Origin of the sequence: Variovorax sp. Root473, from assembly GCF_001426505.1 — a bacterium.
Lineage (GTDB): Bacteria > Pseudomonadota > Gammaproteobacteria > Burkholderiales > Burkholderiaceae_C > Variovorax.
In genome coordinates, this window is sequence record NZ_LMEV01000017.1 from 819,322 (window position 1) to 928,915 (window position 109,594).

General features: G+C 68.2%; 108 protein-coding genes and 3 pseudogenes (2 of these 111 running past the window's edge). 64 read left to right on the forward strand and 47 right to left on the reverse strand.

Features of this window, described 5'->3' with window-relative positions; all coding sequences use genetic code 11:
* On the reverse strand, positions 1–1,377 hold the 5' portion of the coding sequence (locus ASD34_RS17140) for an NAD(P)/FAD-dependent oxidoreductase (protein ID WP_235510100.1). It extends 21 nt beyond the left edge of the window; the window shows 1,377 of its 1,398 coding nt (coding positions 1–1,377); its start codon is at positions 1,375–1,377; its stop codon lies off the left edge, out of view.
* Positions 1,378–1,556: 179 nt separating this feature from the next.
* Between ASD34_RS17140 and ASD34_RS17145 the strand changes: the two genes are divergently transcribed.
* Together ASD34_RS17145 and ASD34_RS17150 are read left to right on the forward strand one after the other, a co-directional pair.
* A complete protein-coding gene (locus ASD34_RS17145) occupies positions 1,557–2,141 on the forward strand; it encodes a sigma-70 family RNA polymerase sigma factor (RefSeq protein WP_056579796.1) in 585 nt (194 codons plus the stop codon).
* A 2-nt stretch (positions 2,142–2,143) separates the two neighbouring features.
* Complete coding sequence (locus tag ASD34_RS17150) at positions 2,144–2,800, forward strand: ChrR family anti-sigma-E factor (protein WP_056579797.1); 657 nt, start codon at positions 2,144–2,146, stop codon at positions 2,798–2,800.
* Here ASD34_RS17150 and ASD34_RS17155 read toward each other — a convergent pair.
* The 5 genes and pseudogenes from ASD34_RS17155 to ASD34_RS17175 form a co-directional block, all read right to left on the reverse strand.
* The gene (locus tag ASD34_RS17155) at positions 2,763–3,194 is read right to left on the reverse strand and encodes a DUF2177 family protein (protein WP_056579799.1); all 432 of its coding nucleotides are present in this window, start codon (positions 3,192–3,194) and stop codon (positions 2,763–2,765) included. The genes ASD34_RS17150 and ASD34_RS17155 overlap by 38 nt on opposite strands.
* Positions 3,191–3,820, reverse strand: coding sequence for a DUF6134 family protein (locus ASD34_RS17160; RefSeq protein WP_056579800.1), 630 nt, complete (start codon positions 3,818–3,820; stop codon positions 3,191–3,193). Before ASD34_RS17160 ends, ASD34_RS17155 begins: the two co-directional genes overlap by 4 nt.
* On the reverse strand, positions 3,817–4,608 hold the full coding sequence (locus tag ASD34_RS17165) for a DUF1295 domain-containing protein (RefSeq protein WP_056579801.1): 792 nt from the start codon (positions 4,606–4,608) through the stop codon (positions 3,817–3,819). The genes ASD34_RS17160 and ASD34_RS17165 overlap by 4 nt, the downstream gene beginning before the upstream one ends.
* Positions 4,608–5,657 carry an SAM-dependent methyltransferase gene (locus ASD34_RS17170; RefSeq protein ID WP_056579803.1) on the reverse strand — a complete coding sequence of 350 codons (1,050 nt, stop codon included), beginning with the start codon at positions 5,655–5,657 and terminating at the stop codon, positions 4,608–4,610. The genes ASD34_RS17165 and ASD34_RS17170 overlap by 1 nt, the downstream gene beginning before the upstream one ends.
* A 267-nt stretch (positions 5,658–5,924) precedes the next feature.
* Positions 5,925–6,852 (reverse strand): annotated as a pseudogene (locus ASD34_RS17175) (nucleotidyl transferase AbiEii/AbiGii toxin family protein).
* A 301-nt stretch (positions 6,853–7,153) separates the two neighbouring features.
* Here ASD34_RS17175 and ASD34_RS27170 point away from each other — a divergent pair.
* Complete coding sequence (locus ASD34_RS27170) at positions 7,154–7,459, forward strand: high-potential iron-sulfur protein (RefSeq protein WP_235510101.1); 306 nt, start codon at positions 7,154–7,156, stop codon at positions 7,457–7,459.
* A gap of 42 nt (positions 7,460–7,501) precedes the next feature.
* A pseudogene (locus ASD34_RS28495) lies at positions 7,502–8,268 on the forward strand (radical SAM protein); the annotation flags it as partial.
* On the opposite strand, the pseudogene ASD34_RS27175 reads toward ASD34_RS28495, so the two are convergent.
* From ASD34_RS27175 to ASD34_RS17220, 9 genes and pseudogenes are all read right to left on the reverse strand, one after another.
* A pseudogene (locus tag ASD34_RS27175) lies at positions 8,214–8,612 on the reverse strand (DDE-type integrase/transposase/recombinase); the annotation flags it as partial. The pseudogenes ASD34_RS28495 and ASD34_RS27175 sit on opposite strands and share 55 nt — an antisense overlap.
* 459 nt (positions 8,613–9,071) lie before the next feature.
* Positions 9,072–10,436 (reverse strand): FAD-binding oxidoreductase, encoded by a 1,365-nt coding sequence (locus tag ASD34_RS17185; RefSeq protein ID WP_056579807.1) that lies wholly within the window; start codon positions 10,434–10,436, stop codon positions 9,072–9,074.
* A gap of 8 nt (positions 10,437–10,444) precedes the next feature.
* Positions 10,445–11,263, reverse strand: coding sequence for an ABC transporter permease (locus ASD34_RS17190; RefSeq protein WP_056579809.1), 819 nt, complete (start codon positions 11,261–11,263; stop codon positions 10,445–10,447).
* Positions 11,260–12,096 (reverse strand): ABC transporter ATP-binding protein, encoded by an 837-nt coding sequence (locus ASD34_RS17195; protein ID WP_056579812.1) that lies wholly within the window; start codon positions 12,094–12,096, stop codon positions 11,260–11,262. The genes ASD34_RS17190 and ASD34_RS17195 overlap by 4 nt, the downstream gene beginning before the upstream one ends.
* 13 nt (positions 12,097–12,109) lie before the next feature.
* Positions 12,110–13,093 (reverse strand): ABC transporter substrate-binding protein, encoded by a 984-nt coding sequence (locus ASD34_RS17200; protein ID WP_056579814.1) that lies wholly within the window; start codon positions 13,091–13,093, stop codon positions 12,110–12,112.
* A 66-nt stretch (positions 13,094–13,159) separates the two neighbouring features.
* Positions 13,160–14,023, reverse strand: coding sequence for a creatininase family protein (locus ASD34_RS17205; RefSeq protein ID WP_056579816.1), 864 nt, complete (start codon positions 14,021–14,023; stop codon positions 13,160–13,162).
* A 38-nt stretch (positions 14,024–14,061) separates the two neighbouring features.
* Positions 14,062–15,351 carry an amidohydrolase family protein gene (locus tag ASD34_RS17210; RefSeq protein WP_056579819.1) on the reverse strand — a complete coding sequence of 430 codons (1,290 nt, stop codon included), beginning with the start codon at positions 15,349–15,351 and terminating at the stop codon, positions 14,062–14,064.
* Positions 15,348–15,653 carry a hypothetical protein gene (locus tag ASD34_RS17215; protein ID WP_056579821.1) on the reverse strand — a complete coding sequence of 102 codons (306 nt, stop codon included), beginning with the start codon at positions 15,651–15,653 and terminating at the stop codon, positions 15,348–15,350. The genes ASD34_RS17210 and ASD34_RS17215 overlap by 4 nt, the downstream gene beginning before the upstream one ends.
* Positions 15,654–15,777: 124 nt before the next feature.
* On the reverse strand, positions 15,778–17,790 hold the full coding sequence (locus ASD34_RS17220) for a helix-turn-helix domain-containing protein (protein ID WP_056579823.1): 2,013 nt from the start codon (positions 17,788–17,790) through the stop codon (positions 15,778–15,780).
* A gap of 195 nt (positions 17,791–17,985) precedes the next feature.
* Between ASD34_RS17220 and ASD34_RS17225 the strand changes: the two genes are divergently transcribed.
* From ASD34_RS17225 to ASD34_RS17265, 9 genes are all read left to right on the forward strand, one after another.
* Positions 17,986–18,777, forward strand: coding sequence for an SDR family oxidoreductase (locus tag ASD34_RS17225; protein WP_056579825.1), 792 nt, complete (start codon positions 17,986–17,988; stop codon positions 18,775–18,777).
* A gap of 63 nt (positions 18,778–18,840) precedes the next feature.
* Complete coding sequence (locus tag ASD34_RS17230) at positions 18,841–20,094, forward strand: branched-chain amino acid ABC transporter substrate-binding protein (protein WP_056579827.1); 1,254 nt, start codon at positions 18,841–18,843, stop codon at positions 20,092–20,094.
* An 85-nt stretch (positions 20,095–20,179) separates the two neighbouring features.
* The gene (locus ASD34_RS17235; RefSeq protein WP_056579829.1) at positions 20,180–21,121 is read left to right on the forward strand and encodes a branched-chain amino acid ABC transporter permease; all 942 of its coding nucleotides are present in this window, start codon (positions 20,180–20,182) and stop codon (positions 21,119–21,121) included.
* A gap of 4 nt (positions 21,122–21,125) precedes the next feature.
* Positions 21,126–22,370, forward strand: coding sequence for a branched-chain amino acid ABC transporter permease (locus tag ASD34_RS17240; protein WP_056579831.1), 1,245 nt, complete (start codon positions 21,126–21,128; stop codon positions 22,368–22,370).
* Entirely contained in the window at positions 22,367–23,122 is a 756-nt protein-coding gene (locus tag ASD34_RS17245; protein ID WP_056579833.1) for an ABC transporter ATP-binding protein, read from the forward strand. Before ASD34_RS17240 ends, ASD34_RS17245 begins: the two co-directional genes overlap by 4 nt.
* A complete protein-coding gene (locus tag ASD34_RS17250) occupies positions 23,119–23,841 on the forward strand; it encodes an ABC transporter ATP-binding protein (RefSeq protein ID WP_056579835.1) in 723 nt (240 codons plus the stop codon). The genes ASD34_RS17245 and ASD34_RS17250 overlap by 4 nt, the downstream gene beginning before the upstream one ends.
* A 36-nt stretch (positions 23,842–23,877) precedes the next feature.
* On the forward strand, positions 23,878–24,825 hold the full coding sequence (locus ASD34_RS17255; protein ID WP_056579837.1) for a 3-keto-5-aminohexanoate cleavage protein: 948 nt from the start codon (positions 23,878–23,880) through the stop codon (positions 24,823–24,825).
* Positions 24,826–24,868: 43 nt separating this feature from the next.
* Positions 24,869–25,774 carry an SDR family NAD(P)-dependent oxidoreductase gene (locus tag ASD34_RS17260; RefSeq protein ID WP_056579839.1) on the forward strand — a complete coding sequence of 302 codons (906 nt, stop codon included), beginning with the start codon at positions 24,869–24,871 and terminating at the stop codon, positions 25,772–25,774.
* 170 nt (positions 25,775–25,944) lie between these two features.
* Positions 25,945–27,726, forward strand: coding sequence for a tannase/feruloyl esterase family alpha/beta hydrolase (locus ASD34_RS17265; protein ID WP_056579841.1), 1,782 nt, complete (start codon positions 25,945–25,947; stop codon positions 27,724–27,726).
* An 18-nt stretch (positions 27,727–27,744) separates the two neighbouring features.
* Here the strand turns inward: ASD34_RS17265 and ASD34_RS17270 are convergent, their stop codons facing one another.
* Positions 27,745–28,965, reverse strand: a complete 1,221-nt coding sequence (locus ASD34_RS17270; RefSeq protein WP_056579843.1) for an MFS transporter — start codon at positions 28,963–28,965, stop codon at positions 27,745–27,747.
* A 112-nt stretch (positions 28,966–29,077) separates the two neighbouring features.
* On the opposite strand from ASD34_RS17270, the gene ASD34_RS17275 reads away from it, so the two are divergent.
* Positions 29,078–30,022: a LysR family transcriptional regulator gene (locus ASD34_RS17275; RefSeq protein WP_056579845.1), complete on the forward strand. Its 945-nt coding sequence runs from the start codon at positions 29,078–29,080 to the stop codon at positions 30,020–30,022.
* Here ASD34_RS17275 and ASD34_RS17280 read toward each other — a convergent pair.
* A complete protein-coding gene (locus ASD34_RS17280) occupies positions 30,003–30,689 on the reverse strand; it encodes a TetR family transcriptional regulator C-terminal domain-containing protein (RefSeq protein ID WP_200937598.1) in 687 nt (228 codons plus the stop codon). The genes ASD34_RS17275 and ASD34_RS17280 overlap by 20 nt on opposite strands.
* A gap of 270 nt (positions 30,690–30,959) precedes the next feature.
* Here ASD34_RS17280 and ASD34_RS17285 point away from each other — a divergent pair, with 270 nt between their 5' ends.
* On the forward strand, positions 30,960–31,781 hold the full coding sequence (locus tag ASD34_RS17285; protein ID WP_056579847.1) for an IclR family transcriptional regulator: 822 nt from the start codon (positions 30,960–30,962) through the stop codon (positions 31,779–31,781).
* Here the strand turns inward: ASD34_RS17285 and ASD34_RS27580 are convergent.
* Positions 31,766–31,966: a hypothetical protein gene (locus ASD34_RS27580; protein WP_157609701.1), complete on the reverse strand. Its 201-nt coding sequence runs from the start codon at positions 31,964–31,966 to the stop codon at positions 31,766–31,768. The genes ASD34_RS17285 and ASD34_RS27580 overlap by 16 nt on opposite strands.
* Here ASD34_RS27580 and ASD34_RS17290 point away from each other — a divergent pair.
* The 12 genes from ASD34_RS17290 to ASD34_RS17345 all read left to right on the forward strand — a co-directional run bounded on the left by ASD34_RS17290 (position 31,965) and on the right by ASD34_RS17345 (position 44,565).
* On the forward strand, positions 31,965–33,020 hold the full coding sequence (locus tag ASD34_RS17290) for a TRAP transporter substrate-binding protein (RefSeq protein ID WP_056579849.1): 1,056 nt from the start codon (positions 31,965–31,967) through the stop codon (positions 33,018–33,020). The two genes, ASD34_RS27580 and ASD34_RS17290, sit on opposite strands and share 2 nt — an antisense overlap.
* Positions 33,017–33,670 (forward strand): TRAP transporter small permease subunit, encoded by a 654-nt coding sequence (locus ASD34_RS17295; RefSeq protein WP_082548773.1) that lies wholly within the window; start codon positions 33,017–33,019, stop codon positions 33,668–33,670. The genes ASD34_RS17290 and ASD34_RS17295 overlap by 4 nt, the downstream gene beginning before the upstream one ends.
* Positions 33,667–34,959: a TRAP transporter large permease gene (locus ASD34_RS17300; protein ID WP_056579851.1), complete on the forward strand. Its 1,293-nt coding sequence runs from the start codon at positions 33,667–33,669 to the stop codon at positions 34,957–34,959. The genes ASD34_RS17295 and ASD34_RS17300 overlap by 4 nt, the downstream gene beginning before the upstream one ends.
* Before the next feature lie 11 nt (positions 34,960–34,970).
* Positions 34,971–36,356, forward strand: a complete 1,386-nt coding sequence (locus ASD34_RS17305; protein ID WP_056579853.1) for an amidase — start codon at positions 34,971–34,973, stop codon at positions 36,354–36,356.
* Entirely contained in the window at positions 36,332–37,123 is a 792-nt protein-coding gene (locus ASD34_RS17310) for a 2-keto-4-pentenoate hydratase (RefSeq protein ID WP_235510102.1), read from the forward strand. The genes ASD34_RS17305 and ASD34_RS17310 overlap by 25 nt, the downstream gene beginning before the upstream one ends.
* Positions 37,124–37,165: 42 nt before the next feature.
* Positions 37,166–37,936 (forward strand): fumarylacetoacetate hydrolase family protein, encoded by a 771-nt coding sequence (locus ASD34_RS17315; RefSeq protein WP_056579855.1) that lies wholly within the window; start codon positions 37,166–37,168, stop codon positions 37,934–37,936.
* Positions 37,937–37,979: 43 nt separating this feature from the next.
* The gene (locus ASD34_RS17320) at positions 37,980–39,206 is read left to right on the forward strand and encodes a pyridoxal-phosphate-dependent aminotransferase family protein (RefSeq protein ID WP_056579857.1); all 1,227 of its coding nucleotides are present in this window, start codon (positions 37,980–37,982) and stop codon (positions 39,204–39,206) included.
* Positions 39,207–39,426: 220 nt separating this feature from the next.
* Positions 39,427–40,752, forward strand: coding sequence for an MFS transporter (locus tag ASD34_RS17325; protein ID WP_056579859.1), 1,326 nt, complete (start codon positions 39,427–39,429; stop codon positions 40,750–40,752).
* A gap of 25 nt (positions 40,753–40,777) precedes the next feature.
* Positions 40,778–41,506, forward strand: coding sequence for an aspartate/glutamate racemase family protein (locus ASD34_RS17330; protein ID WP_056579860.1), 729 nt, complete (start codon positions 40,778–40,780; stop codon positions 41,504–41,506).
* A gap of 45 nt (positions 41,507–41,551) precedes the next feature.
* Positions 41,552–42,979 (forward strand): dihydropyrimidinase, encoded by a 1,428-nt coding sequence (hydA, locus tag ASD34_RS17335; protein WP_056579862.1) that lies wholly within the window; start codon positions 41,552–41,554, stop codon positions 42,977–42,979.
* Positions 42,980–43,002: 23 nt separating this feature from the next.
* On the forward strand, positions 43,003–43,764 hold the full coding sequence (locus ASD34_RS17340; protein WP_056579863.1) for an aspartate/glutamate racemase family protein: 762 nt from the start codon (positions 43,003–43,005) through the stop codon (positions 43,762–43,764).
* Between the two features lie 57 nt (positions 43,765–43,821).
* Positions 43,822–44,565 (forward strand): GntR family transcriptional regulator, encoded by a 744-nt coding sequence (locus ASD34_RS17345; protein WP_056579866.1) that lies wholly within the window; start codon positions 43,822–43,824, stop codon positions 44,563–44,565.
* A gap of 254 nt (positions 44,566–44,819) precedes the next feature.
* Here ASD34_RS17345 and fusA read toward each other — a convergent pair whose 3' ends face one another.
* The 3 genes from fusA to ASD34_RS17360 form a co-directional block, all read right to left on the reverse strand.
* Complete coding sequence (gene fusA / locus ASD34_RS17350) at positions 44,820–46,880, reverse strand: elongation factor G (RefSeq protein ID WP_056579868.1); 2,061 nt, start codon at positions 46,878–46,880, stop codon at positions 44,820–44,822.
* A 171-nt stretch (positions 46,881–47,051) separates the two neighbouring features.
* A complete protein-coding gene (locus ASD34_RS17355; RefSeq protein WP_056579870.1) occupies positions 47,052–48,065 on the reverse strand; it encodes a Bug family tripartite tricarboxylate transporter substrate binding protein in 1,014 nt (337 codons plus the stop codon).
* A gap of 46 nt (positions 48,066–48,111) precedes the next feature.
* Positions 48,112–48,600 (reverse strand): DUF3237 domain-containing protein, encoded by a 489-nt coding sequence (locus tag ASD34_RS17360; RefSeq protein ID WP_056579872.1) that lies wholly within the window; start codon positions 48,598–48,600, stop codon positions 48,112–48,114.
* A gap of 74 nt (positions 48,601–48,674) precedes the next feature.
* Between ASD34_RS17360 and ASD34_RS17365 the strand changes: the two genes are divergently transcribed.
* The 4 genes from ASD34_RS17365 to ASD34_RS17380 all read left to right on the forward strand — a co-directional run bounded on the left by ASD34_RS17365 (position 48,675) and on the right by ASD34_RS17380 (position 50,956).
* Complete coding sequence (locus ASD34_RS17365; protein WP_082548776.1) at positions 48,675–49,493, forward strand: helix-turn-helix transcriptional regulator; 819 nt, start codon at positions 48,675–48,677, stop codon at positions 49,491–49,493.
* A 221-nt stretch (positions 49,494–49,714) separates the two neighbouring features.
* On the forward strand, positions 49,715–50,050 hold the full coding sequence (locus ASD34_RS17370) for a hypothetical protein (RefSeq protein WP_056579874.1): 336 nt from the start codon (positions 49,715–49,717) through the stop codon (positions 50,048–50,050).
* 42 nt (positions 50,051–50,092) lie between these two features.
* Complete coding sequence (locus ASD34_RS17375) at positions 50,093–50,530, forward strand: Hsp20/alpha crystallin family protein (protein ID WP_056579877.1); 438 nt, start codon at positions 50,093–50,095, stop codon at positions 50,528–50,530.
* A 63-nt stretch (positions 50,531–50,593) separates the two neighbouring features.
* Positions 50,594–50,956 carry an Hsp20/alpha crystallin family protein gene (locus ASD34_RS17380; RefSeq protein ID WP_056579880.1) on the forward strand — a complete coding sequence of 121 codons (363 nt, stop codon included), beginning with the start codon at positions 50,594–50,596 and terminating at the stop codon, positions 50,954–50,956.
* Between the two features lie 55 nt (positions 50,957–51,011).
* On the opposite strand, the gene ASD34_RS17385 is transcribed toward ASD34_RS17380, so the two are convergent.
* The 3 genes from ASD34_RS17385 to ASD34_RS17390 all read right to left on the reverse strand — a co-directional run bounded on the left by ASD34_RS17385 (position 51,012) and on the right by ASD34_RS17390 (position 51,987).
* Positions 51,012–51,221: a hypothetical protein gene (locus tag ASD34_RS17385; RefSeq protein ID WP_056579881.1), complete on the reverse strand. Its 210-nt coding sequence runs from the start codon at positions 51,219–51,221 to the stop codon at positions 51,012–51,014.
* The gene (locus tag ASD34_RS27585; protein WP_157609702.1) at positions 51,218–51,385 is read right to left on the reverse strand and encodes a hypothetical protein; all 168 of its coding nucleotides are present in this window, start codon (positions 51,383–51,385) and stop codon (positions 51,218–51,220) included. Before ASD34_RS27585 ends, ASD34_RS17385 begins: the two co-directional genes overlap by 4 nt.
* A gap of 185 nt (positions 51,386–51,570) precedes the next feature.
* Positions 51,571–51,987 carry a DUF6766 family protein gene (locus tag ASD34_RS17390; RefSeq protein WP_056579882.1) on the reverse strand — a complete coding sequence of 139 codons (417 nt, stop codon included), beginning with the start codon at positions 51,985–51,987 and terminating at the stop codon, positions 51,571–51,573.
* A gap of 337 nt (positions 51,988–52,324) precedes the next feature.
* On the opposite strand from ASD34_RS17390, the gene ASD34_RS17395 reads away from it, so the two are divergent.
* The 8 genes from ASD34_RS17395 to ASD34_RS17430 all read left to right on the forward strand — a co-directional run bounded on the left by ASD34_RS17395 (position 52,325) and on the right by ASD34_RS17430 (position 61,230).
* Complete coding sequence (locus ASD34_RS17395) at positions 52,325–52,933, forward strand: hemerythrin domain-containing protein (protein ID WP_056579884.1); 609 nt, start codon at positions 52,325–52,327, stop codon at positions 52,931–52,933.
* Between the two features lie 62 nt (positions 52,934–52,995).
* A complete protein-coding gene (locus ASD34_RS17400) occupies positions 52,996–55,416 on the forward strand; it encodes a catalase (protein ID WP_056579886.1) in 2,421 nt (806 codons plus the stop codon).
* Between the two features lie 181 nt (positions 55,417–55,597).
* Positions 55,598–55,777, forward strand: coding sequence for a DUF3606 domain-containing protein (locus ASD34_RS17405; protein WP_056579888.1), 180 nt, complete (start codon positions 55,598–55,600; stop codon positions 55,775–55,777).
* A 12-nt stretch (positions 55,778–55,789) separates the two neighbouring features.
* Entirely contained in the window at positions 55,790–56,713 is a 924-nt protein-coding gene (locus ASD34_RS17410; protein ID WP_200937599.1) for a cation diffusion facilitator family transporter, read from the forward strand.
* Between the two features lie 113 nt (positions 56,714–56,826).
* A complete protein-coding gene (locus ASD34_RS17415; protein WP_056579893.1) occupies positions 56,827–57,012 on the forward strand; it encodes a hypothetical protein in 186 nt (61 codons plus the stop codon).
* Positions 57,013–57,149: 137 nt separating this feature from the next.
* Positions 57,150–58,673 carry an ATPase domain-containing protein gene (locus ASD34_RS17420; protein ID WP_082548782.1) on the forward strand — a complete coding sequence of 508 codons (1,524 nt, stop codon included), beginning with the start codon at positions 57,150–57,152 and terminating at the stop codon, positions 58,671–58,673.
* 47 nt (positions 58,674–58,720) lie between these two features.
* On the forward strand, positions 58,721–60,241 hold the full coding sequence (locus tag ASD34_RS17425; RefSeq protein WP_056582475.1) for a hybrid sensor histidine kinase/response regulator: 1,521 nt from the start codon (positions 58,721–58,723) through the stop codon (positions 60,239–60,241).
* Complete coding sequence (locus ASD34_RS17430; protein WP_056579895.1) at positions 60,238–61,230, forward strand: lysylphosphatidylglycerol synthase domain-containing protein; 993 nt, start codon at positions 60,238–60,240, stop codon at positions 61,228–61,230. The genes ASD34_RS17425 and ASD34_RS17430 overlap by 4 nt, the downstream gene beginning before the upstream one ends.
* Positions 61,231–61,261: 31 nt before the next feature.
* Here the strand turns inward: ASD34_RS17430 and ASD34_RS17435 are convergent, their stop codons facing one another.
* Together ASD34_RS17435 and ASD34_RS27180 are read right to left on the reverse strand one after the other, a co-directional pair.
* Complete coding sequence (locus ASD34_RS17435; protein WP_157609703.1) at positions 61,262–61,855, reverse strand: hypothetical protein; 594 nt, start codon at positions 61,853–61,855, stop codon at positions 61,262–61,264.
* 24 nt (positions 61,856–61,879) lie between these two features.
* Entirely contained in the window at positions 61,880–62,083 is a 204-nt protein-coding gene (locus ASD34_RS27180) for a hypothetical protein (protein WP_082548785.1), read from the reverse strand.
* A gap of 194 nt (positions 62,084–62,277) precedes the next feature.
* Here ASD34_RS27180 and ASD34_RS17440 point away from each other — a divergent pair, with 194 nt between their 5' ends.
* On the forward strand, positions 62,278–62,688 hold the full coding sequence (locus tag ASD34_RS17440; protein WP_056579900.1) for an OsmC family protein: 411 nt from the start codon (positions 62,278–62,280) through the stop codon (positions 62,686–62,688).
* Between the two features lie 218 nt (positions 62,689–62,906).
* Here the strand turns inward: ASD34_RS17440 and ASD34_RS17445 are convergent, their stop codons facing one another.
* The gene (locus ASD34_RS17445) at positions 62,907–63,293 is read right to left on the reverse strand and encodes a hypothetical protein (protein ID WP_056579902.1); all 387 of its coding nucleotides are present in this window, start codon (positions 63,291–63,293) and stop codon (positions 62,907–62,909) included.
* Positions 63,294–63,945: 652 nt separating this feature from the next.
* The gene (locus tag ASD34_RS17450) at positions 63,946–64,266 is read right to left on the reverse strand and encodes a hypothetical protein (protein ID WP_056579904.1); all 321 of its coding nucleotides are present in this window, start codon (positions 64,264–64,266) and stop codon (positions 63,946–63,948) included.
* 254 nt (positions 64,267–64,520) lie between these two features.
* Here ASD34_RS17450 and ASD34_RS27775 point away from each other — a divergent pair, with 254 nt between their 5' ends.
* Entirely contained in the window at positions 64,521–64,763 is a 243-nt protein-coding gene (locus ASD34_RS27775) for a hypothetical protein (protein ID WP_162248702.1), read from the forward strand.
* Between the two features lie 394 nt (positions 64,764–65,157).
* Here ASD34_RS27775 and ASD34_RS27590 read toward each other — a convergent pair whose 3' ends face one another.
* Positions 65,158–65,307 carry a hypothetical protein gene (locus ASD34_RS27590; RefSeq protein ID WP_157609704.1) on the reverse strand — a complete coding sequence of 50 codons (150 nt, stop codon included), beginning with the start codon at positions 65,305–65,307 and terminating at the stop codon, positions 65,158–65,160.
* A gap of 149 nt (positions 65,308–65,456) precedes the next feature.
* Here ASD34_RS27590 and ASD34_RS17455 point away from each other — a divergent pair, with 149 nt between their 5' ends.
* From ASD34_RS17455 to ASD34_RS17480, 5 genes are all read left to right on the forward strand, one after another.
* A complete protein-coding gene (locus ASD34_RS17455) occupies positions 65,457–66,866 on the forward strand; it encodes a DUF2130 domain-containing protein (protein WP_056579907.1) in 1,410 nt (469 codons plus the stop codon).
* 240 nt (positions 66,867–67,106) lie between these two features.
* Entirely contained in the window at positions 67,107–67,463 is a 357-nt protein-coding gene (locus ASD34_RS17460; protein ID WP_056579909.1) for a hypothetical protein, read from the forward strand.
* A 179-nt stretch (positions 67,464–67,642) separates the two neighbouring features.
* The gene (locus ASD34_RS17465) at positions 67,643–68,320 is read left to right on the forward strand and encodes a response regulator transcription factor (protein ID WP_235510103.1); all 678 of its coding nucleotides are present in this window, start codon (positions 67,643–67,645) and stop codon (positions 68,318–68,320) included.
* Between the two features lie 52 nt (positions 68,321–68,372).
* Positions 68,373–70,244, forward strand: a complete 1,872-nt coding sequence (locus ASD34_RS17470; protein WP_056579914.1) for a hybrid sensor histidine kinase/response regulator — start codon at positions 68,373–68,375, stop codon at positions 70,242–70,244.
* Positions 70,245–70,947: 703 nt separating this feature from the next.
* The gene (locus tag ASD34_RS17480) at positions 70,948–71,835 is read left to right on the forward strand and encodes a hypothetical protein (RefSeq protein ID WP_056579917.1); all 888 of its coding nucleotides are present in this window, start codon (positions 70,948–70,950) and stop codon (positions 71,833–71,835) included.
* Positions 71,836–71,880: 45 nt separating this feature from the next.
* On the opposite strand, the gene ASD34_RS17485 is transcribed toward ASD34_RS17480, so the two are convergent.
* The 3 genes from ASD34_RS17485 to ASD34_RS17495 form a co-directional block, all read right to left on the reverse strand.
* A complete protein-coding gene (locus ASD34_RS17485) occupies positions 71,881–74,400 on the reverse strand; it encodes a TonB-dependent siderophore receptor (RefSeq protein ID WP_235510104.1) in 2,520 nt (839 codons plus the stop codon).
* A gap of 100 nt (positions 74,401–74,500) precedes the next feature.
* Positions 74,501–75,481 carry a FecR domain-containing protein gene (locus ASD34_RS17490; protein WP_056579921.1) on the reverse strand — a complete coding sequence of 327 codons (981 nt, stop codon included), beginning with the start codon at positions 75,479–75,481 and terminating at the stop codon, positions 74,501–74,503.
* On the reverse strand, positions 75,478–75,978 hold the full coding sequence (locus ASD34_RS17495; RefSeq protein WP_056579923.1) for a sigma-70 family RNA polymerase sigma factor: 501 nt from the start codon (positions 75,976–75,978) through the stop codon (positions 75,478–75,480). The genes ASD34_RS17490 and ASD34_RS17495 overlap by 4 nt, the downstream gene beginning before the upstream one ends.
* Before the next feature lie 670 nt (positions 75,979–76,648).
* Between ASD34_RS17495 and ASD34_RS17500 the strand changes: the two genes are divergently transcribed.
* The 4 genes from ASD34_RS17500 to ASD34_RS17515 are packed head-to-tail and all read left to right on the forward strand — an operon-like array spanning position 76,649 to position 81,526.
* Positions 76,649–77,353, forward strand: a complete 705-nt coding sequence (locus ASD34_RS17500; protein ID WP_056579924.1) for a DUF3348 domain-containing protein — start codon at positions 76,649–76,651, stop codon at positions 77,351–77,353.
* Positions 77,354–77,384: 31 nt separating this feature from the next.
* Positions 77,385–80,207 (forward strand): DUF802 domain-containing protein, encoded by a 2,823-nt coding sequence (locus ASD34_RS17505; RefSeq protein WP_056579926.1) that lies wholly within the window; start codon positions 77,385–77,387, stop codon positions 80,205–80,207.
* A 1-nt stretch (position 80,208) separates the two neighbouring features.
* Positions 80,209–80,871 (forward strand): OmpA family protein, encoded by a 663-nt coding sequence (locus ASD34_RS17510; RefSeq protein WP_056579928.1) that lies wholly within the window; start codon positions 80,209–80,211, stop codon positions 80,869–80,871.
* Positions 80,864–81,526, forward strand: a complete 663-nt coding sequence (locus ASD34_RS17515) for a DUF2894 domain-containing protein (protein ID WP_056579930.1) — start codon at positions 80,864–80,866, stop codon at positions 81,524–81,526. Before ASD34_RS17510 ends, ASD34_RS17515 begins: the two co-directional genes overlap by 8 nt.
* A gap of 7 nt (positions 81,527–81,533) precedes the next feature.
* Here the strand turns inward: ASD34_RS17515 and ASD34_RS17520 are convergent, their stop codons facing one another.
* From ASD34_RS17520 to alkB, 6 genes are all read right to left on the reverse strand, one after another.
* Complete coding sequence (locus ASD34_RS17520) at positions 81,534–81,929, reverse strand: VOC family protein (RefSeq protein WP_056579932.1); 396 nt, start codon at positions 81,927–81,929, stop codon at positions 81,534–81,536.
* Positions 81,930–81,960: 31 nt separating this feature from the next.
* Entirely contained in the window at positions 81,961–82,338 is a 378-nt protein-coding gene (locus ASD34_RS17525; RefSeq protein ID WP_056582477.1) for a YkvA family protein, read from the reverse strand.
* Positions 82,339–82,354: 16 nt separating this feature from the next.
* Positions 82,355–82,690, reverse strand: coding sequence for a YnfA family protein (locus tag ASD34_RS17530; RefSeq protein WP_056579935.1), 336 nt, complete (start codon positions 82,688–82,690; stop codon positions 82,355–82,357).
* 30 nt (positions 82,691–82,720) lie between these two features.
* Positions 82,721–84,412 (reverse strand): hypothetical protein, encoded by a 1,692-nt coding sequence (locus tag ASD34_RS17535; protein WP_056579937.1) that lies wholly within the window; start codon positions 84,410–84,412, stop codon positions 82,721–82,723.
* Positions 84,413–84,575: 163 nt separating this feature from the next.
* The gene (locus tag ASD34_RS17540) at positions 84,576–86,393 is read right to left on the reverse strand and encodes an ABC transporter ATP-binding protein (RefSeq protein ID WP_056579939.1); all 1,818 of its coding nucleotides are present in this window, start codon (positions 86,391–86,393) and stop codon (positions 84,576–84,578) included.
* Between the two features lie 9 nt (positions 86,394–86,402).
* Positions 86,403–87,059: a DNA oxidative demethylase AlkB gene (alkB, locus tag ASD34_RS17545; RefSeq protein WP_056579942.1), complete on the reverse strand. Its 657-nt coding sequence runs from the start codon at positions 87,057–87,059 to the stop codon at positions 86,403–86,405.
* A 290-nt stretch (positions 87,060–87,349) separates the two neighbouring features.
* On the opposite strand from alkB, the gene ASD34_RS17550 reads away from it, so the two are divergent.
* The gene (locus ASD34_RS17550) at positions 87,350–87,580 is read left to right on the forward strand and encodes a hypothetical protein (protein WP_056579944.1); all 231 of its coding nucleotides are present in this window, start codon (positions 87,350–87,352) and stop codon (positions 87,578–87,580) included.
* A gap of 167 nt (positions 87,581–87,747) precedes the next feature.
* Positions 87,748–89,373, forward strand: coding sequence for a phospholipase D family protein (locus ASD34_RS17555; protein WP_056579946.1), 1,626 nt, complete (start codon positions 87,748–87,750; stop codon positions 89,371–89,373).
* Positions 89,374–89,385: 12 nt separating this feature from the next.
* Here ASD34_RS17555 and ASD34_RS17560 read toward each other — a convergent pair whose 3' ends face one another.
* From ASD34_RS17560 to ASD34_RS17575, 4 genes are all read right to left on the reverse strand, one after another.
* Positions 89,386–89,895, reverse strand: coding sequence for a murein hydrolase activator EnvC family protein (locus ASD34_RS17560; protein ID WP_056579948.1), 510 nt, complete (start codon positions 89,893–89,895; stop codon positions 89,386–89,388).
* Positions 89,896–90,006: 111 nt separating this feature from the next.
* Entirely contained in the window at positions 90,007–90,495 is a 489-nt protein-coding gene (locus tag ASD34_RS17565; protein WP_056579949.1) for a CreA family protein, read from the reverse strand.
* Positions 90,496–90,506: 11 nt separating this feature from the next.
* Entirely contained in the window at positions 90,507–91,058 is a 552-nt protein-coding gene (locus ASD34_RS17570; RefSeq protein WP_056579951.1) for an NUDIX hydrolase, read from the reverse strand.
* A 19-nt stretch (positions 91,059–91,077) separates the two neighbouring features.
* Positions 91,078–91,779 carry a fumarylacetoacetate hydrolase family protein gene (locus ASD34_RS17575; RefSeq protein WP_056579953.1) on the reverse strand — a complete coding sequence of 234 codons (702 nt, stop codon included), beginning with the start codon at positions 91,777–91,779 and terminating at the stop codon, positions 91,078–91,080.
* A 153-nt stretch (positions 91,780–91,932) separates the two neighbouring features.
* Between ASD34_RS17575 and ASD34_RS17580 the strand changes: the two genes are divergently transcribed.
* From ASD34_RS17580 to pgeF, 3 genes are read left to right on the forward strand one after another with little or no spacing between them, the layout of a single operon-like run.
* On the forward strand, positions 91,933–92,847 hold the full coding sequence (locus ASD34_RS17580; protein WP_056579956.1) for a hypothetical protein: 915 nt from the start codon (positions 91,933–91,935) through the stop codon (positions 92,845–92,847).
* 34 nt (positions 92,848–92,881) lie between these two features.
* The gene (gene maiA / locus ASD34_RS17585) at positions 92,882–93,520 is read left to right on the forward strand and encodes a maleylacetoacetate isomerase (protein WP_056579958.1); all 639 of its coding nucleotides are present in this window, start codon (positions 92,882–92,884) and stop codon (positions 93,518–93,520) included.
* Between the two features lie 14 nt (positions 93,521–93,534).
* Positions 93,535–94,287: a peptidoglycan editing factor PgeF gene (gene pgeF / locus ASD34_RS17590; RefSeq protein WP_056579961.1), complete on the forward strand. Its 753-nt coding sequence runs from the start codon at positions 93,535–93,537 to the stop codon at positions 94,285–94,287.
* On the opposite strand, the gene ASD34_RS17595 is transcribed toward pgeF, so the two are convergent.
* Complete coding sequence (locus tag ASD34_RS17595) at positions 94,219–94,536, reverse strand: hypothetical protein (RefSeq protein ID WP_056579963.1); 318 nt, start codon at positions 94,534–94,536, stop codon at positions 94,219–94,221. The two genes, pgeF and ASD34_RS17595, sit on opposite strands and share 69 nt — an antisense overlap.
* 126 nt (positions 94,537–94,662) lie before the next feature.
* Between ASD34_RS17595 and phaC the strand changes: the two genes are divergently transcribed.
* Both phaC and ASD34_RS17605 read left to right on the forward strand, forming a co-directional pair.
* The gene (phaC, locus tag ASD34_RS17600) at positions 94,663–96,447 is read left to right on the forward strand and encodes a class I poly(R)-hydroxyalkanoic acid synthase (RefSeq protein WP_056582480.1); all 1,785 of its coding nucleotides are present in this window, start codon (positions 94,663–94,665) and stop codon (positions 96,445–96,447) included.
* 61 nt (positions 96,448–96,508) lie between these two features.
* Positions 96,509–97,687 carry an acetyl-CoA C-acetyltransferase gene (locus ASD34_RS17605; protein WP_056579965.1) on the forward strand — a complete coding sequence of 393 codons (1,179 nt, stop codon included), beginning with the start codon at positions 96,509–96,511 and terminating at the stop codon, positions 97,685–97,687.
* Positions 97,688–98,360: 673 nt separating this feature from the next.
* Here the strand turns inward: ASD34_RS17605 and ASD34_RS17610 are convergent.
* Positions 98,361–99,272, reverse strand: coding sequence for a LysR substrate-binding domain-containing protein (locus tag ASD34_RS17610; protein WP_056579967.1), 912 nt, complete (start codon positions 99,270–99,272; stop codon positions 98,361–98,363).
* A 92-nt stretch (positions 99,273–99,364) separates the two neighbouring features.
* Here ASD34_RS17610 and ASD34_RS17615 point away from each other — a divergent pair, with 92 nt between their 5' ends.
* The 5 genes from ASD34_RS17615 to ASD34_RS17635 are packed head-to-tail and all read left to right on the forward strand — an operon-like array spanning position 99,365 to position 104,428.
* Positions 99,365–100,378, forward strand: a complete 1,014-nt coding sequence (locus ASD34_RS17615) for a Bug family tripartite tricarboxylate transporter substrate binding protein (RefSeq protein ID WP_056579969.1) — start codon at positions 99,365–99,367, stop codon at positions 100,376–100,378.
* Positions 100,379–100,413: 35 nt separating this feature from the next.
* Complete coding sequence (locus ASD34_RS17620; protein ID WP_056579971.1) at positions 100,414–101,304, forward strand: FAS1-like dehydratase domain-containing protein; 891 nt, start codon at positions 100,414–100,416, stop codon at positions 101,302–101,304.
* Positions 101,305–101,324: 20 nt separating this feature from the next.
* The gene (locus ASD34_RS17625) at positions 101,325–102,506 is read left to right on the forward strand and encodes a CaiB/BaiF CoA transferase family protein (RefSeq protein ID WP_056579973.1); all 1,182 of its coding nucleotides are present in this window, start codon (positions 101,325–101,327) and stop codon (positions 102,504–102,506) included.
* Positions 102,503–103,393, forward strand: coding sequence for an HpcH/HpaI aldolase/citrate lyase family protein (locus ASD34_RS17630; RefSeq protein ID WP_056579975.1), 891 nt, complete (start codon positions 102,503–102,505; stop codon positions 103,391–103,393). The genes ASD34_RS17625 and ASD34_RS17630 overlap by 4 nt, the downstream gene beginning before the upstream one ends.
* Positions 103,394–103,423: 30 nt before the next feature.
* Positions 103,424–104,428, forward strand: coding sequence for a tripartite tricarboxylate transporter substrate-binding protein (locus tag ASD34_RS17635; RefSeq protein WP_056579977.1), 1,005 nt, complete (start codon positions 103,424–103,426; stop codon positions 104,426–104,428).
* 15 nt (positions 104,429–104,443) lie between these two features.
* Here the strand turns inward: ASD34_RS17635 and ASD34_RS17640 are convergent, their stop codons facing one another.
* Positions 104,444–104,974: a CinA family protein gene (locus ASD34_RS17640; RefSeq protein WP_056579979.1), complete on the reverse strand. Its 531-nt coding sequence runs from the start codon at positions 104,972–104,974 to the stop codon at positions 104,444–104,446.
* A gap of 92 nt (positions 104,975–105,066) precedes the next feature.
* Positions 105,067–105,714: a DJ-1/PfpI family protein gene (locus ASD34_RS17645; protein ID WP_056579980.1), complete on the reverse strand. Its 648-nt coding sequence runs from the start codon at positions 105,712–105,714 to the stop codon at positions 105,067–105,069.
* 217 nt (positions 105,715–105,931) lie between these two features.
* Here ASD34_RS17645 and phbB point away from each other — a divergent pair, with 217 nt between their 5' ends.
* Both phbB and ASD34_RS17655 read left to right on the forward strand, forming a co-directional pair.
* The gene (gene phbB / locus ASD34_RS17650; RefSeq protein ID WP_042579370.1) at positions 105,932–106,669 is read left to right on the forward strand and encodes an acetoacetyl-CoA reductase; all 738 of its coding nucleotides are present in this window, start codon (positions 105,932–105,934) and stop codon (positions 106,667–106,669) included.
* Positions 106,670–106,815: 146 nt separating this feature from the next.
* Complete coding sequence (locus ASD34_RS17655) at positions 106,816–108,159, forward strand: dicarboxylate/amino acid:cation symporter (RefSeq protein ID WP_056579981.1); 1,344 nt, start codon at positions 106,816–106,818, stop codon at positions 108,157–108,159.
* A 73-nt stretch (positions 108,160–108,232) separates the two neighbouring features.
* Here the strand turns inward: ASD34_RS17655 and katG are convergent, their stop codons facing one another.
* Positions 108,233–109,594, reverse strand: the 3' portion of a protein-coding gene (gene katG / locus ASD34_RS17660) for a catalase/peroxidase HPI (protein ID WP_056579983.1). 900 nt of this gene lie beyond the right edge of the window; 1,362 of the gene's 2,262 nt are visible here — the last part of the coding sequence; its start codon lies off the right edge, out of view — the gene reads right to left on this strand; the stop codon is at positions 108,233–108,235.

Below are 109,594 nucleotides of genomic sequence, written 5' to 3' on the forward strand. Positions count from 1 at the left end.
GCCTTGCGGCAGGTGGATGCGCCCGGACTCCTGCGCCACGCGCCAGGGCCGGCGCACGCCGCCGAGCGCCTCGGCGACGGCCAGTCCGGCCTGCAGCCCGTCCTCGTGGAAGCCGGCGCCGAAGTAGGCACCGCAGAACCAGGTGCGGCGCAGGCCCTGCAGCTGCCACAGCTGCCGCTGCGCGGCCATGCCCGCGGCATCGAACACCGGGTGGTCGTAGACCTCGGTGCGGATCAGGTGCTCCGGCCTCGGGGCGGTCGCCGGGTTCAGGGTGAGGAACAGCGGCTCGGCCGCCGGGCCCTGCGGCAGGTCCTGCGGCAGATGGGGCTGCAGCCGGTTCATCCAGTAGGTCACCGTCGGGGCCGCTGCGCTGCCACGCGTGCCGAGGTAGTTCCAGCTCGACCACACGGTGCGTCGCGTGGGCATCAGTGCCGGGTCGCGGTGCAGCACGGCCAGGTTGCGCGTGTAGGGAAAGGCGCCGAGCAGGGCTTGCTCGGCGGCCGAGGGCGCATCGAGCAGCGCCCGCGAGCAATCCGCATGCGTGGCCAGCACCACCTGGTCGAAGCGCTCCGGCCACCAGCCGGCGCTGGTGCGAATCCGCACGCCCGTCGGTTCGCGGTGCAGTTCGAGCACGGCGTGGTCCAGCTGGATACGGTCGACGAAAGGCTGGCTGAGGCGCCGCACGTATTCGCGGCTGCCGCCCACCACGGTGCGCCAGACGGGCCGCCCGCTGATCTGCAAAAGTCCGTGGTTCTCGCAGAAGCGCACAAAGGCGGCGACCGGATGGCGGCCGACCTGCGCCGCCGGCGTGGACCAGATGGCCGCAGCCATCGGGTAGAGGTGGTCGTCGCGAAACGCGCGGCCGTAGCCGTGGGCATCCAGGTAGTCGTCGAGCGCCTGGTCGCCTGCCACCTGCGCATCGCGCGGTGCCTCGCGGTAGAACCGCAGCAGGTCGCGCAGCATGGCCCAGAAACGGGGCCGCGCCAGGTTGCGCTTTTGCGCGAACAGGCCGCGCAGGTCGGTGCCGGCGTATTCGAGCCTCCCGGCGTCCAGGCTCACGGCGAACGACATGTCCGAGGCCGCGGTGGGCACGCCCAGGTGCCGGAACAACGCGGTGAGGTTCGGGTACGCGGGCTCGTTGTAGACGATGAAGCCGGTGTCCACCGGCACGGTGCCGTCCCGGCCCGGCGCGTCCACGGTATGGCTGTGGCCGCCCGGGCGGGGCTCGCTCTCGAACACCGTGACCTCGTGGCGCCCGCACAGCAGCCAGGCGCAGGACAGGCCCGCGATGCCGGTACCGACAACGGCGATGCGTTGACCCGCAGGCACCGGGGCAGGCATTGGCAAGGCGTCGGACGGGGCGAGAAGGGGCAGCATGGGAAGCCTTTGGCAAGTCGTGCTGCCTGTACGCACAGAACGGCGATTTGGATTACCCGCGCGTGCCTGCGATGATCCGAACGCCGCTGCTTTGCGTACAACAGGACATGGCCGCTGCTCCCGATCCGTCCAACCCCTGTGCAGGCACTGCGGTGCCCCGCAGTCGCCGAGCGCCCCTCTTGACCGTTGTCTCCCCCGATTCCCCGCCGCCTGCCCGCCCCGACGATCTGTGGGCCCAGGCGATGGTGGCCGTGGCGCAGCGGCAGGACCGCGAGGCGTTCGCGCAGCTGTTCTCGCATTTCGCGCCGCGCATCAAGCACTACCTGATGCACAGCGGCAGCCCGGCCATCCAGGCCGAGGAACTGGCCCAGGAAGCCATGGTCACGGTGTGGCGCAAGGCTGCGCTGTTCGATCCGGCCCGGGCGGCCGCCACGACCTGGATCTTCGCCGTCGCGCGCAACCTGCGCGTGGACGCGCTGCGGCGGCGCCAGGGCGTGGAGTCGGCCGACGACGCGTTCGACTTCGAGCTGCTCCAGTCGGAAGCACCGGCCGTCGAAGACCAGCTGCACGACGCGCGCCTGAGCGAACGCCTGCGCGGCGCGCTGCGCCTGCTTCCGCCCGAGCAGCAGCAGGTGCTGCATCTTTCCTATTTTGAAGACGCGCCGCATGCCCGCATCGCGGCCCAGTTGAGCATTCCGCTGGGCACGGTGAAGTCGCGCGTGCGCCTGGCGGTCGCCCAACTGCGCCGCCTGCTGGAACATTGACGATGGACATCCGACACCACCCCGACGACGACCTGTTGCTGGCCCGGTCCTCCGGCCACATGCCGGCTGGCATGCGACTGGTTCTGGCCAGCCACCTGGAACTGTGCCCGCTGTGCCGCGAGCGGGCGCGCGCCCTCGATGCCGTGGGCGGCCTTCTGCTCGACGACCTGGCCGAGGCCCCCCTGGCCGACGATGCGCTGGCGCGCACCTGGGCCCGGATCGAAGCACATGAAGGCGCCGCACCCACCCCCGTGCGGGTCAGCGCGCCGCCGCCGCTGCCACCCGGTGCGCGCTGGCCGCGCGCGCTCGCCCACTGCAGTGCCACCCCCTGGCGCTGGATCGGCCCCGGCATGCGCTGGAGCCGTGTGACGGTGCCCGAGGACCCGCAGGCCAACGTCTTTTTGCTGCGCATCGCGGCCGGCAAGTACCTCCCGCAGCACACGCACCGGGGGCAGGAGTTCACCCAGGTGCTGCATGGCCGCTTCCACGATGGCCGGGCCTTGTTCGGCGCCGGCGATTTCGATGCGGCCGATGCCGAGATCAACCACCAGCCGGTGGTCCAGGACGGCAGCGAGTGCATCTGCCTGGCCTCGCTGGACGGCCGGCTGCGCTTCGACGGGGCTATTGCACGTTTCTTCGGCGCGCTGGTCGGGATGTGATGCGCGCCGCGACCCACGCCGACACGCCGCTCACGGCCGTGCCCCAGGCGAGGTCGGCGGCCGTGACGGCCCAGGACCAGTCGCGCAGCGTGGCCTGGTTCGTCAGGTCGTAGGTCGCGTAGGCCACGAGCCCGAACAGCGCGCCGCGACGCCACGCCACGGCAGGCCCGGCGGCCCCCAGTGCCGGCGCGATCGCAAAGACGACCAGGCCGACCCCGTAAAGGACATAGAACAGCACGGCCGCCGCCCAATTCACCTGCGGCGCCATCAGCGCACCGAGCGCGGGCTGGTACAGGCGAGGGCCCATGACCGACAGCCACACGGCGTCCAGCACAAGAAAACACGCGAGCGCCGCCAGGTAGGCAGAGAGCAAGGTGCGCGGGGATGGCTTCATGGGGTGCTCCGTACAGAGGTCAATCGGTAGCTCAGCTGGTGCTCGCCCTTGGTGTCGGCGTCGAGACCGATCCAGCGTTTGCTGTCGGCGGCATACCAGATGCGGATGCGCTGTTGCGCCGTGTGCAGTCGCCACCCGCGCGCACGCACGGGCTGGCCGCGGACCTCGATGGTCGCATCGGGCAGCGGCTCCAGGCGCACCGGCTCGGCCTTGCCCGTCTGGGGGTCGATCAGGCGCTGCTGCTTCAGCAGCCGGGGATTCCAGTAGGCGAAGCTCATCGGGCAGTCGCCGTCGAAGCGCTGCGCGACCTGCTGGCGGGTGCCGTCGTCATCGGTCTCGGTGCGCAGCTCGCGCAGGCAGTCACCGGCCCAGCGCTCCTCGGCCTGGTGCCGATAGCGGTAGACGGGAATGCCGAGCACGCGCACGGTGAACAGGGCACGGCTGTCGACGCTGCGCGCGGCCGCCGTGCCGCCGATCACAAAGCGATGGGTCCCGATCGGCTTGCCGTCGAGCGTGGCGGTGAAGTGCCATTCGCCCGCTTCCTCGTCAGCTTCCTGCGCCGCGGCCAGGCAGGTCGCCAGCGCCAGTGTCAGTCCCAGCATCAGCCCCACGGCGCGGCGCTTCATAGCCGGGCGCCGCGCCGTGGCGGCCAGGGAATGAAGGCGCTGGTGCGGGCCGCGTAGCTGCGGTAAGCAGGCCGGCGCTCGGCGATGTCGTGCTCCAGCAGCGCCACGCCCGACACCTTGAGCAGCAGGCCGGTCATGAGCAGCGGAGACACCAGGCACCACGCCACTGCCCATCCGCCTGCGGACAGCGCGGCCAGCCCGAGGCCCCACCAGACGCAGGCCTCGCCGAAATAGTTGGGGTGGCGCGACCAGGCCCAGAGGCCGCGGTCCATCACCGCATCCTCGCGGCGCGGGCCGCGCAGGAAGCGCGCGAGCTGGGCGTCGGCCACGGCCTCGATGACCACGCCGCCGCCGGCCAGCAGCAGGGCCGGCACATCCAGCCAGGACAGCGGCGACGGATGCGCGAACGCGGCCAGCAGCGGCCAGCCGACGATCCACGCCAGCACGGCCTGGAGCCCGAACACGAGGTAAAGGCTCTTCAGGCCGAAGTGCGGTTCGTTGCGCGCACGCATGGCCTGGTAGCGGCGGTCTTCGCCGTGGCCCCAGTTGCGACGCGTGATGTGCAGCGCCAGCCGGCACGCCCACAGCAGCAGCAGCCCGAGCATCCAGGCGCTGCGCGCGTCGAGCATGCGCGCAGGGGCGCCGGCGTAGGCCAGCGCCGGCGCCGCGATCATCACGGGCCAGATCCGGTCCGCCAGGCTGGCGTCGCGCCCCCCGATGCTGAACACCCAGACCGGCAACGCCAGCCCGAGGGCGATCGCCAGGCCCAGGCACGCGAGCGACAGCATCACCGTTTCTCGAACAGGTAGTGACCGACCCACCACTGGCTGCCTTCGGCGTAGCCGAACAGCTCTTCCACCGACATGAAGAAGAGTCGCCAGCGGGTCCACCACACCGGCGCGTCGCGCTCTCCGTAGACGGCGGCCAGCACGGGCATCAGGGTGGCCCGCCGGGCGTCCATGCGCGCCAGCCAGGCGGCCGAGGTCCGCGCGTAGTGGCGACCATCCCAGCGCCAGCGGTGCAGCAGGCGCAAGTCGTCCTGGCAGCGCAGCGCGAGATCGTCGCTGGGCATCATGCCGCCGGAGAAGAAGTGGCGGCTCATCCAGTCGCTGGCATCGCGCGCCTCGAACGGATAGGGCGCTTCGCGGTGAACGAAGACGTGCATGAAGAACCGCCCCTGCGGTTGCAACCAGCGGGCCACGTGCGCGAAGGCGCGCGGCCAGTTGCGCAGGTGTTCGAACATCTCCACCGACACCACCCGGTCGAAGCGCTCGCCGGTCTCGAAATCATTGAAGTCGCAGGTGATCACCTCGAGGTTGCCCAGGCCGCGCGCGGCGGCCTCGGCCATGATGAACAGCCGCTGCGAGTGCGAATTGGAGACCGCGGTGATGCGGGCGCCCGGAAAGTGTTCGGCCATCCACAGGCTCAGCGAGCCCCACCCGCAGCCCAGCTCCAGGATGCGCTGGCCATCCGCGAGGCCGGCGCGTGCGCAGGTCTGGGCCAGGGCTGCCGCCTCCGCCTGCTCGAGCGTCTGCACCCCGTCGGGCCACCAGCAGCAGCTGTACTTGCGGTGCGGCCCCAATACGCCTGTGAAGAACTCGGCGGGCAGTTCGTAGTGCTGCTCGTTGGCTTTCTCGGGCAGCAGGGCCAGGGGTGCCTCCTGCAATCCCTCGAAAAATGCCTCCGCACGCAAGGCAACGGCTTGCGGGTCGCCGCTGTCCAGCTCCAGCAGCCGCTGGCGCAGCAGCCGCCGCACGCCCATGCGAACGGCACCGTCGGGCACCAGGCCTTGTTCAACCCAGTGGATGGCAGTCGAGGTGCTGGAGGCTTGTGGCATGGCGATGGTCGTAGAAGGGCAGTCCCCTGTTCCTACGTCCGCTCGGGCGCAATGGATCACTGCGCCGCGGCGTCAGCACGTGGGAGCCGAGGCGTCTGGGGGCGAGGTATGGCGGCGGCGCACCTTCGGCGTTATCGCCCGGTCCATCCGTCTGTGGCCGTGAAGACAAGGCGTGGGCGCAGTTTTTTTCAACCTTCGAGGCGGCGAGCCTCTTCGCCGAGCCAGGCCATCACCACGACTGAACGAGGCCGACGCAGAATGGGACGCTCAGCACCATTCCTGTGAGGCTGGCTGCCAGGTGGCCGTGGCCTGACTGCCCGCGGCGGCGAGCTGGGTCGGTGGCCACAGCAGGTCGTCCAGCAGCGCCACGATGTCACCCAGGCTCTCGGGCTCCAGCCGGTTTTTGTTCTGGAAGGCTTGCCACTGCCGCAGCTTGACAGTGTCTTCGCTGAACTGCTTGGTCAAGGCCAAGGGGCGCTCGATAGGCAGCGCTGTCTGGCGCCGTGCGAAGGTGGCAGCGATGGCAGCGGCCAGCGTGGCGCCGTACAGCTCCGTGCGGCGGGCAATCACTGCGAGGTCGAAGAAATCCTTCATGCGGCTGTTTGCCCGCCCCAACATCACCATGGCCTGGTACTTCTCGGCGATCACGGTGTAGACCGGATAGACCACGAAGCGTGGCATCCCCGAAGCCCACGTCGATCTGCAGCGCACAGCGTGCGGAGCCGATGCGCGGCGCCAGCGTGATGCGAGTGCCGCCGCAGGTGTTGTCCTCGCGAATGGCATCCGCCTTCACGGAGTCGGGGTCAAACACGATGCCGTCGCCCAGGTGCATGGCGGCGATTTCGCGGAAGGTGTCGATCAGGTTCGCCTCATCGTCGGGGCCGAAACCCAGCAGGTCGGCATCCTTGGTTGGGCGGTGCGGCGTGTCGTACCACAGTGCAAAGAGCAGGGCGCCCTTCAGCAGGAAGCGGGCGGCATGCGGTGATGTGCTGACGCGGGCCAGCAGCCGTTCCATGCCGAAGCGCATCTGGCGGCCGAGCGGGCGCTGCATGATCCGCCGCGGAAGGTCGGCGAACCGCTCGACAGGCTTTCCGTCGAGCGCGAGCAGGGCATCGCCCTGCGCGAGGCCGATGGCTTTCGCCGGGTTACGGGCTCGACGCGGGCCATCAGGGCGCCGGTCTTGGCCGGCATCCATGGACAAAGCTCTACGAGGTGGGGCAGATCGATAGGGCACCTTGGCTACAAGGCGGGTGGTGCGGGATTTGATCCTGCGCAAGTTCGCGTGCAGGCGCTCGTACCAGAATGAACGCAGAAAGATCCATCCGCTCGTTACGAGGGCGTCCTATGAATATCACTCTGAACGGCGCTCTGCAACTCCTGGGGTTCTGCATCGCAACGCTCTTGGCCACGGGTGTCCTCGTGTTGGCGGGCCTGAATGAACGCGACTTTGCACCGGAAAGCCAAGTCTCTATCTCGCACACCACGAAAGAATCACGTTGAAATCCGACCGCAGAACTTTCATGTTCGCCCTTGCCGCATCGGGTGTGGCCTTTACAGCCACCGGTGCGTTCGCACAGACTCGGCTCGATGAAAAAGACCCACGGGCTCTGGCGTTGGGCTACGTGGATGAGACAGCGAAAGCCGACGCCAAGAAATTTCCGAAGCACGACAACGCCCAAGTCTGCAGCGGGTGCGCACTTTGGCAGGCCAAGCCGACGGATGCCTCCGGCAATTGCGCGTTGTTTGCAGGGAAGCCCGTGAGTGCAAGGGGCTGGTGCAGTGCTTGGTCGAAAAAGGGTTAGTGCTGTTCAAGGATGTGGCTTTGCGTCCTCATGAAGCATGCGCTGACCGATTGCGTATCAGCGATAACGAAGCGCTGCAATTTTCGGTGCAGCTATTGCATGCCGAAAGAAAGGCTCGGCAAAAATCATGTCTATCTGTCGCGAGACGCGCTGCTGAGATTTTCGGAGATTGCCCGGTTCGCACGGTTGTTTGCTTCGCATGGCGTTCGCAAGATTCGCCTGACAGGTGGCGAGCCTCTATTGCGCAAAAACATCGAGTCGTTGGTTGAGCGATCACGGTGCTTCGCAGCTTTGGCGGCGTGTCGCTCGAACCCACGCTCCCCACCAACGGCTCGTTGCAGGCACGCAAGGCTGCCGCTCTCAAGGCGGCCGGCCTCCGCTGCGTGATGGGCAGTCTGGACAGCCCGGACGATGCGGTGTTTCGGCGCATGAACGGGATGGATTTTCCGGTGACCGACGTTCTCGCCGGCATCGAGGCCGCGCTGGCCTCGGGGTTAGGGTCGGTCAAGGTCAACATGGTTGTCAAGCGCGGCACCAACAACCAGAAGATCTTGCAGTTAGCGCGTCATTTTCGCGAGCAGTACGGCGGCAGCGTCACGCTGCGATTCATCGAGTACATGGACGTCAGCGCCACCAAGGGTTGGCGAATGCACGAAGTCCCGTCGTCGGCCGAGGTCATCGGCCAGATCGCCGCCGGAGTGGCCGTTCGTGCCATTAGACGCAAGCGCGCCGGGAAGACCGTCCAGCGCCGGGCCTATGCCAGCGGCGGTGGCGAGATCGGTGTCATCAGCAGCGTGACGCAGGCCTTCCGGCGCATCGGGTTGTAGAAACGCTTGATGTAGTCAAACACGTTTGCGCGGGCTTGCTCTCTGGTTCCGTAAATCCTCCTGGCCGTGCGCTCGGTCTTCAATGCACTGAAGAAACTCTCCATCGCGGAGTTGTCCCAGACCTCGCCTGCACGGTCCGTGCTGCAGGTGACGCCGTACTCCTCGAGCAATTGCTGGAAGTGCTCGCTGGTGTATTGGCTGCCCTGGTCCGAGTGAAGCAGCAGTGCGACCGGTCTGCTTCCGCGCCACACGACCAGCATCAGTGCGTCAGCCATCAGTCGCGAAGTCATGCAGCCCTGCGTCGACCAGCCGACGAGGCGATGCGACTCCACAAGTGATGCGTAGGAGCAACGCCAAAGGGCAAGCCTCAGGTGGGGGTACAGATGGGGGTACAAGAATTAAGAAAGAGGAGCTTTCGCCCGCATTCATGCGGCTTACAGGGGATCTTTAGATCGGTTTCACACGACCAATAACAATAATGAAATCAACGGCTTAGGGCTTACCACCCTAAGCCGTTTTTCTTTGCCTGGCCGTTTAGTCAACACTCTAGTCAACGTTTTGCGCTGGATCAGCTGAGTTTGGATGAGCCTGGTACCAGGGCAGGCATCCTTGGCACCAGTGGCGCCAAAAGAAAAGCCACCCGAAGGTGGCTTTATGGGGTTCAAGGCGAGGCCTTCACTCTGGCTTTTTAGGGCCTGGCTTGTAGCCGCGCTTGATCGCCTCCATCGCGGCGCCATGCAGCGCTTTTTGCGCTTAAGAACGTTTGCGCAAGGGGCGCCGCGTGCTCAGCCCGCGGCCTTCACCGGCCAGTCCCGCAGCTTGCCCGGGTTGAGCAGGCCCATCGGATCGAAGCGCTTCTTCACCGCGATCACTTCGGGTGGCAGCGGCCCGCCGGCCTTGCCGTCTTCCACGATGTTCACGTGCGGGTTGTTGATGTGCACATGGCGTGCGCGGTGGATGTCGATGATCTCGTTTAACCGCTCCTCGGTGCTGAAGCGCACGAGCTGCAGCCCGCTGCAGGTCAGCAGGCCCGCCACGTTGCGCAGGAACTCGACGTGCATCATGACCTCGCCGCCCAGCAGCTTTTCCATTTCGATGATCTGCTCGACGTGCTCGCCGGGGATGAAGCCACTTTGCAGGTAGGTCAGCGTCGGATCGATCTTCAGCGCGTGCAGCGTGGTGTGGTTCCAGGTGAATTCCATCAGCGTGCGGTTGCTCTTGTGCACCTCGGCCGCGGTCTTGCGGTAGCCGACCGTGCCGCCGTGCGCTTCTGCCAGCACCAGCATCGCGGGCTCGTTCGACTCGGCCACCAGCGACAGCACGGTGTGGCAGCCCTTGGGCAGGTGCGCGCTCAGTTGTGCGAGATGGTCGGCGATGGGCGCGGCAAAGAAAGTGACGCCGCGCTTGACGATGCCCGGCGCGTTCGCCAGCTTGTCGGCGAAGTTCAGCGCGTGCTCGAAGCTGTCGAAGGTCACCAGCGTTTCGAGCCACGGATGGGCGGGTGCCAGCGCGATCTCCAGTTCCAGCACGAGGCCGTTGGTGCCCCACAGGTGGTGCATGCGCATGGCGTCGGGGCCGCGCAGCTCGACCACCTGCGGCTCGGGCTCGATGGTCATCGCGCGGATGCCGATCACGTTGCCCGGCGCGCTCAGCGGCCCGTAGTTGATCGAGCCCACGCCGCCGAAGCCACCGCCGAAGAGGCCGCCCAAGGTCGCGCTGCGGTAGGTGGACGGCACGCAGCGCAGCTCCTGGCCGGTGGGCCTGGTCTGCTTCTCAAGCTCGCCCAGGCGGATGCCGGCCTGCGCGCGCGCCACGCCGGGCTGCACCCAGAGGCAGGCGTTGTAGCCGGTCATGTCGAGCACGACGCCGCCTGCGAGCGGCGTGGTCTGGCCGTAGTTGCCGGTGCCGCTGCCGCGGATGGTGATGGGCACGCCGCGGCGTGCGCAGGCGCCCACCACGGCGCGGATCTCGTCCTCGGTGCGGGGGCGCACCACCACGTCGGCACGCTTGTCCTTCAGCTGGCGCGTGAGCACCGGGCTGAACCACGAGAAGTCTTGCGACAGGCGCGTGACGCGGCCCTCGTCGGTGATCCAGTCGAGATTGGGCAGTTCGAGCAGCAGTTGCTCGATGGCGGAAGTGGGAGCGTTCATGGTCAAGTTCAATCCTGGGAAAGTTCGCTCGCATGCCACGAGCCCAGCGCCACCTTGGTGAGCCAGGCCATCAGCACGAAGAGCGCGACGCCGGTGAGGGAGATGAGGAGCAGGGCCGCGAACATGCGCGGAATGTTCAGCTGGAAGCCCGCCTGCAGGATCTGGTAGGCCAGCCCCGCACCCGAGCCGCCCGTGCCCGCGACGAACTCCGCCACCACCGCGCCGATCAGCGCCAGGCCGCTGGAGATGCGCAGCCCGCCGAAGAAGTACGGCAGCGCGCTCGGGATGCGCAGGCGCACCAGCTGCTGCCAGCGCGTGGCGCGGTTCAGCTTGAAGTAGCTCTGCAGGTCGGGGTCGATGCTGCGCAGGCCGAGCGTGGTGTTGCTGATGATGGGAAACAGCGCCACCAGCGCCGCGCACACTGTCATGGCTGCCACCGGGTTCTTCACCCAGATGATGATCAGCGGTGCCACGGCCACGATGGGCGTGACCTGCAGCAACACCGCGTATGGAAAGAGTGCGGTCTCGATGCGCTTGCTCTGCACGAAAAGAAACGAGATCAGCACGCCCGCCACCGTCGCCAGCGCGAACGACAGCACCGTGATCTTCAGTGTGACGAGCAGCGCGCTGCCCAGCGGTGCCCAGTCGGTCACCAGCGTCTGCATCATGAGCCAGGGCGAGGGCACGAGGTAGGGCGGCAGCTCCATCGCGACCACCATCCACTGCCACAGCGCCACCAGCACCACGCCGATGAGCACTGGGTAGAGCACGCGCTGCACGCGCGGCTGGCTCAACAGGGGTATCGCAGGTTTCGTCGCTGTCTTCATGGTGCGGCTTCCTCTTCGGTGGCGCTGGCGCGCAGCAGGCTGTCCTGCAACTGCTTCGCGTAGCGCGCGAACCCGGGCGTGACCATGAAGTCGGCCTGGCGCGGATAGGGTTCGTCGATCTGGAACTGCTCGACCACGCGGCCCGGCCGCGCGGCCATCATCACCACGCGGCTCGACAGGAACACCGCCTCGTGGATCGAGTGGGTCACGAAGATCACCGTGAGCTTCTTCTTGCGCCACAGCTCGAGCAGGTCGGCGTCGAGCTTGTGGCGCGTGATCTCGTCGAGCGCGCCGAAGGGCTCGTCCATCAGCAGCAGGTCGGGCTGCGTGACCAGGCCACGCGCAATCGACACGCGCATCTGCATGCCGCCCGACAGCGCACGCGGCAGGGCGTCGGCAAACTTTTCCAGGCCCACCAGCGCGAGCGACTCCGCCACGCGCGCATCGGCTTCCTTGCGCGGCACGCCGGCCAGGTCGAGTGGCAGGCGCACATTGGTCTGCACGCTGGCCCAGGGCATCAACGTGGGCGACTGGAACACGAACGACATCTTTCGCGTGCTGTCATGCAGCTGGCTCACGGGCTTGCGCCACACCAGCAAGCGGCCGTCGCTGGGATCGAGCATCCCCGCCACCATCTTGAGCAGCGTGCTCTTGCCGCAGCCCGAGGGGCCGAGCAGCGTGACGAACTCTCCTTCGCCGATCGACAGGTCCACGGGCAGCAGTGCCTGCGTGCCGTTGGGGTAGGTCTTCTCGGCCGAGAGGATCTCGACGGCGGGCACCGGCGGTGCGAGATCAGCCGGTGGCGCCAGGGTGTGGGGTTCGATGCGGTTCATGGCGCGACGAAGTTCAGGGCAACACCTTGGCGTCCTTCACGAACTCGGTCGTGTAGGTTTTGGTGAGGTCCACCTTGGCCGGGTCGAGCAGCTTGGAGGCGACAAGGAAGTCGTAGCTCGCCTTGGCGCGCGCATCGGTGATCACGCCGATGCCCAGCCTGGCCGCGTCGCCGCCCGTGACCATGCCCATCTCTTTCAGCTTGGCCACGCTGTAGGCGAGCTGGTCGTCGGTCATGTTGGGGTTGTCTTTCTTGATCAGTGCATTGGCCGGTGCCGGGTCGGCCAGGTAGCTCTTCCAGCCTTCGGCCGAAGCCTTCACGAAGGCCGCGACCTGCTTGCTGCGCTCCTTCACCGTCTTGTCCATGCACGACACGGTGACGGCGTACGAGGGATAGCCGTGGTCGCTGAACATCAGCACGGTGCTCTTCACGCCGGCCTTCTGGATCGCGTAGGGCTCGGAGGTCAGGTAGCCCTGCTGCGCGGTGTTCGCGTCGGCCACGAAGGGCTGGATGTTGAAGGTGTAGGGGCGCGTCTGTTCGTCCTTCAGGCCGAACCGGGCCTTGAGCCAGGGCCAGTAGCCGCGGTTGGCCTGGGCGCCGATGAGCAGCGTCTTGCCCTTCAGGTCCTCGAATTTCTTGACGTCATCGTGCGCGATGAGCACCTGCGGATCTTTCTGGAAGAAGGCCGCCACGTTGACCACCGGCACGCCGCCTTCGCGCACCTGCATCATCTGGATATCGCTCGATCCCATGATGCAGTCGGCCTGTCCCGCGGCCATCATCTGCGTGATGTTGACCTGCGGGCCGCCCATCTTGATGGTCACGTCCAGGCCGTGCTTCTTGTAGATGCCCTGTGCCACCGCCTGGTAAAAGCCGCCGTGCTCGGCCTGTGCATACCAGTTGGTCATGTACGTGAACTTGTCCTGGGCCTGCGCCGGTGCGGTAGCGGACAGGGCGAGCGCGGCGGCGCCGGCCAGGGAAAGAGCGAAGGAGCGCATGGTGGGAACCTCTCGAAGGCAGGGTGGAAGAACGGGTTGAAGAAAATGGACTGCTGCGGGCGCGGTTCAGGCGGGCTCGAACGACTGTTGGATGAAGCCCTGCTGGTGGCCGCGCTCCCAGGTGGCTTCCTCGCGCACGAGCCAGCGCAGCGCGTACAGCTCGGTCAGCGCCTGCGCCCAACTGTCAGAGAGCGTGTCCAGGATCGCCAGGCCCTGTTCGCGCGTGGCGCTGGTCGGGTCGCCGATCACGCCGCTGGGGCCGAAGTCGCGCGCGGTCCAGGCGCAGGCCGGGCGGCCGTCGGCCGACAGCAGCTTGATCGGGAAGGGCGGCGGAAAGTTGGCCACCGCGCGCTCCATGTGCACGGTGTCGGGCGCGAGCGCGAGCATCAGCGCGGTCTCTGAATGGCCCGCGTGCATCGCGAGCTTCTTCTCCTGTTCACTGACCTGCCGGCTGGCCGCGCTGGGCAGGCGAGAGACGCCGTGCGGCACGATCACGAAGTCGCCATGGCGCAGGCGCAGTTCGCGCGCCGCCATCTCCAGCACCTGCGGCTGGCCGCCGTGCCCGTTGGCGAACAGCAGCTTGCGAAAGCCCGAGCGGTACACCGACTCGCCGATTTCGATCACGGTCGACAGCAGCGTGGTGCCCGTGAGCGTCATCGTGCCGGGAAAGTGCAGGTGCTCTTCCGACTTGCCGTAGGTGATCGGTGGCAGCGCAAAGGCGCGCACCTCGGCCGGCAGCTTCTCGAGGGCCTTGCCCATCACGCCCGAGGCGATGACGCTGTCGACCGAGCACGGCAGGTGCGGGCCGTGCTGCTCGATCGCGCCGCACGGCAGCACGATGACGGTGTCCTCGCGCTCGGGCAGCGCGGCGATTTCGGTCCAGCTCAGGTAGGGCAGGAAACGGTGGGGCGGGATGTAGCCGTGCAGCATGAAAAGTCCTTGGGGTCGTTCGGTGCGATGAAGGGAGGTCAGGCGATGGCGTGGGCGGCGGTGCGCCACGCGGCAGGCAACTCGCCGCGCGCGACGCGGCCTTCGCGCAGCACCACGCGCGATGCAGTGCGCGAAGGCCAGCCGAAGCGGTCGGCCTCGGTGAAGAGCACGAGGTCGGCCGCCATGCCGACCAGCGTGGGCTGCGCGGGCGCAGGCTCGCGCCGCAGCCAGTCGGCGCGGCACAGCGCCTGCGACCAGGTGTCAAAGGGCTCGTCGAGTTGCGCCACCAGCGCGGCCGTGCCCAGCGCCTCGACAGGGTCGAAGCTGCCCAGGCGGCAGAAGGGGTCTTGCACGTTGTCGCTCGCGAACAGCAGCGGAATGCCGCGCGCCTGCGCTTCCTTGACCAGCGTGAGGCCGCGCTGGCGCGGCGTGCGCCCGGTGACGGCGTCCTGCAGCAGCAGGTTGGTGGCGGGCAGCGACACCACGGTGATCGGGGCACGCGCCACGGCATCCAGCGTGGCAAAGGCCTGTGCCTCGGGCTGGGCCGCCAGCGCGCAGATGTGGCCGCAGACCACGCGGCCTTCGTAGCCGATCTCGCGCAGCAGGCGCGCGGTGGTCTGCAGGCCGACGGCCGCGGCGTTGAGTTCCTCGTCCACGTGCAGGTCGATGTCGAGGTCGCACGACTGCGCCGAAACCAGCAGGTTGCGCAGGGCGTTCTCGCTCCAGTTGGTGGAGTGCACGAAGCCGCCGAGCAGCGCGTGCGGTCCGGTGGCCTTCACCTGTTGCGCCAGGCGCAAGGCCTGCGCCGCGTCTTCGAACAGCGGCAGTTTGATGAGCGCAACCTGCTCCAGCCGCACCCGGCCGGCCCATTCCTGCGCCAGCTCGGCCATGACGGGCCAGGCCATGGGCACCGCGTCGGGCTCCCACCAGTCGACGTGCGTGCGCACATGCGTGGTGCCGCATTCCCAGGCCCACTGCAGGCCACGCGATGCGCGCTCGCGCACGTCGGCAGGCGTCCAGCGCACGCGGTCGGCCAGCATCGCGTCGATGGCGCCGAGCAGGCCGGGCTGCACCTTTTGCATGCGCGGCAGCGTGAATGCCTTGTCCAGGTGCGTGTGCGCGTCGACGAAGGCGGGCAGGGCGAGCGTGCCGGCGAGGTCCCAGCTGTGGGGCGATGGCGCGGCATCGCCGGCGGGGCGCACCGACTGCACGCGCCCGGCGTCGAGCGCGATGTGCGCCAGCACAGGCGCGCCGCTGTGCTGCGGCCAGTCGGCGGGCAGCAGCCATCGCGGCAGCCGCGCGTTGTCGAGCAGCACGGGCGCGTTCATGCGAAGCGCGCCATGAAGCGGGTGAGCTGGCGCTCGGTCGCCACGTTCATGTGGCAGTGGGCGCGGTAGCCCTCGGCCCCCTGAAGCCGCTCGACATACGGCTGGAGCGGCGGCTGGTGGGTCGACACGTCGTGGCAGCCGAGGCGCTTCTTGCGCGAGAGCACGGGGTTGAAGCCCCCGGCGTGCAGGTCGCGGTCTCCCGCCTCGTGCCTGGCGGCGCGCAGGTTCTTCGGCACTGCCTGGCGCAGGGCCGCATGGAAGCCGGTTTCGACCGGGGGGCAGTGGACGACGAGCACGCGCATGTTGTGTTTGACCGCTTAATCAGAGCAAGTGGTCAGGTTATGCAAGCGGCGTGCCAATCCGGATGCACCGGACTGGTGATTTCTCTTGGATGGCGCGATCAGGGCCCGGCAGGGCCGGCCGGGGTCAGCTTTCGAGCGCCGGCGCCTCGCCCGCCATGCCAAGGCTCCAGAGTCTCAGCGCCACATGGATCTCCAGCGCCCGGCTCGCGTTGCCCCAATGCCCCAGCAGTTCCTCCACGCTCGCGAGGCGCTGCCGCACCGTATTGACGTGGATGCCCATGCGCGCCGCGGTCGTCTTCGCGTTCTGGTTGTTGTCGAAATAGGCCAGCAGCGTGGCCGTCAGGTCCGAGCCGCGCTTCCTGTCGTGGCTCATCACGGCGCCGATGGCTGCGTTCAAGAAGGTGTTCAGGCTCGCCTGGTCGTGCGTCTCGAAGAGCACCGAGTACAGCGCCATCTCGTTCTGCCCGACGATGTGGCCGCGCATGCCCAGGCGGCCCAGCACCGCGAGCGCGCGCCGCAGCGTCGCGTAAAGGGCCGGCATCTCGGCGGGCGTTCTCACCGGCCTCGACAGCACGCCCCGGTAGGCATCGCCGAGTTCGCGGCTGGCGAATGCGGTGAACTGCGCCAGGACATCCTGTGCCTTCGTCGCCCCACACACGATGGCTAGCGCGCCGTCGACTTCATCCATCACCAGATCAGAAAGAGGTGCGCCGGTCCTGAGGCGCCGTGCCCAGAAACCCGGCCGCGGCTGCTCCATCGCGACCACCATCAGCGAGATCGGCTGCGAGAGATCGAGGCCGAAGCGCTCGGCGCGGTCCTGCGTCAGGGCGGGCTCGTCCTGCCGGGGCGAGATGAGCGTGTGCAGCAGCGCAGAGACATCGCGGCTCTTGCTCGCTTCCACGCGCTCCTGCGACAGCAGCACGACGCCGATGACGCTCGCGCTTCGCTCGAAGGTGCGCACCGAGATGTCGCGCAGGTCCTCGTGCCGAAAGAGCAGCACCGCGCCGAGCACGTCGTTGCCGCCGATCACCGCGATCGCGCGGCACAGCTCGCCATCGCGTGTGTAGGCGACGGCCGAGCGGCCGGCCTGGCGGCTCTCGCGCAGCGCCTGCGCCAGCGCTGCGCTGTGTTCGTCGTGCGGCGCATAGGCATCGCTCGCCGTGCCGACGTAGCCCTGTGCAGTGGCCCGGGCAGTCACTTCGCTGGCTTCGTCGAGCACCAGCACGCTGCCGTTCAGAAGCTGCGCGACCGACTCGCACAGCGCACCGAGCGACGCGCCCTTCGCAAGCAGCAAGGTGAGTTGCTCGTGCGCCTCGGACGCCTCCTGCACATCGCGCGCATGCCGCTCCAGTTCCGCACGCGCGAGGTCTGCGTTCTCCAGCGCCGTCTTCGCTTCTGCAAAAGCCTTGGCGTTGTTGATGGCGACCGCGGCGTGCGTGGCGAGCGTGCAGAGGATCGACACGTTCAGCGCCGTGTGCGTGCGGTGGTAGCGGTCGGCCACGAAGAGCAGGCCGATCACGTTGTCGTCGCACATCAGCGGTGCGCCGACCAGCGCGGCGACGCCTTCGTCGCGGAAGGTGTCGTCCAGCGCCGGGTCATGCGCGAAGCGGTTGTCGTGCAGGTAGTCGGGCGTGAAGAAGGGCAGGCGCGTGGACATCACGATGCCTGCGACGCCCAGGTTCCTGCCGGCGGTCATCTTGCCGGTGCGGTCGGAGATGGCGCCGTCGGCCACGACCACCTGGAACTCGCCGCTCGCCGTGTCGTAGATCGTGAGCCAGCACAGGTGCGCGCCCATCAGCTTGCGCGCGCGGCTCACGATGGCCTTGAGCAGGCCTTTGAGATCGAGGCGGCTCGACAGGTCCTGCGCCGATTCGATGACCGCGAGCATGCCGCGTTCGCGCTGCTCGTGAAGCTCGAGCCGGTTGCGCAGGGCCATGGCCATGCGCACCAATTCCACCAACCCGGGCTTGCGCTGCAGTGCATCGGGCAGCGACTCGACATGCGCGAGGCAGGCCGCGAACTCCTCTGCGGATGCGTTCCGGTGCAGGAGGCCGATGAGGTCGGGTGCGATCTCGTCGCCTGTCTGGCCCAGCGACGGGCCGTTCGTTCGCTTTCGTTCTTGGGGCGGTGCCGGCATAGGGCGCGAAGGCTAGCAGAACGATGCGCGCATGGGCATGGGCCCAAGCCCTAGTCCACGCGGGTGCGCACCGCGTGCGCCATGGATCACATCGCACGGGCTTCGGATGTGTGTTTGCCGCACATAGGTTTTGGCAGGGGGCTTGCGGACACTTGCCGTGCCGAACCGTTCACACGAGACATCACCACACATCCCATGAGCATCATCGATTCACTGCGGCCCGCGCCCGGCTTGCGCGTGCTGGTCACCGCGGGCGGCTCGGGCATCGGCGCGGCCGTTGCCCGCGCCTTTCGCGAAGCCGGCGCGCGCGTGCATGTGTGCGACATCGATCGCGGCGCCCTCGACCGTTTGGCCATCGAGGCACCGGAGATCACCTCGAGCATGGCGGACGCGTCGGTGCCCGACGACGTCGACCTCGTCTTCGACGACGTGCAGGGCGCGCTCGGCGGGCTGGACGTGCTGGTCAGCAACGTCGGCATCGCGGGGCCGACCGGCGCGATCCAGGACCTGAACCGCGGCGACTGGGAGCGGACGGTGTCGGTGAACCTCAACAGCCAGTTCTATTTCGCCCAGCGCGCGGTGCCCCTGCTCAAGCAGTCCACGCAAAGCCCGTGCCTCATCGCCATGAGCTCGGTCGCGGGGCGCCTGGGCTATGCCTTCCGCACGCCGTATGCCGCGACCAAGTGGGCCATCGTCGGGCTCATGAAATCGCTGGCGATCGAACTCGGTCCGCACGGCGTGCGCGTCAATGCGATCCTTCCGGGCACGGTGGAAGGCGAGCGCATGAACAGCGTGATCGGTGCGCGCGCGGCGACCGCGGGCGTGTCGGTGGAGGCGATGCGCGCGCAGTACCTGCAGAAGATCTCGCTGCGCCGCATGGTCACGCTGGACGACGTGGCGGCCATGGCGCTCTTTCTTTCTTCGCCCGCGGCACGCAACCTGACCGGCCAGGCGATCAGCGTCGACGGGAACATGGAATACCTCTGAGCCCTCGGCAGCGGCCGCTGCATCCCCTTTCGATTTCCTTTCATAAAAAGCATGGAGACATCAATGCACAAGTTCAACGCACTCGCCTTCGCTCTCGTTCCCGCGGTGGGCCTTCTTTGCGGCGCCGCATCGACCGCATCCGCCGCGCCGGTCAAGATCGGCGTGCTCGAAACGCTCTCGGGTCCGCAGGCCTCGTCGGGGCAGGCCTACCGCGCCGCCGTGCGTTACGCCATCGACCAGATCAACGCCGCGGGCGGCTGGAACGGCGAGCCCGTTCAACTGCTGGAATACGACAACCAGGGCGGCCCCGCGGGTGCGGCCGACAAGCTCAAGGCAGCCGCCGCCGACGGCGTGCAGCTGATCGTGCAGGGCGCCTCGTCGGCCATCGGCGGGCAGATCACCGAGGACGTGCGCAAGTACAACCTGCGCAACCCCGGCAAGGAGATGGTCTACCTCAACGTCGGCGCCGAAGCGCTGGAGCTCACCGGCGAGAAGTGCAACTTCCATCACTTCCGCTTCGGCGGCGATCCGCAGGTGCGCACCAAGGCGCTCGTGAGCGCGATGAAGCAGGCCAACGCGCTGGGCACCAAGGTCTACTCGATCAACCAGAACTACTCCTGGGGCCAGGACATGGAGAAGGCCATCGCCGACAACGCGGCGGCGGGCGGCTACCAGGTCGTCGAGAAGACGCTGCACGACGTCAACAAGGTGCAGGACTTCGCGCCCTACGTCGCGAAGATCGCCGCGTCGAAGGCCGACTCGGTGCTCACCGGCAACTGGTCCAACGACCTGCTGCTGCTGATGAAGGCCTCGAAGTCGGCGGGCCTGAAGGCGCGCTTCGGCACGGTCTACCTCGACCAGCCGGGCAACCTCGCCAATGCCGGAGACCTGGCCGTCGGGCACTTCGTCGTGCAGACCTTCAACCCCGAGGCCGGCGGCGCCGAGGGCGAGCGCTTCGTCAACGACTACAAGGCCAAGACCGGCCACGTGCCGGTGTTCATCGAGCCGCAAACTGTCTTCGGCATGGCCATGGTGGCCGATGCATTGAAGCGCACCGGGCCCGAAGGCGGTGCGCTCAACGTCAACGCATTCGCGAAGGCGCTGGAGGCCACCACCATCAAGACACCGATGGGCGACATGAGCATGCGCGCCGCCGACCACCAGGCGCAGCTGCCGATGGTGGTGTCCACCGTCACCAAGGATGCGAAGTTCAAGGTCGACGACACCGACATGGGCTTCAAGCCCGTCAAGCGCTTCACCGCACAGGAAGCGTCGACGCCCGCGCAGGCCAGCTGCGCCATGAAGCGGCCCCGCTGAGCCCGCGCATTCCCTGAACTTTCACCAGGCCGGCGGGGCGAAGGCGCCTCGGCCGGCGCAGCTTCGGCTGCCCCCGAGAAAACCTATGGACCAGATCATCGTTTCCCTCATGAACGGCGTCATCTACGGCTTGCTGCTGTTCATGGTGTCCGCCGGGCTCACGCTCATCTTCGGAATGATGGGCGTGCTCAATTTCGCTCACGCCTCGTTCTACATGCTCGGGGCGTACTTCGCGTACACGCTGCAGGGCGCGATCGGCTTCTGGCTCGCACTGGTCGTCTCGCCGGTGCTCGTGGGGCTGGTGGGCGTGGTGGTCGAGCGCTTCTTCCTTCGGCGGGTGCACCACCACGGGCATGCACATGAGCTGCTGCTGACCTTCGGCCTCTCGTTCATCGTGGCCGAGTCGATCAAGCTCTTCTTCGGCAACTTCCCGGTCGACTACCGGATTCCCGCCGCGCTCGATGTGTCGGCCTTCAGCGTCGGCGGCGCGCAGTACCCGGTGTACCGCCTCCTGATGGGCGGCGTCGCCATCGCGATGTTCGTGGTCATCTACCTGCTGCTGACGCGCACGCGCGTGGGCATCGTGGTGCGCTCGGCCATCTACAAGCCGCGCATGGCCGAGGCGCTGGGCCACAACGTACCGCTGGTCTTCATGGGCGTCTTCGGCGTGGGCGCGGCCCTCGCGGGCCTGGCGGGCGCCGTGGCCGGCGCGTTCTACACCACCAACCCGAACATGGCGCTCGAGCTGGGCGTGATGGTGTTCGTGGTGGTCGTGGTCGGCGGGCTGGGCTCGCTCGGCGGGGCGATGCTGGCCTCGTTGCTGATCGGCGTGGTCACCTCGCTGGCCGTCGGCGTGGACCGGAGCCTGGTTGACCTGTTCGCGCTCTTCGGCGCGGGCGAGTGGGCTGCGAGCGTCGGCGGGCTGATGACGCTGAAGATCTCCAGCCTGTCCGCGACCATTCCGTTCGCGCTGATGCTGCTGATCCTGCTCGTGCGGCCCAGTGGCCTCATGGGCGAGAAGGTGTGACGCGATGAAAACGGCGCTTCTCCTCGTCCTCGCGGGCATCGCGGCGCTCGCCGCGCTGCCGTTCCTGCTGTCGCAGGGGCTGCTGAACGCGGCCATCCAGATGCTCATCGCCGCGCTGTTCGCGAGCGCCTACAACCTGCTGTGCGGCCAGGCCGGCATGCTGTCGTTCGGGCATGCGGCCTACTTCGGCGTGGGCGCGTTCGGCACCGTGCATGCGATGAACGCCATCGGCGGCGCGGGGCTCCTGCCCACGCCCCTGATGCCGCTCGCGGGCGCCGCCTGCGGCCTTGTCTTCGGCGGCATCGCCGGCTGGTTCGCGACCCAGCGCACCGGCACCTACTTCGCAATGATCACGCTCGCCATCGCCGAGCTGGTGCACTCGCTCGCGCCGCACCTCAAGGGACTCTTCGGCGGCGAGGCCGGCGTGTCCACCATGCGCATGCCGGCATGGGGCCTGGATTTCGGATCGACCACGCAGGTGTACTACCTCACGCTCGCCTGGGTGCTGCTGTCGGTGTTGCTGCTGTACCTGTTCACGCGCACGCCCATGGGCCGGCTCGCCTACGGCCTGCGCGAGAACAGCCACCGGCTGCGCTTCCTCGGCTACAACGTGCACGGCCTGGGCATGGGGGTGTTCGCGATCTCGGCGATGTTCTCGGGCATCGCGGGCGGACTGCAGGTGGTGTCCAACGAATCGGCGAACTACGTGGTGTTCGATCCGGCGCTCTCGGCCGCGGTCGTGCTCAACACCTACATCGGCGGCGTGAAGGTGTTCCTCGGTCCCGCGTTCGGCGCGGCGCTCATGACCTTCTTCGGCTACGCCGTGTCGGACCTCACGCAGTCGTGGCTGCTCTACCAGGGCATCCTGTTCGTGCTCGTGATGATGTTCATGCCCTCGGGACTTGCGGGCCTCATCGGCACGGCGAGCCAGCTGCGCCAACGCATCGGCATCGCGCGCCTGATGCCGCTGGTGCTGTTGCCGGTCGCCGCCGCAGTGCTGCTGAGCATGGGCGGCGCGTTCGCGGTCGAGATGCTGCAGCGCATCTTCTCGCAGGACTACCGGGCGATGGCCAAGCTCGCCGCGGGCGGCGCGTGGCCGCCGGTCACGCTGCTCGCGCGCGCCTGGTCGCCCACGGCGGTGGCGACGTGGGCCGTGCCGGTGGTGCTCATCGGCGCGGGCGCCTTGCTCGCATGGGTCGGGCAGCGGCAACTCAAGCAAGCCACCGAGTGCGCGGGAGGTGTCGCATGAGCGATCCGATCCTCAGCATCCGGGGGCTGCGCAAGTCTTTCGGCCCGACGGAAATCATGCGCGGCGTGGACCTCGACCTGCTCGGTACCGAAAGGCATGCGCTCATCGGCCCGAACGGCGCGGGCAAGTCCACGCTCTTCCATCTCATCTCGGGGCACCTCGCGCCAGGCGCGGGCACGGTCCATTTCGACGGCCACGCCATCGGCGGTCGCACGCCGCAGGCGATCAATCGGCTGGGCCTGGCGCGCTCGTTCCAGATCACCAACATCTTTCCAAGACTCACCGTGTTCGAGAACATCCGCCTCGCCGTGATGCGCCCGCACGGGCTCGCCTACACGTTCTGGAAATTCATCGACAGCGACCGGCGCGTCCGCGAAGAAACGTACCGGTTGCTGGAACTGGTGCGGCTGAAAAGCCGCGCAGGCGCCATCGCCGGCGAGATGGCGTACTCCGAGCAGCGCTCGCTCGAGATCGCGATGACGCTCGCCTCCGACCCGAAGGTGATCCTGCTGGACGAACCGATGGCGGGCATGTCCAACGAGGAGACGCACTACACCGCCGAACTGATTCTCGAAGTGACCAAGGGGCGTGCGCTGATGCTCGTGGAGCACGACATGGACGTGGTGTTCTCGCTCAGCGACCGCATCAGCGTGCTGGTCTACGGCCAGGTGATCGCGACCGGCACGCCCGACGAGATCCGCGCCAACGCGAGCGTGAAGGAAGCCTACCTGGGCGAGGAGGTGGCCGCATGAGCGCCGCGACCGAAACCCTGCTGCACGTCGAAGACCTGCACGCCCACTACGGCAAGAGCCACATCCTGCACGGCGTGAACCTGCAGGTCGCGCGCAACGAGGTTGTGAGCCTGCTCGGCCGCAATGGCTCAGGCCGCTCGACCACGATGAAGGCGGTCATGGGGCTGGTCACGCCAACCTCGGGCCATATCCGGCTGCAAGGCCGCGAACTCGCGGGCGCCAGGCCCTACGCCATCTGCCGCGCCGGCATCGGCTACGTGCCCGAGGAGCGCGAGGTGTTCGCCAACCTCACGGTCGACGAGAACCTGCGCATGGGCGAGCAGACGCCCGTGCCCGGCGCGCACCGCTGGCGCATCGAGGAAATGTTCGATTACTTCCCGCGCCTCAAGGAGCGCCGCAACACCAAGGCGGGCAGCATGTCCGGTGGCGAGCAGCAGATGCTCACGATGTGCCGCTCGCTGCTGGGCAATCCGCTGGTGCTGCTGATCGACGAGCCCACTGAGGGCCTCGCGCCCAAGATCGTTGCGCAGGTGGCCGAATGCATCCGCGACATGCACCGCAAGGGCGTCTCGGTCGTGCTCGTCGAGCAGAAGCTGGCCATTGCGCTGAAGGTCTCCACGCGCGTGTGCGTGATGGGGCACGGGCGCATCGTCTTCGAGGGCACGCCGCAGGAACTGGCCGCCAACGAGAAGCTCGTGGCCGAGTGGCTTGCGGTCTGACTTTTTTCTCCTTTCATTCACCGCTGCGAATCCGACATGGCAACGACAACTCACCAAGACAAGGTCATCATTTCCTGCGCGGTCACGGGCTCGGTCCACACGCCGACGATGTCCGAGCACCTGGCGCTCACGCCCGACCAGATCGCCGAGCAATCGATCGAGGCCGCGCAGGCCGGCGCCGCCATCCTGCACCTGCACGCGCGCGACCCGAAAGACGGCCGGCCCTCGGCCGACCCGAAGATCTTCGACGCCTTCGTGCCGCGCATCCGCGATGCCACCGACGCGGTCATCAACATCACCACCGGCGGCAGCACGCGCATGACGCTCGAGGAGCGCCTGGCCTACCCGCTGCAGGCCAGGCCCGAGATGTGCTCGCTGAACATGGGCTCGATGAACTTCTCGATCCACCCGGCCGCGCGGCGCGTCGCCGAGTGGAAGCACGAGTGGGAGAAGCCGTATGTCGAAGGCATGGAGGACCTGATCTTTCGCAACACCTTCCGCGACATCAAGCACATCCTGAAGGTGCTGGGCGAAGACTGCGGCACGCGCTTCGAGTTCGAGTGCTATGACGTGGGCCACCTCTACAACCTCGCGCATTTCGTGGACGAAGGGTTGATCAAGGGGCCGCTCTTCATCCAGAGCATCTACGGCATTCTGGGCGGCCTCGGGCCGGACCCGGAAAACCTCGTGGTGATGCGCACCACCGCCGACCGCCTCTTCGGCCGCAACGGCTACCGCTTCTCGATCCTCGGCGCGGGCCGCCACCAGATGCCGCTCCTGACCATGGGCGCGGTGATGGGCGGCAACGTGCGCGTGGGCCTGGAAGACAGCCTCTACTTGGCCAGGGGCCAGCTCGCGAAGTCGTGCGCCGAACAGGTGCGCAAGATCCGTCGGATCCTGGAAGAACTCTCGCTCGAGATCGCCACGCCCGACGAGGCGCGCGCCATGCTGGGCCTGAAGGGCCGCGATGCGGTCGCGTTCTGAACGCCCGGGCCAAACAAGCCATTCATATCCATCAGGAGTAGCAATGAAGAAGTTCTTGGACGGCCGCGTGGCCATCGTCACGGGGGCCGGCAGCGGCCTGGGCAGAGCGCATGCGATGGCGCTCGCCCGGCATGGCGCGCGCGTCGTGGTCAACGACGTGGCGGGCCGGCACGAAGGCTCGCCGGGGCGGGCGGTGGCCGACGAGATCGTGCGAGCTGGCGGCCTGGCCATCGCGGACGGCGGCGACGTCACCGATTTCGCGCAGATGGAGCAGATGGCCGCGCGCGCCATCGGCGAATGGGGCCGCATCGACATCCTCGTGAACAACGCGGGCGTGCTGCGCGACAAGACCTTCTCGAAGATGTCGCTCGACGATTTCCGGCGCGTGATGGACGTGCACCTGATGGGCACCGTCCACTGCGTGAAGGCGGTGTGGGAGCACATGCGCGAGCGCAGGTACGGGCGCATCGTGATGACGACGTCTTCGTCGGGCCTGTACGGCAACTTCGGGCAGTCGAACTACAGCGCCGCGAAGATGGCGCTCGTGGGCCTCATGCAGACGCTCGCGCTCGAAGGCGCGAAGCAGGACATCCGCGTGAACTGCCTCGCGCCCACGGCCGCGACGGCCATGACCGAGGGCGTGCTGCCGCCCGAGGCGCTGGCTCGGCTCGCGCCGGCCAACGTGAGCCCGGGGCTCGTCGCGCTGGTGGGCGAGGACGCGCCGACGCGCACCATCCTGCTGGCGGGTGCCGGCAGCTTCGAGAGCGCGAACATCACGATGACACAGGGCATCTTCATCGGCGACGCGCAAGACCCGGTGGCGCAGGTCCGCTCGCGCATGGAGGAGATCCTGGACCGCCAGGACGAGCGCGTGCCCGGCACCGGCTTCGAGCAGTACCAGCTGGAGCTTTCCAAGGCCGGCATCGAGATGGCGCTGCCTGGCGCGTAACCGCGAACTGAGGGCGCGGCGAGGGTTTTCACGGCATGGGGGCACCACATCGGATGCGCCCCGCCGATGTCGGGTTCGCACATTGGATTCGGGAGCGGCCCGCGCGAGACTTTGCCGGGCCTCGAAAGAAGGCCGCACAAGCAACTCACAAAGACATCGGAGACAGACCCATGAAATCCAGCAACAGAGACCTGGCCCTGGTGGCCGCAGCCTGCCTCGCAGCGACGGCCATGCTCGCCGGCTGCGGTGGCGGCGGCAGTGGCGGCGGCGGCTTCCCGTTCGTGACCCTGCCCCCGGCCGCGCCACCGCCCGCATCGCCGCCCCCGGCCTCTTCGCCGCCGCCTTCGCAACCCGTGGCGCTTACCTGCGACCAGTTGCAGGGCATGACCGTCCCCGCATCGGCCATCGGCCTGCCTACCTCCGGCGCCACCGTCACCTCCGTCAAGACCGTGGCCGCGAGCGGCAGCGGTGCAGCCGCCGTGCCCGAGTACTGCGAGGTCGCGGGCAAGATCGCGCCGGTCGATGCGGCCGCGCCGAACATCCTGTTCCAGCTGGCATTGCCCACGCGCTGGAACCAGAAGGTCGTCATGTTCGGCGGCGGCGGGTTCAACGGCACGATCCCGAACGTCAAGGGGAATGTGCCCAACGGGCCCGTCGACCAGCCCACGCCGCTGGGCCGCGGCTACGCCACCTTCGCGAGCGACTCGGGCCACCAGGCCAACGCACTCGGTTCGCAGGACGGCTCCTTCGGCCTGAACGACGAGGCCGTGCGCAACTTCGGCGGCGACGTGCTCAAGAAGGTGCACGACGTGGCGCTCTCATTGGTGAAGGCGCGCTACGCCGCCAGCCCGTTGAAGGCGTATTTCGCCGGCGGCTCGACCGGCGGGCGCGAAGCACTGACGGCCATCCAGCGCTGGCCGGCCGACTGGGATGGTGCGATCGCCTGGTACCCCGCGTGGAACGATGCGTCGGCGCTGCTGGCCGGGCACCGCATGAGCCGCGCGCTCGCACAACCGGGTGCCTACCCCAACGTGCCCAAGCGCGAGGTGCTCTACAAGGCCGCGATGGAGGCATGCGATGCGCTCGACGGCGCCACCGACGGCCTCATCAGCAACCAGAACCTCTGCAACGCGCGCTTCGATCCATCGACGGCTACGCTGGCCGGCGTTCCCGTGCGCTGCCCGGGCGGTGGCGACACCGGCAACACCTGCCTGTCGGATGCGCAGATCGCGGCACTGAAGACCATCGACACGCCGACCAACTTCAACTACCTGCTCGCGAGCGGGGAGACGCAGTACCCGGGCTACAACGTGTGGGGCGCCGACCTGGGCATCACCACCTGGCCCTCACCGCTGGAGCCGGTGGTGACCTTCCTCGCGCTCGGCACCTCGCAGCCGGGGCGGCCGATGCCGGCGAGCGCGCCCTACATCAGCGTGCTCACCGATCAGTGGATCAAGTATTCGGTGACGCGCGATCCGCTCTATGACTCGCTCTCGCTCGATCCGGAAAACGCCGGTCCGTGGGCCAACCGCATCAGCGCGCTGAGCACGCAACTGGACGTCAGCACCGACATCTCCGCGTTCAAGGCGCGCGGCGGCAAGCTGCTGCTCGCCCACGGGCTGGCCGACGTGCTGGTGAGCACGCGGGCCACCGAGCAGTATTACCAGCGCCTGCAATCGCGGCTGGGGCTTGCGCAGGTCGATTCCTTCGTCCGCTACTACGAGGTCGCGGGCCTCGGTCATGCAGTGAGCAGCGTCTTCAATGCGACGTGGGATTCGCTCACCGCCCTGGAACAGTGGGCCGAGAAGGGCGTCGCCCCCTCCGGGCAGGTGACGACCGACACGGCGGGCGTGCCCGGGCGCACCCGGCCGCTGTGCGACTACCCGAAGTGGCCGCAGTACAAGGGGTCCGGCGACGTGAGCCTCGCGGCCTCCTTCCGCTGCGCCGACTGAGCATCGGCGCGGGCCGGCTCAGGCGTTGCGAGGCGCGGGCAGCAGCCGCACGGCCAGGGCCGCGGCCGCCGTGCCCGTCGCCAGCGCCGTCACGCCGGCCCAGCCCCATTGCGCCAGGCAGAGGGCGCCCAGTGCCGAGCCCGCCGCCATGCCGATGAACATGCCGGTGAACAGCACCGCGTTGAGGCGGCTGCGCGCGCCGGGCTCGATGCCGTAGACGATGGTCTGGTGCGCGATCAGCGTGGCCTGCAGGCCGAGGTCGAAACCGACGGCCGCCAGCGCCAGCAGCCAGAGCTGCCCATGCGGCGTCATCAGCGGCGCGAGGCCCATCGCGGCGAACGACACCACGGCCAGCCCGGCGCCCAGGCGCGTCACCAGCTGCGGGCCGCGCCGGTCGGCCAGGCGCCCGGCCAGCGGCGCCGCGAGCGCACCCGCCGCGCCGGCCAGCCCGAAGGCGCCGGCCGCGGCACTGCCGAGGTGGAACGGCGCGCCGTGCAGCATCACCGCCAGCGTCGACCAGAACGCGCTGAAGCCCACCGCGAGCAGCGCCTGCGCCAACGCGGCGCGGCGCAGCGCGCCATGGCGTGACCACAGCGTGCCCAGCGAACCAAGCAGTGCGCCGTAGGCCAGGTGCGTGGTCGGCCGGAAACGCGGCAGTCCGCGCCAGGCGGCCGCGCCGATGAGTGCGATGCTGGCCGCGGCCGCGATGAACATCGCACGCCAGCCGAAGTGCTCGGCGACGAAGCCGCTCACCACGCGTGACAGCAGGATGCCCAGCAGCAGGCCCGTCATCACCGTGCCGACCGTCTTGCCGCGTGTGGCGTCGGGCGCCAGCGTTGCGGCGGCGGGCACGATGTCCTGCGCCATCGTGGCAGCCAGCCCGATCGCCAGGCTGGCCGCAAGCAGCACGCCGATCGACGGCGCGGCGCCGGCCACCAGCAGCGCAGCGCACAGCGCCGCCGCCTTGATCAACACGATGCGGCGGCGATCGAAGCGGTCGCCCAGCGGCGCCAGCAGCAGGATGCCCAGCGCGTAGCCCAGCAGCGTGAGCGTGGGAATGAGGCCCACGGCGCGGGCGGAGGCGCCGATGTCGGCGCCCAGCACGCCGAGCATCGGCTGCACGTAGTAGAGCGACGCCACCGACAGGCCCGCGCCGGTGGCCAGCAGCAGCACCAAGGAGGCCGGCAGGTCGCGGCTCTGCACGGTGGTCGCTGCATGCGCAATTTGAATGGAAGACATGGCGTTAACCCTTGAATATCGAAGCGAGCTATGAAATGTGCCCTGTAGAGACTTGGCTTGGTAGTCCCGGGCGCCGCACAATGCCTATACGCTGAATGCATAAAACAAAGCCATGCCCGTTTCCCCCGCCGTCGATCGCATCGAACTCATGCAGACCTTTGTCCACATCGTCGAGGCCGGCAGCCTCTCGGCGGCCGCGCTGCGGATGGGCGCGACCCAGCCCACCGTGAGCCGCCGCTTGCAGGCGCTGGAGCGCTCGCTGGGCGTGCGGCTGCTGCGCCGCTCCACGCACGCCATGAAGCTCACCGAAGACGGCGAGCGCTGCTACGAGGGCGCGCGGGAACTGATCGCCAGCTGGCGCGCCTTCGAGGCCGACCTGCGCGGCGTGGGCGACGAGCCCGAGGGCACGTTGCGCGTGGTGGCGCCGCATGCACTGGGGCAGCTGCTGCTGGTGGGGCCGCTGGCCGACTACCTGCGCGCCTATCCGCGCGTGTCGGTCGAATGGCTGCTGCACGACCGCCGGCCCGACTTCATTGCCGAGGGGGTCGATTGCGCGATCCAGGTCGGCGAGGTGACTGACACCATGGCCGTGGCCATCAAGCTTTCGGAGGTGCCGCGTGTGGTGGTGGCCGCGCCGTCGGTGCTGGAAGGACGCAATCCGCCCACGCACGCCTCGGAGCTGGCCGAGTTGCCGTGGCTCGCGCTGCGCACCTTCTATCGCAATGAGGTGCAGCTCACCCACCGGCCGAGCGGCGAGCTCGCGCGCGTGCCGATCCGCCCGCGCATGAGCACCGACAGCCTCTACGCGCTGCACAGCGCGGCGGTCATGGGGCTCGGCGCCTGCATCGGCTCGGCCTGGCTCATGAACGACGACATCGCCGCCGGCCGGCTGGTGCAACTGGTGCCGCAATGGCATGCGGCGCCGCTGCCCGTGTACCTGACCTATTCGCCCGCGCGTTTCCAGCCGGCGCGCTTGCGCCGCTTCATCGAGATGGTGCGCCTGGCCATGGCCGACCCGACGGGCCGCGCCTGGGAGGTCAGGGCGTCGTCGGCTTGATGCCGCAGCCGCCCAGCACGAAGGCCACCAGTTCCCGCGCGATCGGTTCGCGGTCGATCGGCGCCTCGGGCGGCAGGCCCAGCATCACGCGGGTCTGGATCGCGTAGTCGGCGTAGCTCTGGGTCATGGCCCAGATGTGCATCAGCAGCAGGCGCGCATCGAGCGGGCGCATCTGGCCGCGCGCGATCCAGCCGTTGATGATGTCGACCTTCTTCTGCGTCCAGGCCTGCGCGTTGGGCCAGTAGCGGTCGAGGTTGCGGCCGCCGTCGAGCACTTCGCGCGTGAAGATGCGCGAGATCTCGGGGTTGTCGAATGCGTGGTCGAGCTTCTTGCGGATGTAGTCGCCCAGCACCGTGGCCGGGCCGCTGGCCTCCTCGAACGAGAACACCACCTTCCAGGCATGCAGCACCTGCATCAGCAGCTCTTCGTAGAGCTCTTCCTTGCCGGCGATGTAGTAGTGCAGCTGGGGCTTGGTGAGGCCGGCGCGCGCCGCGATGGCCTGCGTCGAGGTGCCCTTCAGGCCGTGCAGGCTGAACTCGGTCACCGCCGCCGTGCGGATGGCCGCCATGATGCGTTCCCGCCCCGGCCGCGCACGCGACAGCGGGCCATCGGGCGCGGGCATTTCCTGGGCGATGGCGGGGGGCGCGGAGGCGGTGTCGACGTTCATGGGCTTGAAGGCAGCGTGGCCCGGTCGATGGTAATCCGTCGGCACCAACGGCGGCTTTGGTCCGTTGCCTTGCGGGCGGATCAGGGCGTCGTCGTCGCGCACCTCGGGCTCGGACATGTCGGCCGTGCGACCGGCTTCCTTGATGTTCTAAAAAATGTCAACATCAGTGTAAACACTGTTTTTGACGCATGCTTTGTCGCAGACCATCTGCGGCCAGATCGCGCGCCGGACGGGCAGGCCAAATGGCACGCAATTTGCACAAGGCACGCCATGACAGCCAGCTCGCCGCGCACCTCCGCCAAGACCCCCAAGGTCACCCGCATCGACCGCGACAACGACAGCACGGTGCAGTCGCTCACGCGCGCCATGCAGTTGCTCGAACTCCTCGCGGAGGACGACGAAGGCTTCCGGCTGGTCGACATCGCCGCGCACACGGGCCTGTCGTCGTCGACCGCGCACCGGCTGCTCACCACGCTGGAGCAGCGGCGCTTCGTGCAGTTCGATCGCGAGACGAACCTCTGGTACGTGGGCGTGCGCTGCTTCTCGGTGGGCTCGGCTTTCGGTCGGCGCCGGCGCATCGCGCACCTGGCGTTGCCGGTGATGCGTCGGCTGCGCGACAGCACCGGCGAAAGCATCAACCTGGGGATCGCCGACCTGGGCGACATCGTCTTCGTCACGCAGATCGAGAGCCGCGAATTGATGCGTGCCATCGGCAAGCCGGGCTTTCGTGCACCGCTGCATGGCACTGCGATGGGGCAGGCGATCCTGGCGGCGATGTCCGAGGAGGACGTGCTGCAGTACCTGCGCACCTACGGCTTGCCCAAGCTCACGAACAACACGATCGCGCGCGCCTCGCGGCTGCACGAAACGCTGGGCGAAGTGCGCCGTGCGGGTCATGCGATCGACGACGAGCAGAACGCCGTCGGGCTGCGCTGCATTGCCGCGGCCATCCGCGACGAGCATGGCCAGCCCTTCGGCGCGATCTCGCTGGTCGGCCCGACGCAGCGCATCAAGAGCACCGATTTCCTTCACCTGGGCGCCACCGTGCGTGCCGCCGCCGACGAGATCACCGCGGCCTACGGCGGTCGCTGAAGCGCCTGCGCCTGCAGCGCGTCTTCCACTGGCGCAACGCGCCAAGTGCTTGATTCCAAACCGGTTTTTTCGACCGTCCCGCGCAGCGGAATAGTCCGCTGCGCGGCGCCGCTGCGGGATTCAATGGCACGTCTTCTTTCGATGCCGCGCTGTTTCCCACCCACCTCTTCGCTGGAGTTTTTCATGCCGTTCCACCCTCGCTTCAAGTCTTTCGCCACAGTTGTCCTGGCCGCGGTGCTCGCGTTGCCCGCGGCCCACGCGCAAGACCGCATCAAGATGAAAGCCATCGGCCAGCCGCTGGCCACCGGCCTGCTCCAGAAGAACAAGGAGCAGCCGTTCTTCGAGAACTTCGCGGCCCGCACCGGGTTGCCGATCGATGTCGACTACAAGCCCATCGACACGCTGGGCATCAAGGACACCGAGCAGCTGCGCGTGATGAAGGCGGGTCTGTTCGACCTCGTGTCGCTGCGCGTGTCGCAGAACTCGCGCGACGAGCCCACGATCCTCGGCCTGGACCTGGTCGGCGCGGCGCCCGACTACGCCACCGGCCGCAAGGTGGCCAAGGCCTATTTCGACACGGTCGATGCGCGCCTGCAGGCGCAGTTCGGCGTGAAGCTGCTGGCCGTGTGGCCCTTCGGCCCGCAGATTCTTTTCTGCAAGAAGCCGATCAGCAGGCTGGCCGACATCAAGGGCCTGAAGGTCCGGGTGTACGACCAGAACCTGGCCAAGTTCATCGAGATGGTGGGCGGCACGCCGGTGCCGGTGTCCTTCGCCGACACGCACCAGTCGCTGTCGCTGGGCGTGGTCGACTGCGCCATCACAGGGCCCAGTTCGGCCAACTCGGCGGGCTGGCCGGAGGTGACGACACACCAGATGCCGATCGGCTTCCAGATGGCGTTGAACGGCTACGGCATGACGATGAAGTCGTGGAACGCGCTGGCGCCCGATGCCAAGCTCAAGATGAAGCAGGCCTTCGACACGCTGAGCGACGACATGTGGAAGTACTCCGAAGAGCTCTTCAAGGACGCGCTGAACTGCAACGCCGGCAAGGACCCGTGCACCACCGGCAAGAAGTTCAAGCTGATCGACGTGCCCGTCGCGCCCGCCGACACCGAACTGCTGCGCGGCGCCGTCACCAAGGTGTCGCTGCCGGTGTGGGCGGAGGTGTGCAACAAGTCGAACCCAAGCTGCCTGAAGACCTGGCAGGCGACGGTGGCACCGGTGCTGGGCCTGCAATGAACAGCGTCGCCATGACCCGCGACCGGCAATCCGCCACGGCGGCCTCTGCGCACACTCGGCACAACGACTTCAGGGCCCGCATGGAGACCGTGCTGGCCACGGCCTTCGGCGCCATCTTCCTGGGGCTGGCCTTCGTCGTCGCCATCGAGACGATCTCGCGCAAGCTGTTCAACATCTCGCTGCAGGGCGCGGACGAGCTGGGCGGCTACGCATTGGCGGTCGGTTCGACGCTGGCCTTCAGCCTGTCGCTGCTGGGGCGCAACCACATCCGCGTGGACGTGTTCCACGAGCGCTTCTCGCCGCGCGTGCAGGCGCTGCTGAACTGGCTCTCGATCGTCTCGCTGGCGGTGTTTTCGCTGTTCATCGCCTGGGTCGCGTTCAAGGTGATCCAGGACACGACGGCCTACCGCAGCACCGCGCAGACGCCCTGGGCCACGCCGCTGATCATTCCGCAGGGCGTGTGGTATGCGGGCCTGGTGATCTTCGCGCTCGTGGCCTGCGCGCTGGCATGGCGCGCGACGCGGCTGCTGGCCAGCGGCGACATCCGCACGCTGAACAACGACTTCCATCCGAAGAGCGCGAAGGAAGAGCTGAAGGAAGAACTCGACGATCTCAAGGCACGGCAGCACGCCGGAGGAGCCGCACCATGAACATCGGCCTGATCGGATTCGCATTCTTCGCGATGCTCGCCCTGATGCTGCTTGGCCTGCCGATTGCGGTGTCGATGGCGGCCATCGGCATCATCGGCGGCATTGCCGCCTACGGCGCGCCCTTCATGGACTCGATCGCACCGGTCGTGTGGGGCGTGCAGAACGAGAGCCTGCTCACGTCGGTGCCGCTGTTCGTGCTGCTCGGCGAACTGCTGCTGCGCTCGGGCATCGCCGACCGCATGTACATCGCGTTGTCGGCCTGGCTGGGCCGCCTGCCGGGCGGGCTGCTGCACACCAACATCGGCAGTTGTGCGTTGTTCGCGGCGACCTCGGGCTCGTCGGTGGCCACCGCGGCCACGGTCGGCACGGTGGCACTGCCGTCGCTGCAGCGGCGAGGCTACCCGATGCGCGCGTCGCTGGGCAGCCTGGCCGCGGGCGGCACGCTGGGTATCCTGATTCCGCCGAGCGTGAACATGATCGTGTACGGCTCGCTCACCAACAACTCGATCGGCAAGCTGTTCGTGGCCGGCATCATCCCGGGCCTGCTGCTCACGCTGAGCTTCATGCTGTGGATCGCCATCTCGAGCCTGGCCAGCGGCAACGCGATGCGCGAGCCCAAGGTACCGCTGCGCGAGCGGCTGCGCGTGCTGGTGCACCTGGTGCCGCCGGCGGTGGTGTTCGGCATCGTGATGGGGAGCCTGTACTTCGGCATCGCCACGGCGGCCGAGAGCGCGGCGCTGGGCGTGCTCGCGGCGCTGGGCTTCGTCTGGCAGTCGGGCAAGCTCAACTGGGAGCTGCTGCGCAACTGCTTCATCTCGACGGCGCGCGTGAGCGGCATGATCTTGCTGATCGTCGTGGCCGCCTTCATCCTCAATCTGACGGTGAGCCTCACGGGCGTGGCCGAAGCGATGACGAAGTGGGTCGCGAGCCAGGGCCTGTCGGCCACCGGGCTGATCCTGGCGCTCATCGTGTTCTACCTGGTCCTGGGCATGTTCATGGACGTGCTGTCGATGCAGGTGGCGACGATCCCGATCACCTACCCGATCGCCGTCGCGGTGGGCATCGACCCGATCTGGTTCGGCATCTTCATCGTGCTGATGTGCGAGCTGGGCCTGATCACGCCGCCGGTGGGCATGAACCTGTTCGTGGTGCATGGCATCCGTCCCGACAAGGGCGGCATCCAGGACGCGATCTGGGGTGCGCTGCCGTACGCGCTGATCATGATCGCGTTCACGCTGCTGCTGATGGCCGTGCCGCAGCTGGTGACGTGGCTGCCGGCGCACATGTGAGGCCCGCCCCGATGCACAGCACCACACCGCTCTGGCAACTCGATGCGGCGCAGCTCGCGGCCGGCTATCGCGAGGCGGCGTTCACCCCGACCGACGCGCTGCATGCCTGCCTGCAGCGCAGCGCCGAGGTCAACCCGCGGCTGAACGCACTCGTCACGCTCGACAGCGAAGGCGCCATGCACGCGGCCGAGCAAAGCACGGCGCGCTGGCGCAGCGGCCGGGCGCTGGGCGCGCTCGACGGCGTGCCCCTCACCATCAAGGACAACCTGCAGGTGCGCGGCCTGCCGACGCACTGGGGCAGCCGCGCGCTGGCCGGCGGCGTGGCCGAGCGCGACGAGCTGCCGGTGGCCAGGCTGCGCGAGGCCGGCGCCGTGATCTTCGGCAAGACCAACGTGCCCGAGTTCACGATGCAGGGCTACACCGACAACCCGGTGTTCGGCCCCACCGGCAACCCGTGGGACCCGAGGCTCACACCCGGCGGTTCGTCGGGCGGCGCGGTGGCGCTGGTGGCCGCGGGCGGATGCCCGATTGCGCTGGGCACCGACGGCGGCGGCTCGATCCGCCGGCCGGCCTCGCACACCAACCTCGTGGGCTTCAAGCCCTCGCGCGCACGCGTGCCGCGCGGCGACGGGCTGCCGCCGATCTTTCTGGGCTTCGAGGTCGCGGGTCCGATCGCGCGCAGCGTGGCTGACGTGGCGGCGGTGATGCAGGTGATCGGCGAGCGGCCGGTGGAGGAGGGCGCGGGCCTGCAACGCGCGCGCATTCTCTTCATCCCGCGCTTCGGCGATCACCCGGTCGATCCGCAGATCGCGGCGCTGACCGAGGCGACCGCGCGCCACATGGCGGCGCTGGGTCACGAGGTCACGACGGCGCGGGAGTTCGGCCTGGTCGAGGCCGTCAACCAGCGCTGGCCGCTGCTGGCGCAGGTCGGGCTGGCGTGGCTGGTCGCGCATCCGCAGGAGCTGTCGAGCCGGCCTTTCGATCCGTCTGTGTTCGGCCCCGCGATGCAGGCGAACGCCGAGAACGGCCGCAAGGCCAGCGCGTCGGCGCTGTTCGAGCTGCTGTACGAGGCCGAGCGGCTGCGCAACACGCTCGCGCAGCTGTTCGATCGCTACGACTTCCTGCTCACGCCCGCTGCGGCCGCGCTGCCCTGGCCCGCCAGCCAGACGCATCCGACGCGCATCGACGGGCGCGAGGTCGGCCCGCGCGGCCACGCGGTGTTCGCCGGTTTTGCAAACGCCGTGGGGCTGCCCGCCATCGCGCTGCCGTGCGGGTTTGCAGGACACCTGCCGGTCGGCGTGCAGCTCGTGGCGCGCGAAGGGGCGGACGACGCCTTGCTCGCGCTGGCGCGCTCGTTCGAACAGGCCCATCCGTGGCTGCGCTTCCCCGCGCTGTGACGCTGGCCGAGGCCGTCGCGCAGGCCTCGCCGGGCGAGGCCGCGCAGGCGCTGTGCCGCGCGCGGCGCGACGGCCGGCGTGTGATGTCGTCGATGTTGCCGCTGCAGGATCGGCGCACGGCATACGCCATCCAGGACGCGACGCTGGCGGCGCTCGGCGCGGTCGGCGGCTGGAAGGTCGGCGCGAGCGCGCCGGGCCGCGAGCTCGTGTGTGCGCCGTTGCCGGCCGAAGGGCTGGTGCCGGGCGGCGCGTCGCTGGTCGGCAGTGCATGGCATCTGCGCGGTGTCGAGGCCGAGCTTGCGTTTCGCCTGGGCGCCGACCTGCCGCCGCGCGCGACGCCCTACACGCGCGACGAGGTCGCCGATGCCATCGCGTCGGTGCTGCCCGTGATCGAGGTGGCGGAAACGCGCCTGGTCGACTGGCTCGACGCCAGCCCTTCGGCACTGCTGGCCGACCTGCTGTGCCACGGCGGCCTGGTGCTTGGCGAGCCCGCGCCTTTCGAGCGCGCGTGGCTGGACCTGTCGCAGCTCGAGGTCGTGATGCATTTCGACGGGCAGGTCGTCGCGCACACGGTCGGGGAGCACACGCACCCCGACGTCGGTGCGCTGCTCGTGTGGCTGGCCAACCAGGGCGCGGCCCGGGGCCAGGGCCTGCGCGCCGGCCAGGTCGTGACGACCGGTTCGTGCACCGGCATGTTGTTCGCCTCGCAGGGCACGGCCGTGCGGGTGCAGGTGAAAGGGCTTGCGCCGTTGCGCGCGAGCTTCTGAATGTCTTGTTCTTTTTTCCTGGGGTCACTGGAGGCCACCGACATGTCCCTTTCAAGAATCGAAGTCGTCGCCGGAGCGCTGGTGCGTGCGCGCGGTGAACACGTCGCGTGCCCGGCGGCAGAAGTGGCCGACCTGCTCACGCAGGCGAACGACGCCTACGCCGTGCAGCAGCAGGTGGCGCAGGCGCTCGGCTGGTTCGGCACTGCGCCGCCCCGCTACTGGAAAGCGGGTGGCCCGTCGCGCGACGCGGTGCTGACCCACGCACCGCTGCCGCCGCGCGGCGTGTGGCCCAGCCCGGCGACGGCGGGCGACTGGCCGTTCCACATGCGCGGCATCGAGGCCGAGATCGCGCTGCGGATCGGGCACGATGTCGATGCAGCCATGGCATTCACGCTCGACGTCGACAGCGCCCGCGCGCTGGTCGATGCGATGACGGTGTCGATCGAGGTCGTCGACTCGCGCTGGCAGGAGTCCATCGACGCGCCCGCGCTGTGCAAGCTGGCCGACCTGCAATCGCACGGCGCGCTGGTGCTCGGCGCGTGGGGGCCGTTCGTGGCCCGCGACTGGGCCGCGCAGGCGTGCGAGGTGCGCATCGGCGCACGCGCCGCCGTGATGCGCCGCGGCACGCATTCGCTCGGCGATCCCGCCTGGCTGCTGCCCGCGTGGCTGCGCCATGCCACGCGCCACGGCGAGACCGTCGCGGCCGGCACCGTCGTCACGACCGGCACGTGGGTCGGCATTCTCGAAGCGGGCGAGGGCGACCTCGTCACCGCTGAATTTCCCGGCATCGGCCACGCGTCGGTGCAGCTCTAGAACCTTTCATCCACTCACCAGAACACAGAACGGAGACACATCCATGATCGCCCTCGACAACCATCCCAGCGGCCGCCACTTCCTGCAGATCCCGGGCCCCAGCCCCGTGCCCGACCGCATCCTGCGGGCCATCAGCCTGCCGACCATCGACCACCGCGGACCCGAGTTCGCCACGCTGGGCAAGAAGGTCATCGGCGGGCTGCAGCAGGTATTCCAGACCCGGCATCCGGTCGTCGTCTATCCCGCATCGGGCACTGGCGCGTGGGAGGCGGCACTGGTCAACCTGATGAGCCCTGGCGACCACGTGCTGATGTTCGAGACCGGCCACTTCGCGACGCTGTGGCAGAAGATGGCGCGCCGGCTCGGCCTGGAGCCCGAGTTCCTCGCGCTCGAAGGCACCGACGAGACCGGCCTGCCGCGCAGCTGGCGTCACGGCGTGCAGGCCGACCTCATCGAGCAGCGCCTGCGCCAGGACACCGCGCACCACATCAAGGCCGTGTGCGTGGTGCACAACGAGACCTCGACCGGCGTCACTTCCGACATCGCCGCGGTGCGCCGCTCGATCGACGCGGCGGGCCATCCGGCGCTGCTGATGGTCGACACCATCTCGGGCCTGGCGAGCGCCGACTACCGGCACGACGAGTGGGGCGTGGACGTCACCGTCAGCGGCTCGCAGAAGGGCCTCATGCTGCCGCCGGGCATCAGCTTCAACGCGGTGTCGCCCAAGGCGCTCGAGGTGGCGAAGACGGCGCGCCTGCCCAAGGCCTTCTGGGCCTGGGACGAGATCATCGAGATGAACCAGGGCGGCTACTGGCCCTACACGCCGAGCACGAACCTGCTGTACGGCCTCAGCGAGGCGCTGGACATGGTGCTCGAGCAGGGTCTGCCCGTGATCTTCGCGCGTCACCAGCGCTGGGGCCGCGGCGTGCGCGCGGCGGTGCAGGCCTGGGGCCTGCCGACGCAGTGCGCCGACGCGCGCGTGCACTCGCCGGTGCTGACGGGTGTCATCACGCCGCAGGGCGTCGATGCCGATGCGCTGCGCCGCCTCATCCACCAGCGCTTCGACCTGTCGCTGGGTGCGGGGCTGGGCAAGCTCCGGGGCCGCATGTTCCGCATCGGGCACCTGGGCGACTGCAACGACCTGACGCTGATGGCCGCCTTGACCGGCGTCGAGATGGGTTTCAAGCTGGCGGGCGTGCCGCTGGCCGGCAGCGGGGTGCTGGCGGCCATGGCGTACTTTGCGCAAACACCGGCCGTCGACGCCGCGTGATCCCGTCGGGAAGGGGCTGCGGGCTAGGTGTTTGCCATTATCGTCAACAATATTGTCGACATTGTTGTTGACGTTTGTTTTGACGAAGCCTAGATTCCGTTCCACAGCCTCGGTGGTGCACTGGCCCGGACCAGCCCCGACCCGCGACTGCAAAGTTCGCCAGCGTGCCGGGTCGTTTCCTTGCAAGCTGGCATCCGTGCCACTGCAAGGAGACAAGCCGATGCAAAACACCATGACGGACGGCGCCAAGGCGACCGCCGCAGCACCCGATGCCGCCCTCCAGCCCACCAAGGTGCGCTGGAAGATCTTCCTGATGATGTTGTTCCTGATCTCGATCAACTATATCGACCGGGCCTCGCTCTCGGTGGCCATGCCGCTGATCGCCAAGGAGTTCGACATCGGCCCGGCCGTGCAGGGCCTGCTGCTCAGTTCGTTCTTCTGGACCTATGCGCTGATGCAGATTCCGGGCGGCATGCTGGCCGACCGCTTCGGCCCGCGCGTCGTCATCGCCGGCGCCACCGTGGGCTGGGGCTTCTTCCAGGCCATCGCCGCCGTCTGCACGGGCTGGGTGCCCTTGCTGCTCACGCGGCTGGGCCTGGGCGCGGCCGAAGCGCCGATCTACCCCGCGGGCGGCAAGCTCAACGGCATCTGGATGACGCAGACCGAGCGCGGTCGCGGCGCCACCTTGCTCGACGGCGGCGCGCCGCTGGGTGCGGCGCTGGGTGCGATCCTGATCTCGGCGCTGATCGCCGTGCTCGGCTCGTGGCGCCTGGCTTTCGTGATCGCCGGTGTCGGCACCGTGATCGCCGGCTACTTCGCCTGGCGCTACATCCGCAACCATCCGCGCCAGCATCCCGACGTGAACGAGGCCGAGGCGCGCTACATCGAGGCCAGCCACGCCGCCGATGCCGCCAAGGAATCGGCCAATGCCAGCGGCCGCGTGCTCGACTTCTTCCGCTACCGCTCGGTGTGGGGCATGTTCTTCGGCTGGATGTGCTTCAACGCGCTGTTCTACGGCCTGCTCACCTGGATGCCCAACTACCTGTCGAAGGTGCATGGCTTCGACATCAAGCAGATGGGCGGCGCGGTGTTCATCATGTTCTTCTCGGGCTTCGTCGGCGAAATGTTCGGCGGCTGGCTGGCCGACAAGTGGATGGCGGCCGGCGCGTCGCAGAGCAAGGTGCTGCGCACGCTGTTCGGCATCTCGTCGATCATCGCGACCATTGCGATCTTCATGGTGACGCGGATCACCGACCCGGTCGCCGTGGTCGTGCTGCTGTCGGTCACGCTGTTCTTCCTGCGCTGGTGCGGCCTGTTCTGGTGCGTGCCCTCGATCCTCGGCACGCGTGCACGGGTCGGCTTCCTGGGCGGCACGATGAACCTGGGCGGCAACGTGGCGGGCATCGGCGTGCCGATCGTGGTCGGCCTGATCGTGCAGGCCACCGGCTCGTACTTCATGGCGCTCATGCTGTTCACGGCCGCCGGTGCGGGCCTGTTCGTCTGCTCGACGATGCTGATCGACTACAGCAAGAAGCTGCCGGTCTGAGGCCAATCACCCCGACATCCATCACATGACCCCTCGCAAACTCATCGGCGTGCTCACGCCTTCCTCGAACACCGCGCTCGAGCCCCTGACCAGCGCGATGGTCGCGGCCGTGCCCGGCGTGTCGGCGCATTTCTCGCGCTTCACCGTCACCGAGATCTCGATGCGCGACGCGTCGCTGAACCAGTTCGACGACAGCAAGATCCTCGAGGCCGCCCGGCTGCTGGCCGACGCACGCGTCGACACCATCTGCTGGAGCGGCACCTCGGCCAGTTGGCTCGGCTTCGAGAAAGACCAGGCGCTGTGCGCGCGCATCACCGAGGCCACCGGCATTCCGGCGACCACCTCGGTGCTCGCGCTCAACGAGCTGCTGGCCGTGCAGGGCGCGCGCACGCTGGGACTGGTGTCGCCGTACGTCGACGACGTGCAGCAGCGCATCGTCTCCAACTACGCACGCATCGGCATCGACTGCGTGGCCGAGCGGCACCTCGATCTCACGGTGAACTTCGCCTTCAGCGAGGTCGAGCCCGACACGCTGCGCCGCATGCTGCGCGAAGTGGCGCAGCAGCGCCCAGACGCCATCACCATCATGTGCACGAACCTGAGCGGCGCGCAGCTGGTCGAGGAGATGGAGCGCGAGCTCGGCATCCCGATCTACGACTCGGTGGCCACCGTCGTCTGGCGCGCACTCAAGACCGTCGGCATTGCACCGGGCGCCGTGAAGGGCTGGGGCCGGTTGTTCGACGCAACAGCCTGAGCGTTCGCAACCACCCCGACACAGACAGAAAAGCAAAGAAAGACCATGACCTTCCGCGACCTCGATCTCGTGGTGCGCAACGCCCGCGTTGCCACCGCCAGCGACACCTTCGATTCGGACATCGGCATCGCCGGCGGCCGCATCGTGCAGCTGGGCCTCGGCCTGCCGGCCGGCCGACAGGAGATCGACGCCGCCGGCCGCTACGTGACGCCAGGTGGCGTCGATGCCCACTGCCATCTCGACCAGCCGATGGAGCCGCCGGTGCGCATGGCCGACGACTTCGACACCGGAACCCGCGCCGCGGCCTGCGGCGGCACGACCACGGTGATCCCGTTCGCCGCGCAGCAGAAGGGCCAGTCGCTGCATGCCGCCGTGCGGGACTACCACCAGCGCGCCGAGGGCCGCGCCCACGTCGACCATGCCTTCCACCTGATCGTGAGCGACCCGACCGAAGAGGTGCTCAAGCACGAGCTGCCGCAGCTCATTGCCGAGGGCTACACCTCGTTCAAGATCTACATGACCTACGACGATCTGAAGCTGGACGACGGCCAGATCCTCGACGTGCTGTCGGTGGCGCGGGAGCAGGGCGCGATGGCCATGATCCACGCCGAGAACGCCGACTGCATCGAGTGGCTCACCAAGCGGCTCGAAGCCAACGGGCGCACCGCACCGCGCTTTCATGCGCATTCGCGGCCGATGCTGGTCGAGCGCGAGGCCACGCACCGCGCCATTGCGCTGTCGGAGCTGGTCGACGTGCCGATCATGATCGTGCACGTGTCGGGGAGAGAAGCCGTCGAGCAGATTCGCTGGGCGCGAGCGCACGGCCTGAGCGTGTTTGCCGAAACCTGTCCGCAGTACCTGTTCCTGACCGCCGAAGACCTGGGCATCGACGACAGCTACCAGGGCGCGCGCTGCGTCTGCAGCCCGCCGCCGCGCAACCGCGAGAACCAGCAGGTGATCTGGAACGGGCTGTCCGATGGACTCTTCACGATCTTCTCGTCGGACCATGCACCGTTCCGCTACGACGCGCCCGAGGGCAAGAAGCCCGGCGGCGAAGAGGTGGCCTTCCGCCACATACCGAACGGCATTCCGGGCATCGAGACGCGGCTGCCGCTGTTGTTTTCGCACGGCGTGCTCGACGGGCGCATCACCATCAACAAGTTTGTCGAGCTGACATCCACCAACCCGGCCAAGGCCTACGGGCTGCACCCGCGCAAGGGCACGATCGCCGTCGGCGCCGATGCCGACCTCGTGGTCTGGGGCACCACGCCACGCGCCATCCGCAACACCGACCTGCACCACGACGTCGACTACACGCCTTACGAAAGCATCGAGGTGAAAGCCTGGCCGGCGTTGACGCTGGCACGCGGCGAAGTCGTGTGGGACGGCGAACGCTTCCATCCGCGCGCCGGACGCGGAGAATTCCTGCGCCGGGGCGAGCCGACCTTGCTGCCGAGCCGCCGACCCGCCTGAGCCCTTCGCCTGGAGACATTGCCATGAACCTGCTGCTGATCAATCCCAACACCTCGCAAAGCGTCTCCGACCTGATCGCGGCCGAAGCCCGGCGCGCGGCCGCGAGCGACACGCGCATCGAGGTGCTCACGGCGCCCTTCGGCGTGGCTTACATCGAGACGCGCTTCGAATCGCTGATCGGTGCGTACGCTGCCGCCACGCTCGCGGCCGAGCACCACACGCGGCACGACGCGATCGTGGTCGCCGCCTTCGGCGACCCCGGCATCGACGGACTGCGCGAGGCGCTCGACATCCCCGTGGTCGGCCTCACCGAAGCGGCCTTGATGAGTGCGTGCCTGCTCGGCAAGCGCTTCTCGATCGTCGCGATCTCGCGCCGCATCACGGCGTGGTACCGCGAGTGCGTGCAGGCCAATGGCCTCATCGACCGGCTTGCGAGCATCCGCAGCCTGGACGGTCCGCTCAAGGACATCGGGCATGTGCAGGACGACCACGGCCAGCGCCTGGAGGCCCTGTGCATGTCGGCCATCGAGGACGACGGCGCGGACGTGATCATCATTGCCGGCGCGCCGCTGGCGGGCCTGGCGCGCTCGATCAAGGACCGCATTCCGGTGCCGGTGGTCGACGGCGTGTCGAGCGCCGTGTGCCATGCGCAGACGCTCGTGTCGCTGGCACCGGCGCCGGCGCGCCTGGGCAGTTTTGCGCCGCCGCCGATCAAGCCGAACCAGGGGCTGCCCGAGGCCCTGGCGCGGCTTCTGGCGCGCGACGGTGCACGCGCGCCGGGCTGAGGTCGCGGGCCCGTGACGCTCTGCAGCCTGGAGGGGGCATCGATAGAATCGGCGCCGATGCCCACCAAAGCCCCAGCCCGCAAGACCAGCGCGAACGGCGCCACTGGCGCCACCGGCACGACCGGTGCCACCCCTGCCCGCGAACACAGCGTCGACGAGATCGCCGAGAAGATCTCGGCCGCCATCCTGGAACACCGTCTCGCGCCGGGCACGAAGCTGGGCGAAGACCGGCTGGCGACGATCTTCGCGACCAGCCGCGCCAAGGTGCGCGAGGTGCTGGCTCGGCTGGCGCACGAGCAGATCGTCGAACTCGTGCCGCAACGCGGCGCCTTCGTCGCCAAGCCCACCATCGAGCAGGCCCAGGACGTGTTCGAGGCCCGTCGCCTCATCGAACCCGGCGTGCTGCGCCGCCTCATCCGCACGCTCGACGACACCAAGAAGCAGCGCCTGCAACGCCACATCGAGCTCGAGGCCGACGCGCGGCGTCGCGAAGACAAGCGCGCCATCGTGCGACTGTCGGGCGAGTTCCATGTGCTGCTGGCCGAGCTGGCCGGCAACTCGGCGCTGGCGCGCTCCATGCGCGAGCTGTCGGTGCTGACCTGCCTGATCATCTCGCTGTACGACGCGCCCACCGCCACCAGCTGCCGCGCCGACGAGCACGAGGAAATCGTCGCCGCCGTGAACCGCGGGGACGCCGCGCGCGCCGAGAACCTGATGCTGCATCACCTGGACCACATCGAGCAGAGCCTGAAGCTGGACGACAGCGCGGAAGAGGTCGACCTCGAAAGCGTGTTCAGCTGAGGCGCGGCAAGAACCATCTGGCGAATCGCACCGCAGTACACGCATCGGCTCGACACCTCGCGTGCCTGATCGATGCAGTCGATCCGACCTGAGCGGGTTCCGGGCCCGCAACGGCAAGATGCATGTTCATGCATGGCGCCACCGATGGGCTGATCACCCCGTGCAGATGCGCACGCGGGTGGCCGGCAACAGCGGACCTTGCATGGCGCCGGCAAGCGTGGCAGATATCCGCGACGCGCAACTTCGCGCTTCCTTCAGTCCTCGTCGTGCCCGCGGTACTCGCCCATCAGCGTCTTCTGCACCGCAGGCGGCACCGCCTCGTAGTGCGACAGCGCCATCGTGTAACGTCCCTGGCCGCTGGTCATCGCGTTGAGCCTCGACTGGTAGCTGGCCAGCTCGACCTCGGGCACCTGCCCGCCGATCGCCACCGTTCCGGCGCCCAGGCCTGACGTGCCCGTGACCAACCCGCGCCGCGAGGACAGGTCGCTCGTGACATCGCCCACCGCATGCTCGGGCACGGCGATCTCGATGTGCACGATGGGTTCGAGCACCACCGGCCGCGCCTCGCGGATTGCGGCCATGAAGGCCTTGCGGCCGGCGGTCGCGAAGGCGATGTCCTTGCTGTCGACGCTGTGGTGCTTGCCGTCGTACACCACGACGCGCACGTCGACCACGGGGTAGCCGGCGATCGCGCCGTACGCCAGCACCTCGCGCACGCCTTTCTCGACCGCGGGGATGAACTGGCCCGGGATCGCGCCGCCCCGGACCTCGTCGGCGAACTCGAAGCCCGCGCCCCGCGCGAGCGGCTCGATGCGCAGGAAGACCTCGGCGAACTGGCCGGCGCCGCCCGACTGCTTCTTGTGTCGGTGGTGGCCCTCGGCCGGCGCGGTCACGCTCTCGCGGTAGGCGATGCGCGGCGGCCGCGTCAGCACCTCGAAGCGGTACACCTCGCGCAGGCGTTCGAGCACGATGCGCAGGTGCAGCTCGCCAAGGCCATAGAGCACCGTCTCATTGGTCGCGGCCACATGCTCGATGCGCAGGCACGGGTCTTCGGCCGCGAGCTTGCCGAGGATTTCCCAGGCGCGCTGTTCGTCGCCGTGGCGCTTGGGCTCCACGGCCAGGCCGTACACCGGCACGGGGAAGGGCAGCGGCGCCAGATGCACGTGGCTGTCTTCAGCGGCATCGTGCAGCACGGCATCGAAGTGGATTTCGTCGACCTTCGCCACGGCCACGATGTCGCCCGGCACCGCGCGCGACACCTCGACGTGGTCCTTGCCCTGGAGCATGAACAGGTGCCCCACCTTGAAGGGCTTGCGGCCGTCGCCGATGTAGAGCTGGCTGTCGCGCGTGAGCGTGCCCTGGTGCACGCGGAAGATGCCCATCTTGCCGACATACGGATCGATGGTGACCTTGAACACGTGCGCCAGCACATGCAGCGACGGGTCGGGCAGGGCCTGCATGGGCCGGGCCTGCGCGCCCTCGCCAAGGATGAACGCCGGCGGGTTGCCCTCGGTCGGGTCGGGCAGGAGCTTGACGATCACGTCCAGCAGTTCGGCCACGCCCGCGCCGCTGCGCGACGAGACGAAGCACACCGGAATCAGGTGGCCTTCGCGCAGTGCCTGCTCCAGCGGCGCATGCAGCTCGGCCGGGTCCATGTCGCCTTCCTCGAGGTAGCGCTCGACGAAGGCCGCGTCGACCTCCACCACCTGCTCCACCAGCGCGCGGTGCGCCGCTTCCACGGGGCCGAAATCGGAGCGTCCAAAGCGGTTGAAGAAACAGTCGATCACCTGCCGGCCCACGCCGTCGGGGACGTTCAGCGGCAGGCATTCGCGGCCGAAGGTGGCCTGGATGTCGGCCAGCAGGCCCGCCAGCGAAACGCCCTGCGCGTCGATCTTGTTGACGACGATCATGCGGGCGAGGCGGCGTGAGGCCGCGTAATCCATCATGCGCACCGCCATCGGCTCGATGCCGGTGGCGGCATTGATGACCACCGCCACCGTTTCGACCGCCTCGAGGGCCGGCAGGCTCTGGCCGAGCAGGTCGGGTCCGCCGGGCGTGTCGATGAGGTGGATGCGCGTGCCGCCGTGCGTGAGGTGCATCACCGAGGCGTTGAGCGAATGCAGCATGCGACGCTCGAGCGGGTCGTGGTCGCTGACGGTGCTGCCGCGTTCGATGCTCCCGCATGCGGCGATGGCGCCCGCCTTGTGCAGCAGGCTTTCGGCCAGCGAGGTTTTACCGGAGGCCGCGGCGCCCACCAGCGCCAGCGTTCGCACTGCTTCCATTTCGGCCGCGAGGCCGTTCGATCGGCTTGGCATGGCTGGCTCCTTTGCGCGTCCGCAAGGCCGGCCCGGCGGCCTGCAAAGGCACGGGTGCTGCGCGTGGACGTCGGGCCAGCGTACGGGATTGACCGGGCGCGCGCAAGTTGATTGCGTCGCCGGCAAGGCGCCTGCCGGATGCGTCGGCGCCGCGGGCGTGCGCCCGCCCGCTCAATCCGCCTTGAAGCCGGTGGCCGCGACCACCTTGCCCCAGGTCAGCGTGTCGGCGGCGATGATGCGCACGAACTCCTGCGCCGAAGTGCCCGTCACGCCGAAGCCCGCGTCCTCCAGCTTCGCCTTGCCGTCCGCCGACTGCACCGCCTTGCGGATGTCGGCCTCCAGCCGCGCGACGATCTCGGGCGGCGTGCGCGCCGGCACCACGATGCCGAACCACGAGTTGAACGCGAGCTGCGGGTAGCCCTGTTCGCGGAAGGTCGGCACGTCGGGCAGGCTGGCGCTGCGCGTGTCGCCGCTGGAGGCCAGTGCCAGCAGCTTGCCGGCCTTCACATTGGCGGCCGTCAGGCCCACGCTCGCGAAGCTGCCCGCCACGTCACCGCCGAACAGGCCGCCCAGAGCGTCGCCGGTGGTCTTGTAGTGCACCGGCTCGGGCTGCAGGCCGATGGCATCGCCGAACAGGAAGGCGCCGAAGTGGCCGGGCGTGCCGGCGCCGAAGGTGCCCATGAAGAGCCCCTTCTGAGCGCGGCTCCATGCGACGAACTGCTTCACGTCGCGCGCCGGCACCTTGGCGGGGTTCACCACCAGCATGAAGTTGGAGGTGACCACCTGGCTCACGGGCACGAAGTCTTTCTTCGGGTCGTACGGGAGCTTGCTGTAGCTGCTGGGCGCAATGGCCAGCTGACCGGTCTCGCCGAGCATGAGCGTGTAGCCGTCGGGCTGCGCGCGCGCCACTTCCGAGGCGGCGATGAGCCCCGCAGCTCCCGGTTTGTTGTCGACCACGACGCCCAGGTTGCCCCAGCCTTCGGACAGCTTCTGCGCCAGCAGCCGCGCCACGATGTCCGGGCCGCTGCCGGCCGGGAATCCGACCACGAGGCGCACTGGCCGGCTGGGATAGGCGCCCGTCTGCGCGAGCGCCTGCGAGGCCCAGGGGATGCCCCCGAGCCCGATCAGCGTGGTGGCGGCGATGAGCGCGCGGCGGCGCGCGCCCGTGGCAAAGGCGGTCGTCATGGAGGTCTCCTCTCGGTGTTGAAACGGGGGCGCGGGCGCGGTCAGGTCACTGCAGAGCGAAGAAGCGCATCACCACCTGCGCGGGATGGCGCACGCCGACGCCCACGAACAGGCGCTCGGTGATCCATCGCAGCGAGGGGCTGCGCGTTTCGAAGGAGGGCGCGCACCGGAAGTAAACCTGCGCCGCGTCGACGGGCTCGCCGCGCAGCAGCCGCGCCATCACGTCGGCCGGCGCGGTGCGCAGCGCGCGGTTGCGCACGTAGATGCGTTCGCCGGCCTCGGTCTCCAGCCCGTAGCGGGCATCGAGCTCGGAGACCGTGTCGCTGGCGATGCGCTGGAAGTCGGCGCCGCCAGGCAGCACGCGCGCGGTCCAGCCCTCGCCCCTGGCGTGGCCGCCCGCGATGGGCACGACGCGGCGCAGCCCCTCGGGGCCGTCGCCCAGCACCAGCGGTTCGCCCACGTCGACGCAGACGTCGGCGAACCAGGCCAGATGCGGTGCGGCAAGCGGATCGGTGTCGGGAGGCAGGGAGGTCATGCCCTAGCGTAAGTCCGGTGGCAGCGCGGTGCTGTCATCCCGGAAGATGACGGGATTCCCCGTATTGCCGACCCATGCGCACCTGGATTCCCGAACCGCCGGCCCACGGCATCGACACCTCGCTGGCGCAGTGCCTGCCGGTGGTCGTGCCCGCGCTCGGCGAGCCCAGCTTCGGCGCGCGCCTGCTCGAGGCCATGTCGGCGGCGCTGCCGGTGGGCTCGTTCTCGGTCTACCGCACCGGCCCGGAGCCGGCCATCTTCCTGAGCGGCAGCCGGGGCATGCCCGACACCACGCGCGACTGCTGGCGCGCGTACCTGTCGGGTCCGATCCGCAGCGATCGCACCTTGCGCGAAGCGAGCGCGCCGCAGCTGCGCGTGTGCCACATCACGGCGCGCGAAGTGCCTCCCGAACATCGTGCCAAGGTGTACGACGCGCACGGCGTGATGGAGCGCGTGTCGGTGGTCGAGGAAGAACCGGCCCGCGACGACGCGCTGTTCGCGGTCAACTTCTATCGGCATGTGCACCAGCGTGCGCTCAGCGACGCGCAGCTGGCCGACTTCGGCGCCGTCGGGCGGCTGCTGATGGCGCTGACGCGCAAGCACATCGCGCTGGCGCGCACGCCCGCAGCCGACGAGTTGCGCAGCCGGCTGCTGGGCGTGTGCCCCGCGCTCACGGCGCAGGAACTGCAGGTGTGCCTGCGGCTGCTGCGCGGCATGACGCAGGAAGGCATCGCCGCGGACATGGGCCTGGCGGTGCCCACGGTCAAGACCTACCGCAACCGCGCCTTCGGCCGGCTCGGCATCCACTTTCGCAGCGAGCTGTTCGCGTTGATGCTGCCCGAACGCGGCTTGCCCGAGCGACGCCCCGGCGCTCAAAAATCAGAATTTGTCTGACATGACGGCGTGCGCGCCGCACGCTAGATTCCTGCGCCTGCGGTATCACCGCAGGCTTGCTGTAAACCTCAGCCCGGTCGCTTGCGGCCGGGCTTTTTTTATGCCGAGCCGGGCCGCGCGCGCGTGTCGGGCCGGTGTCGGAAATGGCCTCTTGAAATTCGCCTGGCAGGCTCCTATGTTCACTCCCGTCGGAAATTGGTCAATCGAAAAGGAGGTATTCAATGGCCATGAACTTGCTCAAGCAAATCGCCGGCTCTCGCTTGCCTGTGTCGTTCTATCGCACCGAGGACATCGACCAGGTGCGGCTGCTTCGCGCCGCCGGACTCGTGGTGGCCCTGGTGCCCGCGCCCTCGGACTCGCTCACGCTGTCCGGCTCCGCCTCGGCAGCCCAGGTGCTCGCCATCACCCAGAAGGGACGCGAGGAGCTGGCGAACTTCTCCTACCCTGAACCTCGCCCCGTGCGCTGGCGACAGCGACCGGGGCGCCTGTTTGCGCGGCACCGCGGGAACGCCAGCGACGGCGCCACCCCGATGCACACGCACCGCCTGCCTCAGTGAGCAGCGAGCGGGTTTTCGTTCAGTTTTGACAGGAGGTTTCCCATGTACCGATCTTTCTTCCCGCGCGACATGCTGGCCGAAATGGATCGCCTGCAACGGGACATGCAGCAGGCGTTCGATCTGTCGCCCACCATCCGCGGCCATGGCAGCCACGGCTTTCCCGCGTTGAATGTGGGCGCCACGCCGCAGGCGCTGGAGATCTTCGCGTTCGCCCCGGGCGTCGATCCGGCCTCGCTGGAGATCAACCTGGAGCGCGGCCTCATGACCATCGCCGGCGAGCGCAAGAGCCAGCTGCCCGACGCGCAGGCCAAGGCGGCCGTGCACATCAACGAGCGCTTCGAGGGCGCGTTCCGCCGCGTGCTCACACTGCCGGACGACGCCGATCCCGAGGCCGTCCAAGCCAGGCTGCGCGACGGCGTGCTGCGCATCACGGTCCGTCGCCGCACCTCGGCGCAGCCGCGCCGCATCGCTGTCCAGTGAAACCAGGAGACGCACATCATGAGCAATGACGTACAGACCGCATCGCCGGGCGCGCCCCGGCCCATGGACCAGGGGCAAGCGCCGCGCTACCAGGGCGCGGCCCTCACGCCGCCGGTCGACGTGGTGGAAGACGCCGCAGGCATCACGCTCTACGCCGACCTGCCGGGCGTGTCGCGCGACAAGCTCAATCTGCATGTCGAGGCCGAGACCTTGACCATCGACGCGGAATTGGGCCTGAGCGTGCCGGGCGAGTTGAAGACCAGCCACACTGAGGTTGGCCTTGGCCGCTTTCGCCGCGTCTTCACGCTGAGCAAGGAACTGGACACCGAAAAAGTGTCAGCCGAACTGGCGCAAGGCGTGCTGAAACTGCGCATTCCAAAGGCCGAGCACGCCAAGCCGCGACGCATCAACGTCGAGGTCGGCTGAGCAGGGCGCGAGGGCGCGGCGGGGCGCCCTTGTGCGTCGCGCACGCAGCGGTGTCCTAGCCGCAGGCCGCGCGGCTCTCTTCCAGGAAGCGCTGGAGTTTTTCAGATGCGAGCCGCTTGAGGCGCTGCACTTCCTGGGCCTCCGCGTCCCGCTGCGCCGAAGTCCGCGCGAGGTGCTGGTGCAGGCCCATGCGGAAGTGGGCCTCCGACGCCTTGCAATGCGCTTCTTTCCACGCCAGGAAGGCGCTGTCGCTGCGCTCGCTCATGGCGCTCGCGTGCCACGCGAAGCGTCGGGCGCGGCGCGCTGGGTGAGCGCGGGACCGTCGTTCGGGCCCACAGGCCCGTTGCTTCGGGTCGATGGCTGCGTGGTGGTGTTGCGCGACGGCGGCGAGCCCGTCGCCGAGGCGCTGTCGTTGGGGCGCGTGTTCATGGATGCTCCTGCGAAATGCGGTGGCCTGCGCCAAGGTAGCCAGCCTGGCGCACGCCCTGTGTAGGAGGGAACGCCTTCGGTGCGCACGTGTCATCCAACCCAGGCGCTGCAGGTCGAGGCGAAGGACACCGACCTCAAGGCGCTCGCCGGCAAGATGCCGCCGATCGTGCAGGGCCGCGGACGCATCACTTGCCGGTCTTGCGCAGCGCGGCCCAGCGCGCGTTGGTGTGGCGGCCGCAGTATTCCCGGTCGATCTCGTCGATGAGCTTGTCGGCGTTCTGCGGATCGACCGCGGCCAGGATCGCGTCGAGCTTGGCCTCGACCCGGTCGTCGCCTTCCTTCGACTGGGGCGAACCGAGGTACAGCAGGAAGGCCAGGCCCGCCACCTGCCAGAGCAGCTGCAGGAACTCCGACTGCCAGTTCTCCAGCGTGTCGCGCAGCATCTCGACCATGTAGCTGCCGAGTTCGACGGAATGGCCGAACTGCGTCTGCTCGTTCACGTACGCGAACCAGCCGAACACCCAGTGCCCGATGAGCGAGATGAGAAAGAAGCCCCCCGTGACCCAGGCGAAGCCATAGAGTTTCCAGATCGATTTCTTCATGAGCGAAGTCCCTCGTGTGCAGTGAGTGCGGTGCATGCGGTGATCAGGCCGTGAATTCGGCCCGCGGCGCCGTGGTTGCAGGGAAGGAAAAGGCCGTGCCTGCGCGGCTGTCAATTCCTACGCATGGAAGCAGGACCGCACTCGCACTCGGGTGCGGTTTCGACCCTGACGATGGCCAGCGGGTCCCGCGTGCACCGGCGTCACGCACGCTTGCGGAAAAGTGCTTTCTCGTCGTCACTGCCATTGCGATCCGACGCTCTCCTACACGGCGCGCACCGTCGCCATTCCACCGTCTCTCCTTGCTGCTTTCCTGCAACCCCACCAGGAGCTTTTTTCCATGACGAACCTTCTCGCCTCCCTGTTTCCGAGCGCCACGAACATGGTCCGGCTCGACCACACGCACGTGATGTCCACCTTTCACCAGTACCGGCCGCACGCGCCGTCGCGCGTGAAGAAGGGGCTGTCCAACACGCTGTGCGCCGCGCTCGAGGTGCATGCGCAGCTTGAGGAAGAAATCTTCTATCCCGCAGTGCGCGCGGTCACGCAGAACGACGTCATCGCCAAGTCGCTCGAAGAGCACCAGGAGATGCGGCGGCTCATCGCGCAACTGCGCCAGATGGAGCCCGAGGCGCCCGGCTACGACGAGGCCGTGGCCGACCTGATGCGCGACGTGATGCACCACGTCGCAGACGAGGAAACGCTGGTGCTGCCGCAGGCCGAGCGGCTGCTGGCCGACCAGCTCGGCGAACTCGGCATGCAGATGACCAGGCGGCGCCTGCAGCTGGTAGGCCCGCGCAGCGGCGAGATCGCGCTCGACATGGGCCGCGCCGTGTCGGGCCACACGCTGGCGCTGGCGATGGTCGGCGCGACCGCGATGGGGCTGCTCGTGGCGCGTCGCAGCGGGCACCTGGGCCTGTCGCGCCCGAAGCTGCGCCGGCCGGCCTGACCCGCCCCCTTGCACGCGCACCGCACCCGTTTCTTTTTCGAACCCACCCTGGAGCCCACGACATGGCCAAGCCACCCAAAGCCAGCGCGCCGAACCCGGCTGCGCTCGACGCCGCCCGAGCCGCTGCGCGCAATACCGACAGCGGCCCCGCACACCCCGCACCGCCTGCTGCGGGCAAGGGCGACGTTCCGGCGCAGAAGGCAATCGACACGCAGATGCTGGCCGCGTCGATGCCGGCCAACACCAACAAGCCGATCGAGCACGGACCCGTACCCCCGGTAGGGCTGCACACGCAGCCGCCGTCGCGCCTGCCTACCGGCAGCACGCCGTCGGAGTCGAACGCGTCGGAAAAGACGGGCACTGTGGCGCCCGAAGGCACCAACGCCACCATCGACACGCTCGACCGCGTGCGCGTCGATTCGGGCGGGCAGACGCTCACGACCAACCAGGGCGTGCGCATTGCCGACAACCAGAATTCGCTCAAGGCCGGCGCGCGCGGGCCGGTGCTGCTCGAAGACTTCATCCTGCGCGAGAAGATCACGCACTTCGACCATGAGCGCATTCCCGAGCGCATCGTGCATGCGCGCGGCTCGGGCGCGCACGGCTTCTTCGAGTGCTACGAGCCGCTCACGAAGTACACGCGCGCTGCGCCGTTCCAGGCGGCCGGCAAGGTGACGCCCGTGTTCGTGCGCTTCTCGACGGTGGCCGGCGAGCGCGGCTCCAAGGACACGGCGCGCGACGTGCGCGGCTTCGCTGTCAAGTTCTACACCGACGAGGGCAACTGGGACCTCGTGGGCAACAACATGCCGGTGTTCTTCATCCAGGATGCGATGAAGTTCCCCGACCTCGTCCACGCCGTGAAGCCCGAGCCGCACCATGCGATGCCGCAGGCGGCCTCGGCACACGACACCTTCTGGGACTTCGTCTCGCTCATGCCCGAGAGCACGCACATGCTGATGTGGCAGATGAGCGACCGCGCCATTCCGCGCAGCTACCGCACGATGCAGGGCTTCGGCGTGCATACCTTCCGGCTCGTGAACGAGGCGGGCGAATCGGTGCTCGTGAAGTTCCACTGGCAGCCCAAGCTCGGCACGCATTCGCTGGTGTGGGACGAGGCGGTGAAGATTTCCGGCGCCGATCCCGACTACCACCGCCGCGACCTCTGGGAAGCGATCGATGCGGGCGAGTACCCCGAATGGGAACTGGGCCTGCAGATCTTCACCGAGGAGCAGGCCGAACAGTTCAGCTTCGACATCCTCGACGCGACGAAGATCGTGCCCGAGGAACTCGTGCCGGTGCAGATCGCGGGCCGCATGGTGCTCAATCGCAACCCCGACAACTTCTTTGCCGAGACCGAGCAGGTCGCGTTCTGCGCGGCGCACGTGGTGCCCGGCATCGACTTCACCAATGACCCGCTGCTGGCCGGGCGCATCCATTCGTACGTCGACACGCAGATCTCACGGCTGGGCGGTCCCAATTTCCACGAGCTGCCGATCAACGCGCCGATCGCGCCCGTGCACAACAACCAGCGCGACGGCATGCACCGCCAGGCCATCCACCGCGGACGCTCGGCCTACGAGCCCAACTCGCTGGGCGGCGGGTGCCCGTTCCAGGCCGGCGCGGGGCAGGGCTTCGAGAGCATCGCGAAGCGGCTCGACGCCAAGGAGAACAGCGACAAGGTGCGCGCCAAGCCCGAGAAGTTTGCCGACCACTACACGCAGGCGCGGCTGTTCTTCGAGAGCCAGACGCCATGGGAGCAGGCGCACATCGCCGCCGCGTTCCGCTTCGAACTGTCGAAGGTGACGGTGCCCGCCGTGCGCGAGCGCGTGGTCGCGAGCCTGCACAATGCGTCGCCCGATCTGGCCGCGCGCGTGGCGCAGGGCCTGGGCATGTCGCTGCCCGCACCGCTGCCACGCGCCATGGACACACCGCCTGCGCCCGAGGTCGATCGCTCGCCCGCGCTGTCGCTCACGGCGCGCCCCGGCGACGGCGGCATCCGCACGCGCAAGATCGCGATGCTCGTGGCCGACGGCGCCGACGGCGTGTCCCTGGGCAAGCTGCTCACCGCGCTGGTGGGTGCCGGCGCCGTGCCGCGGCTGGTCGCGTCGCGCCTGGGCACCTGTGCCGTGGCGGGCACTGCGCCGATGCAGGCCGATGCCAGCCTGGAGAACAGCCCGGGCTTCCTGTTCGATGCGCTTGTGCTGCCCGACGGCCTGCCCGCGGTGGAAGCGCTGATCTCCGACGGCCACACGATGGAGTTCGTGAAGGACCAGTACCGGCACGGCAAGACCATCCTTGCGCTCGGCGCCTCGCAGGCCCTGCTGACCGAAGCAGGCATTCCGCTTGCGCTGCCCGACGGCACGCCCGATGAAGGGCTGATCCTCGCGGACCCGGCCCACGTGGATGCCGCCACGATCGACTTCATCACGAGCGTGGGCCGGCACCGCCATCCGGCGCGCGAGAGCGATCCGCCGCGCGTGTAAGCGCTGAAGGCCTGCGGCCCTGAGCGTGCGCAGCACCTCGGGGCCGCCGCGGTGGGCCAGACCGGCCGCTGTGTAGCAAATGTCCTGCATCAACCATGGCATCCGACCGGCACCCGTGTGTTTTCCGCCGGCCACACTGCCGTCTCCCCCCCAACCTGCACAACCTGCCCGGAGACCTGCGATGCTGGACAACATGGAGATCCGCGTTCCCCCAGACGACGAGCGCATCGACATCACCGACCCCAAGGCGGTCGATTACTGGACGCAATGGTTCGGCGTGACCGAGGAGCGGCTGCGCATCGCGGTCGCGTCCGCGGGCACGGTGAAGGACGACCTGCGGATCTACCTTGGCCTTCCCTGACCCGGGCCGCTGATGGCCGGCTCGAAGATCGCGATCTACGGCGCGATCGCGGCCAATGTCGCCATTGCGGCGACCAAGTTCGTGGTGGCCGGCATCACCGGCAGCTCGGCCATGCTGTCGGAGGGCATTCATTCGGCGGTCGATACCTTCAACGGCGTGCTGCTGCTCGTGGGCATCCGCCTGAGCCAGCGGCCCGCGACCGCCGAACATCCCTTCGGGCACGGCAAGGAGCTGTACTTCTGGAGCCTGATCGTCGCGGTGCTCATTTTCGGGCTGGGCGGCGGGGTGTCGTTCTACGAAGGCATCCAGCACATCCGCCGGCCCGAGCCGATGCGCGACCCGACCTGGAACTACGTCGTGCTGGGCCTGGCGGCGCTGTTCGAGGGCACGAGCTTCGCCATTGCGCTGCGCGAGTTCCGGCGCGAGGCCCGGGGCCGGCCGTTCTGGCAGGCGCTCGACCAAAGCAAGGACCCCACGACCTACACGGTGCTTGCCGAGGACTCGGCCGCATTGGCCGGCCTGGGCGTGGCGGCGCTCGGCATCTGGGCGAGTCACCGGTTCGACATGCCGGCGCTGGATGGCGCTGCGTCGGTGGTCATCGGGCTGCTGCTGGCGGGCGTGGCGGTGCTGCTCATCAGCCAGGCGCGCGGCCTGCTCATCGGCGAAGGCATCCGGCCCGAGACGGCGCGGGCGATCCGCAGCCTGGCGATGCAGCAGCCCAGCGTGCAGGATGTGGGCCGCGTGCTCTCGATGTACATCGGCGCCAACGAGGTGCTGGCCATCGTCGACGTGAACTTCAAGGACGGTACCGCGACCGGCGAAGCGGCCGACGCCATCGCCGCCATCGAGCAGCAGGTGCGTGCGCGCTTCCCAATGATCCGGCGGCTCTTCATCGAGGCGAGCGAGGCGCCGCTCGAACCGGCCGTGCCCGCGTGAGACGTGCCGCCGTCGGCCTTGGCTGACGGATGTTGCCGCCATTGCCTGAACGCGGCGCAGCGCTGCGCGCTGCACGGTCGAAGCTTCAACCAGGACAGCCAGGAGAATGCCTCATGACCTCGAACGCGCCCACGCACAAACCGCGCAAGCCCGCCTCCGACGAACCGGAGATCACGCAGGAAGAGTCCGTGCCCACGGACGGCAAGGACACCGAAGGCGAGGCGCTGATGAAGAAGGTTGGCAACCACAAGCTCAAGGAGCCCGGCGACGCCGAGCACAAGACGCCAGAGAAATCCTGACGCCGGCCACCGTGTTCAGCGCCGGCCCGCGTGCCGCGGTGGCTTTGTCTTCTGCACGGGAACGGCGATGCCCTACAGTCGCGGCGCGGGCCTTCCCTTCAAATCCTCTCTCGTATGCCACAACGATGGAGGAAACAATGAAATTCGATGGCGCGGCCGGCTCGGCCACGGATGAGGAACAGCACGCACACGAAGCGCCCGGCCTGATGAAGGTCGGCGTGCCCGGCCTGGACGACGTGCTGGGCGGCGGCCTGACATCGAACCGGCTCTATCTCATCGAAGGCACGCCCGGCGCCGGCAAGACCACCATCGCGCTGCAGTTCCTTCTTGAAGGGGCGCGGCGCGGCGAGTCGGTGCTCTACGTCACGCTGTCGGAAACCGCCGAGGAACTCAGAGGCGTGGCGCAATCGCACGGCTGGGACCTGACCGGCATCGACGTGCGCGAGATGCTTCCCTCGGAAGCTGCGCTGGAGCCCGACGAGCAGTACACGATGTTCCATCCGTCGGAGGTCGAGCTCAGCGAGACGACGCTGCGCATCCTGTCGGACGTGGACGTCATCAAGCCGTCGCGCGTGGTGTTCGATTCGCTCTCCGAGCTGCGTCTGCTGGCCGGCAGTTCGCTGCGCTACCGGCGCCAGATCCTGGCGCTCAAGCAGTTCTTCTCGGGCCGCCAGTGCACCGTGCTGCTGCTGGACGACATGACCGCCATGAAGCACGACCTGCAGGTGCAGAGCATCGCGCACGCGGTGCTGCGGCTGGAACAGACCCACTCCGACTACGGCACGGCGCGGCGCCGGCTGCTGGTGAGCAAGTACCGTGGCCAGCGCTTTCGCGGCGGCTACCACGATTACCGCATCGAACGTGGCGGGCTGCGCGTGTTTCCGCGCCTGGTGTCGTCGGAGCATGTGGCGACACCGAACCAGGTGCGCATTCCCAGCGGCCTGGAAGCGCTGGACATCTTGCTGGGCGGCGGCATCGAGCGCGGCACGAGCACGCTCTTCGTCGGTGCGCCCGGCACCGGCAAGTCGACGGTGGCAGTGCAGTTCGCGCTGGCGGCGGCCCAACGCGGCGAGTGCGCGGCGCTGTTCATCTTCGACGAGAGCCTGCAGACACTGCGCACGCGCTGCGAGAGCATGGGCATGCCGCTGTCGCAGCACATCGATTCAGGCCACATCCTGGTGCGGCAGGTCGATCCGGCCGAGCTGTCGCCGGGCGAGTTCGTGCACCTGATCCGGCTGGCAGTGACCGAGTCGAAGGCCGCGGTGGTGGTGATCGACAGCCTCAACGGCTACCTCAACGCCATGCCCGACGAGCGCTTTCTCATTGCGCAGCTGCACGAGCTGCTGTCGTACCTGGGCCAGGCCGGCGTGGCCACGCTGCTGGTGGGCGCGCAGCACGGCCTCATCGGCATGCAGATGCAGACGCCGGTGGACGCGAGCTATCTCGCGGATGCGGTGGTGCTGCTTCGCTACTTCGAACTCGACGGCGAGGTGCGCCAGGCGATCTCGGTGCTGAAGAAGCGCGGCGGCGCGCACGAGCGCAGCATCCGCGATTTTTCGATGACGGGCACCGGGCTGCAGGTGGGTGAGCCGCTGCGCAACTTCCGCGGGATCCTGTCGGGAATTCCTGTGCCGATCGACGGCGTGCAGCGCGCATCGTGAGTGCGTCGCCGCCCGCAGCCATCGAACAGCGCATTCTGCTGCGCACGATGACCTCGAGGGACGCGGTCATGGCGTCCGCCGTGCTCGAGCGTGCCCAGGTCGCCTCGCACACGTGCGCCAATTTGTGCGCGCTCGTGCGCAGCCTGCAGGAAGGCGCCGGCGCGGTGCTGCTGGCCGAGGAAGCGCTGTCCGACCCGGCTGCCGCCGCGCTGACCGAAGCGCTGGGCTCGCAGCCGCCGTGGTCCGACCTGCCGGTGCTCATTCTTGCGCGCCAGGGCGCCGACTCGGCGGTCATTGCCGACGCGATGCGCCGGCTGGCCAATGTCACCGTCATCGAACGGCCGGTGCGCGTGGCCTCGCTGGTGAGCACGGTGCGCGCGGCGCTGCGCGCGCGCAACCGTCAGTACCAGATGCGGGACCTGCTCAGCGGGCTGCACGAGGCCGACCAGCGCAAGACCGAGTTCCTTGCCACGCTGGCGCACGAGCTGCGCAACCCGCTGGCGCCCATGAGCACCGCGCTGACGCTGCTCAAGCGCAAGGCGCACGAACCCGCCGAGGCGCTGCGCTACTACGAGCTCATGGGCCGCCAGATCGACCACATGGTGCGGCTGGTGAACGACCTCATGGAAGTCTCGCGCATCACGCGCGGCAAGATCGAACTGCGCATGGAAGCCGTGGCGCTCCCGGCGGTGATCAAGGACGCCCTCGAACTGAGCCGGCCCATGCTCGAGAGCGCGAAGCATGCCCTGCACATGGACCTGCCCAGCGAAGCGCTCGTGGTGCGCGGCGACGCGGTCCGCCTCGCGCAGGTGTTCTCGAACCTGCTCAACAACGCCGCCAAGTACACCGCGCCGGGCGGACAGATCGGCGTCGTGCTCCGGCGCGAGGCGCGCAGCGCGGCGATCGAGGTCCGCGACAACGGCGCCGGCCTGGCGCCGCAGATGCTGCGCTCGATCTTCGAAATGTTCGTGCAGGTGAGCAGCACGTCCAAGGCCGCGCAGGGCGGGCTGGGCATCGGGTTGACGCTGGTCAAGAGCCTGGTCGAACTGCACGGCGGCAGCGTCGAGGCGCTCAGCCCCGGGCTTGGCCAGGGGGCAACGTTCTGCGTGCGGCTGCCGCTGATCGGCGACTCGGGCCACGCGGGCGGCCCGCCGCCGGTGCCGCCGCCCGTCATCACGGGCTGGCCCGCCACGCTGCCGCGCACGGTGCTGGTCGTCGACGACAACCGCGACGCGGCCGATGCGCTGAGCGACCTGCTGCGCTCGATGGGCGCCTCGCCGCGCGCGGCCTATGGGGGCGAAGCGGCGCTCGCGCTGGTGGCCGAGGGGCCGCCGCCGGGGCTGGCGATCCTGGACATCGGCATGCCGGGCATGGACGGTTTCGAACTCGCGGCCCGGTTGCGCGCCGACGCGGCGCTGAGCGGGCTCGTGCTGGTCGCGCTCACGGGCTGGGGCCAGCAGGGGGACAAGGATCGCATCGCCGCCGCGGGGTTCGACCATCACCTGCTCAAGCCGCTCGACCTGGCGGCGCTCATTGCGGCATTGCACGGCACGGGTGGTTCCCCATGAGCCGCCACGCCAGCACGCTCGCGCCGGGCACTGCCGCGTCCGGGGACAAGCCCTCGCTGTGGCAGCGCTGCCGCCGCTGGGCGCTGCCGGTGCTCGGGCTCGTGGTGCTGGGCCTTCTGCTGTCGCACGCGCACAAGGTCGACTGGGCCGGCGCATGGGAGGCGCTGCAGCGTTATCCCGCGCTGCTGCTCCTGGGCGTGCTCGGGCTCGCCACGCTGAGCCACGCGCTGTACGGCTGCTTCGACCTGATCGGGCGGCGGCACACGCGGCATCGGCTGCCGCGCTGGCGAAGCTGGGCCATCGCGGTCGTGAGCTATGCCTTCAATCTGAACCTCGGTTCGCTGGTCGGCGGCATCGCGCTGCGCGCGCGGCTCTATGCGCGCGCCGGGCTGGACGAGGCCACCGTGGCGCAGATCGTCGGCATCAGCCTGGCCACCAACTGGCTCGGCTACGGGCTGCTGGCCGGCAGCCTGTTCGCCGCCGGCGCGATCACACCGCCGCGCGAGGCGCACATGGACGTGGGCGCCTTTCGCGCACTCGGCATGGGGATGGTGCTGCTCGCCGTGGCGTATGTGGTGGCCTGCTTTTTCCTGCACGACCGGCACTGGCTGGTAAAGGGGCGGCGGGTCGAGTTGCCCTCGGCACAGCTGGCGCTGGTGCAACTTGGACTCTCCGCCGCCAACTGGGCGGTGATGGGTTGTGCCATGTACCTGCTGCTTGGCCAGAAGGTGCCGTACGCGACCGTGCTGGGCGTGCTGCTGGCAGCGTCGATCGTCGGCGTGGTGACACCGATTCCGGCGGGCCTGGGCGTGCTCGAGGCCGTCTACCTGGCGCTGCTCTCGGGCACCGTGCGCCAGGGCACGCTCATGGGCGCGGTGCTGGCGTACCGCGCCCTTTACTATCTGCTTCCCCTGGCTGGCGGCGTCGTGTTGTACCTGTTGTTGGAGCGGTATGCGGCCAGTCACCCGGCGGCCGAGGCGGGCGGGTAGCTGCGGTCTTCGACGGCGTTGCGCCGGCCCGTCAGGGCTTCGGCGCTGGCGTGCCTTCGGGCGGCATCCGCCCCAGCCGCGAGGAGGTTGCGCGCCCGGTGCGGATTTTTCGCAGCGTGTTGGTCAGCGCCTGCGGGCTCGTGTGAAGTTGCCTTGCCGCCTTGGCCGGCCGCATGCCCTCGACCAGCACGAGGCGCGCAGCCGCCAGCGACGGGGTCGCCTGCAAGTGCAAAAGCTCGGCGACCTTCCAGAATTCCGCGGAGGTGAAGGTGCCCAGGTCCGGAGGCAACGAGCGGGGCGCGACCGCCTCGCGTTTCTCGAACACGCAATGGGGCGCGGGCGTCATGTCCGAGACGCGGGCCACCAGCGCCTCGAGGTAGGCCATGGTCGCAGGCGTGTTCGAAATCCAGTTCGAATGCAGGGCCAGTTTCGACCCGTCGTCGGGAAAGGTGTGCTCCCAGCTGACCCTCAGCTCGGTCGTGGCCGGCGGTGGCGCGGTGGCATGGTCGTGGGAGTTTTCTTCGCTTGTTTTTCGCCGCATTCGTGAAGTATGTCGCAGAAAATGGAACACCATTTCCAATAAATCACGATCCAGCCGGATCGACGAACTTTGATCACCACCCACGGTGGTGCCGAAGCGCAGCCGCTTTCAGGACGGGGCAGCCGGTGCCCGGGGCGCCTGCGGCAACTCCTTCGGTGGGCGCAGCGGCGCGGGTGGTCCGCAGTCGGTCGGCATCTTGCGAGAGGTGCCTCGCACGAGATGGCGGGGAACGTGGTGTGTCTTGATGAACTGCGCCAGCGCTTCGCTGCGCGCGGGCTCGCAGACTGGTAGGAACATGTGCAGTGCGCTCATGGTGTCGTTCCGTCGAAACCAGGCAGGAGGGCGGCGCGCCCGTACATGCCAGCGGCATGCATCGGGGGGCTGGCGACCCCTGGCATGGCCGCCTGGCGAAGATTATGGGCGCCTGGATCAACCCCGTCGGCGCAGATGTCTTCGATGACGGCGGGGCCAGAATGCGCTCCTCTGTCAACAGGAGCAAACACCCCATGGCCCACGGCGTTACCGCAACGATCGTCTCGACCGACGTCAACTTCAATCACCGCATCCAGGTCGGCAAGTTCCAGCTCACAGCGGACGAGCCGGTGGCGCTGGGCGGGCAGGGCGCGGGACCGGCGCCCTACGACTACTACCTGGCCGCGCTCTGCGCGTGCACCGCGATCACGCTGCGAATGTATGCGCAGCGCAAGGGCTGGGAACTGGGCGACTTCAAAGCCGAGCTGAGCTTCACGAAGGACGCGGAGGGCAAGGCGCACATCCACCGCGTGCTGCACGCCAGCGGGCCGCTGACCGATGCGCAGTGGAGCCGGCTGCTCGAGGTGGTGGCCAATACCCCGGTGACCAAGACGATGCGCGAAGGCGCGCAGATCACGAGCGAGCGCGCAGGGGCTGCGGCCTGAGTCGGGCGCGCGACGGTTCTGGTGCGGGGAGCGGGTCCGGTCGGAAGGTCCGTGCTGGACGCCGGAAACTTGCGGTCCTGCGGGACCTGGATGGCGCCGCCTGCTGGGGAGGGGCGGCGCTTCCGCGTCGGGGACGAGGAGGTGTGTCGCGCGGCGCGGCGGGGGCCGCGTGCCGTCCATGACGGCAGCAGCCTCGCCGACGTCGGCGACTCAGTGCATCAGCACTTCATGGCCGTGGCTTGTGCGGCGAATGCGTCGGAAGCGGTCTTGCAGGCGGCGCCGAGTTGTGCGGCGTTGGCGCCGTAGCTGGCCCAGGTGGCCTTGGTCTGCTCGAGGCTGCTCTTGAGCGCATCGGCGGCGGCGCCGCTTTGCTTGCCCACGCAGGCGCTGACCTTGTCCAGGTAGTCCTGGCATTCCTTGGGCACGTCGGCCGATGCCGTGGTGGACGCAGCGGGTGCTGCGGCGGCGGGCGCGCTGGCGGCCGGGGCGGGAGCCGGCGTGGCAGCAGGTGCCGCGGGAGCGGCCGGCGCTGCGGGCGTGGACTCTTGCTTGGAGCAAGCGGTGATGGCGGCAGCCACGATGACGAGTGCGAGCAGTTTGTTCATTTCTTCTTACCTGAGCGAGTTGGATGATGTGCCTCACGTCGTGTCCCCCGGCGCGCAGTTGCCGCGCAAGGAACGCAAGCATTGAGGCGGAAACAGTATCGTCGTGCCGTGTCACGCGGGCGGCGCTGACGCGACAGAGGCGCATCTGCAATGGCACAAAGAAAGTAACAATCGTTGCATTGCGTTAAATATTGCCACGTGCTGGGCGCGCTGCGATGAATGCTTGTGCGAGCGCGCACCTTCCGTGCGAATCACGGGCGCGGGCAGGCGGTGTGCGGGGCGCGCAAAGCTGCTAATGATTTGGTTTTACCTCGCCGTCGCAATGGATGCGACAACGGACCGGGGGATGCCGGCCGGCGATGGCCCCGGGTCGCGCGTCTTACAACTGCGTGTGCTCGGAAGGCGGGAGCTCTTGGTCCGAACGCAGGACCGCCAGCATGCTCATGAGCGTCACGCCCGCGGCAAGGCCGACCAGGAAGGCGAGGGCAACAAGGGAGGGGTCGGATGTCCACATTCGGTTCTAACGCCGAGTATCTTCCTCCGGTTTACCCGTGGTTACACTTATTTGTCATGTCTGCATGGCAGAGGTGAACAGGCGGCCGCAAAAGGGTTGGAGCAGCCCCGGCGCACAGCGGATCGATCAAGCAACCCATCAGGGAATGGCGAGCCGGAGCACGAAGGTCTTGGTGTGCGGGTCGGTCAGAAACACCTGCGCAACCTGCCAGGCCTGCTCGTGCGCCTCGCGCCAGGCGGCGGCGTGCTGGATGTCCAGGTGTGTCATGGGCGGTTGGTCGGCTTGCTCGAGCCGGCGCCAGAGCCGATAGCAGTGCGCGACCTGCCGGGGAGACCCAAGTAGTTCCTCGAGTTTGATGCGGTAGATGAACGCCGCCACCATCACGTCCCGCACCGTGACGTTGCGCCCCTCGATTTCGACGGTGTAGAGGTGCTCGGCGGTATGAGTGTCGTCCTTCATGCGGCGGCAGCGGGAGCGGCGGCGGGGGAGGCAGGCAGGTCGCGCGGACGCGCGGAAAGAGGAAGACGGATCACGGACGCTCCATCCTGGACGTCGCGGCGCTTCGGTTCGAGTGCCGAAAGTCATGTCGGTGTTTACACATGAGATCCTTTTTCCACGGTGGGCGTGACATTGTTGTCAAAGAAATTAAATGCTAATGCCTGGGCACTATTTGCCCGGCCGGCGTCGGTAGTAACCCTGGGATTCGCTCCGTCATGAGCGCCACACAGCCACATCTTTTCGTCGAACTGCCCGACGGCTGGTCCCGCACGAACGACATCCGCCAGACCACAGACGGCCGCTATGCAGGCGTCGCCGAACTCAGCGTGCTGGAACTCCAGCGCGGCGGTGGCGCGCGCGTGACTGCGGGCCAGCCAGTTCGTTCGCGAGCGTCCGTCGCTTGCCGGCAGCGGCGCAGAGATTCGGCCGGGCTGGTCGGGCTCTTCACGCGCGCTTGAAGTTTTTCTATCCCGGCCATCGGGATTGCCAAACCCGCCGTGGCTTCCATCGGGGCACCATCGAGTCTCACCGATGGAGCACACAAGATGTTGAAGAACTTCAGGAAAGTCATGGGCGTCGCCATTTCGCTGGCCGGGGTCGTCGTGCTGGTCGCCCGGCAACTCTGAACGCCCGGCCCCTCTTTCCCCATGGCGCAGCTCAGTGCCATGGCGACAGCAGTGGCCACGTCGGCACCACCGGCGGCGGACGCTGCGGATGCACCGAGGTGCAGAAGGTGTTGCCCATGCGATGCCCGGTTGCCGCGCGGTTCAACCCGGGACATCCTCAGCGGTGCCCGGGCGCGCCGCAACAAGCCCACCGACATCTGCGGTCGCGAGGTGGCGCAGAACGACATCAAGGCGTTCTGCAACGCGTGGTGAGGGAGATGTCGCGCTCGGCGAGCGGGCCCAGCGTTTCCGCGGCAAGGTCGAGCATGGGCTGCGACGGATCCATGTCGACGAATTGCCAGAGGGGATGCGCCTGTGAAAGTGCCTTCAGCGCCATGCCGCCCCGGCGCCGATGTCCGGCTACAGTCGGATTCGACTCCACGTCCTTGACTCCATGAACAGCACCACGACCCGCGATCCCGCCCGCACTGCGCGCGCCTCCAGCCTCCCGTTGACGGCACCTTCCACTGCGAAGGGCGCATAGCCATGCACGAAATCATCTGCCCCCACTGCAGCAAGGCATTCAAGATCGACGAGGCCGGCTACGCGGACATCCTGAAGCAGGTGCGCGACGGCGACTTCGAGCAGCAGTTGCACGATCGGCTGGAGCTGGCCGAACGGGACAAGCGCAACGCCGTCGAACTCGCGCAGGCCAAGGCGGCCGGCGAATTGCAGAAGGCGGCTGCCGCCAAGGACGGCGAGATCCAGGAACTCAAGGCGAGGCTCGAGGCCGGCGATGTTGCGCGCAAGCTCGCCGTGAGCGAAGCCCTGGGCACCGTGGAACGGGAGCGCGATGCGCTCGCGAACGAGCTCGAAAAGGCCAGGCAGGACAAGCTGGCCGCCACCGCGCTCGCCGAGGCCAGGCATGTGGGCGAACTGCAAAAGAGTGCCGCGGCGAAGGACGCGGAAATCCAGGAACTGAAGGCCCGGCTCGACGCCATCGAGGTCGCGAAAAAGCTCGCGATCAGCGAGGCCGTCGGTGCGGTCGAGAAGGAACGGGATCGGTTGAAGAGCGGCCTGGAGCGCGCGGAGCTTGAGAAGCAGCTGGCCGAGAAATCGCTCAAGGACAAGTACGAAACGCAGATCAAGGACCGCGACGATGCGATCGAGCGCCTGCGCGACATGAAGGCGCGCCTGTCGACCAAGATGGTGGGCGAGACGCTGGAGCAGCATTGCGAGACCGAGTTCAACCGCATCCGGTCGATGGCCTTTCCGAAGGCTTACTTCGAGAAGGACAACGATGCGCGCACCGGAAGCAAGGGCGACTACATCTTTCGCGACCTGGACGAGGCGGGCACCGAAATCGTCTCGATCATGTTCGAGATGAAGAACGAGAGCGACCGCACCGCGACGAAGAACAAGAACGAAGATTTCCTGAAGGAGCTCGACAAGGACCGCATCGAGAAGGGGTGCGAATACGCGGTGCTGGTGTCGCTGCTGGAGCCCGACAACGAGCTCTACAACACCGGCATCGTCGACGTGTTCCATCGCTATCCGAAGATGTACGTCGTGCGCCCGCAGTTCTTTCTGCCCATCATCACGCTGCTGCGCAATGCGGCCATGAATTCGCTCAGGTACAAGTCTGAGCTGGCGCTTGTGAAGGCGCAGAACATCGACATCACGAAATTCGAAACCGAGCTCGAAACCTTCAAGACCGCTTTCGCTAGGAACTACGACCTGGCCTCCGGGCACTTCCAGAAGGCGATTGCAGAGATCGACAAGTCGATCGACCACCTGCAGAAGACGAAGGAAGCCCTGCTCGGCACCGACCGGAACCTTCGGCTTGCGAACGACAAGGCGCAGGACGTGACGATCAAGAAGCTGACGCGCGGCAACCCGACGATGGCGGCCAAGTTCGCCGAACTCAAGAAGCTGGGCGCTGCCGACGCCGAATGACGCGCAGTGTCAGGCGCAGCGCCTGCAACCCTTGGCTGCCGCGCCGGGGAAGCTGGCAGGCGATTTGAAAGCCGAGCTGGATGTTCATCTGCCCTTGATGCGCCTTCGTTCGCAACCGCAGGCGTTCTTTGTGCGACGACAGTCGGATTGCTTTCACGTCCTGGAGCCCAAGAACCACATCATTTTCATCGAATGGCAGGCGCGGCTTTATCCGCATCCCCACCGCGACGACACGAACACATGCGCTCCTTCATCTATTACGCCCTCATGCTCCTGCTCGGATTCGCCTGGTACAGGTTCGGACAGAAGCTGCTTCGAAAAGGGTATCGCGATGAGAACGATGAGCTCACGCCAGGGGTCGTGGGACCCTTCGGATTCCTGCTTGCCGGCGGCGTGGCCTGCTACCTCTTTTTCGCCGTGCTGCGCGCCCTGGTCCGGGGCGAAGTGCCTTGCGTCGGCAAGGGGTGCGCAGGGCAGGTCTACACCCTGGCTGCGCACGCGGGCGAGTACTGGGCCAACCTGTTTTTCCTCGCGTGGTGCGTCGTGGGCCTAGGCTATGCGTTGTACGTGACGCTCAAGATCTGGTTTCGGGCTTAGGGCGCGCCATGCGCGCGGCCGGCTCCCGCGCCAACCGCTCGACACCAGGCCCATGAACGACAGGTGCAGCGCCTAGGTTCCCCGGGCCGGTGGCTTGCAGGTTCCCAGTGGCAGCTTGCGCGCTGTGAGTTGACTTTTGTCACTTTCGGCTGGCAACGCATGACCCTAACATGCGTGCCATGAGCCTTCCTGCGTCGACCCGGGCGTCAGCCATCCTGATCGTGGACGACCACGACCTGGTGCGCCTGGGGGTGCGTGCCTTGCTCCAGGCGCAAGCCTCGCCTCATGGGCCGGCGGTCGAAGTCTTCGAAGCCAGCAGCATGGCGCAGGCACTGGCTGTGTATGAGCGTTTTCAGGGGAGCATCGGGTTGGTGCTGCTCGACCTGGGGCTTCCTGATACACGGGGCCTGAGCGGCGTGTCCGTTTTTCTCCAGCGTTATCCGCAGTCCCGCGTCGTCGCGTTGTCGGGCGCCGGTGCCACCTCGCTGGCCCAAGACGCCATTGCGCAAAGTGCGTTGGCCCAGGGCGCCAGCGCGTTCTTGCCGAAGTCGGCCAACCTCAAGGAGGTGGTGAGCTTCATCCGCGCCTGCGGTCTGCTCGGAAGGGACGTTGTCGATGGCCTTCCTCGCACTTCCAGGTGGGTCGCCCGGGCGCCCCGCCGTTCCGCCAGCGGCGCCCAGGGCGCCCTGACGGGAAGCCAGGCGCGTGTGCTGCAGATGATTCTGGAGGGCAAGTCCAACAAGGAGATCGCACAGCTGGCCGAGTTGCGCGAAGGCACGGTGAAGAACTATGTCTCCACGATCCTGCTGCTGTTCGGTGTGCAATCGCGGGCGGAACTGATCAGCAGCCTGCGTTGACTCAGCGGAGGAGGTGCAAGGCGATCAGCAAAAAAAGCGAAGGGCCCCATTCATGAACGACGCTGTCAGATCAATGTATCAGCCCCCAGCAGCCGCCGATCTGGACCATCGGGTGCTCCGCGAACATGTGGCCTCTGTATATGCCGGGCACACGGCGACCACCTGTGCGCACATGTGCTTCGCCATTGCCATCGGCATCTTCGGGTACTTTCACATCGATTCGACCCATCACCTGCTGATGATCGGCATGGTCGCGGCCGTTGTCTTGATGCACATGCATGCCCTGTTTGCTCCGCGGTGGACGCCGGATGTCCCCTTGTCCGAAAGCCACCATTGGGCGCGCCGGTACTCGGGCATCGTCACGCTGATGAGTGTGATCACGGCGCTGCCATGCGCGTTGTTCCTCGTGCTCATCCAGAGCCCGGCGCTGTCGACCGTCTTGATCGTGGTGATCATGGTCAGCTGGACCCGGGCTGTTCGGGCCCGCTGGCCGCTCAAGCGGGCCATGTTCGGCTGCGGCATTCCCATGATGGGCGGGCTGATCCTTGCGTTGATCTGGCAAGGGGGCGCGCTGAACTGGTTTCTGGCGCTTTTCAGTTTCGCCAATCTGATCCTCACGCTGCGCGAAGGCGTGATGCAGAACAAGCGGCTGACCGCCTCTTTGGTATTGCAGTTCGAAAACGAGGCGCTGGCTGCACAGTTGCGCGAACGCGTCGCCGCCGTGGAGCGTGCCAGTGCGGAAAAGACCCGCTTCCTTGCCGCGGCCAGCCACGATTTGCGCCAGCCGATGCATGCCATTGCACTTTTCGGTGCAGCGATGGAAAACGCACTGCACGACCATCCCGAAAGAACGAATGCCCAACGCCTGATGCGCGCCGTCGACGCGCTTGGCGCGTCGCTGGACACCATGCTCGACGTTTCGCATCTCGATGCAGGCGTGGTCGCGTCCGAACCACAGGCCCTGGAACTCGATGCCTTGCTTCTTGTCCTCAATCAGACCTTCACCCCTTACGCTGAACAGAAGGGGCTGCAATTGCGCATCCGGGCCAGTGGCGTGTGGGTGCGCAGCGACATTCAGCTGCTGTTCCGCCTGCTTTCCAATCTGGTCGACAACGCCTTGAAGTACACCCAGGAGGGCGGTGTGACCGTGGTCGCGCGGCGCAGAGCAGACAAGGTGTGGCTGGAGGTTCGCGACACCGGGGTCGGCATTGCACCTGAACAGTTGAGCCGCATCTTCGAGGAGTTCTATCAGATCGACAACCCGGGCCGCGACCGGGCGCGTGGACTCGGTATCGGCCTGTCGATCGTCAAGCGCCTGTCGCACCTGATGTCTCACCCGATCGAGGTGCACTCGCGACCGGGGCGCGGCACGCATTTCCGCGTGGTCCTGCCGCAAGTCGATGCAGCGATCACTGCGCCGGCCGACCTGCTGCTCGATGAACCGGAGAATCCCACGCATCGCAGCCTTGCTGTGCCGAACCTGCCGGGGCCCGTGCTGCTGATCGACGATGAAGCGGAGATTCGCCTTGCCATGGCGGCACTGCTGCGCGCGCACGCCGTGGATGTGGTGGCGGTGACTGACGAATCGCATGCGGTCGAGGCATTGACGCACCCGGATGCGAAAAGCAGTCCTTTCTCGATGCTCCTGTGCGACTACCGCCTGGCCGACGGGGGCGATGGGCTCGAGGTCGGCCTGCGCCTGCTCGAGCGCTTCCAGCTCGACATTCCACTGCTCCTGATTACGGGCGAGACAGCCCCGCAACAACTGCGGCGTGCACGGTCCTCGGGGGTGCCGATGTTGTTCAAGCCGGTGAGCGCTGCCGCACTTCTTCAGGCGATGGCGGAACTGACATCCATCACGGGGCGTGCCCGGAACTTCTCCCCGTCGGCGCGGTACTTCAGAGACCCGTCGCCATTCCCCTAGATTGCCCTGGGCGACCCTGCCCAAGCGCTAGTCGATTGCGACGCTGAAGCCGTCCTCAATGACGTCTTGTCGGCGCGTGCCATTCCAAAGTCCGAGGAGAAGAATAATTCGGTGAAGAAAAAGCCAAATCGTCATTCGCATTCTCTCGATGCTGGAAGGGGATGACCTCGCTTTGCTTTCGATTGCATGGTTCTGGTTAGTAATAACTGCCTCATGACCAAACATCAACTTCCATCGTGTGCAGGTCGTTGTGACTTTCGGCATGGGGAAATTTCTCCCATCTGCCATACAAACGTCGGCGGCGATCTGGCGGGCCATGTCAGAGCCCCGGTCGCTGCGGACAACGTTGCCCTATCGGCAGATAGGCTTCGACACATCGAAAGGCAAGGGAATGAAATTCAGAAGATCTGCAGCAGCTGCTGCAACGGCAGTCGCCTTGGTGCTTGCGGCATGTGGGGGTGGCGGAGGAGGGAGCGGCGGTGGAATCCCACCGGGGTCTTTCGGGCCTGGATCAGGCGACCCCGGAACACAAGGGCCAGGAACGCCTGGCCCCGGAACGCAAGGACCCGGCACGCAGGAGCCTGGAACGCAAGGCCCTGGAACTCAGGAACCGGGCACCCAGGAACCCGGAACATCTGCCCCCGCGCCCTATGAGACGCTCCCGTCCCCCTGGAACGGCGACAAGGATGCCTACATCGCATCGGTGCCGGCAGTCCTGCAGCAGCTGAACGACCAGGGCGCCAAGGGCAGCGTCCGGCTGCGGCCCGTGGGAAGCAATTCCCTCTATGTCAATCCGCAAGCTGCCAGCGACACGTACAGCTACAAGGAATTCACGCTCACCTTCTCCGGTCGCGATGGCTGGGACGAGGCCAGCAACGCGCTGCTGCAGCGGTTGGAAGACGAGGGCGCCAAAGGCTATGTGCTGCACCACCTGGTGGGGGAGACGCACACCCTGGACGACTCCCTCAACGCCATTCGCAAGGCCAGCTTCATCCTGGTCAAGAACGAGAGCCGGGCCGTCACGTACACCTATCGAAAATTCAGCTTCGATCTGATGATGCCGGCAGACTTCATCGACCGGTTGAACGCGCTGGGACAGGAGGGCTATCGCTTCCTGAACACCGAGCGGGGTCTCAGCCCGAGCGTGAATGCGATCGTCGTCAAGAGCTCTGCAGCGGCCGGGGCGACCTACCGTTACGCGTTCGAACCCGTCGTCTCCGATCCCAAGCCGCAACTCACCAGCCGTGGCCAGAGCGGATTCCGCTACAGAGGTTATTTCGAGTACTTTGCGAACCGCAACGGGCAGCCCGTGCAAGGCGTTTTCAACGCCTACGAACTCGACAGCAGCAAGCCCGCGGCGGTGGTCTATCGCTTCTCGGATGAAATTGCCGGCGGCCCGGTCGACATCAATACGCCCGAAGGACTGGCGCGACTCAATGACCAGGCAAGCCAGGGATTCTTCTACTCCGGCCTGAGTATTCCTACCGGAGCGAGCGGGGGCGCGGCGATGTTCTTCGCGGACTATGCGGTCTATGTGCAGGGCGCATTGCTGGCCGACCTCAATCGCGGCGGCGCCGTTCTTTTCCCCTGAGCGTCCGACATGGGGGCCGCCTGCCTGGACAGGCGGCCATCCTGACTAGAAGGTGCCGCGCAAGGTCACCATGGCGCTGCGCGGTTCGCCGTAGACATTGCCCCAGGCCGGCGCGCCGACGGTCTGGTAGTAGGTCTTGTCGAACAGGTTGTTCACGTTCAACGCGGCCGACCAGTTGCGGTTGATCTGATAGGAGACACGTGCGCTCCAGACGGCGTACGAGGCCTGTTCCAGCTTGATGGAACCCGTGGTGCGCGAGCTCGCGGTCTGGAAGTTCAGGCCGCCGCCCAGCGTCCAGGCGTTCAGTTCGCCGGGCAGGCGGTACTCGGACCACACGCGCAGCATGTGCTTGGGCGAATACGTGCTGGCGAAGTCGATGCCGGCATTGGCCGTGTCGTTCATGTACTTGAAGTGGTTGAACGTGTAGCCCGCGAACACCTGCCAGCCGCGCGCCACTTCGCCGCTGATCTCTGCGTCGAGCCCTTCGCTGCGCACCTTGCCGGTGGACATGTAGCAGTAGGTGCTCCGTGTGCAGACGTTGACCAGGTCTTCCTGCGCCCGGTTGTTCTGGTCGAGGCGGAACAGCGCCACCGAGGCGTTGACCTTGCCGTCGAGCAACTCGCCCTTCAGGCCTGCTTCGAAGTTGCGGCCCTTGACGGGCGGCAGCATGTCGCCGGCGGCGGTCATTGCGTTCTGCGGCTGGAAGATGTCGGCATAGCTCACGTACGCCGACCATTGCGGATTGAGCGCATAGATCAGTCCGCCATAGGGCGTCAGCACGCCGTTCTCGCGGTACGGCTCGGTCGCCGCAGCGCCGGTGATGCGGTCGCGGTCGCTGGCCCGATAGCGTGTGACACGCGCACCGGCCACGAGCGTGAGCGGGTCGCTGAGGCTCAGGCGTGCGACGCCGTAGGCACCCGATTGCGTGATGCTTGTTTCGGTGTCGCCGCCGCGGTAGCGCCTGGCGACGAAGGTCGCGTCGCTCGGCTCGGGGATTGCCGAGACCGGTGCGAAGACGTTGTTGGCCACGCCCGGCAACTGCATCAGCGAGAAGTCGCTGTGGTTGAACATGCGCCCGGTGTTGGCGCCGAAGCTCACCGAGTGCCTTCTGCCGAAGGCGTCGAACTTGCCGTCGACGGCGAGGTCGAGCGTCTTGTTGTCGGTCTTGAAATCGAACAGGCCGCCGTACATGACGTTGCCCGCCAGGGTCACCGGGTTCACGGCGCCGAGCGGAAAGGCGTACTTGATGTCCTGCGCCTCGCGTACATAGCCCGCCGTGACCTTGAGCGACCAGTCCGCGTCGAAGCGGTGCGCGAGTTCTGCGAACGCGGAGGTCTGCGCGCTCTTCCAGCGGTTCCAGTCGGCTGCCAGGTAGGTCGACCGGCGCAGGTGCAGGTCGGCGCCGTTGCTGTAGCTCGGCAAGCCCTGGAAGAACGGGGTGGCGCGCAGCGTTTCGTGGCTGGCCCCGATGGTGAGCACGGTCTGCGGCCCGAGGTCGGCAGCGAGCACGCCGTACAGCACGCCGGTGCGGCTTTTCGCGGTGTCGTAGAAGTAGTCGCGGTCGTTGCCGCTGGCGACGACGCGGCCGCGCAGCGTGCCGGCTTCGTTCAGCGGGCCGCTCGCGTCGATCTCGGTGCGGTAGTTGTTCCATGAACCCGCGCTGGCCGACACCTGCAATTGCCTGTCGGCCGTCGGGCGCTTGCGCACCATGTTGATCGTGGCGCTGGGCGACCCGGCCCCTTGCAGCAGGCCGGTGGCGCCGCGCACCACCTCCACGCGGTCCAGCGTGGCAGCGTTGCTGGTGAAGCTGTTGGCCTGCGGGTAGTAGAAGGCGCGGTTCACGCCGTCGAACTGGTAGGTGTCGACGCGAAAGCCGCGGGAGTAGACATAGCGCCCACCCATCGGGCTGTCGTACATCGTGATGCCGGTGGTCTGGGCCAGCACGTCATCGACGGTGTAGAGGTTCTGGTCGTCCATCTTCTGGCGCGTGACCACTGTGACCGACTGGGGAATCTCCTTGAGCGTCTGCTCGCCCTTGCCGACGGTGACGAGGCGGCTCGCATACGACCCCGAGCCCTCGGTGACCGCGCTGCGCTCGGCCTGCGCCGTGACGCGTACTTCGCTGAGCAGGTTGCTTTGGCCGTCCGCAGGTGCGGCGGAGGTGGCGGCACCGGGCGCCGGCTGGCGCAGCGTGTAGCCGCCGCCCGCGCGGGCGACCGCTTCGAGGCCCGTGCCGGTGAGCAGCCGCGAGAAGCCTTCGCCAACCGCATGCGCGCCGCGCAATCCGCCGGTGCGGCGGCCCTCGGTCAACGAGGGTTCGAACGACAGCGTGACGCCGGCCTGCGCCGCGAAGCGCGACAGCGCGGGGCCCAGCGCGCCTGCGGGGATGTCGTAGCTGGCAGCGGCGGACGCCGGCGGGTTCGTCTGTGCGATGGCGGTGCCCGAAGCGGCGAGCGCGAAGGCCAGGCAGAGGGTGCGCACGCCCTGGGTCACGGCGCTCGGGCGCATCGGCATGCAGGGAGAACGTGGGCGCAGGGGCGCGGTGCGGGAGGAGGGCAATGCCATGGTTCGGTGGTCCTGTTCTTGCCGTGCTCGCAGCACGGCTCCATGGCTTGCCCGATCAGGCTTCAAAAAGGGACAGGGGGCGGCGAAAAATTTTCAGCGTTCAGGCCGGCAGCACCGTCACCCACCACCGCGTGCGCGTGAGCACCTGCACAGGCAGCGTGGTGGCCACCATCGACAGCACGTAGTCGGTGTCGCGCAGCTGGAACGCACCGGAGATGCGCAGGTTCGCCACCTCCGGGCTGCAGTGCAGCAGGCCGGGGCGGTAGCGCGACAGCTCGGCGCAGAAGTCGGCCAGGCGCATGTTCTCGGCGTAGAGCACGCCCTGCGTCCACGCCTGGCTTTCGGGCGAGACGGTCACCAGCGCCGAGGCGCCCTGGGTCCCCAGCACTGTCTGCTGGCCGGCCGGCACGATCGTCGCCGGCACGGATGCGCCGCGCAAGGTGACCTCGACCGCGCCCTCGGTGACGGCCAGCCGCACATCGGGCGATGCACTTTCATGCCCCTCGTTGTCCTGCCGCACGGTGAAGCGCGTGCCGAGTGCGCGCAACCGGCCCTGCACCGTGTGGACGATGAAAGGCCGCGCATCGGCGGCGGTCGAAACCCGGATCGCGCCTGTGCGCAGCCGTACTGTGCGTTGCGTGTCGTCGATGCGCACATCGATCGCACTGCCGGTGTCGAGCAGCACGCGGCTGCCGTCGGCCAGTTGCACTTCGCGCCGCTCGCCGGTGGCGGTGGCGTGGTCGGAAGTCCAGCTGTCCCACGGTGCCAGGCGCCAGCCGAGCCAGGCGGTCGGCACGGCCGTCGTCAAGACCGCCAGTGCGCGCAGCGCGGCCCGTCGGTTGCCACGTGCCTGCCGGGCCAGCACCGGCACACCGACGCTCGCGGGCACGGCACCTAATTTTTGCGACAGGCGCTCGGCGCGCTGCCATGCGCGTTCGTGCGCCGGGTCCGCATGGCGCCAGGCTTCGCACGCCGCGCGGTCCGCTTCGCCTGCGCGGCCGGAGTGCAGCCGCACCAGCCATTGCGCGGCTTCGCGCAGCACGGCAGTGTCGGGTGAGGGGGCGGGTGGCAGTGCGGTCATTCCACCAGCGCCAGGCAATGCGCGAAGCCCAGGGCCATGTGGCGCTTGACGGTGCGTTCGCTGATCGCCAGGCGCTCGGCGATCTGTGCGTAGGTCAGGCCTTCGAGTTGCGACAGCACGAAGGCCTCGCGCACCTTGTGCGGCAGACCGTCCAGCATCGCGTCGATGGCGTCCAGCGTCTGCAGCAACTGCAGGCGTTCTTCAGGCGACAGCGCCAGCACCTCGGGCGCGAGCGCGAGCGCTTCGAGGTAGGCGCGTTCCAGCGCCTTCCGGCGCCAGTGCTCGCTCACCACGCCCTTGGCCAGCGTCGTCAGGTAGGCACGCGGCTCGCGCAAGGTGGGCAGCACCTGCGGGCGCAGCAGCACGCGAACGAAGGTGTCCTGCGCCAGGTCGGCGGCGCTGTGCGCACAGCCCAGGCGCCGGCGCAGCCACATGCTGAGCCAGCCGTGGTGCTCCCTGTAGAGCGCATGCACGGTGCGGGTGTCGGCGGAAGACATGAAGAGGGAAGGCGATGCAATTGAGAATTACTCGCATTCTAGAGGGCATCGTGGCCCGGTGTGCTGCGCGAGGGGACGACATGTCGCGCCGCGCCGCCAGCTTGTCTTCGGGCCGGTTCACGCAGGGCACGCGAACGCAAGCGAGGGCAGCCGGAAATTCCGGCAGCGGGTGCCCTCAGCCGCCGCGTGCGCGCACCCGGGCCACGTGCGCGAGGCGGGCGTTGTCTACTTTCTGCTTCGAAAGAAGCCGCATCCTGCTGCAGGTCGAGCAGCGGTACAGGCGCAGCCAGGGAAGCAGGCGCATCCAGGGGGCGCGCGGCTGGCGATCCATGTCCGCAAGGTGGCAGGGGCAGGCGGATACCGAGTGCAATGACGACATTTGTCCAACGACCATGCTGTCCAGAACCCACCCTGGCCAAGCTCGACGGCTCTTCGGCTTTCTGGGAAATGAAAGTATTCATTGTTCAGGAAAATGTAATCATAAGCATTCACCTGTTTGGGGTATTCGGCCGGCGCCCGGGAGGGAAACCGGCCCCATCGTCGGCCCCGATGGCTCGCATTCCAGACGCAGACTGTTTCACTTCCAGGGCGCCTTCCGTGCACCAGTTCACGGGTCAGGAGGGCCCAGTTCACCGGTGTAAACTGCCCGGTTTTCTCCCCCTCTCTCGGTATGGTGCAAGTGTCACGGCGCACAGGCTTCACCGGCTCGGCGCTCACTCGCTTGCTCGCTCAATTGAGCGACACCGACGTTCCCGAATCCAGGCCAGCCCTCGCGGATCGTTTGAGTCAGTGGTTCAGTTGGACCGATGCCATCTCCTTGTCTGCAGCTTTGGATTCCGATCTGGGCGTCGCCGTGTCCGGCGCGCAGGGTTCCGACTGCACCGAGGAGGCGCAGGAGTGCGCGCGCCTGAAGGCCGCGCTGGCCAAGGGCAATGCCGACGGCGGCGTGGCCTCGGTGCTGCCGGGCGCGAACGACGACTTTCCGCCGTACCGCCGCCGCTACTTCGCGCGGCAGCAGGCCATGGAAACCGCCATCGAACCGCTGCGCGCCCGCCTGCGGGCCCGGCTCGCGACCCGTTCGCCCGAGCTGGCCCGGCTCGCGGCGGTGGACGCCATCCTGGAACAGGTGGTGGGCGCGCGCGAACGCAGCCTGCTGGCGAGCGTGCCGTCGCTGCTGGAGAAACATTTCAAGCGCTTGCGTGAGGCCGCCCAGGCCACGCAGGACGCCAACCCCGACACCCCCCAGCCGCCACCGACCGCCGCCGGCGGCTGGCTGAACGTGTTCGGCCGCGACATGCAAAGCGTGCTGCGGGCCGAGCTGGACATTCGCATGCAACCGGTCGAAGGCCTGCTCGAAGCCCTTCGCGATCGCTAGCCTGCAGCCCCACAAGAGACAACAAGCTTCCATGAACAGATTTTTCCATTACGCCGTCTTCCTCGCGGGCCTGGCCGTCGTGTGCTGGGTCGGTGCCAGCTACGTCGGCCACAACCCGCTGGCCCTGGTGATCACGGCGCTGATCGGCGCGTTCTACCTGATGGGTGCGCTGGAGCTGCACCGCTTCCAGCAGGCCACCGGCACGCTGTCGCGCGCGGTGAACGACCTGTCGGCGCCGCCGGCGAGCCTCGGCGATTGGCTCGCGAACCTGCACCCCTCGCTGCGCAATGCGGTGCGCCTGCGCATCGAAGGCGAGCGCGTCGGCCTGCCGGGCCCGGCGCTCACGCCGTACCTCGCGGGCCTGCTGGTGCTGCTGGGCATGCTGGGCACGTTCCTGGGCATGGTGGTCACGCTCAATGGCACGGGGCTGGCGCTCGAAAGCGCGACCGACGTGCAGGCCATCCGCAACTCGCTGTCGGCGCCCGTGCGCGGCCTGGGCCTGGCCTTCGGCACCTCGGTGGCGGGCGTGGCCGCATCGGCCATGTTGGGCCTGGCCTCGGCGCTGTGCCGGCGCGAACGCCTGCTGGCCGGGCAGGCGCTCGACACGCTCATCGCCACGTCGCTGCGCGGCCATTCGCTGGCGCATCGCCGCGAAGAGTCGTTCAAGCTCATGCAGCAGCAGGCGCACGCGATGCCCGCGCTGGTCGACCAGCTGCAGGCCATGGTGGCCGCGATGGACCGCCAGAGCCAGTCGCTCAACGAACGCCTCGTCGCCAGCCAGGACAACTTCCACCAGAAGACCGAGGCCGCCTACACGGGGCTCGCCGCCTCGGTCGATCGCTCGCTGAAGGACAGCCTGGCCGACAGCGCCCGCATCGCCGGCGAAACCATCCAGCCCGTGGCGAAGGTGATGCCCGAGCTGGTCGGCCAGCTGCAGACGATGATGGCTGCGCTGGAGCGCCAGAGCCAGTCGCAGAACGACCGCCTCGTCGCCAGCCAGGACAGCTTCCACCAGAAGGCCGAAGCCGCGTACAGCGGTCTGGCCGCCTCGGTCGATCGCTCGCTGAAGGACAGTCTGGCGGACAGCGCCCGCATCGCGGGTGAAACCATCCAGCCCGTGGCGAAGGTCATGCCCGAGCTGGTGGGCCAGCTGCAGACGATGATGGCCGCGATGGAGCGCCAGACCCAGGCGCAGAACGACCGCCTCGTCGCCAGCCAGGACAGCTTCCATGAGAAGGCCGAGGCCGCGTACAGCGGCCTGGCCGCATCGGTCGATCGCTCGCTGAAGGACAGCCTCACCGACACCGCCCGCATCGCTGGCGCGACGATCCAGCCCGTGGTTGAGGCGGCCATGGCCGGCATCGCGCGCGAGGCCGCCGCGCTGCAAGGCGGCATGGCGCAGGCCGTCGAACGGCAGCTCGAAGGCCTCACGGGCCGCTTCGAGGCCTCGACCGCCGGCGTCGCCGACACCTGGAAGGCCGCGCTGGCCGAACACGAGCGCGTGAGCGGGGCGCTGTCGAGCGACCTGCGCGGCACGCTCGAACGCTTTGCCGAAACCTTCGAGCAGCGCTCGGCTGCGCTGGTCGACGGCGTGTCCGCCCGCCTCGAAAGCACCGTGGGCAGCGTGTCCGAAACCTGGGGCAATGCGCTCGCGCAGCACCAGCGCGCGAGCGAAAAACTGTCGGGCGATTCGCACCAGGCGCTCGCCGCCGCGGCCGCCACGTTCGAGCAGCATTCGGCCGCGCTGCTGCGCACCGTGGGCGAAGCGCACACCAGCCTGCAGACCGAGCTGGCCGCGCGCGATGCACAACGCCTCGCGACCTGGAGCCAGTCGCTCGAAGCCATGGCCGCGTCGCTGCAGAAGGAATGGCAGCAGGCCGGCGCGCACATGCTGAGCCAGCAACAGCAGCTGAGCGACACGCTGGCGCAGGCCGCGCGCGACGTGTCGGCGCAGGCCGAGGCGCATGCGAAGCAGACCGTTGCCGAAGTCGCGCAGCTGCTGCAGGCCGCATCGGACGCACCCCGCGCCGCCGCGTCGCTGCTCGACACCGTGCGCGAGGCGCATGCCAACCTGCAGACCGAACTCGCCACGCGCGACGCCCAGCGCCTGGCGGCCTGGAGCGGGTCGCTCGAGACCATGGCCGCGTCACTGCAGAAGGAATGGCAGCAGGCCGGCGCGCACAGCCTGAGCCAGCAGCAGCAGATGAGCGAGACGCTCGCGCAGACCGTGCGCGACATGTCGGCGCAGGCCGAGGCCAACGCCAAGCAGACCGTCGCCGAAGTCGCGCAGCTGCTGCAGGTGGCGGCCGAAGCACCGAAGGCCGCGGCCGACGTGATCGCCGAGCTGCGCCAGAAGCTGTCCGACGGCATGGCGCGCGACAACGACATGCTCGAAGAGCGCAGCCGCATCCTCGGCACGCTCGAAACCTTGCTGGGCGCGGTGAACCATGCCTCGACCGAGCAGCGCAGCGCCATCGATGCGCTCGTCACGGCCTCGGCCGACATGATGGAACGCGTGGGCAGCCGCTTCACCGAGAAGGTCGAGAGCGAGACCGGGAAGATGGCCGGCATCGCCGCGCAGATCACCGGCGGCGCGGTCGAGGTGGCAAGCCTGGGCGAGGCCTTCGGCTTTGCCGTGCAGCGCTTCGGCGAATCGAACGACAAGCTGGTGGCGCACCTGCAGCGCATCGAAGGCGCGCTGGGCAAGTCGCTCGCACGCAGCGACGAGCAACTGGCCTACTACGTGGCGCAGGCGCGCGAGGTGATCGACCTGAGCATCATGTCGCAAAAGCAGATCGTCGAAGACCTGCAGCAGTTCGCAAGCCGCCAGACGGCCGTGGGCAGCGAGGCCTGACGTGGTACGCGACGAGATCGACCTGGACGCCGGCCTGGAGCCGACCGTCCCGGTGTGGGCGGTGTTTGGCGACCTGATGGCGGGCATGCTGGGCGCGTTCGTGCTGATCCTGGTGTGCGTGCTCGGCATGCAGCTGGACCTCGCAAGCCGCCTCGAAACCGAGGTGCAGCAGCGCCGCGCCGAATCGCAGCGCCGCGAGGCGCTCGAACAGGCGCTGGCCGGCCCGCTCGCCGCCGGCCGCGTGACGCTCAACAACGGCCGCATCGGCATCAGCGGCAGCGTGCTGTTTGCCTTCAACTCCGCCGACCTGCAACCCGGCGGCCGCCAGTTGCTGAAAAGCCTGGCCGGTCCTCTCGGCGCCTACCTCAAGGCGCGCGACGAGATCCTCATGGTGAGCGGCTTCACCGACGACCGGCAGATGCGCGACGGCGCGCGCCTGTTCGCCGACAACTGGGAGCTGTCGGCCCAGCGCGCGCTCACCGTGACGCGCGCGCTGATCGAGGAGGGCGTGCCCTCGTCGTCGGTGTTTGCGGCCGCGTTCGGCGCCGAGCAGGCCGTGGCCTCGAACCGCGACGCCGAGGGCCGCGCGAAGAACCGCCGCGTGGAGATGGCGCCGACGCCCCGGCCCAAGAACGCGCCCGACGCTGCGAAGCCCCGTGAGTAACGACCACACAGCGCCCGACGATCACGTTGATGCGGCGGCGGCGCTCGACGCCTGGCGCGCGCGTGGCGACGACCGCTTCGACCCCGTGCGCTTCCGCTTCATCGAGGCGATGGCCCAGCGCGCGGCGGCGCACGAGGGCGAGGCGCGGCGCCTGCTCGACGCGCGGCTGGTGAGCCTCATGGCGGCCTACCGTGCCGATCTCGACAAGGTCGTGCCCGAGCTGGAAACGCCGGCACAAGCGCCGCTGCACACCGCGCTGGCGGAGCTGATGGCGCACATCGCCCAACTCGCGCCGCTGCAGCCCCCGACGGATGCGAAGGCGGCGACCGACGACGATGCCGTGCCCAGCCTGTCGACCGCGCCCGAGCTCAAGACGCTGAGCTACTTCCGCAGCACCTGGTCGAAGCTCGCCGCCGACCAGCGCGTGACGCAATCGCTCGCCAAGGTGCCGAAGAACGCCGGCCCGCTCAACACGCACCACCTCGTGCAGCGCGCGCTCACGCTGATGCGCGACCTGTCGCCGCAGTACCTGCAGCGCTTCATGGCGCACGTCGATGCGCTGTTGTGGATCGAGCAGGTGAACGCCGCTGCCGAGGCCGCGCGCGTGGCGCGCACCGAGAGCCCGCGCAAGGGGTCGCGCAGCCGCGCCGGCTGAACGAGGCTCAGCCTTCCGCGTCGTGGCACACGACGCACAGCTTGTTGCCGTCCGGGTCGCGGAAGTACGCGCCGTAGTAGTTCGGGTGGTAATGCGTGCGCAGCCCCGGCGGGCCTTCGCAGGTGCCGCCATGTGCGAGCGCGGTGCGGTGCACCGCATCGACCATCGCGCGGGCAGTCGCGGTGAACGCCGCCATCTGGCCGTTGCCTGCGTCGTGCGGCTGGCCGTCGTAGGGCTTGCAGATCACGAAGAAGGGCCGTGCACGACCTGCGCTGTGCCAGCCCGCCCAGGGCCTGGCGGGGTCGCAGAAGCGACGCTCCAGGCCGAGGCCGTCCATCACGGCGTCGTAGAAGGCGAGGGCGCGGTCGAAATCGCAGACGCTGAAGAAGACATGGGAGAACACGTCGGCTCCTTGTGACGAGGTTGAGTTGATGTCAGCGCGGCCAGAGCCACCAGGCCAGCCCCGCCGCGACGAGCACCCAGATGCCGATGACCAGGGCCATGCCGGTCCTGCTCGTCGGCTTGCTGCCGGTGCGCGCCATCCACTCCTCGGCCCGCACGCGGCTGCGTGCGATGACCTCGGCCGGCAGCAGACGCACCGCGAGCCAGATCAGCGCCGGCAGCAGCAGCACGTCGTCGAGGTAGCCGAGCACGGGAATGAAGTCGGGAATCAGGTCGATGGGGCTCAGCGCGTAGGCCACCGTGAACCAGCACAGTGCCTTCGGCAGCCACGGTGTGGCGGGGTCGCGACAGGCGAACCAGAGGGTGACGGCATCGCGCTTGATGCGGCGTGCCCAGTCCCGGAGATTCATGGTGAACACGAAGCCATCAACCCGCGCTGCGCGGCCCGAACATGATGATGCCCATGCCGACGAAGCACACGGCCACGCCGACCCAGTCGCTGGTCGACGGCGTCACCTTGTCCACGGCCCACAGCCACATGATCGCCACGCCGATGTAGACCCCGCCGTAGGCCGCATACACACGGCCGGCAGCGGTCGGGTGCAGCGAGAGCAGCCAGGCGAAGAGCGCCAGGCTCAGCGCCGCAGGCACCAGCAGCCAGATCGACTGGTTCTGCCGGAGCCACAGGTAGGGCAGGTAGCAGCCGACGATTTCCGCGAGCGCGGTCGCCATGAAGAGGCCGAGGGTCTTGAGCAGGTCCATGGTCGCCATTGTGGCGGCCGGCTGCCCCTGTCAGGGCTGTCGACCGGGGCCCGTGCCCGGGCGCGACGACGGCTCCCACACATCGGGCGTGGTGGCGACCAGCGACTTGAAATCTTTCCACGGCCGCGCGCCCGGCACGGTGCGCCCGCCGACGATCACGGCTTTGGCGTAGGCCACCATGCGCTCGCGCAGGTAGCGCCGTTCGGACTCGGGCCAGGTCTCGATGGCGTGCGGGCCGCGCGAGAGCACGATCTCCTTCACGCCGCGGATGCGGTTGTAGGCGGCCACGGTGCCTTCGAGCGATTCGGCGCGGTCCCACAGGCCCTTGCCGAAGAAGGCGGCGGGCCAGCGGTCCATGCCCGCGAGCGTGGCGGAGTTCGGATAGAAAAGGATGTGGTGCTCCGCCGCCATGCCGCCCAGGAACAGGTTGCGGTCGGCCAGGTCGGGCGCATCGGGCAGGTAGCCCGCGCCGCTGGCGAACGACGACAGCAGGATGGCGCCGCGGATGTTGCGCCAGCCGCGCGCCGGCGTGCAGTGGGGCACGGGCATGTCGAAGCTGCAGGCGGCCACGTAGTTGCGGGTCATGGCCCAGGCGGTCGACATCGAGCCGCGGGAGTAGCCGCCGAGCACCAGTGGAATCTCGCTGGCCTTCTGGCCCGCGAGCAGCCGCCCGCGCGCGGCATTGCCTTCGAGCTGCTGGCCCGAGGGCGTGAGCAGTCGCAGGCCCTGGCCGTGTTCGAGCTGCGCGAGCACGCGGAACACGTCTTCGCCTTGCTCCAGCGTGTTGGTGTCGCTCACGCCGCCCGACAGGCCTTCGCCGCGCCGGTCATAGGCCAGCACGTCGAAGCCTGCCTGGTTCAGCGCGTGCAGGTTCTCGCGCCACCAGCGCTGGCCCATGGCCTCGGTGGTGCCGTTGGGGAACGACACCGGCACGGCCTTGCCGCTGGCGGCGTCGATGCGGTAGGCCACGTCGTCGGGATGCTGGATGGCCGTGAGCTGTCCGCCGCCGCCCGCCGCCATGACCGCGAGGGCGCGCACCTTGCGGCCACGGCCATCGTCCACGCCCGCGCCTTCGAGGTACCAGCCGCGCAGCTTGATCGGGTCGCTGAGCTTCAGGTCGAGCCGCTCGAAGGTGTCGCGCGGCACGGTGAACTCGACGATGTGGGTGCGCGCGTCGGCCTCGGCAATGCCTTCGCGGTACGGCGCCTTGGCGAAGAAAGCGGGCCGGCGGATCTGCTTCAGGTCGACCTTGGGGTTGTCGGCATCGATGCGGCCCGCCGGATCGACCGCGCCGGTCACGCGCGTGGCGCGCGCCTTGTTGGGCGGCAGCCAGCGCTGCATCTGGGCATTCACGCGCGCGAAGCAGTCCGGCTCGGCCTTGCAGGTGCGCCAGCGCGCCTTGAGCTGGTCGTCGGTGAACTGGCCCACGTGGTAGTCGCCGCCGGCGTAATTGGTGGGCACGGGGTAGGCGCTCATGAGCACGGGCACGCAAACGCGCGGGCCGCCGGCGTTCACCGCGGTGCCGGCCTGCGGCAGCAGGTAGCCGCCCACCCGCGCGTTGCGGTCGGCGCCGACCCAGGCGACACAGTCGGTCGGCGGCGGCTTGCTCGCGGCGGCCAGCCGCTGGGCGGCGGTGGTGCCGGTGGTGCAGGCCGACAGGCCCAGCAGGGCACCGAGCAGGGCGAGCGAAAGGCAGGTACGGGTGGCACGGACAGGACGCATGAGGCGGGAAACGCTCGCGGAAAGGAGGACCATGTGATTGGAACGCAGCCGGTGCGTAAAAAGACTTCGCCGGGCCAGACGTGAACAAATGGATGCCGATACTGTTGCAGAAGACATGCCAGCGCGGCGGGTGCGAAAGCCGCCTTCTGGCGCAGGAGGGGTCCTACTGCTTGTTACCGCGTGACGCTTCCCGAAGCATCGGCTGGCGCGCCAGCACCTCGTCGCGCGGACCGTGGTCGCGCACGTGGCCGGTCTCCATGAGGATCACCGTGTCGAAGCGCTCGAGCAGGCTCAGCCGGTGCACCGACGCGATCACGCAGGCCTGCGGAAAGGCCGCCGCCAGGCGCTCCAGCACGCGCGCCTCGGTGGCGGCGTCGAGCGCGCTGGTCGGTTCGTCGAGCAGCAGCAGCGAGCTGCCCTCGGCCGCGAGCACGCCGCGCGCCAGGCACAGCCGCTGGCGCTGTCCGCCCGACAGGTTGAAGCCGCGTTCCGAGATCGCGCTGTCGAGGTCGCCGCGCGTGGCCTGCAGCACCTCGTCGAAGGTGCTCGTGTGCAGCGCGGTGCGCAGGCGCTCGTCGTCGCAGGGGCGGCCGAAGGCCAGGTTCTCGCGCACGCTGGCCTCGAACAGCTCGGTCTCCTGCGGGATCAGCGTGGCGAGCTGGCGCAGCCGCGCCCAGTCGGTCGGCACGCCGTCGAGCGCGAGCGTGCCGCCGTGCGGCGCATACAGCCCGGCCAGCACGCGCAGCAGCGTGCTCTTGCCGCCGCCGCTGGGGCCCACCAGCGCCACACGCTGGCCCCGGCGCAGCGAGAGTGCCACGTCGTGCAGGCCGCTGCGCGTCGGTGTCGCGGGGTCGTCCGCAGCGGTGCCACGCGGGGCGTAGCGCCATTGCAACTGGTCGACCTGCAGCTGCGTCCACGGCGTTGCTGCATCGATGCGTTCATGCGCCGGCACTTCCTCGGGTGGAGCCTCGAGCGTGGCGCTCGCCGGCGCGCGCCAGATCGGCTCGGCGCTGCTGTAGTCGGTGTGCATGCGCGCAAAGAAACTGAAGTTGGCGGCGACCGACGTGACGACGCCCGCCGCCTGCTGCGCGTACTGGTAGATCATGAACACCGCGCCCAGCATCACGGCCTGGCCCGGCGCGCGCGCCTGCCACACATAGATCACCACCAGGCCCCAGGTCAGTGCCAGCCCCATCAGGTCGACCGCGAACCACTTGCCTTCGTTGAGCACCACGGTGCGCTTCAACGGCAGCGACACGGCCGCCATGCGACGGCGCAGCAACAGGCGCGACGCGCCCTGCAGCCGCAGGCCGATCACGGTCGAAGCGTTGCCCAGGAAGTCGAGCAGCGCGGCCACGTAGCGGCGGTCGGCGTCGTTCTCGGCGCGCGCGAGCTTCATGAGCGCGCGGTCGATGCGCACGATCACCACGCCGATCAGCACATAGCCCGCGAGCGCCGTCACGCCGCTGGTGCGCGACAGCAGCGCCAGCGCCACCAGTGGCCCGACGAAGTTCACGGCGTTGGTGAGCCAGATGAACTGGTTCTGCGCGAAATCGGCGAGCGCACGGCTGGCCTGGTGCACACGGTGCTGCAGCTCGCCCGAGTGATGGCTGTCGTGCCAGGCGAGCGGCGCGGCGGCGATGCGCGCATAGAGCTGGTCGGCCAGCGTCTCGCGCACCTTGAGACCCACGTTGCGCTCCAGGATGCGGCCCGGCCCGTGCAGCGCCCACGCGCCGACGTACACGGCCGCGAGCGTGGCGATCCAGCGGCCGGCCATCGGCAGGTCGCCGCGTTGCAATGCATTGATGGCCTGGCCCGCGAGGTAGGGCAGCGTGAGGCGGATCAGCTGCGAACTCGCGAGCAGCGCGGTGGCGCCAAGAAGTTGCGCGCGCGCGCCGGCGGCGAAGTGCCACAGCGCGGCGTAGAGCGCGCGGATCGCGCGGCCGGGGGATTCGGGTGACGTGGTCGTCGTGTCTGTCATGCGTGCGCGTCAGCCGGCCCTGCGGAACGTGAGGTTGATGCGCTGCGCACCGAGCTGCGCCTCCAGCGGATGCGGTGCGTCCTTGAGCGGCAACACGCCATGAAAGCGCAGCCGGTCCACGCCGCCCCACACCACCACGTCGCCGTGGGCCAACGGAATGCGCACCGTCTTGTCGCTGCGCGCGAGCCCGCCGAACTGGAACACCGCCGGCATGCCCAGCGACACTGACACGATCGGCGCGCCGTGGTCGCGCTCGTCGCGGTCCTGGTGCAGCGAGAGCCGGCTGCCCGGCTGGTAGCGGTTGACCAGGCAGGCGTCGGGCGCAAAGCCGTCGAAGCCCGCCAGCGCCGCCGCGTCGCGCGCGAGCTGCGCGAAGGCCTCGGGCATCGCAGGCCACGGCGCGCCGCTGTCGGGATCGACCGCGCTGTAGCGGTAGCCGCGCCGGTCGCTGGTCCAGCCGAGCGCGCCGCAGTTGGTGAGCGCGACCGACATCGTGAAGCCGCCCGGCGTGACCAGGTGGCGGAACGGCGCGCGCGCCGCCACGCCGTCGATGGCGTCGAGCAGCGCGTCGGCGCGCGGCAGCGCAAAGCCCGGCAGCACGAAGGCGGCCGGGCCGATCGGCTCGCGCGCAGCGCGCGGCGGGGCGTCGAAGAGGTCGAACGTCATGGGGGCATTGTCGCCAGCGACAGGGGCCGTGCGGACCAGGGTCGCCGGCCTGCAATGCAGGCAAGCTGTCACAAGGCGTCACTGGCATTCCGAGTGTCAAAGCAGTACCTGGCCCCGGCCCGGCGCCTGCAATTCGTCCTTCGTCACAGGACCTGGCATGTCTCGCGTTGCTCGGTCACGGTGAGGGCGTGATGGCGTGGGCACGGGCCGTGCGGGGCGGACCGTTTTCGTGCATTGCTTTTGTATCCAGTGTTTTAAATTGAAAACTAAAGGCCTATGATGAATTCATCATGGACACCGCCCGCCTTGATCTCCATATGCCAGGGGGCTGGACGGGATGGTTCGAACTCACCCGCACCCCGAAAGGCACCTACGCCGGCATCGCGGCGCTGAGCCTGGACGGCATTCCGCGCTGCGCGCTGGTCATCACCCAGCAGCTGTCGTGGGACTCGGCCGTGGCGCGCGCGAACGTGCGCGCGGCGCATTTCGTGCGGCAGTGGTCGCCCGAGCGCGAGCACTGACCGGACATTGACTCAGCGCCGACGGGCCATTGAAAACGCGAAAGCGCGCGGGTGCCGCGCATGGTAGAAACCGCCACCCGTGGGCGCGGTCGCGCATCGCGCCGCGCGGCAGCGGCGTTTTTTCACCTTTGCTCCCGTGCCCTTGTCCTCCCTATTTCCTGTCGTTCATGCGCAACCTGTTCCCCCGGGCTGACGTGCCGCGCGCCCGGTGGTTCGCCTGGATGCTGTGCGGCTTGGCGCTGCTTGTGCTCGCCGGTTGCGCCGGCCTGCCAACCGAGGTGGTGCGCAAACCCTCGAGTGCCATCGCCCATGACGCGGACACCGCGCTGGGCCGACTGGTGCGCGCCGCCGCCCCCCCGGGCGAGCCGCTCAGCGGCTTCCGCCTGCTGCCGATGCCGCAGTTCTCGCTGCACGCGCGCATCGAGCTGGCGCGCCGCGCGCAGCGATCCATCGATGTGCAGTACTACCTCGTGCAGAACGACGAGACCGGCCGCTACCTGCTGCGCACGCTGCGCGACGCGGCCGACCGCGGCGTGCGCGTGCGGCTCCTGGTGGACGACCTGTACACCGCGGGAGCCGACCCGCTGTTCACCAGCTTTGCCTCGCACCCGAATGTGGAGGTGCGCCTGTTCAATCCGTTCCCGGCCGGGCGTTCGCGCTTCGGCACGCGCTGGGCGTGGTCGATCCTGGACTTCGACCGCGTGCACCGCCGCATGCACAACAAGCTGTTCGTGGTCGACAACACGATGGCGGTCATGGGCGGGCGCAACATCGCCAACGAGTACTTCCTGCGCGACGGCGGCTCCAACTTCATCGACATCGACACGCTGGTGGCCGGCGCCGTGGTGCCGCGCTTGTCGTCGCTGTTCGACATGTACTGGAACAGCCCGTACGTGTACCCCATCGAGTCACTGGTGCCGCGCGGCGGCGAGTCGGCGCAGGCGCTGCGCGAGCGCTTCGACCGGCTCACGACCGGGCCCGAGACGCTGCATCCCGAAGCGCCCGAATCGACCGACCTGCTGGGCAACAACCCGCTGGCCAGGGACCTCGATGCCGGCAAGCTCTCGCTGAGCTGGGCGCGTGCCGAGGCCTACGCCGACGCGCCCGCCAAGGCGCTCGCGCCCACCGAAGAAGGGCGCGGGCTGCCCGCCGACCAGGCCACCGACAGCGTGCTCTACAACGTGCAGCGCTACCTGCGCGGCGCGCAGCACGAGGTGCTGCTGACCACGCCGTACCTGATCCCCGGGCGTGGCGGCATGGAGACGATGCGGATCGTGCGCGGCAACGGCGTGGGCTACACCATCGTCACCAATTCGTTGGCGGCCACCGACGAGTCGCTGGTGCACATCGGCTATCGGCGCTACCGCGCGCAGATGCTGCGCCTGGGCGTGGCGCTGTACGAGCTCAGCCCCAAGCGCGTGGAGCAGACGAAGCGCTTCGGCATCTACGGCTCGGCCAGCGGGCGGCTGCACGGCAAGTCGGCCGTGATCGATCGGCAGGTGGTGTTCGTCGGCTCGATGAACTTCGACCCGCGCTCGGCGCTGCACAACACCGAGATCGGCCTGTTCATCTTCAGCCCGCAGGTCGCGCAGCAGCTCACGAGCCTGATCGGCTTCATGCGGCTGGACGGTGCCTACCAGCTGCAGCTGGGGCCGCGCGGCGGCATCGAGTGGGTGAGCCCGGCAACGGGCGATGCGGCGGACACCATCCTGCACACCGAGCCCGAAACCCATTTCTGGGCCCGCTGGCGGCTGGAGCTGCTGGCGCCGCTGGTGCCCGAAAGCCTGCTGTAACGGCTTTTACGTTTACTGCTGCAAACGGCCGTTGAGGTACGGCTCGGGATCGACGGCGGTGCCGTTCTTGCGGATCTCGAAGTGCAGCTTCACGCGGTCGGATTCGCTGTTGCCCATTTCGGCGATCTTCTGGCCCTGGCGCACCACGGCGCCTTCCTTCACGAGGATGGTCTTCGCGTGGGCGTAGGCCGTGAGGAAGGTTTCGTTGTGCTTCACGATGACCATGTTGCCGTAGGCGCGCAACTCGCCGCCCACGTACACCACGCGCCCGTCGGCCGATGCCACGATGGGGTCGCCCAGGGTACCGGCGATGTCCAGGCCCTTGTTGCGCACGCCGTCGAAGCGCCCGATGGTGGTGCCGGCAGCAGGGCGGATGAACAGCGCCTGGCGTGGCGGCTGCGGCGCGGCGCTCGGACCGGGAAGCGGCTGCTGCGGCGGAAGTCCGGTCGTGGTGCAGGCGGCGATGCCCCCGGCCACGAGGAGCGTGGCGGCGGTGCGGAAAACAATAGTCTGAAGGTGCATGGCGCTGTTGGAACGGATTCGGTGCGGAGGGTTCCGTCGGAGGCCGAATCCGCGGACCGGACCGGCCGGACGATGCTAGCAAACTCGCAAGCCGAGCCCTTCAGCAGCCCCTCACTTGAGCGGAATCGGCGTGCCGCGGTCGACCGGCACGGCCGTGACGCTGTTCTTGGGCGAGCCGTCGATCAGCAGGTCGGAGTAGGTCAGGTAGACCAGCGTGTTGCGCTTGGGGTCGACCATGCGCACCACGCGCAGGCGCTTGAAGAGCACCGACAGGCGTTCGGTGTAGACCTCCTCGCGCTTGGGCAGCGGCTGCGTGATGCTCACCGGGCCGACCTGGCGGCAGGCAATGGACGCCTCGGCCTTGTCTTCCGCCACGCCGAATGCACCCGCGATGCCGCCGGTCCTGGCGCGCGAGACATAGCAGGTGACACCGCTGACCTTGGGGTCGTCGTAGGCCTCGATCACGATCTTGTGGTCGGGGCCGATGAGCTTGAAGGCGGTGTCGACCTCGCCGACCGTCTCCGCCTTGGCCGCCGAGGCCGCGAATGCAAAGCCGAGGCTAGCGCCACAGAGGAGGGTGGCGCGCAGGGTCTTGAGCATGGGGAAATTTTTCAAACGATGCTGAGTTCGTGCACGCGGTCGAAACTGCCGCGCTTGCGGTCTTCGAAGAAGTGTTCGAGCGCCTGGCGCACGGTGCGAAAGGCGATCTCGTCCCAGGGAATTTCTTCCTCGGCGAACAGGCGCGCCTCGATGGTTTCGTGGCCGGGGTCGAAGCGGTCGTCGAGCAGGCGGGCGCGGTAGAACAGATGCACCTGGCCCACGCGCACGACGCTGATCATGGCGAACAGGCCCTGCATCTCGAAGTTGGCACCGGCCTCTTCGCTGGTCTCGCGGGCCGCGCCTTCGGCGGTGGTTTCCTCAAGCTCCATGAAGCCCGCGGGCAGCGTCCACTTGCCCCAGCGCGGCTCGATGTTGCGCTTGCACAGCAGCACCCTGTCGCCCAGCACGGGGATGGTGCCGACCACGTTCAGCGGGTTCTCGTAGTGGACCGTGTGGCAGGCCGGGCAGACGGCGCGCTGCTTGGTGTCGCCGTCGTCCGGCACGCGGTAGACCACCGCCGTGCCGCAGTTCTTGCAATGCTTGATGGGTACGCGAAGGAGCATGAAGCGGACCGCGCGGGCGTCAGGCGATCTTCACGGTCAGCGCGGGCAGGCCGGCCACCTGGCCCACCAGCGTGTCGCCGGCCACCACGGCCGCAACGCCCTCGGGCGTGCCCGTGAAGATCAGGTCGCCGGGCAGCAGCTCCCAGGCCGCCGACAGGTGCTCGATGGTCTCGGCCACGTTCCAGATCAGCTTGCTCACGGTGCTGCGCTGGCGGTCGGTGCCATTCACCTGCAGAGAAATTTCGGCCTGCTCCGCGTTGCCGGCCTGGGCGACCGGCACGATCGGGCCGATGGGCGCGCTCTGCTCGAAGCTCTTGCCGATGTCCCAGGGGCGGCCCTGCTTCTTCATGTCGTTCTGCAGGTCGCGGCGCGTCATGTCCAGGCCGACGGCGTAGCCGTAGATGTGCTTGTGGGCGTCGGCGGCCAAGATGTTCTTGCCGCCGGTGCCAATGGCCACAACGAGTTCGATCTCGTGGTGCAGGTTCTTCGTGAGCGTGGGGTAGGCCATGGTGCCGGTCTGGCCGGCATCGACCGTCACCAGCGCATCGGCCGGCTTCATGAAGAAGAAGGGCGGCTCGCGGCCGGTGAAGCCCATTTCCTTGGCGTGATCTTCGTAGTTGCGGCCCACGCAGTAGATGCGATGCACCGGAAAGCGGGCGGGCTGACCGACGACCGGCACCGAAACGGTGGCGGGCGGGGCAAAAACAAACTCGGAGGCCATGGAAAGGTGTCCTTTTTCAGCGAAACGGGAGGGGAGACCGGCAGTGTGCCAGAGGCGGCACGTGCTTGCCGGCACGCCGGAGTCGGGATTTTGCGGCGGCCCACAATAGGCGCCTTCGCGCGTTTTCCCGACTCTCTTTCTCCTCGTTTCACCATGCCCATCCGACTCGGCAAAGCCGGCAAGGCCACCGCCTTCAACGAACTCGGTCGCGAACGCGACGATGCCGGCGATCAGGACGGCGCCCTGGCCGCTTACGCGCAGGCCAGCGCCATCCATCCCTACTGGTCGGCGCCCTGGTACAACGCCGGGCTCATCCACAAATACCGCGGCGACTGGGTCGCCTCGTTGCAGGCCAATGCCCGTGCCGTGCAGTGCGAGCCGCGCCACGAAGGCGCGCTGTGGAACCTGGGCATCGCGGCCACCGCGCTGGGCGACTGGCCCACGGCGCGGCGCGCGTGGCGGCAGTACGGCATCGGCATACCCGACGGCGAAGGTCCGATCGACTATTTCGTCGGGCTCACGCCGATCCGCGTGCACGGCGACGAGGGCACCGAGGTGGTGTGGGCCGACCGCATCGACCCGGCACGCGCCATCCTGCGCAACGTGCCCACGCCCGCCTGCGGCCACCGCTACGGCGACCTCGTGCTGCACGACGGCGCGCCCAACGGCTACCGGCTGCGCGGCGAACGCGAGGTGCCTGTGTTCGATGCGCTCGAACTGATCGCGCCGTCGGAATACGCGACCTACGAGGTCTTGGTGGAAGGCGTGAGCTCGGAAGACATCGAGGCCCTGGTGCAGCGCTTCAAGGCCGCGGACGGCTTTGCCGAGAACTGGACCGACAGCATGGAAATGCTCTGCCGCGCCTGCTCCGAAGGCCGCCCCTTCGGCGAGGGCCGCCACAACCACGGTGCCGACGAGGCGCCGGGCACGCTCGGGCCGTGGCGCCTGGGCATCGCCTCGCGCGAAGAAGCCGCGGCGCGCGCGGTGCTCGACGCATGGCAGCAGGAAAACCCCGACGCCGGGCTGCACGACTTGCGCTGCGTGCTCCCGGCCACACCCCGCTCCTGAAGGTGAAATCCAGGGGCGCTATCCTCGAGAAATCATGAAGCTGCATAACTACTTCCGCTCCTCCGCCTCGTTCCGTGTGCGCATCGCCCTGAACCTCAAGGGCCTGGACTACGACTACGTGCCCGTGCACATCGCGCGCGGCGACCATCGCACCGGCCCCTTCTCTGCGATTTCGGCAGACATGCTCGTGCCGATGCTCGAAGACGAGGGCGAGCGCTTCTCGCAGTCGATGGCCATCATCGAATACCTCGACGAAGTGCACCCCGAGCCGGCGCTGCTGCCGACCGACCCGGTGGGCCGCGCCCACGTGCGCGCACTGGCGCAATCGATCGCCTGCGAGATCCATCCGCTGAACAACCTGCGCGTACTCAAGTACCTCGTGAAGGAACTGAAGGTCGATGACGAAGCCAAAAACACCTGGTATCGCCACTGGGTGCGCGAAGGCCTGCTGTCGTTCGAGCGCCAGCTCGCACAGCACCCGGGCGGCACCTTCTGCTGGGGCGACACGCCGACCATGGCCGACTGCTGCCTCGTGCCGCAGATCTTCAACGGCCGCCGCTTCGACTGCGACTTCAGCGGCCTGCCGCGCACCATGGCCGCCTTCGACGCCTGCATGAAGCTCGACGCCTTCCAGCGCGCACAGCCTTCGCAGTCGCCCGACGCCGAGCCCTGAGCAGGCAACTCGCGATGACTGCGCAATGGCTGGAGCCCGAGTGGCCGGCGCCATCGAACGTGCGCGCCCTGTGCACCACGCGCGACGGCGGCGTGTCGACCGGACGCCATGGCAGCCTGAACCTCGGCGACCACGTGGCCGACGATGCTGCGCACGTTGCCGAGAACCGCCGGCGGGTGCAGCAGGCGATCGGCACGCAGCCGGTGTTCCTGCAGCAGGTGCATGGCACGGGGCTCGTGTCGCTCGACGATGCCGTGCACGACGGCACCGTCGCCGATGCCTGCACCGCGACGACTGCCGCACGCGCCTGCACGGTCATGGTGGCCGACTGCCTGCCCGTGCTCTTCACCGACGCACGCGGCCACCGCGTGGCCGCCGCGCATGCGGGCTGGCGCGGGCTGGCTGGCGGCGTGCTCGAACAGACCGTGCGCGTGTTTGCTCAGGACGACGGCGCTGCGCACCTCATGGCCTGGCTCGGTCCCTGCATCGGCCCGAAGGCCTTCGAGGTCGGGGCCGAGGTCAAGGCGGCGTTCGAGGCGCAGTCGCCCGGGGCGGCGTCGTGCTTCACGCCCGCAGCGGCCGAAGGCAAGTGGCTGGCCGACCTGCCCGCGCTCGCGCGACAGCGACTGCGTGCGGTGGGTGTCGGGTCGCTCTACGGCAACGACAGCGGCGATGCGTGGTGCACCGTCACGCAATCGTCACGGTTCTTTTCGCACCGGCGCGACGGCGTCAGCGGGCGTTTCGCCGCGCTGGTCTGGAAGGTCTGACGCCGCCGCTTCCGCCGTATCTGCAGCAGCGCGGCGCGCGGCCTCCTGGGCCTGCGCTTCGCGTTCCTTGATTGCCCGCCGGCGTGCCGGCGTGGCCATGAGGTAGATCACCAGCGCCACCGGCGCCAGGCCGTACAGAAGAAAGGTGACGATGGCGCCCAGCACCGTGCCCGTGGTGTTGGTGGCCTCGGCCACCGCCATCATCACGGCCACATAGAGCCAGCCGATCACGATCAAATGGATGAACACAGGCGCAGACGTTTTGTTTCAAGAGATTAGTGAAAGCGCGGCGTTGTGAGTGCCTTGCGAATGCAGCATACTCAAAACACGCAAGCCATCCGTTCGTATCGACCCAGGCCACGGCCAGGAGACATGATGAAGCAAGAAGACACGGGGGCCGATGCGTTCGCGCCCTTCCAGAAAGCCCTCACGCAGGGCTGGACCCAGGCCATGGAGGCTTTCCAGAAAGCTGCAGGTCCAGGAGGCTCCGCCGCTTTCGACGTCGGCGGCACGCCGCTATGGCAATTGCCTCAGATGCCGCAGTTTCCGGGTGCGACGGGCATGCCCGAATTGCCCAAGCTCTCCATCGATCCCGAACAGCTCCAGTCGATCCAGCAGCAGTACCTGAGCGACGCCACCGACCTGTGGCGCCGCGGCTTCGGTGCCCGGCCCGAGGGCGACAAGCGCTTTGCCGCCGAGGCCTGGGGCAGCAACCCGCTGGCGGCCTTCTCGGCAGCCGTGTACCTGCTCAACGGCCGCACCATGATGCGCATGGCCGAGGCCATCGACGCCGACGACAAGACCAAGGCGCGCCTGCGCTTCGCGGTCGAGCAGTGGATGGCCGCGGCCTCGCCCAGCAACTCGCTCGCCTTCAATGCCGAGGCGCAGAAGAAAGCCATCGACACCCAGGGCGAGAGCATCGCCAAGGGCATCCAGAACCTGCTGCACGACATGAAGCAGGGCCACGTCAGCATGACCGACGAAAGCGCCTTCGAAGTGGGTCGCAACGTGGCCACCACGGAAGGCGCCGTGGTGTTCGAGAACGAGTTCTTCCAGCTGCTCGAATACAAGCCGCTCACCGCCAAGGTGTATGAGCGGCCGTTCCTGCTGGTGCCGCCGTGCATCAACAAGTTCTACATCCTCGACCTGCAGCCCGACAACTCGCTCATCCGCTATGCGAACGCGCAGGGCCACCGCGTGTTCGTGGTGAGCTGGCGCAACCCCGACGAGTCGCTGGCCCAGGCCACCTGGGACGACTACATCGAGAACGCGGCCATCAAGGCCATCCATACCGTGCAGGAGATCAGCGGCCCCACCAACAAGTCCGGGCAGATCAACACGCTGGGCTTCTGCGTCGGCGGCACCATCCTGAGCACCGCGCTGGCCGTGCTCGCGGCGCGCGGCGAGAAGCCGGCCGCCTCGGTCACGCTTTTGACCACCTTCCTCGACTTCAGCGACACCGGCATCCTGGACATCTTCGTGGACGAGCCCATGGTGGCGTACCGTGAAATGCAGCTGGGAAAGGGCGGCCTGCTGCCCGGCGGCGACCTCGCCTCGACCTTCAGCTTCCTGCGCCCGAACGACCTGGTGTGGAACTACGTGGTCGGCAACTACCTCAAGGGCGAGACGCCGCCGGCGTTCGACCTGCTGTACTGGAACAGCGACGCGACCAACCTGCCGGGCCCGTTCTACGCCTGGTACCTGCGCAACACGTACCACGAGAACAAGCTGGCCAAGCCCGGCGCGCTCACGGTGTGCGGCCAGAAGGTCGACCTCGGCAAGATAGACATCCCGGCCTACATCTACGGCTCGCGCGAAGACCACATCGTGCCGATCGGCGGTGCCTACGCGTCCACGCAGTTGCTCACCGGCAAGAAGCGCTTCGTGATGGGCGCCTCGGGCCACATCGCGGGCGTGATCAACCCGCCCGCGAAGAACAAGCGCAGCCACTGGCTGCGCGAGGACGGCAAGTTCCCCAAGACCCAGCCCGAATGGCTGGCCGGCGCGCAGGAGCAGCCGGGCAGCTGGTGGACCGACTGGGCACAATGGCTCAAGAGCCACGCGGGCAAGCAGATTCCTGCGCCCAAGGACTACGGCAACGGCAAGGCCTACAAGGCCATCGAACCCGCGCCGGGGCGCTACGTGAAGGCCAAGGCCTGAACGGGCGCCGGCGCCCGCAAGACAGCAACCGATTTCAAATCACCTCAACGGAGAGAACCTCATGGAAGACATCGTCATCGTTTCGGCTGCGCGCACGGCGGTCGGCAAATTCGGCGGCTCGCTGGCCGGCATTCCCGCCACCGAACTGGGCGCCCTCGTGATCAAGGAAGTGATCGCGCGCGCCAACCTCACGGCCGACCAGGTGGGCGAGGCCATCATGGGCCAGGTGCTCGCGGCCGGCGCGGGCCAGAACCCCGCGCGCCAGGCATGGCTCAAGGGCGGCGGCACCAAGGAAACGCCGGCGCTCACCATCAACGCCGTGTGCGGCTCGGGCCTGAAGGCCGTGATGCTGGCGGCGCAGGCCGTGGCCACGGGTGACTCCGAAATCGTGATCGCCGGCGGCCAGGAAAACATGAGCATGGCGCCGCACGTGCTGCCCAACTCGCGCAACGGCCAGCGCATGGGCGACTGGAAGCTGGTCGACACCATGATCGTCGACGGCCTGTGGGACGTGTACAACCAGTACCACATGGGCATCACGGCCGAGAACGTGGCCAAGCAGTACAACATCGACCGCGCCTCGCAGGACGAACTGGCCCTGGCCAGCCAGACCAAGGCCGCCGCCGCGCAGGACGCCGGCAAGTTCAAGGACGAAATCGTCGGCGTGAGCATCCCGCAGAAGAAGGGCGACCCCATCGTCTTCAACCAGGACGAGTTCATCAACCGCAAGACCAGCGCCGAGGTGCTGGCCGGCCTGCGTCCCGCCTTCGACAAGGCCGGCGGCGTGACCGCGGGCAATGCCTCGGGCCTGAACGACGGCGCCGCCGCCGTGATGGTCATGACGGCCAAGAAGGCCGCTGCCCTGGGCCTGAAGCCGCTGGGCCGCATCGCCAGCTACGCCACCGCCGGCCTGGACCCGACCATCATGGGCATGGGCCCGGTGCCCGCATCGCAGAAGGCGCTGCAGCGCGCCGGCTGGAAGGCCGCCGACCTCGACCTGCTCGAGATCAACGAAGCCTTCGCCGCACAGGCCTGCGCCGTGAACCGCGAAATGGGCTGGGACGTGAACAAGGTCAACGTGAACGGCGGCGCCATCGCCATCGGCCACCCCATCGGTGCATCGGGCTGCCGCATCCTGGTGACGCTGCTGCACGAAATGCAACGCCAGAACGCCAAGAAGGGCATCGCCTCGCTGTGCATCGGCGGCGGCATGGGCGTGGCGCTGACGATCGAGCGCTGAGCCTGATCGCCGGGTGAGCCGGTACGGGGAGGGGAGGCTGGGGTTCGCAAGGGCCGATGCTTCCCCTCCCTTTTTTGTGCCCGCTGTTCGATCGACCCGCCCGTGGCTTATTTCGACCGGTCCGGAGCCACGAGGTCCCGGGCCAGGCCCGAGAGCCAGCCGATGCCTTTCGCGCCCGCACCGGCCGATTTGGCGCACTGAGAACCTTTGGGTTCAATCGAGCGGTGGGCGTCCGAGCGGCTGGTCCATTTGTTCACCGCTCAAAAAATGAGCAATGTGTCGAATCCCTTTGTAAAACAACAGCTTGCATTCGTTTTACAAAGCTCCGACCCAGTTACCCCCAAAGTTGCCCACAGAAAGTGGGGATTGAAGTGGACTTCTTCACAACCGGCGGCAAGTCGTTGGTTTCAAAGGGCGGCCTAGCACAGGCAACCCCCTGTTTTTTCCCTTGACTTTCTTGTTTTGCAGCCATTTTTGGACCCCCAGGTCGCCAGAGTTGTGCACTGCAAAAATTTTAAGCAAACTAACTATTCCCTTTGTAAAACAACAACTTATGAAGGCTTTACAACGCGACCCCTGACTTACCCCCAAAGTTGTGCACAGAAAATGGGGAAGACATCGGATTTCTCACAAGGCGCCTGCAAGTGCCTGTTTTTGGCCGGGAATCCGGCTGTCAGTCGGCTTCGGCTTGCGCGGTGGCGTAGCGTTGGCACAGGGTCTCGACCAGCGCCTGCGCGTACACGGGCAGGGCGGCGCGGTCGCGCACGAGCAAGTAGCGCTCGCGCACGCACCAGGGGTCGCTGAGCTCGACCAGCGCGAGTTGCATGCTGTCCTGGTTGCGCCGCGCGGCCGACTCGGGCACGACGCCGATGCCCACGCCGCTGCCGATCATCCGGCACATGGCGTCGAAGCTGCCGAGCTGGATGCGCAGCTTCTGGCGCTTGCCCAGGTGGTCGGTGATCTGCCCCAGGAAGGCCTGCAGCGTGCTGCCCTGCTGCATGCCGATGGCGTCCTCGTCGAGCGTCTCGGCGAACGAGATGCGGCGGCGCCGCGCAAAGCGGTGCTGGCGCGAGGTGACGAGCACCAGCCGGTCGGTGCTGAAGTGGATGGTGTCCAGGCCCAGCGTGTCCATCTGTCCCGCGACGATGCCGATGTCGGCGCGCCCGTCGCGCACGCCGCGCGGGATCTGAGCATTCGGTTTTTCCTGAAGGTCGACGTTGATGCGTGGGTTGGCGGCCAGGAAGCCGGGCAGGATCTCGGGCAGGAAATCGGTCACCGCCGTGGTGTTGGCGAACACGCGCAGGTGGCCGCGCAGGCCGCCGCCGTACTCGAGCAGGTCGGCGCGCAGCTGGTCGGTCTGGTGCAGCACCAGCCGGGCGTGGTGCAGGAAGGCTTCGCCCGGTGGCAGCAGCCGCACGCCGCGGGCCTCGCGCTGCAGCAGCTGCAGGCCGGCCTGGATCTCGAGCGCCTTGATGCGCGCGCTGGCCGCGGCCAGCGACAGGTGCTGGCGCTCGGCCGCCCGCGTGAGGTTGCCGAGCTCGGCTGTGGCCACGAACAGGCGCAGGTCGGTCAGGTCGAAGAGCATGGGGCGATGGTAGCCAAGCCTTCGGAAATTCAGAAGCCTGGGTTCCGAAATCGCAGATTGCGCCGGCGGGGCCGGCAGCAGACCATGCGGCCATGGAGACACACAACACCACCACCCCCGCCTTGCGGCTTCGCGCCAAGGCGCTGATCGCCTTGGGCCTTGCCGCCACCACCTTGCTGGCCGCCAACCCGGCCACCGCCCAGACCTACCCCTCGCGTCCCATCACGCTCGTCGTGCCCCAAGCCGCGGGCGGCACCAACGACATCGTCGGGCGCCTCGTCGGCCAGAAGCTCGGCGAGGTGTTGAACAACGCCAGCGTGGTGGTCGACAACCGCCCCGGCGCGGGCGGCAACATCGGCACGCAGCTGGTCGCCAAGGGCCCGAAGGACGGCTACACGCTGCTCATGACGATCAGCAGCAGCCAGGCCATCAACCCCGCGCTGTACAAGAACCCGGGCTTCGACCCCGAGAAAGACTTCAAGCCCGTCGGCCTGATCGGCGCCGTGCCCAACGTGCTGCTGGTGAACCCGTCGTTTCCCGCGAAGAACTTCGCCGAGTTCCTGAAGCTGGCGCGCGAGAAGGGCGCCAACTACCAGTACGCCTCGGCCGGCAACGGCACGCTCAACCACCTGCTGGGAGAAATGCTCAACAGCATGGGCGGCATCTCGCTGCAGCACGTGCCGTACAAGGGCGTGGCGCCTGCCATCAACGACGTGCTCGGCGGGCAACTGCCGATCGTGTTCGCGAGCCTGCCTTCGGCGCTGGCGCACATCAAGGCCGGCAAGCTGCGAGCGCTGGCCGTGAGCGGCGAAAAGCGCTCGCCCGTGCTGCCCGACGTGCCCGCCATCGCCGAGCAGGTGCCGGGCTACAACGGCACGCTGTGGATCGGCCTGTTCGCGCCGGCCGGCGTGCCCGCCGATGTGTTGGCCACCCTGCAGGGCGCGACCCGCAAGGCGCTGGACGCCAAGGACCTGCGCGACAAGCTCGACCAGCAGGGCGTCGAGATCGCAGCGCCGACGTCGCCCGAGCAGTTCTCGGCATTGCTGCACACCGACCTGGCGAAGTGGGCGCGCATCGTCAAGGCCTCTGGCGCTGCCGTCGATTGACCCGGCCATTCATTTTTCTTCTCGCCACTCACGCCATGACTTCTCTACTGATCGACGCCGAAGCCCTCGCGCGGCTGCAGGCCTGGCAGGGCCGCAGCGAAACGCTGCGCGACGACGTCACCGCCGCGCCCGTGCGCGCGCTGTCCGCCACGCTCGACCGCGACGACCCGCTGCCCGAGGCGGGCACGCGCCTGCCCGCGCTGTGGCACTGGCTCTACTTTCTGCCGCACCACCGCCAGTCGGAGATCGGCGAAGACGGCCATGCGAAGCGCGGCGGCTTCCTGCCGCCCGTGCCGCTGCCGCGCCGCATGTGGGCCGGCGGCCGGCTGACCTGGGAACCGGGCAATCCGCTGCAGGTGGGCGATGCGATTGAGCGAACGTCGACCATCGCCTCGGTCACGCACAAGGCCGGCCGCACGGGCGAGCTGGTGTTCGTGCTGGTGCGCCATGAGGTGCGCAACGCGCGCGGGCTCGCGCTGACCGAAGAGCACGACATCGTCTACCGCGCCGCCGCCGCGCCGGGTGAGGCCGTGCCGCCACCCACGCCCGCACCGAAGGACGCCACTTTCAGCCGCGACCTCGTGCCCGACGACGTGCTGCTGTTCCGCTATTCGGCGCTGACCTTCAACGGCCATCGCATCCACTACGACCGCCGCTACGTCACGCAGGTCGAGGGCTACCCGGGCCTCATCGTGCACGGGCCGTTGATCGCGACGCTGCTGGTCGACCTGCTGCGCCGCAACGCGCCGGCCGATGCGCAGCTCGCGCGCTTCGAGTTCCGCGCCGTGCGCCCGACCTTCGACATCGCGCCGTTCCGCGTGCACGGCAAGCCCGCCGAAGGCAGCACCGACGGCAAGACCTTCAGCCTGTGGGGCGAGGACGCCGACGGCTGGCTCACGATGCAGGCCACGGCCGTGCTCGCCTGAGGAAAAGAAGAAAGAAGCACATGACACGACCCCTGGACGGCATCACCGTCATCTCCCTCGAACACGCCATCGCGGCGCCGTTCTGTACCCGCCAGCTCGCCGACCTCGGCGCGCGCGTCATCAAGGTCGAGCGTCCCGGCGGCGGCGACTTTGCGCGCGCCTACGACGAGCGCGTGAACGGCGAGGCCTCGCACTTCGTGTGGGTCAACCGCTCGAAGGAAAGCCTCACGCTCGACCTGAAGCAGCCTGCCGCGCTCGCCGTGTTGCAGGAGCTGGTGGCCGGCGCCGATGTGCTGGTGCAGAACCTCGCGCCCGGCGCCGCCGCGCGCATGGGCCTGGGCGCGCAGGTGCTGCAGGAAAAACACCCCGCACTCATCGTCTGCGACATCTCGGGCTACGGCGAAGACGGCCCGTACCGCGACAAGAAGGCCTACGACCTGCTCATTCAGAGCGAGGCCGGTTTTCTCTCGGTGACGGGCACGCCCGACGACCCGTGCAAGTCGGGCAACTCCATCGCCGACATCGCGGCGGGCATGTACGCCTACACCGGCATCCTCGCTGCGCTGCTGCAGCGCGGCAAGACGGGCAAGGGCTCGCACATCGACGTGTCGATGCTCGAGTCGCTCGCCGAGTGGATGGGCTACCCGATGTACTACGCCTACGACGGCGCGCCGCCACCGCCGCGCAGCGCTGCGTCGCACGCGACCATCTATCCCTACGGCCCCTTCCCCGCAGGCGACGGCGGCACCGTGATGCTCGGCCTGCAGAACGAGCGCGAGTGGCGCGCCTTCTGCGACAAGGTGTTGCTGCAGCCCGCCCTCGCCACCGACCCGCGTTTCGACAGCAACGCGCGGCGCAACGAACACCGCGAGGCGCTGCGTGCGCTCATCGTCGAGACCTTCGGCGCGCTCAGTGCGGCGCAGGTGCTCGAACGGCTCGACGCCGCGCAGATCGCCAACGCGCGCATGAACGACATGGCCGGGCTGTGGGCGCACCCGCAGCTGCAGGCGCGCGAGCGCTGGCGCCAGGTGGGTTCGCCGGCCGGCGACATTCCGGCGCTGCTGCCGGCCGGTCGCCAGAGCGCGTTCGACTACCGCATGGACCCGGTGCCCGCGGTCGGCCAGCACACCGACACCATCTTGCGCAGCCTGGGCCGTGGCGACGACGCGATTGCGGCGCTGCGCGCGGCCGGCGCGGTATGAGCGGGCCCGCCAATCAAGCGCTCGCTTTGGCGCGCGCATTTCTCTTCGTGCCGGCCGACCGGCCCGAGCGCCATGCGCGCGCACTGGCGACGGGCGCGGGTGGCGTGATCATCGACCTCGAAGACGCCGTGGCGCCTGCGCGCAAGGCCGAGTCGCGCGACGCGCTCGGCGCCTCGCTGGCGGCGCTGCCCGCCGAAGGGCGAGGGCGCTTGCTCGTGCGCGTGAACGCCAGCGGCACGCCGTGGCACGGCGACGACTGCGCGCGCGCGGCGGGCTGGATCGCCGACGGGCTCATCGCCGGCATCGTGCTGCCCAAGGCCGAGCACGCCGACGAACTGCATCGGCTGGCCGCCACCATCGGACCGAAGGCCGTGCTGGTGCCGCTCATCGAATCGGCCGCGGGGCTCGCCGCCGTCGATGCCATCGCGGGTGCGCCGCAGGTGCTGCGGCTGGCCTTCGGCCACCTCGATTTCCAGGCCGACCTCGGGATGGCCTGCGATGCCGACGAGGCCGAACTGGTGCCCGTGCGCCTCGCGCTGGTGTTGGCCTCGCGCCGCGCCGGGCTGGCCACGCCCATCGACGGTGTGTCGCCCGACTGGCGCGACGCGCAGCGGCTCGCCGCCGACACCGCGCGCGCGCGGCGCGGCGGCTTCGGCGCCAAGCTGTGCATCCATCCCGAACAGGTCGCGCCCGTGCAGGCCGCGCTCGGGCCCTCGGCCGCCGAAGTGGCCTGGGCGCACCGCGTGACGGAGGCCGTGCGCGCGGCCGGCGGCGGCGTCGTGAGCCTCGACGGACGCATGGTCGACGGGCCCGTGGTGCGGCTGGCCGAGCGCTGGCTCGCGCTGGCCGCCTCCCACGGCCCGGGCGATTCATCCGTGACGCACTGATCCACAGACAAACCACAAGGAGACAAAGAAGTGAACGCAACGAAGACCTGGAAACTGAAAGCCCTCATCGCGGCCTCGGCGGGCGCCTGCCTGCTCGCCGCCGCATCGCCCGCCGCCGCGCAGGCCGCGTGGCCCGACAAGCCCATCGTGATGGTCGTGCCGTATTCGGCCGGCGGCCCCACCGATGTGGTGGCGCGCATGCTCGCCGTGCCCATGGGCAAGTCGCTCGGGCAGACCGTGGTGGTCGAGAACACCGTGGGCGCAGGCGGCACCATCGCGCCGGCCCGCGTGGCCAAGGCCGCGCCCAACGGCTACACCATCCTCATCCACCACATGGGCATGGCCACCGCGCCCGCGCTGTACAAGAAGCTCAACTACGACCCGTTGAAAGACTTCGAGTACGTCGGCCAGGTCATGGACGTGCCGATGACCCTGTTGTCGCGCAAGGACTTTCCGGCCAACAACTTCAAGGAGCTGCTGGCCTACGTGAAGACGAACAAGGACAAGGTGACGCTCGCCAACGCAGGCATCGGGGCCGTCTCGCAGCTGTGCGGCATGCTCTTCGCGCACCAGATCGGTGTGCAGCTCACCACGGTGCCATACAAGGGCGCAGGCCCGGCGCTCAACGACCTCATGGGCGGGCAGGTCGACCTGCTGTGCGACCAGACCACGCAGACCGCGCCCGTCATCAAGGACGGCCAGCGCGTGAAGGTCTTCGGCGTGACCACGCCCAAGCGCCTGTCCAGCATGTCCGACATTCCCACGCTCGACGAGCAGGGCCTCAAGGGCTTCGACGTGAAGGTGTGGCATGGCGTGTACGCGCCCAAGGGCACGCCGCCGGCCGTGATCGAGAAGCTCAACGTGGCCCTGCGCGCCGCGCTGCAGGACGACAACGTGAAGAAGCGCTTCGCCGAGCTGAGCACCGAGGCCGTGCCGATGGACAAGGTCACGCCCGAGGCGCTGCGCAGCCACCTGGCGGCGGAGATCGAGAAGTGGGGGAAGGTGATCCGGGCTGCGGGCGTGCAGGCGGATTGAAGAAGGACCGGGGCGTCAGCGATCGTCTTCGCGGACCGCTCGCAAGGTCTCGTCGAACAGCTTCAGCAACAGCCGCGCGAACACGTCCATGTTCCATGGCCGGTCGGTTGCGCCGGTTTCGATCGTGCGGCTGACCACGAGGCCGTCCGCGCCGGTCACGGCGATGCAGACATGCCCGGGCGCGTCGCCGTACGGACTGCCCGACGGCCCTGCGGCGCCGCTTTCGCAGAGGCCCCACTTCGATCGGTGCGCATCGCGGATGCGGCCCGCCATGAAGCGCGCGTAGGGCTCGGTCTCGCCGCGCATGTCGCCCATGTCTTCCGGCGTGAGGCCGAGCAGGGCCTTGCCCGCGCGGCGCGAGTAGATGACCGCGCCGCCCAGGAAGTACGCCGAGGCGCCTGGCACTGCGAGCAGCGCGGCCGAGACGAGCCCGCCAGCGGACGATTCGGCGACCGCCACCGTCTGGCGCCGCTCGCGCAGCGTGGCCCCCACGCGGGCGGCCAGCACGGCAAGCGGTTCGAGGTCGGTGAGGTCGGGCGTGGACATGGAGGTCGAAAGAAGTAAGAAAGAAGAAATGACCGACCGTTCGATCGATCAAGGAAATGCGTGAAAGAACGCGTGAACGAATGAACGAACGGTCAGGCGAGGCCAGCCCGCGAGCCTGGCCGCCGCACATACGACGGCGCGCGCTCGTGGCTCGAGGTGTGGCCGTACACCGTGTCGGCCGGGTAGTACTCGGCCTGCAGCTGCACCTTGGCCGCGGCTTCCTCGCCCGCCACATGGGCGATGAAGGCCAGCATCAGGTCGGTGCCGGCCGACACGCCGGCCGAGGTCCAGACGTGGCCGTCCTGCACGAAGCGCTGCTCGACCACCTTCACGTCGCCGAGGGCGCGCAGGCGGTCGAGCGATCCCCAGTGCGTGGTGGCGGTGCGGCCCGAGAGCAGGCCGGCTGCATGCAGCACGAAGGCGCCGGTGCATACCGACAGCAGCGCCTTGCAGCCTGGCGCCTGCGTGGCGAGAAACCGCACCATCGCGGGGTTGTCGACCTCGCGCCGCGTGCCCATGCCGCCCGGCACGAGCAGGAAGTCGAGCGGCGGGCAGTCGGCAAACGACACATGCGGGTTCACCGACAACCCTTTGGCGCACACGACCGGCTCGCGTGTCTGCGCCACGACGAGGCAGTTTGCGGGGCCGCCCGCAAGCTTGCTCCACATGGTGAGCATTTCCCACGGACCGACGAAATCGAGCTCCTCGACCTCGGGGAAGACGATGATTCCGAAATTCATGCGTACGAACTCCTGGTGAGACTGGGTGGTGGGGCCGCCGGCAGGGGCCGTGTCACGATCGCGCAGCCGCAAGCATATAGAGTGCCGCCGAGGCGATGTCCGTGACAGCTGGTTGCAAGCTTGGCTCAGTGTTCTCCCTCAGGGTTGTGTGGCCTGAAAATGGCTAGAGTGAAGGCGGCCGTTCAGGCTTTTTGCTAGCTTCAATCAAGGAAATCTCATGAGCAAGAAAGTTGCATATGTCACCGGAGGCATGGGTGGCATCGGAACAGCCATCTGCCAGCGTCTGCACAAGGACGGGTTCACCGTGGTCGCAGGTTGCGGCCCTACGCGCGACCATGCCAAATGGCTGGCCGAACAGAAAGCCGAAGGCTTCGAGTTTCATGCGTCGGTCGGCAATGTCGGCGACTGGCAATCCACCGTCGAAGCTTTTTCCGCCGCCAAGGCGGCCCACGGGCCGATTGACGTGCTCGTCAACAACGCCGGCATCACGCGGGACCGCATGTTCCTCAAGATGACGCCGGAAGACTGGAGCGCGGTCATCGAGACCAACCTCAACAGCATGTTCAACGTCACCAAGCAGGTGGTGGGCGACATGGTCGAAAAGGGCTGGGGCCGCATCATCAACATCAGCTCGGTGAATGGCGCCAAGGGCCAGGCGGGCCAGACCAACTACTCGGCGGCCAAGGCCGGCATGCACGGCTTCACGATGGCGCTGGCGCAGGAGCTGGCCAACAAGGGCGTCACCGTGAATACCGTGAGCCCGGGCTACATCGGCACCGACATGGTCAAGGCCATCCGCCAGGAAGTGCTCGACAAGATCGTGGCCACCATTCCGGTCAAGCGCCTGGGCGAACCGAGCGAAATCGCTTCCATCATCTCGTGGCTCGCCACCGATGAAGGCGGCTACAGCACCGGGGCCGACTTCTCGGTCAACGGCGGCCTCCACATGCACTGAGCATGCGCGCCATGCCCTGAAAACAAAACCCGCTTCGGCGGGTTTTTTCATTGGGCCGAAGCCCAAACCATTTCAACCATCGAGAGCACCCCGCGACACGAACCCTTTCTTCTGCGTTTCCCCCTTCATCTTTTCAGGAGGCAGTCATGGCACATACAACAAGCACAGTACCCAGGAAGCTCCCCCTTTACCGTTCCCTCTACGTGCAGGTGATCACCGCGGTGATCGTCGGCGTGCTCCTCGGTTATTTCTACCCCTCGCTCGGGGAATCGATGAAACCGCTGGGCGACGGGTTCATCAAGCTCATCAAGATGATCATTGCGCCGATCATCTTCTGCACGGTGGTGGTCGGCATCGCCGGCATGGAAGACATGAAGAAGGTCGGCAAGACCGGCGGGCTGGCGCTCCTGTACTTCGAGGTGGTGAGCAGCATCGCGCTGGTGGTCGGCCTCGTGCTGGTCAACGTGCTCAAGCCCGGCGCGGGCATGAACATCGACGCGTCCACGCTCGACACCAAGGCCATCGCGGCCTACACCGGCCCCGGCAAGATGACCGGCACGGTCGACTTCCTGCTCAACGTGATTCCCTCCACCGTGGTCGACGCCTTCGCCAAGGGCGAGATCCTGCAGGTGCTGCTGATCGCGGTGCTGTTCGGCTTTGCGCTGCACCGTTTCGGCGGGCGCGGCACGCTGGTGTTCGACGTGATCGAGAAGGGCTCGCATGTGCTGTTCGTGATCGTCAACTACATCATGAAGCTCGCGCCGGTCGGCGCTTTCGGCGCCATGGCCTTCACCATCGGCAAGTACGGGCTGGGCAGCCTGCTGTCGCTGGGCAAGCTCATGGGCACCTTCTACCTGACGTGCCTGCTGTTCATCTTCGTGGTGCTGGGGCTCATTGCGCGCTTTCACGGCTTCAGCATCTGGAAGTTCATCAAGTACATCAAGGAAGAGCTGCTGATCGTGCTGGGCACGTCGTCCAGCGAATCGGTGCTGCCGCGCATGATGGAGAAGATGGAGAACCTGGGCGCGCACAAGACCTGCGTGGGCCTGGTGATTCCCACGGGCTACTCGTTCAATCTCGACGGCACCTCGATCTACCTGACGATGGCGGCGGTGTTCATTGCGCAGGCCACCAACACGCCGATGACGCTCACGCAGGAGATCACGCTGCTGGCCGTGCTGCTGCTCGCGTCGAAGGGCGCGGCCGGGGTCACGGGCAGCGGCTTCATCGTGCTGGCCGCCACGCTGTCGGCGGTGGGGCATGTGCCGGTGGCGGGGCTGGCGCTCATTTTGGGCATCGACCGCTTCATGTCGGAGGCGCGCGCGCTCACCAACCTCATCGGCAACGGCGTGGCCACCATCGTGGTCGCCAAGTGGACGAATGAGCTGGACGAGGAGCGGCTGCAGGCCGGGCTCAACAACGAGAGCTGGGTCGAGTCGCAGGAGCCCGAGGAGCTGGTGAACGCGCGCGAGTCGAAGATGGCGCCGTAGAAAGCAAAACGGCGGTCGGAGGCAAAGCCCCCGACCGCCGCGAAAGCGCCCGAAGGCGCCGCCCCCAACGACCTTAAGCCAGGTCGAAGCGGTCCAGGTTCATCACCTTGGTCCAGGCGGCCACGAAGTCATCGACGAACTTCTGCTGGCTGTCGGAAGCGCCGTAGACCTCGGCGATGGCGCGCAGCTGCGCGTTGGAGCCGAACACCAGGTCGACGCGCGTGCCGGTCCACTTGAGTTCGCCGGTCTTGCGGTCGCGGCCTTCGTATGCCTCCTTGGCGTCCGACACCGGCTTCCACTCCGTGCCCATGTCGAGCAGGTTGACGAAGTAGTCGTTGCTCAGCGTGCCGGGCGTCTTCGTGAAGACGCCGTGGCGGGTCTGGCCGACGTTGGTGTCGAGCACGCGCAGGCCGCCGATCAGCACGGTCATCTCGGGCGCGGTGAGCGTGAGCAGCTGCGCCTTGTCGATCAGCAGCGCTTCGCCGGGCACGCTGTAGCGGCCCTTCAGGTAGTTGCGGAAACCGTCGGCCGCAGGCTCCAGCGGTTCGAACGACGACACGTCGGTCTGCTCCTGCGAGGCGTCGGCGCGGCCGGGCGAGAAGGGCACCTTCACTTCACGGCCGCCGTTGCGCGCCGCCTGTTCCACGCCCGCACCGCCCGCCAGCACGATCAGGTCGGCCAGCGAGATCTGCTTGCCGCCGGTCTGCGCCGCATTGAACTCGCTGCGGATGCCTTCGAGCACCTGCAACACCTGGGCGAGTTGCGCGGGCTGGTTGACGGCCCAGTCCTTCTGGGGCGCCAGCCGCACGCGGGCGCCGTTGGCACCGCCGCGCATGTCGGAGCCGCGGAAGGTAGAGGCCGAGGCCCAGGCCGTCGACACCAGCTGCGCGGGCGTGAGGCCCGAGGCCAGCACCTTCTTCGCGAGCGCCGCGACGTCGTTCGCGTCGACCAGCGGATGGTCCACAGCCGGGATCGGGTCTTGCCAGACCAGTTCTTCGGCCGGCACCTCGGGCCCGAGGTAGCGGGCGCGCGGGCCCATGTCGCGGTGCGTGAGCTTGAACCAGGCGCGCGCGAAGGCGTCGGCGAACTGGTCGGGGTTGGCGAGGAAGCGGCGCGAGATCTTTTCGTAGGCCGGGTCCAGGCGCAGCGACAGGTCGGTGGTGAGCATGGTCGGCGCGTGGCGCTTGCTGGCGTCGTGCGCGTCGGGGATGGTGCCGGCACCGGCGCCACCCTTGGCGACCCACTGGTGTGCGCCGGCCGGGCTCTTGGTCAGCTCCCACTCGTAGCCGAACAGGTTTTCGAAGAAGTTGTTGCTCCACTTCGTGGGCGTGGTGGTCCAGGTCACTTCGAGGCCGCTGGTGATGGTGTCGCCGCCCTTGCCGGTGCCGAAGCTGTTCTTCCAGCCGAAGCCCTGGTCTTCGAGACCCGCAGCCTC

What these genes read in the sequence shown, in the direction of transcription:
- ASD34_RS17445 (WP_056579902.1), bottom strand. Translation starts at nt 63,293, where the DNA reads ATGAACAAACTGCTCGCACTCGTCATCGTGGCTGCCGCCATCACCGCT.
- ASD34_RS17190 (WP_056579809.1), bottom strand. Translation starts at nt 11,263, where the DNA reads ATGAAGACAGCGACGAAACCTGCGATACCCCTGTTGAGCCAGCCGCGC.
- ASD34_RS17400 (WP_056579886.1), top strand. Translation starts at nt 52,996, where the DNA reads ATGGCCAAGCCACCCAAAGCCAGCGCGCCGAACCCGGCTGCGCTCGAC.
- ASD34_RS17530 (WP_056579935.1), bottom strand. Translation starts at nt 82,690, where the DNA reads ATGGACCTGCTCAAGACCCTCGGCCTCTTCATGGCGACCGCGCTCGCG.
- ASD34_RS17630 (WP_056579975.1), top strand. Translation starts at nt 102,503, where the DNA reads ATGAGCGGGCCCGCCAATCAAGCGCTCGCTTTGGCGCGCGCATTTCTC.
- alkB (WP_056579942.1), bottom strand. Translation starts at nt 87,059, where the DNA reads ATGACGTTCGACCTCTTCGACGCCCCGCCGCGCGCTGCGCGCGAGCCG.
- ASD34_RS17450 (WP_056579904.1), bottom strand. Translation starts at nt 64,266, where the DNA reads ATGAAGGACGACACTCATACCGCCGAGCACCTCTACACCGTCGAAATC.
- ASD34_RS17160 (WP_056579800.1), bottom strand. Translation starts at nt 3,820, where the DNA reads ATGAAGCGCCGCGCCGTGGGGCTGATGCTGGGACTGACACTGGCGCTG.
- ASD34_RS17250 (WP_056579835.1), top strand. Translation starts at nt 23,119, where the DNA reads ATGAGCGCCGCGACCGAAACCCTGCTGCACGTCGAAGACCTGCACGCC.
- phbB (WP_042579370.1), top strand. Translation starts at nt 105,932, where the DNA reads ATGAGCAAGAAAGTTGCATATGTCACCGGAGGCATGGGTGGCATCGGA.
- fusA (WP_056579868.1), bottom strand. Translation starts at nt 46,880, where the DNA reads ATGCCAAGCCGATCGAACGGCCTCGCGGCCGAAATGGAAGCAGTGCGA.
- ASD34_RS17255 (WP_056579837.1), top strand. Translation starts at nt 23,878, where the DNA reads ATGGCAACGACAACTCACCAAGACAAGGTCATCATTTCCTGCGCGGTC.
- ASD34_RS17150 (WP_056579797.1), top strand. Translation starts at nt 2,144, where the DNA reads ATGGACATCCGACACCACCCCGACGACGACCTGTTGCTGGCCCGGTCC.
- ASD34_RS17230 (WP_056579827.1), top strand. Translation starts at nt 18,841, where the DNA reads ATGCACAAGTTCAACGCACTCGCCTTCGCTCTCGTTCCCGCGGTGGGC.
- ASD34_RS17355 (WP_056579870.1), bottom strand. Translation starts at nt 48,065, where the DNA reads ATGACGACCGCCTTTGCCACGGGCGCGCGCCGCCGCGCGCTCATCGCC.
- ASD34_RS17220 (WP_056579823.1), bottom strand. Translation starts at nt 17,790, where the DNA reads ATGCCGGCACCGCCCCAAGAACGAAAGCGAACGAACGGCCCGTCGCTG.
- ASD34_RS17235 (WP_056579829.1), top strand. Translation starts at nt 20,180, where the DNA reads ATGGACCAGATCATCGTTTCCCTCATGAACGGCGTCATCTACGGCTTG.
- ASD34_RS17245 (WP_056579833.1), top strand. Translation starts at nt 22,367, where the DNA reads ATGAGCGATCCGATCCTCAGCATCCGGGGGCTGCGCAAGTCTTTCGGC.
- ASD34_RS17345 (WP_056579866.1), top strand. Translation starts at nt 43,822, where the DNA reads ATGCCCACCAAAGCCCCAGCCCGCAAGACCAGCGCGAACGGCGCCACT.
- ASD34_RS17340 (WP_056579863.1), top strand. Translation starts at nt 43,003, where the DNA reads ATGAACCTGCTGCTGATCAATCCCAACACCTCGCAAAGCGTCTCCGAC.
- ASD34_RS17380 (WP_056579880.1), top strand. Translation starts at nt 50,594, where the DNA reads ATGGACCAGGGGCAAGCGCCGCGCTACCAGGGCGCGGCCCTCACGCCG.
- ASD34_RS17550 (WP_056579944.1), top strand. Translation starts at nt 87,350, where the DNA reads ATGGACACCGCCCGCCTTGATCTCCATATGCCAGGGGGCTGGACGGGA.
- ASD34_RS17320 (WP_056579857.1), top strand. Translation starts at nt 37,980, where the DNA reads ATGATCGCCCTCGACAACCATCCCAGCGGCCGCCACTTCCTGCAGATC.
- ASD34_RS27590 (WP_157609704.1), bottom strand. Translation starts at nt 65,307, where the DNA reads ATGGCGCTGAAGGCACTTTCACAGGCGCATCCCCTCTGGCAATTCGTC.
- ASD34_RS17285 (WP_056579847.1), top strand. Translation starts at nt 30,960, where the DNA reads ATGACAGCCAGCTCGCCGCGCACCTCCGCCAAGACCCCCAAGGTCACC.
- ASD34_RS17655 (WP_056579981.1), top strand. Translation starts at nt 106,816, where the DNA reads ATGGCACATACAACAAGCACAGTACCCAGGAAGCTCCCCCTTTACCGT.
- ASD34_RS17315 (WP_056579855.1), top strand. Translation starts at nt 37,166, where the DNA reads ATGTCCCTTTCAAGAATCGAAGTCGTCGCCGGAGCGCTGGTGCGTGCG.
- ASD34_RS17465 (WP_235510103.1), top strand. Translation starts at nt 67,643, where the DNA reads ATGAGCCTTCCTGCGTCGACCCGGGCGTCAGCCATCCTGATCGTGGAC.
- ASD34_RS17540 (WP_056579939.1), bottom strand. Translation starts at nt 86,393, where the DNA reads ATGACAGACACGACGACCACGTCACCCGAATCCCCCGGCCGCGCGATC.
- ASD34_RS17610 (WP_056579967.1), bottom strand. Translation starts at nt 99,272, where the DNA reads ATGCTCTTCGACCTGACCGACCTGCGCCTGTTCGTGGCCACAGCCGAG.
- ASD34_RS17155 (WP_056579799.1), bottom strand. Translation starts at nt 3,194, where the DNA reads ATGAAGCCATCCCCGCGCACCTTGCTCTCTGCCTACCTGGCGGCGCTC.
- ASD34_RS17645 (WP_056579980.1), bottom strand. Translation starts at nt 105,714, where the DNA reads ATGAATTTCGGAATCATCGTCTTCCCCGAGGTCGAGGAGCTCGATTTC.
- ASD34_RS17370 (WP_056579874.1), top strand. Translation starts at nt 49,715, where the DNA reads ATGGCCATGAACTTGCTCAAGCAAATCGCCGGCTCTCGCTTGCCTGTG.
- ASD34_RS17575 (WP_056579953.1), bottom strand. Translation starts at nt 91,779, where the DNA reads ATGGCCTCCGAGTTTGTTTTTGCCCCGCCCGCCACCGTTTCGGTGCCG.
- ASD34_RS17270 (WP_056579843.1), bottom strand. Translation starts at nt 28,965, where the DNA reads ATGTCTTCCATTCAAATTGCGCATGCAGCGACCACCGTGCAGAGCCGC.
- ASD34_RS27585 (WP_157609702.1), bottom strand. Translation starts at nt 51,385, where the DNA reads ATGAACACGCGCCCCAACGACAGCGCCTCGGCGACGGGCTCGCCGCCG.
- ASD34_RS17425 (WP_056582475.1), top strand. Translation starts at nt 58,721, where the DNA reads ATGACCTCGAGGGACGCGGTCATGGCGTCCGCCGTGCTCGAGCGTGCC.
- ASD34_RS17360 (WP_056579872.1), bottom strand. Translation starts at nt 48,600, where the DNA reads ATGACCTCCCTGCCTCCCGACACCGATCCGCTTGCCGCACCGCATCTG.
- ASD34_RS17560 (WP_056579948.1), bottom strand. Translation starts at nt 89,895, where the DNA reads ATGCACCTTCAGACTATTGTTTTCCGCACCGCCGCCACGCTCCTCGTG.
- ASD34_RS17215 (WP_056579821.1), bottom strand. Translation starts at nt 15,653, where the DNA reads ATGCGCGTGCTCGTCGTCCACTGCCCCCCGGTCGAAACCGGCTTCCAT.
- ASD34_RS17455 (WP_056579907.1), top strand. Translation starts at nt 65,457, where the DNA reads ATGCACGAAATCATCTGCCCCCACTGCAGCAAGGCATTCAAGATCGAC.
- ASD34_RS17375 (WP_056579877.1), top strand. Translation starts at nt 50,093, where the DNA reads ATGTACCGATCTTTCTTCCCGCGCGACATGCTGGCCGAAATGGATCGC.
- ASD34_RS17440 (WP_056579900.1), top strand. Translation starts at nt 62,278, where the DNA reads ATGGCCCACGGCGTTACCGCAACGATCGTCTCGACCGACGTCAACTTC.
- ASD34_RS17525 (WP_056582477.1), bottom strand. Translation starts at nt 82,338, where the DNA reads ATGAATCTCCGGGACTGGGCACGCCGCATCAAGCGCGATGCCGTCACC.
- ASD34_RS27775 (WP_162248702.1), top strand. Translation starts at nt 64,521, where the DNA reads ATGAGCGCCACACAGCCACATCTTTTCGTCGAACTGCCCGACGGCTGG.
- ASD34_RS17625 (WP_056579973.1), top strand. Translation starts at nt 101,325, where the DNA reads ATGACACGACCCCTGGACGGCATCACCGTCATCTCCCTCGAACACGCC.
- ASD34_RS17260 (WP_056579839.1), top strand. Translation starts at nt 24,869, where the DNA reads ATGAAGAAGTTCTTGGACGGCCGCGTGGCCATCGTCACGGGGGCCGGC.
- ASD34_RS17240 (WP_056579831.1), top strand. Translation starts at nt 21,126, where the DNA reads ATGAAAACGGCGCTTCTCCTCGTCCTCGCGGGCATCGCGGCGCTCGCC.
- ASD34_RS27580 (WP_157609701.1), bottom strand. Translation starts at nt 31,966, where the DNA reads ATGAAAAACTCCAGCGAAGAGGTGGGTGGGAAACAGCGCGGCATCGAA.
- ASD34_RS17165 (WP_056579801.1), bottom strand. Translation starts at nt 4,608, where the DNA reads ATGCTGTCGCTCGCGTGCCTGGGCCTGGCGATCGCCCTCGGGCTGGCG.
- ASD34_RS17205 (WP_056579816.1), bottom strand. Translation starts at nt 14,023, where the DNA reads ATGCTGCACGGCTACATCCCGCCCCACCGTTTCCTGCCCTACCTGAGC.
- ASD34_RS17430 (WP_056579895.1), top strand. Translation starts at nt 60,238, where the DNA reads ATGAGCCGCCACGCCAGCACGCTCGCGCCGGGCACTGCCGCGTCCGGG.
- ASD34_RS17470 (WP_056579914.1), top strand. Translation starts at nt 68,373, where the DNA reads ATGAACGACGCTGTCAGATCAATGTATCAGCCCCCAGCAGCCGCCGAT.
- ASD34_RS17485 (WP_235510104.1), bottom strand. Translation starts at nt 74,400, where the DNA reads ATGGCATTGCCCTCCTCCCGCACCGCGCCCCTGCGCCCACGTTCTCCC.
- ASD34_RS27180 (WP_082548785.1), bottom strand. Translation starts at nt 62,083, where the DNA reads ATGAGCGCACTGCACATGTTCCTACCAGTCTGCGAGCCCGCGCGCAGC.
- ASD34_RS17195 (WP_056579812.1), bottom strand. Translation starts at nt 12,096, where the DNA reads ATGAACCGCATCGAACCCCACACCCTGGCGCCACCGGCTGATCTCGCA.
- hydA (WP_056579862.1), top strand. Translation starts at nt 41,552, where the DNA reads ATGACCTTCCGCGACCTCGATCTCGTGGTGCGCAACGCCCGCGTTGCC.
- ASD34_RS17210 (WP_056579819.1), bottom strand. Translation starts at nt 15,351, where the DNA reads ATGAACGCGCCCGTGCTGCTCGACAACGCGCGGCTGCCGCGATGGCTG.
- ASD34_RS17305 (WP_056579853.1), top strand. Translation starts at nt 34,971, where the DNA reads ATGCACAGCACCACACCGCTCTGGCAACTCGATGCGGCGCAGCTCGCG.
- ASD34_RS17555 (WP_056579946.1), top strand. Translation starts at nt 87,748, where the DNA reads ATGCGCAACCTGTTCCCCCGGGCTGACGTGCCGCGCGCCCGGTGGTTC.
- ASD34_RS17410 (WP_200937599.1), top strand. Translation starts at nt 55,790, where the DNA reads ATGGCCGGCTCGAAGATCGCGATCTACGGCGCGATCGCGGCCAATGTC.
- ASD34_RS17395 (WP_056579884.1), top strand. Translation starts at nt 52,325, where the DNA reads ATGACGAACCTTCTCGCCTCCCTGTTTCCGAGCGCCACGAACATGGTC.
- ASD34_RS17405 (WP_056579888.1), top strand. Translation starts at nt 55,598, where the DNA reads ATGCTGGACAACATGGAGATCCGCGTTCCCCCAGACGACGAGCGCATC.
- ASD34_RS17640 (WP_056579979.1), bottom strand. Translation starts at nt 104,974, where the DNA reads ATGTCCACGCCCGACCTCACCGACCTCGAACCGCTTGCCGTGCTGGCC.
- ASD34_RS17490 (WP_056579921.1), bottom strand. Translation starts at nt 75,481, where the DNA reads ATGACCGCACTGCCACCCGCCCCCTCACCCGACACTGCCGTGCTGCGC.
- ASD34_RS17535 (WP_056579937.1), bottom strand. Translation starts at nt 84,412, where the DNA reads ATGCGTCCTGTCCGTGCCACCCGTACCTGCCTTTCGCTCGCCCTGCTC.
- ASD34_RS17460 (WP_056579909.1), top strand. Translation starts at nt 67,107, where the DNA reads ATGCGCTCCTTCATCTATTACGCCCTCATGCTCCTGCTCGGATTCGCC.
- ASD34_RS17200 (WP_056579814.1), bottom strand. Translation starts at nt 13,093, where the DNA reads ATGCGCTCCTTCGCTCTTTCCCTGGCCGGCGCCGCCGCGCTCGCCCTG.
- ASD34_RS17620 (WP_056579971.1), top strand. Translation starts at nt 100,414, where the DNA reads ATGACTTCTCTACTGATCGACGCCGAAGCCCTCGCGCGGCTGCAGGCC.
- ASD34_RS17390 (WP_056579882.1), bottom strand. Translation starts at nt 51,987, where the DNA reads ATGAAGAAATCGATCTGGAAACTCTATGGCTTCGCCTGGGTCACGGGG.
- ASD34_RS17290 (WP_056579849.1), top strand. Translation starts at nt 31,965, where the DNA reads ATGCCGTTCCACCCTCGCTTCAAGTCTTTCGCCACAGTTGTCCTGGCC.
- ASD34_RS17505 (WP_056579926.1), top strand. Translation starts at nt 77,385, where the DNA reads ATGAACAGATTTTTCCATTACGCCGTCTTCCTCGCGGGCCTGGCCGTC.
- ASD34_RS17605 (WP_056579965.1), top strand. Translation starts at nt 96,509, where the DNA reads ATGGAAGACATCGTCATCGTTTCGGCTGCGCGCACGGCGGTCGGCAAA.
- ASD34_RS17225 (WP_056579825.1), top strand. Translation starts at nt 17,986, where the DNA reads ATGAGCATCATCGATTCACTGCGGCCCGCGCCCGGCTTGCGCGTGCTG.
- maiA (WP_056579958.1), top strand. Translation starts at nt 92,882, where the DNA reads ATGAAGCTGCATAACTACTTCCGCTCCTCCGCCTCGTTCCGTGTGCGC.
- ASD34_RS17275 (WP_056579845.1), top strand. Translation starts at nt 29,078, where the DNA reads ATGCCCGTTTCCCCCGCCGTCGATCGCATCGAACTCATGCAGACCTTT.
- pgeF (WP_056579961.1), top strand. Translation starts at nt 93,535, where the DNA reads ATGACTGCGCAATGGCTGGAGCCCGAGTGGCCGGCGCCATCGAACGTG.
- ASD34_RS17615 (WP_056579969.1), top strand. Translation starts at nt 99,365, where the DNA reads ATGGAGACACACAACACCACCACCCCCGCCTTGCGGCTTCGCGCCAAG.
- ASD34_RS17265 (WP_056579841.1), top strand. Translation starts at nt 25,945, where the DNA reads ATGAAATCCAGCAACAGAGACCTGGCCCTGGTGGCCGCAGCCTGCCTC.
- ASD34_RS17280 (WP_200937598.1), bottom strand. Translation starts at nt 30,689, where the DNA reads ATGAACGTCGACACCGCCTCCGCGCCCCCCGCCATCGCCCAGGAAATG.
- ASD34_RS17295 (WP_082548773.1), top strand. Translation starts at nt 33,017, where the DNA reads ATGAACAGCGTCGCCATGACCCGCGACCGGCAATCCGCCACGGCGGCC.
- ASD34_RS17570 (WP_056579951.1), bottom strand. Translation starts at nt 91,058, where the DNA reads ATGCTCCTTCGCGTACCCATCAAGCATTGCAAGAACTGCGGCACGGCG.
- ASD34_RS17420 (WP_082548782.1), top strand. Translation starts at nt 57,150, where the DNA reads ATGAAATTCGATGGCGCGGCCGGCTCGGCCACGGATGAGGAACAGCAC.
- ASD34_RS17365 (WP_082548776.1), top strand. Translation starts at nt 48,675, where the DNA reads ATGCGCACCTGGATTCCCGAACCGCCGGCCCACGGCATCGACACCTCG.
- ASD34_RS17500 (WP_056579924.1), top strand. Translation starts at nt 76,649, where the DNA reads ATGGTGCAAGTGTCACGGCGCACAGGCTTCACCGGCTCGGCGCTCACT.
- ASD34_RS17300 (WP_056579851.1), top strand. Translation starts at nt 33,667, where the DNA reads ATGAACATCGGCCTGATCGGATTCGCATTCTTCGCGATGCTCGCCCTG.
- ASD34_RS17170 (WP_056579803.1), bottom strand. Translation starts at nt 5,657, where the DNA reads ATGCCACAAGCCTCCAGCACCTCGACTGCCATCCACTGGGTTGAACAA.
- ASD34_RS17565 (WP_056579949.1), bottom strand. Translation starts at nt 90,495, where the DNA reads ATGCTCAAGACCCTGCGCGCCACCCTCCTCTGTGGCGCTAGCCTCGGC.
- ASD34_RS17415 (WP_056579893.1), top strand. Translation starts at nt 56,827, where the DNA reads ATGACCTCGAACGCGCCCACGCACAAACCGCGCAAGCCCGCCTCCGAC.
- ASD34_RS17385 (WP_056579881.1), bottom strand. Translation starts at nt 51,221, where the DNA reads ATGAGCGAGCGCAGCGACAGCGCCTTCCTGGCGTGGAAAGAAGCGCAT.
- ASD34_RS17330 (WP_056579860.1), top strand. Translation starts at nt 40,778, where the DNA reads ATGACCCCTCGCAAACTCATCGGCGTGCTCACGCCTTCCTCGAACACC.
- ASD34_RS17495 (WP_056579923.1), bottom strand. Translation starts at nt 75,978, where the DNA reads ATGTCTTCCGCCGACACCCGCACCGTGCATGCGCTCTACAGGGAGCAC.
- ASD34_RS17325 (WP_056579859.1), top strand. Translation starts at nt 39,427, where the DNA reads ATGCAAAACACCATGACGGACGGCGCCAAGGCGACCGCCGCAGCACCC.
- ASD34_RS17185 (WP_056579807.1), bottom strand. Translation starts at nt 10,436, where the DNA reads ATGAACGCTCCCACTTCCGCCATCGAGCAACTGCTGCTCGAACTGCCC.
- phaC (WP_056582480.1), top strand. Translation starts at nt 94,663, where the DNA reads ATGAAGCAAGAAGACACGGGGGCCGATGCGTTCGCGCCCTTCCAGAAA.
- ASD34_RS17580 (WP_056579956.1), top strand. Translation starts at nt 91,933, where the DNA reads ATGCCCATCCGACTCGGCAAAGCCGGCAAGGCCACCGCCTTCAACGAA.